The 115,343-nt window shown below is 65.1% G+C and carries 103 protein-coding genes, 1 tRNA gene, 2 pseudogenes and 1 riboswitch (2 of these 107 only partly in view); of the genes and pseudogenes, 54 read left to right on the top strand and 52 right to left on the bottom strand.

Going from position 1 to position 115,343, the window contains the following annotated elements; genetic code table 11:
* The 12 genes from QX108_RS13290 to QX108_RS13235 form a co-directional block, all read left to right on the top strand.
* Positions 1-319: the 3' portion of a chromate transporter gene (locus QX108_RS13290; RefSeq protein ID WP_315725851.1), read on the top strand. It extends 278 nt beyond the left edge of the window; the window shows 319 of its 597 coding nt (coding positions 279-597); the start codon falls outside the window, past its left edge; its stop codon occupies positions 317-319.
* Complete coding sequence (locus QX108_RS13285) at positions 316-849, top strand: chromate transporter (protein ID WP_315785468.1); 534 nt, start codon at positions 316-318, stop codon at positions 847-849. The genes QX108_RS13290 and QX108_RS13285 overlap by 4 nt, the downstream gene beginning before the upstream one ends.
* Positions 850-948: 99 nt before the next feature.
* Positions 949-1,728: a tripartite tricarboxylate transporter TctB family protein gene (locus QX108_RS13280; RefSeq protein ID WP_315725856.1), complete on the top strand. Its 780-nt coding sequence runs from the start codon at positions 949-951 to the stop codon at positions 1,726-1,728.
* 7 nt (positions 1,729-1,735) lie between these two features.
* Positions 1,736-3,250, top strand: coding sequence for a tripartite tricarboxylate transporter permease (locus QX108_RS13275; RefSeq protein ID WP_315725858.1), 1,515 nt, complete (start codon positions 1,736-1,738; stop codon positions 3,248-3,250).
* 113 nt (positions 3,251-3,363) lie between these two features.
* Positions 3,364-4,359, top strand: coding sequence for a tripartite tricarboxylate transporter substrate-binding protein (locus QX108_RS13270; protein WP_315725860.1), 996 nt, complete (start codon positions 3,364-3,366; stop codon positions 4,357-4,359).
* A 181-nt stretch (positions 4,360-4,540) separates the two neighbouring features.
* Positions 4,541-5,335 carry a thymidylate synthase gene (locus QX108_RS13265; protein WP_315725862.1) on the top strand — a complete coding sequence of 265 codons (795 nt, stop codon included), beginning with the start codon at positions 4,541-4,543 and terminating at the stop codon, positions 5,333-5,335.
* Between the two features lie 3 nt (positions 5,336-5,338).
* On the top strand, positions 5,339-5,824 hold the full coding sequence (locus tag QX108_RS13260; RefSeq protein ID WP_315725864.1) for a GNAT family N-acetyltransferase: 486 nt from the start codon (positions 5,339-5,341) through the stop codon (positions 5,822-5,824).
* Entirely contained in the window at positions 5,821-6,333 is a 513-nt protein-coding gene (locus tag QX108_RS13255; protein ID WP_315785465.1) for a dihydrofolate reductase, read from the top strand. Before QX108_RS13260 ends, QX108_RS13255 begins: the two co-directional genes overlap by 4 nt.
* 249 nt (positions 6,334-6,582) lie before the next feature.
* A complete protein-coding gene (hflK, locus tag QX108_RS13250; protein ID WP_315785463.1) occupies positions 6,583-7,710 on the top strand; it encodes an FtsH protease activity modulator HflK in 1,128 nt (375 codons plus the stop codon).
* Positions 7,707-8,642 carry a protease modulator HflC gene (gene hflC, locus QX108_RS13245; RefSeq protein ID WP_315725870.1) on the top strand — a complete coding sequence of 312 codons (936 nt, stop codon included), beginning with the start codon at positions 7,707-7,709 and terminating at the stop codon, positions 8,640-8,642. The genes hflK and hflC overlap by 4 nt, the downstream gene beginning before the upstream one ends.
* A gap of 111 nt (positions 8,643-8,753) precedes the next feature.
* Positions 8,754-8,960 carry a DUF2065 domain-containing protein gene (locus QX108_RS13240; protein ID WP_172110965.1) on the top strand — a complete coding sequence of 69 codons (207 nt, stop codon included), beginning with the start codon at positions 8,754-8,756 and terminating at the stop codon, positions 8,958-8,960.
* A gap of 222 nt (positions 8,961-9,182) precedes the next feature.
* Positions 9,183-10,685, top strand: a complete 1,503-nt coding sequence (locus QX108_RS13235) for a Do family serine endopeptidase (protein WP_315725873.1) — start codon at positions 9,183-9,185, stop codon at positions 10,683-10,685.
* Positions 10,686-11,476: 791 nt separating this feature from the next.
* Here the strand turns inward: QX108_RS13235 and arsH are convergent.
* The 7 genes from arsH to serB all read right to left on the bottom strand — a co-directional run bounded on the left by arsH (position 11,477) and on the right by serB (position 16,730).
* On the bottom strand, positions 11,477-12,178 hold the full coding sequence (arsH, locus tag QX108_RS13230) for an arsenical resistance protein ArsH (RefSeq protein ID WP_172111285.1): 702 nt from the start codon (positions 12,176-12,178) through the stop codon (positions 11,477-11,479).
* Positions 12,179-12,304: 126 nt separating this feature from the next.
* A complete protein-coding gene (locus QX108_RS13225; RefSeq protein WP_315785460.1) occupies positions 12,305-12,820 on the bottom strand; it encodes a heme-binding protein in 516 nt (171 codons plus the stop codon).
* Positions 12,805-13,041: a thioredoxin family protein gene (locus tag QX108_RS13220; RefSeq protein ID WP_315785458.1), complete on the bottom strand. Its 237-nt coding sequence runs from the start codon at positions 13,039-13,041 to the stop codon at positions 12,805-12,807. The genes QX108_RS13225 and QX108_RS13220 overlap by 16 nt, the downstream gene beginning before the upstream one ends.
* Before the next feature lie 13 nt (positions 13,042-13,054).
* Entirely contained in the window at positions 13,055-14,110 is a 1,056-nt protein-coding gene (locus tag QX108_RS13215; RefSeq protein ID WP_315785454.1) for a permease, read from the bottom strand.
* Positions 14,107-14,403 carry a metalloregulator ArsR/SmtB family transcription factor gene (locus tag QX108_RS13210; protein WP_315725883.1) on the bottom strand — a complete coding sequence of 99 codons (297 nt, stop codon included), beginning with the start codon at positions 14,401-14,403 and terminating at the stop codon, positions 14,107-14,109. The genes QX108_RS13215 and QX108_RS13210 overlap by 4 nt, the downstream gene beginning before the upstream one ends.
* Before the next feature lie 435 nt (positions 14,404-14,838).
* Complete coding sequence (locus QX108_RS13205) at positions 14,839-15,111, bottom strand: hypothetical protein (protein WP_315785452.1); 273 nt, start codon at positions 15,109-15,111, stop codon at positions 14,839-14,841.
* Positions 15,112-15,839: 728 nt separating this feature from the next.
* Positions 15,840-16,730, bottom strand: coding sequence for a phosphoserine phosphatase SerB (gene serB, locus QX108_RS13200; RefSeq protein WP_315725888.1), 891 nt, complete (start codon positions 16,728-16,730; stop codon positions 15,840-15,842).
* 3 nt (positions 16,731-16,733) lie between these two features.
* On the opposite strand from serB, the gene miaA reads away from it, so the two are divergent.
* From miaA to ilvC, 8 genes are all read left to right on the top strand, one after another.
* Positions 16,734-17,651: a tRNA (adenosine(37)-N6)-dimethylallyltransferase MiaA gene (gene miaA / locus QX108_RS13195; RefSeq protein ID WP_315785450.1), complete on the top strand. Its 918-nt coding sequence runs from the start codon at positions 16,734-16,736 to the stop codon at positions 17,649-17,651.
* 98 nt (positions 17,652-17,749) lie between these two features.
* Positions 17,750-18,016, top strand: a complete 267-nt coding sequence (locus QX108_RS13190; RefSeq protein WP_315785448.1) for a hypothetical protein — start codon at positions 17,750-17,752, stop codon at positions 18,014-18,016.
* 168 nt (positions 18,017-18,184) lie between these two features.
* Entirely contained in the window at positions 18,185-19,954 is a 1,770-nt protein-coding gene (locus QX108_RS13185) for an acetolactate synthase 3 large subunit (RefSeq protein WP_315785446.1), read from the top strand.
* Between the two features lie 158 nt (positions 19,955-20,112).
* A complete protein-coding gene (locus tag QX108_RS13180; protein WP_315785444.1) occupies positions 20,113-21,099 on the top strand; it encodes a threonine dehydratase in 987 nt (328 codons plus the stop codon).
* Positions 21,100-21,250: 151 nt separating this feature from the next.
* The gene (ilvN, locus tag QX108_RS13175; RefSeq protein ID WP_315785442.1) at positions 21,251-21,793 is read left to right on the top strand and encodes an acetolactate synthase small subunit; all 543 of its coding nucleotides are present in this window, start codon (positions 21,251-21,253) and stop codon (positions 21,791-21,793) included.
* 3 nt (positions 21,794-21,796) lie between these two features.
* Complete coding sequence (locus tag QX108_RS13170; protein ID WP_315785440.1) at positions 21,797-22,486, top strand: class I SAM-dependent methyltransferase; 690 nt, start codon at positions 21,797-21,799, stop codon at positions 22,484-22,486.
* A 301-nt stretch (positions 22,487-22,787) separates the two neighbouring features.
* Positions 22,788-23,390, top strand: coding sequence for a LysE family translocator (locus QX108_RS13165; protein WP_172179696.1), 603 nt, complete (start codon positions 22,788-22,790; stop codon positions 23,388-23,390).
* 150 nt (positions 23,391-23,540) lie between these two features.
* On the top strand, positions 23,541-24,560 hold the full coding sequence (ilvC, locus tag QX108_RS13160) for a ketol-acid reductoisomerase (protein ID WP_315725903.1): 1,020 nt from the start codon (positions 23,541-23,543) through the stop codon (positions 24,558-24,560).
* A 389-nt stretch (positions 24,561-24,949) separates the two neighbouring features.
* Here the strand turns inward: ilvC and QX108_RS13155 are convergent, their stop codons facing one another.
* Both QX108_RS13155 and QX108_RS13150 read right to left on the bottom strand, forming a co-directional pair.
* Complete coding sequence (locus QX108_RS13155) at positions 24,950-25,528, bottom strand: hypothetical protein (RefSeq protein WP_315725905.1); 579 nt, start codon at positions 25,526-25,528, stop codon at positions 24,950-24,952.
* A 67-nt stretch (positions 25,529-25,595) separates the two neighbouring features.
* A complete protein-coding gene (locus QX108_RS13150; protein WP_315785437.1) occupies positions 25,596-27,671 on the bottom strand; it encodes a TonB-dependent receptor plug domain-containing protein in 2,076 nt (691 codons plus the stop codon).
* Positions 27,672-27,766: 95 nt separating this feature from the next.
* A riboswitch (cobalamin riboswitch) is annotated at positions 27,767-27,985 on the bottom strand.
* 211 nt (positions 27,986-28,196) lie between these two features.
* On the opposite strand from QX108_RS13150, the gene QX108_RS13145 reads away from it, so the two are divergent.
* Positions 28,197-30,149 (top strand): sulfatase-like hydrolase/transferase, encoded by a 1,953-nt coding sequence (locus QX108_RS13145; protein WP_315785435.1) that lies wholly within the window; start codon positions 28,197-28,199, stop codon positions 30,147-30,149.
* 249 nt (positions 30,150-30,398) lie between these two features.
* Here QX108_RS13145 and QX108_RS13140 read toward each other — a convergent pair whose 3' ends face one another.
* Positions 30,399-31,511, bottom strand: coding sequence for a DUF2336 domain-containing protein (locus tag QX108_RS13140; RefSeq protein ID WP_315785433.1), 1,113 nt, complete (start codon positions 31,509-31,511; stop codon positions 30,399-30,401).
* Between the two features lie 544 nt (positions 31,512-32,055).
* Here QX108_RS13140 and QX108_RS13135 point away from each other — a divergent pair.
* Positions 32,056-32,913 carry an SDR family oxidoreductase gene (locus tag QX108_RS13135; protein ID WP_315725915.1) on the top strand — a complete coding sequence of 286 codons (858 nt, stop codon included), beginning with the start codon at positions 32,056-32,058 and terminating at the stop codon, positions 32,911-32,913.
* Positions 32,913-33,218 (top strand): hypothetical protein, encoded by a 306-nt coding sequence (locus tag QX108_RS13130; RefSeq protein ID WP_315785431.1) that lies wholly within the window; start codon positions 32,913-32,915, stop codon positions 33,216-33,218. Before QX108_RS13135 ends, QX108_RS13130 begins: the two co-directional genes overlap by 1 nt.
* Before the next feature lie 30 nt (positions 33,219-33,248).
* On the opposite strand, the gene QX108_RS13125 is transcribed toward QX108_RS13130, so the two are convergent.
* The gene (locus tag QX108_RS13125) at positions 33,249-33,890 is read right to left on the bottom strand and encodes a response regulator transcription factor (RefSeq protein ID WP_315725919.1); all 642 of its coding nucleotides are present in this window, start codon (positions 33,888-33,890) and stop codon (positions 33,249-33,251) included.
* Entirely contained in the window at positions 33,887-35,311 is a 1,425-nt protein-coding gene (locus tag QX108_RS13120) for a histidine kinase (protein WP_315785625.1), read from the bottom strand. Before QX108_RS13120 ends, QX108_RS13125 begins: the two co-directional genes overlap by 4 nt.
* A 189-nt stretch (positions 35,312-35,500) precedes the next feature.
* On the opposite strand from QX108_RS13120, the gene QX108_RS13115 reads away from it, so the two are divergent.
* The 3 genes from QX108_RS13115 to QX108_RS13105 all read left to right on the top strand — a co-directional run bounded on the left by QX108_RS13115 (position 35,501) and on the right by QX108_RS13105 (position 39,181).
* Positions 35,501-36,430 (top strand): DUF2380 domain-containing protein, encoded by a 930-nt coding sequence (locus tag QX108_RS13115; RefSeq protein ID WP_315785430.1) that lies wholly within the window; start codon positions 35,501-35,503, stop codon positions 36,428-36,430.
* Between the two features lie 152 nt (positions 36,431-36,582).
* Positions 36,583-37,278, top strand: a complete 696-nt coding sequence (locus tag QX108_RS13110) for a DUF3592 domain-containing protein (protein ID WP_315725923.1) — start codon at positions 36,583-36,585, stop codon at positions 37,276-37,278.
* Between the two features lie 193 nt (positions 37,279-37,471).
* Positions 37,472-39,181, top strand: a complete 1,710-nt coding sequence (locus tag QX108_RS13105) for a sulfatase-like hydrolase/transferase (protein ID WP_315785428.1) — start codon at positions 37,472-37,474, stop codon at positions 39,179-39,181.
* A gap of 49 nt (positions 39,182-39,230) precedes the next feature.
* Here the strand turns inward: QX108_RS13105 and QX108_RS13100 are convergent, their stop codons facing one another.
* The 4 genes from QX108_RS13100 to QX108_RS13085 all read right to left on the bottom strand — a co-directional run bounded on the left by QX108_RS13100 (position 39,231) and on the right by QX108_RS13085 (position 43,590).
* Positions 39,231-40,451, bottom strand: coding sequence for an ABC transporter substrate-binding protein (locus QX108_RS13100; RefSeq protein WP_172110940.1), 1,221 nt, complete (start codon positions 40,449-40,451; stop codon positions 39,231-39,233).
* 32 nt (positions 40,452-40,483) lie between these two features.
* Complete coding sequence (locus QX108_RS13095; RefSeq protein WP_172131755.1) at positions 40,484-41,470, bottom strand: Bug family tripartite tricarboxylate transporter substrate binding protein; 987 nt, start codon at positions 41,468-41,470, stop codon at positions 40,484-40,486.
* Positions 41,471-41,550: 80 nt separating this feature from the next.
* Positions 41,551-42,747: a CaiB/BaiF CoA-transferase family protein gene (locus tag QX108_RS13090; RefSeq protein WP_315785425.1), complete on the bottom strand. Its 1,197-nt coding sequence runs from the start codon at positions 42,745-42,747 to the stop codon at positions 41,551-41,553.
* Positions 42,748-42,762: 15 nt separating this feature from the next.
* On the bottom strand, positions 42,763-43,590 hold the full coding sequence (locus QX108_RS13085; RefSeq protein WP_315799409.1) for an IclR family transcriptional regulator: 828 nt from the start codon (positions 43,588-43,590) through the stop codon (positions 42,763-42,765).
* A gap of 244 nt (positions 43,591-43,834) precedes the next feature.
* On the opposite strand from QX108_RS13085, the gene QX108_RS13080 reads away from it, so the two are divergent.
* Positions 43,835-44,230: a rhodanese-like domain-containing protein gene (locus QX108_RS13080; RefSeq protein WP_315725935.1), complete on the top strand. Its 396-nt coding sequence runs from the start codon at positions 43,835-43,837 to the stop codon at positions 44,228-44,230.
* Positions 44,231-44,290: 60 nt separating this feature from the next.
* On the opposite strand, the gene QX108_RS13075 is transcribed toward QX108_RS13080, so the two are convergent.
* Both QX108_RS13075 and QX108_RS13070 read right to left on the bottom strand, forming a co-directional pair.
* Complete coding sequence (locus QX108_RS13075; RefSeq protein WP_315785421.1) at positions 44,291-45,847, bottom strand: ABC transporter permease/substrate-binding protein; 1,557 nt, start codon at positions 45,845-45,847, stop codon at positions 44,291-44,293.
* Positions 45,844-46,635, bottom strand: a complete 792-nt coding sequence (locus QX108_RS13070; protein WP_315785419.1) for an ABC transporter ATP-binding protein — start codon at positions 46,633-46,635, stop codon at positions 45,844-45,846. Before QX108_RS13070 ends, QX108_RS13075 begins: the two co-directional genes overlap by 4 nt.
* Before the next feature lie 119 nt (positions 46,636-46,754).
* On the opposite strand from QX108_RS13070, the gene QX108_RS13065 reads away from it, so the two are divergent.
* From QX108_RS13065 to QX108_RS13045, 5 genes are all read left to right on the top strand, one after another.
* Positions 46,755-47,567 carry an ABC transporter ATP-binding protein gene (locus QX108_RS13065; protein WP_172179724.1) on the top strand — a complete coding sequence of 271 codons (813 nt, stop codon included), beginning with the start codon at positions 46,755-46,757 and terminating at the stop codon, positions 47,565-47,567.
* The gene (locus tag QX108_RS13060; RefSeq protein ID WP_315725943.1) at positions 47,567-48,352 is read left to right on the top strand and encodes an ABC transporter permease; all 786 of its coding nucleotides are present in this window, start codon (positions 47,567-47,569) and stop codon (positions 48,350-48,352) included. The genes QX108_RS13065 and QX108_RS13060 overlap by 1 nt, the downstream gene beginning before the upstream one ends.
* Before the next feature lie 221 nt (positions 48,353-48,573).
* Positions 48,574-49,587, top strand: coding sequence for an ABC transporter substrate-binding protein (locus tag QX108_RS13055; RefSeq protein WP_315785416.1), 1,014 nt, complete (start codon positions 48,574-48,576; stop codon positions 49,585-49,587).
* Positions 49,588-49,591: 4 nt separating this feature from the next.
* Positions 49,592-50,308, top strand: a complete 717-nt coding sequence (locus QX108_RS13050; RefSeq protein WP_315785415.1) for an NUDIX hydrolase — start codon at positions 49,592-49,594, stop codon at positions 50,306-50,308.
* Positions 50,305-51,225, top strand: a complete 921-nt coding sequence (locus QX108_RS13045) for a polyphosphate kinase 2 family protein (RefSeq protein ID WP_315725949.1) — start codon at positions 50,305-50,307, stop codon at positions 51,223-51,225. The genes QX108_RS13050 and QX108_RS13045 overlap by 4 nt, the downstream gene beginning before the upstream one ends.
* Before the next feature lie 262 nt (positions 51,226-51,487).
* Here the strand turns inward: QX108_RS13045 and QX108_RS13040 are convergent, their stop codons facing one another.
* Complete coding sequence (locus QX108_RS13040; protein WP_315785413.1) at positions 51,488-54,238, bottom strand: EAL domain-containing protein; 2,751 nt, start codon at positions 54,236-54,238, stop codon at positions 51,488-51,490.
* Between the two features lie 141 nt (positions 54,239-54,379).
* Positions 54,380-55,612 (bottom strand): FecR family protein, encoded by a 1,233-nt coding sequence (locus QX108_RS13035; protein WP_315785411.1) that lies wholly within the window; start codon positions 55,610-55,612, stop codon positions 54,380-54,382.
* Between the two features lie 182 nt (positions 55,613-55,794).
* Between QX108_RS13035 and QX108_RS13030 the strand changes: the two genes are divergently transcribed.
* The 3 genes from QX108_RS13030 (at position 55,795) to QX108_RS13020 (ending at position 60,425) form a co-directional block, all read left to right on the top strand.
* The gene (locus QX108_RS13030; protein ID WP_315785408.1) at positions 55,795-57,540 is read left to right on the top strand and encodes a ShlB/FhaC/HecB family hemolysin secretion/activation protein; all 1,746 of its coding nucleotides are present in this window, start codon (positions 55,795-55,797) and stop codon (positions 57,538-57,540) included.
* A 230-nt stretch (positions 57,541-57,770) separates the two neighbouring features.
* Entirely contained in the window at positions 57,771-58,139 is a 369-nt protein-coding gene (locus tag QX108_RS13025) for a hypothetical protein (protein ID WP_315785405.1), read from the top strand.
* Between the two features lie 861 nt (positions 58,140-59,000).
* A complete protein-coding gene (locus QX108_RS13020; RefSeq protein ID WP_315785402.1) occupies positions 59,001-60,425 on the top strand; it encodes an alpha/beta hydrolase in 1,425 nt (474 codons plus the stop codon).
* 199 nt (positions 60,426-60,624) lie between these two features.
* Here the strand turns inward: QX108_RS13020 and QX108_RS13015 are convergent, their stop codons facing one another.
* The 3 genes from QX108_RS13015 to QX108_RS13005 all read right to left on the bottom strand — a co-directional run bounded on the left by QX108_RS13015 (position 60,625) and on the right by QX108_RS13005 (position 64,023).
* On the bottom strand, positions 60,625-61,191 hold the full coding sequence (locus tag QX108_RS13015; RefSeq protein WP_315785399.1) for a hypothetical protein: 567 nt from the start codon (positions 61,189-61,191) through the stop codon (positions 60,625-60,627).
* Between the two features lie 292 nt (positions 61,192-61,483).
* Positions 61,484-62,266, bottom strand: coding sequence for a sulfite exporter TauE/SafE family protein (locus QX108_RS13010; RefSeq protein WP_172131767.1), 783 nt, complete (start codon positions 62,264-62,266; stop codon positions 61,484-61,486).
* Positions 62,267-62,775: 509 nt separating this feature from the next.
* Entirely contained in the window at positions 62,776-64,023 is a 1,248-nt protein-coding gene (locus QX108_RS13005) for a multidrug effflux MFS transporter (RefSeq protein ID WP_315785396.1), read from the bottom strand.
* Between the two features lie 206 nt (positions 64,024-64,229).
* Here QX108_RS13005 and QX108_RS13000 point away from each other — a divergent pair, with 206 nt between their 5' ends.
* Entirely contained in the window at positions 64,230-64,550 is a 321-nt protein-coding gene (locus tag QX108_RS13000; protein ID WP_315785393.1) for a YqfO family protein, read from the top strand.
* A gap of 1 nt (position 64,551) precedes the next feature.
* Positions 64,552-65,157, top strand: a complete 606-nt coding sequence (locus tag QX108_RS12995) for a CAP domain-containing protein (RefSeq protein ID WP_315785390.1) — start codon at positions 64,552-64,554, stop codon at positions 65,155-65,157.
* Positions 65,158-65,167: 10 nt separating this feature from the next.
* On the opposite strand, the gene QX108_RS12990 is transcribed toward QX108_RS12995, so the two are convergent.
* The gene (locus tag QX108_RS12990; protein WP_315725969.1) at positions 65,168-65,893 is read right to left on the bottom strand and encodes a Crp/Fnr family transcriptional regulator; all 726 of its coding nucleotides are present in this window, start codon (positions 65,891-65,893) and stop codon (positions 65,168-65,170) included.
* 125 nt (positions 65,894-66,018) lie between these two features.
* On the opposite strand from QX108_RS12990, the gene QX108_RS12985 reads away from it, so the two are divergent.
* Together QX108_RS12985 and QX108_RS12980 are read left to right on the top strand one after the other, a co-directional pair.
* A complete protein-coding gene (locus QX108_RS12985) occupies positions 66,019-66,246 on the top strand; it encodes a hypothetical protein (RefSeq protein WP_315725971.1) in 228 nt (75 codons plus the stop codon).
* Between the two features lie 74 nt (positions 66,247-66,320).
* Complete coding sequence (locus tag QX108_RS12980) at positions 66,321-66,884, top strand: HXXEE domain-containing protein (RefSeq protein WP_315725973.1); 564 nt, start codon at positions 66,321-66,323, stop codon at positions 66,882-66,884.
* An 8-nt stretch (positions 66,885-66,892) separates the two neighbouring features.
* Here the strand turns inward: QX108_RS12980 and QX108_RS12975 are convergent, their stop codons facing one another.
* The 6 genes from QX108_RS12975 to QX108_RS12950 all read right to left on the bottom strand — a co-directional run bounded on the left by QX108_RS12975 (position 66,893) and on the right by QX108_RS12950 (position 74,604).
* Positions 66,893-68,059 (bottom strand): PepSY-associated TM helix domain-containing protein, encoded by a 1,167-nt coding sequence (locus QX108_RS12975; RefSeq protein ID WP_315785384.1) that lies wholly within the window; start codon positions 68,057-68,059, stop codon positions 66,893-66,895.
* 14 nt (positions 68,060-68,073) lie between these two features.
* Positions 68,074-70,374 (bottom strand): TonB-dependent siderophore receptor, encoded by a 2,301-nt coding sequence (locus tag QX108_RS12970; protein WP_409998513.1) that lies wholly within the window; start codon positions 70,372-70,374, stop codon positions 68,074-68,076.
* Positions 70,375-70,417: 43 nt separating this feature from the next.
* Positions 70,418-70,645 carry a hypothetical protein gene (locus QX108_RS12965; protein ID WP_315785377.1) on the bottom strand — a complete coding sequence of 76 codons (228 nt, stop codon included), beginning with the start codon at positions 70,643-70,645 and terminating at the stop codon, positions 70,418-70,420.
* Positions 70,646-70,742: 97 nt separating this feature from the next.
* Positions 70,743-72,194, bottom strand: a complete 1,452-nt coding sequence (locus QX108_RS12960; RefSeq protein ID WP_315785374.1) for a HAMP domain-containing sensor histidine kinase — start codon at positions 72,192-72,194, stop codon at positions 70,743-70,745.
* Positions 72,195-72,407: 213 nt separating this feature from the next.
* Positions 72,408-73,736, bottom strand: coding sequence for a serine hydrolase domain-containing protein (locus tag QX108_RS12955; protein ID WP_315785371.1), 1,329 nt, complete (start codon positions 73,734-73,736; stop codon positions 72,408-72,410).
* A gap of 130 nt (positions 73,737-73,866) precedes the next feature.
* The gene (locus QX108_RS12950) at positions 73,867-74,604 is read right to left on the bottom strand and encodes an alpha/beta hydrolase (protein WP_315785368.1); all 738 of its coding nucleotides are present in this window, start codon (positions 74,602-74,604) and stop codon (positions 73,867-73,869) included.
* 987 nt (positions 74,605-75,591) lie between these two features.
* On the opposite strand from QX108_RS12950, the gene QX108_RS12945 reads away from it, so the two are divergent.
* From QX108_RS12945 to QX108_RS12915, 7 genes are all read left to right on the top strand, one after another.
* Positions 75,592-75,717 (top strand): hypothetical protein, encoded by a 126-nt coding sequence (locus QX108_RS12945; RefSeq protein ID WP_315718679.1) that lies wholly within the window; start codon positions 75,592-75,594, stop codon positions 75,715-75,717.
* Between the two features lie 126 nt (positions 75,718-75,843).
* Entirely contained in the window at positions 75,844-77,421 is a 1,578-nt protein-coding gene (locus tag QX108_RS12940; protein WP_315785364.1) for a 2-isopropylmalate synthase, read from the top strand.
* Between the two features lie 454 nt (positions 77,422-77,875).
* Positions 77,876-78,892 (top strand): TRAP transporter substrate-binding protein, encoded by a 1,017-nt coding sequence (locus tag QX108_RS12935; RefSeq protein WP_315718681.1) that lies wholly within the window; start codon positions 77,876-77,878, stop codon positions 78,890-78,892.
* A gap of 130 nt (positions 78,893-79,022) precedes the next feature.
* Positions 79,023-79,589 carry a TRAP transporter small permease gene (locus QX108_RS12930; protein ID WP_315785362.1) on the top strand — a complete coding sequence of 189 codons (567 nt, stop codon included), beginning with the start codon at positions 79,023-79,025 and terminating at the stop codon, positions 79,587-79,589.
* Positions 79,586-80,911: a TRAP transporter large permease subunit gene (locus QX108_RS12925; RefSeq protein WP_315718683.1), complete on the top strand. Its 1,326-nt coding sequence runs from the start codon at positions 79,586-79,588 to the stop codon at positions 80,909-80,911. The genes QX108_RS12930 and QX108_RS12925 overlap by 4 nt, the downstream gene beginning before the upstream one ends.
* 149 nt (positions 80,912-81,060) lie before the next feature.
* A complete protein-coding gene (locus QX108_RS12920; protein ID WP_315785359.1) occupies positions 81,061-81,678 on the top strand; it encodes a Spy/CpxP family protein refolding chaperone in 618 nt (205 codons plus the stop codon).
* Between the two features lie 176 nt (positions 81,679-81,854).
* A tRNA-Lys gene (locus QX108_RS12915) sits at positions 81,855-81,930 on the top strand.
* Between the two features lie 208 nt (positions 81,931-82,138).
* Here QX108_RS12915 and QX108_RS12910 read toward each other — a convergent pair.
* From QX108_RS12910 to QX108_RS12900, 3 genes and pseudogenes are all read right to left on the bottom strand, one after another.
* A pseudogene (locus QX108_RS12910) lies at positions 82,139-82,550 on the bottom strand (IS5/IS1182 family transposase); the annotation flags it as partial.
* A 500-nt stretch (positions 82,551-83,050) separates the two neighbouring features.
* Positions 83,051-83,716, bottom strand: coding sequence for a nucleotidyl transferase AbiEii/AbiGii toxin family protein (locus tag QX108_RS12905; protein WP_315785357.1), 666 nt, complete (start codon positions 83,714-83,716; stop codon positions 83,051-83,053).
* The gene (locus QX108_RS12900) at positions 83,700-84,524 is read right to left on the bottom strand and encodes a hypothetical protein (protein WP_315785354.1); all 825 of its coding nucleotides are present in this window, start codon (positions 84,522-84,524) and stop codon (positions 83,700-83,702) included. The genes QX108_RS12905 and QX108_RS12900 overlap by 17 nt, the downstream gene beginning before the upstream one ends.
* Before the next feature lie 88 nt (positions 84,525-84,612).
* On the opposite strand from QX108_RS12900, the pseudogene QX108_RS33500 reads away from it, so the two are divergent.
* Positions 84,613-85,468, top strand: a pseudogene (locus QX108_RS33500) (TOTE conflict system archaeo-eukaryotic primase domain-containing protein); the annotation flags it as partial.
* A 195-nt stretch (positions 85,469-85,663) separates the two neighbouring features.
* The gene (locus QX108_RS12890; protein ID WP_315785348.1) at positions 85,664-87,118 is read left to right on the top strand and encodes a DEAD/DEAH box helicase family protein; all 1,455 of its coding nucleotides are present in this window, start codon (positions 85,664-85,666) and stop codon (positions 87,116-87,118) included.
* 593 nt (positions 87,119-87,711) lie between these two features.
* Here the strand turns inward: QX108_RS12890 and QX108_RS12885 are convergent.
* The 16 genes from QX108_RS12885 to QX108_RS12810 all read right to left on the bottom strand — a co-directional run bounded on the left by QX108_RS12885 (position 87,712) and on the right by QX108_RS12810 (position 103,590).
* Positions 87,712-88,395 (bottom strand): helix-turn-helix domain-containing protein, encoded by a 684-nt coding sequence (locus QX108_RS12885; protein ID WP_315785345.1) that lies wholly within the window; start codon positions 88,393-88,395, stop codon positions 87,712-87,714.
* 18 nt (positions 88,396-88,413) lie between these two features.
* Positions 88,414-89,574 carry an iron-containing alcohol dehydrogenase gene (locus QX108_RS12880; protein WP_315785342.1) on the bottom strand — a complete coding sequence of 387 codons (1,161 nt, stop codon included), beginning with the start codon at positions 89,572-89,574 and terminating at the stop codon, positions 88,414-88,416.
* Positions 89,571-89,744, bottom strand: coding sequence for a hypothetical protein (locus QX108_RS12875; protein ID WP_315718690.1), 174 nt, complete (start codon positions 89,742-89,744; stop codon positions 89,571-89,573). The genes QX108_RS12880 and QX108_RS12875 overlap by 4 nt, the downstream gene beginning before the upstream one ends.
* A 37-nt stretch (positions 89,745-89,781) precedes the next feature.
* The gene (locus QX108_RS12870; RefSeq protein ID WP_315785339.1) at positions 89,782-91,365 is read right to left on the bottom strand and encodes an NAD(P)/FAD-dependent oxidoreductase; all 1,584 of its coding nucleotides are present in this window, start codon (positions 91,363-91,365) and stop codon (positions 89,782-89,784) included.
* An 18-nt stretch (positions 91,366-91,383) separates the two neighbouring features.
* Positions 91,384-92,829, bottom strand: coding sequence for an aldehyde dehydrogenase family protein (locus QX108_RS12865; RefSeq protein WP_315785623.1), 1,446 nt, complete (start codon positions 92,827-92,829; stop codon positions 91,384-91,386).
* 387 nt (positions 92,830-93,216) lie between these two features.
* Positions 93,217-94,221 (bottom strand): amidohydrolase family protein, encoded by a 1,005-nt coding sequence (locus QX108_RS12860; protein ID WP_315718692.1) that lies wholly within the window; start codon positions 94,219-94,221, stop codon positions 93,217-93,219.
* Between the two features lie 28 nt (positions 94,222-94,249).
* Positions 94,250-95,770, bottom strand: a complete 1,521-nt coding sequence (locus tag QX108_RS12855) for an ATP-binding cassette domain-containing protein (RefSeq protein WP_315785621.1) — start codon at positions 95,768-95,770, stop codon at positions 94,250-94,252.
* Complete coding sequence (locus QX108_RS12850) at positions 95,767-96,747, bottom strand: branched-chain amino acid ABC transporter permease (RefSeq protein WP_315785335.1); 981 nt, start codon at positions 96,745-96,747, stop codon at positions 95,767-95,769. Before QX108_RS12850 ends, QX108_RS12855 begins: the two co-directional genes overlap by 4 nt.
* A complete protein-coding gene (locus QX108_RS12845; protein WP_315718695.1) occupies positions 96,744-97,616 on the bottom strand; it encodes a branched-chain amino acid ABC transporter permease in 873 nt (290 codons plus the stop codon). Before QX108_RS12845 ends, QX108_RS12850 begins: the two co-directional genes overlap by 4 nt.
* Before the next feature lie 64 nt (positions 97,617-97,680).
* Positions 97,681-98,910: an amino acid ABC transporter substrate-binding protein gene (locus tag QX108_RS12840; protein ID WP_315785332.1), complete on the bottom strand. Its 1,230-nt coding sequence runs from the start codon at positions 98,908-98,910 to the stop codon at positions 97,681-97,683.
* Positions 98,911-98,992: 82 nt separating this feature from the next.
* Entirely contained in the window at positions 98,993-99,655 is a 663-nt protein-coding gene (locus QX108_RS12835) for a DAPG hydrolase family protein (protein WP_315785330.1), read from the bottom strand.
* Between the two features lie 68 nt (positions 99,656-99,723).
* Entirely contained in the window at positions 99,724-100,563 is an 840-nt protein-coding gene (locus tag QX108_RS12830; RefSeq protein WP_315718698.1) for a 3-keto-5-aminohexanoate cleavage protein, read from the bottom strand.
* A gap of 51 nt (positions 100,564-100,614) precedes the next feature.
* Positions 100,615-101,559: a 3-hydroxyacyl-CoA dehydrogenase family protein gene (locus QX108_RS12825; protein WP_315785328.1), complete on the bottom strand. Its 945-nt coding sequence runs from the start codon at positions 101,557-101,559 to the stop codon at positions 100,615-100,617.
* A 35-nt stretch (positions 101,560-101,594) separates the two neighbouring features.
* On the bottom strand, positions 101,595-102,404 hold the full coding sequence (locus QX108_RS12820; RefSeq protein ID WP_315785326.1) for an SDR family NAD(P)-dependent oxidoreductase: 810 nt from the start codon (positions 102,402-102,404) through the stop codon (positions 101,595-101,597).
* On the bottom strand, positions 102,401-102,751 hold the full coding sequence (locus tag QX108_RS12815) for a cupin domain-containing protein (RefSeq protein WP_315785324.1): 351 nt from the start codon (positions 102,749-102,751) through the stop codon (positions 102,401-102,403). Before QX108_RS12815 ends, QX108_RS12820 begins: the two co-directional genes overlap by 4 nt.
* Entirely contained in the window at positions 102,751-103,590 is an 840-nt protein-coding gene (locus tag QX108_RS12810) for a cyclase family protein (protein WP_315718702.1), read from the bottom strand. The genes QX108_RS12815 and QX108_RS12810 overlap by 1 nt, the downstream gene beginning before the upstream one ends.
* 231 nt (positions 103,591-103,821) lie before the next feature.
* Here QX108_RS12810 and QX108_RS12805 point away from each other — a divergent pair, with 231 nt between their 5' ends.
* The 6 genes from QX108_RS12805 to QX108_RS12780 all read left to right on the top strand — a co-directional run bounded on the left by QX108_RS12805 (position 103,822) and on the right by QX108_RS12780 (position 109,844).
* A complete protein-coding gene (locus QX108_RS12805; RefSeq protein ID WP_315785322.1) occupies positions 103,822-104,655 on the top strand; it encodes an IclR family transcriptional regulator in 834 nt (277 codons plus the stop codon).
* Between the two features lie 142 nt (positions 104,656-104,797).
* Entirely contained in the window at positions 104,798-105,811 is a 1,014-nt protein-coding gene (locus QX108_RS12800) for a TRAP transporter substrate-binding protein (protein WP_315785320.1), read from the top strand.
* Positions 105,812-105,870: 59 nt separating this feature from the next.
* Positions 105,871-106,392 carry a TRAP transporter small permease gene (locus QX108_RS12795; protein ID WP_315718705.1) on the top strand — a complete coding sequence of 174 codons (522 nt, stop codon included), beginning with the start codon at positions 105,871-105,873 and terminating at the stop codon, positions 106,390-106,392.
* Positions 106,389-107,693, top strand: coding sequence for a TRAP transporter large permease (locus tag QX108_RS12790; RefSeq protein ID WP_315785318.1), 1,305 nt, complete (start codon positions 106,389-106,391; stop codon positions 107,691-107,693). The genes QX108_RS12795 and QX108_RS12790 overlap by 4 nt, the downstream gene beginning before the upstream one ends.
* Positions 107,686-108,657 (top strand): D-2-hydroxyacid dehydrogenase, encoded by a 972-nt coding sequence (locus QX108_RS12785; protein WP_315785315.1) that lies wholly within the window; start codon positions 107,686-107,688, stop codon positions 108,655-108,657. The genes QX108_RS12790 and QX108_RS12785 overlap by 8 nt, the downstream gene beginning before the upstream one ends.
* Positions 108,654-109,844: a M24 family metallopeptidase gene (locus tag QX108_RS12780; protein ID WP_315785312.1), complete on the top strand. Its 1,191-nt coding sequence runs from the start codon at positions 108,654-108,656 to the stop codon at positions 109,842-109,844. Before QX108_RS12785 ends, QX108_RS12780 begins: the two co-directional genes overlap by 4 nt.
* Positions 109,845-110,560: 716 nt before the next feature.
* On the opposite strand, the gene QX108_RS12775 is transcribed toward QX108_RS12780, so the two are convergent.
* The 3 genes from QX108_RS12775 to QX108_RS12765 form a co-directional block, all read right to left on the bottom strand.
* Positions 110,561-111,124 (bottom strand): DUF4399 domain-containing protein, encoded by a 564-nt coding sequence (locus QX108_RS12775; RefSeq protein ID WP_315785619.1) that lies wholly within the window; start codon positions 111,122-111,124, stop codon positions 110,561-110,563.
* Between the two features lie 387 nt (positions 111,125-111,511).
* A complete protein-coding gene (locus QX108_RS12770) occupies positions 111,512-113,014 on the bottom strand; it encodes a formylglycine-generating enzyme family protein (RefSeq protein ID WP_315785309.1) in 1,503 nt (500 codons plus the stop codon).
* A gap of 34 nt (positions 113,015-113,048) precedes the next feature.
* Positions 113,049-115,343, bottom strand: partial view of a helicase gene (locus QX108_RS12765; RefSeq protein ID WP_315785306.1) — the 3' end only. 2,658 nt of this gene lie beyond the right edge of the window; 2,295 of the gene's 4,953 nt are visible here — the last part of the coding sequence; its start codon lies off the right edge, out of view — the gene reads right to left on this strand; it ends in the stop codon at positions 113,049-113,051.

Below are 115,343 nucleotides of genomic sequence, written 5' to 3'. Positions count from 1 at the left end.
CGCAGCCTTTGCCGGTCTGCTCGGGCCGCCGATGCTGCTGATCACCGCGCTCGGCGCCCTCTACGGTCACTATGGGCAGGCCGAGGCGTTGCGGCGGGCGCTCGAAGGCGTGTCCTGCGTCGCCGTGGGCCTGCTGGCCTCGGTGGTGCTTCGCATGATCTCGCCGCTCCTGAAGAAGAGCGACGTGCTCGGCCTCGTCGTCATGGCCGCCGTCTTCGTCGCGATCGGGCTGGCGCGTCTGCCGCTCCAGGAGGTTCTGCTGGTGGCCGTGCCGCTCAGTCTTGCGATTACCTATGCCAGGGCGCGGTGGGCCCGATGAGCGGGGACGACAATCCGCTGTCGCAGCTGTTCTGGACCTTCGCCCTGATTTCGCTGTTTGCGGTCGGCGGCGCTGTGGCCGCGATTCCCGAATTGCACCGCATTGCGGTCGATGTCCGGCACTGGATGACCGACAAGCAGTTCGCCGATGCGTTCGCGCTGTCGCAATTGTCGCCCGGTCCCAACGTCATGATCGTCGCCCTGATCGGCTATTCGGTCGCAGGCGTTGCGGGTGCCGCGGTTGCAACGCTTGCGATGTGCGGCCCGACGGCCGTTCTTGCTTATGCCGTCAGCCGCTGGCTGTCGAACGCGAAAGGCGCTCGCTGGCCCGCGATGGTGCAGGCCGCGCTGGTGCCGCTGTCGATTGGCCTGATGGCCGCGAGTGCATGGATTCTTGGGCAGGCCTCGGATCAGAGCTGGCGGGCGTTCGCGCTGACGATCATTGCGGCCGTCGTTGCATCCTTGACGCGACTCAATCCGCTCTGGCTGCTGGCCGCGGGAGGATGTCTTGGTTTTGCTGGCCTTCTCTAGGGAAAGCCGCTAGGCAAAAACTGAAGTGGGTCCGGATTGCTTCGGGCCGCCGAACGAGAACAGTGCCGGCCGTCAAGGCCGATCGGGGAGGGCGAGGACATGGCCGAGACCACGGGCCAATTGTCAGGTGGGACAGCGAGCGTGCCTGGTGCACGCAGCATGACTGGCGCATCGATCATTCTGGTCCTTGCCTTCGCGCCGCAACTCATCGAGCTGCTGATCGCGTTGGCCGGTGTCGTCGCGCCGCTGTCCGGCCGCGGTCCGCTGCAGGTCATCTCGGCACATGCGTCGGCCTTGTCGATCGCCATCCCGAGCCTGGCGCAGCAATATGCCGCAGGCGGCAAGTCCTCGTTGTCCTCCGACGTCCTGCTGGCGCTCATCTACACCTACCCGCTGATCGCCGTCGCCGTGTTTACGTTCATGGTGCGGCCGCGCGCGCCGCAGGACTATTTCGGCGGCGTTGTGCTGATGGCGATCGCGCTGTTCGCGCTGTGGGCCTCCAGCGATCTGCAGGGCATGCGCGGATTCTCGTTCGGGGCCGGAACCGCACCGCGCATGTTCGGCCTGCTGCTGCTCGGGCTCGGCGCTGCCGTGGCCGTGATCGGCGTCGTCACTCCGGGGGCGCAGCTTGCGACCTATCATTGGCGCGGGCCGCTGTTCGTCTCTCTTGCGATCCTCACCTTCGCCGTCGCGATTCGGCCGCTCGGCCTCCTGGTCGTGGGGCTCGCGAGCTTCCTGATCGCGGCGATCGGCAGTCCGGAGACGCGCTGGCGCGAGGCGCTGATCGTCGGGGTCTGCCTGACCGGCGGCTGTGCGCTCCTGTTCCCCTATGTGCTGGGGCTGCCGATGCCGCTCCTGCCGCGTTTCCTTCTGCAATGAGGGCGTGATGGACCTGTTTGCAAATCTCGCCCACGGTTTCGCGGTCGCGCTGTCGCCGATCAATCTTCTGATGTGCCTGATCGGAGCGCTGGTCGGCACGCTGGTCGGTGTGCTCCCGGGCATCGGGACGATCGCCACCGTCGCGATGCTGCTGCCGATCACCTTCGGCCTGCCGCCGGTCGGCGCGCTGATCATGCTGGCCGGCATCTACTATGGCGCCCAGTATGGCGGCTCGACCACGTCGATCCTGGTCAACATACCAGGCGAGGCGACGTCGGTGGTGACCGCGCTCGACGGCTTCCAGATGGCCAAGCAGGGGCGTGCCGGCCCGGCGCTGGCGATCGCCGCGATCGGCTCGTTCTTCGCCGGCTGCGTCGCGACCGTTCTGATCGCGATCCTCGGCGCGCCCTTGACCAAGCTCGCACTGGCGTTCGGCCCGGCCGAATACTTCTCGCTGATGGTGCTCGGCCTGATCTTCGCGGTCGTGCTCGCGAAGGGCTCGGTGCTGAAGGCGATCGCGATGATCGTGCTCGGCCTGTTGCTGTCGATGGTCGGTTCCGACATCGAGACCGGCGTCTCGCGCATGGCCTTCAACATCCCCGAGCTCGCCGACGGCCTGGGCTTCGCCACCGTCGCGATGGGCGTGTTCGGCTTCGCCGAGATCATCCGCAACCTCGATGCCGGGGCGGGGATGGACCGCGACCTCGTGCAGAAGAAGATCACCGGCCTGATGCCGACGCGGAAGGATATGAAGGATTCCACGCCGGCGATCCTGCGCGGCACCGTGCTCGGCTCGATCCTCGGCATCCTGCCGGGCGGCGGCGCCGTGATCGCCTCGTTCGCGGCCTACACGCTCGAGAAGAAGCTCGCGAGGGATCCGTCGCGCTTCGGCCGCGGCGCGATCGAAGGCGTCGCTGCGCCGGAGAGCGCCAACAACGCCGCGGCGCAGACCTCCTTCATTCCGCTGCTCACCCTCGGCATCCCGCCGAACGCGGTGATGGCGCTGATGGTCGGCGCGATGACCATCCACGGCATCGTGCCGGGCCCGCAGGTGATGCAGAAGCAGCCCGATCTGGTCTGGGGCATGATCGCCTCGATGTGGATCGGCAATTTGATGCTGATCATCATCAACCTGCCGCTGGTCGGCATCTGGGTGCGGCTGCTGCGCGTGCCCTATCGGCTGATGTTCCCCTCGATCGTGATCTTCTGCGCGATCGGCATCTATTCGGTGAACAATGCGCCGGTCGATGTCGTGCTCGCAGGCGCGTTCGGCCTGGTCGGCTACTGGCTGATCAAGCATGATTTCGAGCCGGCGCCGCTGCTGCTCGGCATGGTCCTGGGGCCGCTGATGGAGGAGAACCTGCGCCGGGCGCTGCTGATCTCGCGCGGCGACTGGTCGGTGTTCCTGACCCGGCCGGTGTCCGCCATTCTGCTCGCGATCGCCATGGGACTGCTGGTGCTGGCCGTGCTGCCGACACTGCGCCGCAAGCGCGACGAGGTCTTCGTGGAGAGCGAGGGCTGACCTGCGGCCGCACGCCGCAGCCGCAAGTCGAATCGACCTCTGACAAGGCGCTGTGATGCCGCTATCACCAGCGCAGGCCCGCAGCGGAGCGGGCGACGAGGGAGGTAATTTCGATGAGCTGGTGCGGTCGTGCACTTTCGATCGGTTGGCTGCCGGTGATCGCCGGCCTTCTTGCCGGGGTCGGCGTGGCGACGACGCCGGCCAAGGCGCAGAACTATCCGACGCGCAGCATCACGATGATCGTACCGTTCGCCGCCGGCGGCCCGACGGACGTCATCGCGCGCATCGTCACCGGGCACATGGCGCAGACGCTCGGCCAGAGCATCATCATCGAGAACGTCGTCGGCGCCGGCGGCACCACCGCGACCACGCGCGCGGCCCGCGCCGCCAATGACGGCTACACGCTGATCACCGGCCACATGGGCACTCATGCCGCCGCGGTGCCGCTCTATCCGAAACTCGCCTATCATCCGGAGAAGGATTTCGAGCCGGTCGCGCTGCTTGCGGGCACGCCGATCCTGATCCTGGCGCGCAAGGATTTCGCGCCGAAGGATACAAAGGAGTTCGTCGACTACATCAAGGCCAACAGCGAGAAGGTCAACGCCGCTCATGCCGGCGTCGGGTCGGTCTCGCATGTGTCGTGCGAACTCCTGAACTCGATCCTCGACGTCAAGCCGGTCGGCGTCCCCTTCAATGGCACGGGGCCTGCGATGAACGCGCTGGTCGGGGGGCAGGTCGACTACATGTGCGACCAGATCGTCAACGCGGTGCCGCAGATCAACGCCGGCACCATCAAGGCCTATGCGATCGCAACGCCCGAGCGCAATCCGGCGCTGCCCAACGTCCCCACCACGACGGAAGCCGGCCTGCCGAAGTTCCAGGCCCAGGCCTGGAACGCGATTTTCGCGCCGAAAGGCACCCCGGCACCGATCATCGCCAAGCTCAATGCCGCCGCCGCCAAGGCGCTCGACGACGAGGGCGTGCGCAAGCGCCTGCTCGAACTCGGCAGCGTCATTCCCGGCGCTGCGGACCGCACGCCGGAGGCCCTGGGGGCGCTGGTGAAGGGCGAAGTCGTCAAATGGAGCGCTGTGCTGAAGCCGGCGAGCTAGCCTGCCGGCAGACGACCAGGACGGGAGGGGGCGGACCGCAGGGTTCCGCCCCTTGCCATTTGCGGCGCGGCGACCGACATTTTTCAGGGTATAATCGGCGACCGGGCCGAGTCGAGACTAGGGCTCGGCGAACCCCGCCGTTAAATTCGCCGCCTTCTGCGAAAGGCCGCCAGCGCGAACCATGCACCAGTATCACGATCTGCTCGAACGCATCCTGTCCGACGGCGCGGAGAAGCACGACCGCACCGGCACCGGCACGCTGTCGGTGTTCGGCCACCAGATGCGCTTCAATCTCGCCGCCGGCTTTCCGCTTCTGACCACCAAGCGGCTGCCGCTGAAGGCGATCGTGCACGAGCTGCTGTGGTTTCTGAAGGGTGACACCAACATCAAATATCTGCACGACCACGGCGTGACGATCTGGGACGAGTGGGCCGATGCCAACGGCGATCTCGGCCCGGTCTACGGCTACCAGTGGCGCTCATGGCCGACCCCCGACGGTGGTCATATCGACCAGATCACGAACGTCGTCGACATGATCCGCCGCAATCCGGATTCGCGCCGTCTGATCGTCACGGCCTGGAATCCGGCCGACGTCGAGAAGATGGCGCTGCCGCCGTGCCACTGCCTGTTCCAGTTCTACGTGGCGAACGGCAAGCTGTCGTGCCAGCTCTATCAGCGCTCGGCCGACGTCTTCCTCGGCGTGCCCTTCAACATCGCCTCCTACGCGCTGTTGACGATGATGGTGGCGCAGGTCACGGGCCTGAAGCTCGGGGAGTTCGTGCATTCGTTCGGCGACGTGCACCTCTATTCCAACCACATCGAGCAGGCCCGCCTGCAGCTGACCCGCGCGCCCCGTCCGCTGCCGACCATGACGCTCAACCCTGGTGTCACGGACATCTTCGGCTTCCGCTACGAGGATTTTGCGCTCGCCGGCTACGATCCGCATCCGCACATCAAGGCCGCGGTCGCGGTGTAACGCATGTCGCTGTCCATCCGCCGCGCCCGGCCCGACGACATCGGCGTCGTATTTGCGCTGATCAAGGAGCTCGCCGACTACGAGAAGCTCGCCCACGAGATCGTGGCCACCGAGGTCGACATCGCCGGCGCATTGTTCTGCGAGCATCCGACGCTGTTCTGCGACATCGCCGAATGGAACGGCGAGGTCGCGGGCTTCGCGGTCTGGTTCGTCAACTTCTCCACCTTTGCCGGAAAGCCCGGCCTCTATCTTGAGGACCTGTTCGTCCGCCCGGCATTCCGTCGCAACGGCATCGGCCAAGCGCTGCTCGGCCATCTCGCCGCGACCTGCGTGCAGCGCGACTGGGCGCGGCTGCAATGGTCGGTGCTCGACTGGAACGCGCCGTCGATCACCTTCTACAAATCGCTCGGGGCGGAGCTGATGGACGAGTGGACGCTGTGCAAGGTGACGGGCGAAGCACTGACTCGGCTGGCGGAGAAGGCGCCATGATCGAGATCGTTCTCGTCGTCGCGATCGCCGACAACCGCGTGATTGGTGCCGCCGGTGGCATTCCGTGGCGGCAGAAGAGCGACATGCAACGTCTCAAGGCCATGACGATGGGGCGGCCGATCGTGATGGGGCGCAAGACATTCATCTCGTTTCCGCGCCGGCCGCTGCCCGGCCGCACCAACATCGTCATCACCCGCGATTCTCAGTTTCGCGCGCCCGGCGCGGTCGTGACCCACACCGTCGACGAGGCGCTCGCCATTGCGCGGGGCGATGCGCTGCGGCGTTCAGCCGCGGAGATCGCGATCCTCGGCGGCGCCGAGATTTACGCGGCGACGATGCCGCTGGCCGACCGGCTGGAGATCACCGAGGTCCATGCGAGCCCTTCGGGCGATACGCTGTTTCCCTCGATCGATCCCGCCCAATGGGAGGAGACGGCGCGCGAGCGCCATGCCTCGGGTCCCGATGATCAGGCCGAATATTCCTACGTGACCTATCGCCGGCGGCGGTGAGCGTTTCTCTCCGCGGACCGATGCGGCCGCCACTCCAAGACCATCCGTTAATGATGAAGTCGCGTTGTTTGGCCGCGCCGGGCCTGTCCAGCCGCGGCAAACGGGCGCTTGCCGCCCTGTTTACATTGACAAAACCCGGTTCGGGCTTAGCTGGAGCGCTACGTTGTAAGGGGCGGGGCCGTCCCTTATAACCCGGCCACCGTCGGGGCCGGCGTTGTGCACTATCAGCCTCTCGGAGGAGATCGATCGATGGCGTGGAAGAATCAGGGCGGAGGCCCGTGGGGTCCGGGTCCGAAGGGACCCTGGGGCTCGGGACCGCAACCGGTCGGTCCAAGGCCCCCCGACCTGGAAGATCTTCTGCGGCGTGGCCAGGACCGGCTGCAGCAGTTCATCCCCGGTGGCGGCTTCGGCGCCGTCGGCATCCTCCTGATCGTGGTCGGCGCCATCGCCATCTGGCTGCTGTCCGGCTTCTACCGGGTGCAGTCCGAGGAGCTCGGCGTGGTGCTGCGCTTCGGCAAATATGTCCGCGATGAGCAGCCGGGCCTGCGCTATCACCTGCCTTACCCGATCGAGACCGTGATGCTGCCCAAGGCGCTGCGCGTCAATTCGATCTCGATCGGCATCACCGCCAATGACGATCCGGGCCGGCGCGGCCGCGGCGGTCGCGACGTGCCGGAGGAGAGCCTGATGCTGACCGGCGACGAGAACATCGTCGATGTCGACGTCACCGTGCTGTGGCGCATCAAGCCGAAGGGCGCCGCCGACTTCCTGTTCAACATCCAGAATCCCGAGGGCACCGTGAAGGCGGTGGCCGAGAGCGCGATGCGCGAGGTGATCGGCCGTTCGAACATCCAGCCGATCCTGACCGGCGCCCGCACCGTCATCGAGCAGAACGTGCAGGAGCTGATGCAGAAGACGCTCGACACTTACGGCTCCGGCATCCAGATCACCCAGGTGCAGATGCAGAAGGTCGATCCGCCGGCCCAGGTCATCGAGGCGTTCCGTGACGTCCAGGCGGCCCGCGCCGACCTCGAGCGTCTGCAGAACGAGGCGCAGACCTACGCCAACAAGATCGTGCCGGATGCGCGCGGCCGCGCTGCGCAGATCCTGCAGACGGCGGAAGGCTACAAGGAGCAGGCGGTCGCCGAGGCCAAGGGCCAGAGCGCGCGCTTCCTGAAGGTCTATGACGAGTACAAGAAGGCGCCCGACGTGACCCGTGAACGCATCTATCTCGAGACCATGGAGCGCGTGCTCTCGGGCTCCGAGAAGCTCGTGCTCGACGGTGGCCCGTCCGGCGGCCCCGTCCCGCTGCTGCCGCTCGGCGATCTCGCGCCGCGCCGCCAGGCGCCGGCCGCTCAGCAGGGAGGCGTCCGATGAGGTCCCCCGTCACAGGCATCCTGTCGCTCGTCGTCGTGCTCGCGCTCGTCGTGATCGGCTACAGCTCGCTGTTCACCGTGCAGCAGACCGAGCAGGCGCTCGTGGTGCGGTTCGGCAAGCCGGTCGACGTCGTCACCCAGCCCGGCCTGAACTTCAAGGCCCCGTTCATCGACAACGTGATCTCGATCGACAAGCGCATCCTCGACCTCGAGAACCCCTCCCAGGAGGTGATCGCGTTCGACCAGAAGCGGCTCGTGGTCGATGCCTTCGCGCGCTACAAGATCAAGAACGCGCTGCAGTTCTACCAGAGCGCCGGCTCGATCCAGCAGGCCAATATACAGCTCGGCACCCTGCTCAACGCCTCGCTCCGCCGCGTGCTCGGCGAGGTCACCTTCACGCAGGTCGTCCGCGACGAGCGTGAGGTCCTGATGCGCAAGATCCGCGATCAGCTCGACAAGGAGGCCGATGCCTACGGCATCCAGGTGGTGGATGTCCGCATCCGCCGCGCCGACCTGCCGGAGGCCAACAGCCAGGCGGTCTACAACCGGATGAAGACCGAGCGGCAGCGCGAGGCCGAGGAGTTCCGGGCGTTAGGTGGCCAGAAGGCCCAGGAGATCAAGTCCAAGGCCGACCGCGAGGCGACGGTGATCATTGCCGAGGCCAATTCGACGGCGGAGCAGACCCGTGGTGCCGGCGATGCCGAGCGCAACCGGCTGTTCGCCGAGGCCTATGGCAAGGATCCGGACTTCTTTGCCTTCTACCGCTCGATGACGGCCTATGAGACCGGCCTGAAGTCCGGCGATACCCGCTTCCTGCTGCGGCCGGATTCGGAGTTCTTCCGCTACTTCGCCAACCCGTCGGGGAAGGCGGGGGCGCAAACGCCGTCGGCGGCCAGCACGACCGCTGCGGCCGCGCAGGCCGCCAAGCCCTGATGTCGGCGGGGGTCGGTCGATCCCCGGCGAATATGAGTTGACACGGACGGGGCGAAGCCGTTGCTTCGCCCCGTCTGACATCAAGAAGGTCGAACGGGAGGTCCGGGTCCGATGAGGTCCATTGCGTTTTCCGATTTCCTCATCGGATTAGGTATCCTGTTCGTGATCGAAGGCCTGATGTTCGCGGCAAGTCCCGAGTGGATGCGCCGGGCCATGAAGACCGCGATGACCACGCCCGACAACGTGCTGCGTGCCGTCGGCATCGGCTCGGCGGTGGCCGGCCTGATCCTGATCTGGGTCATCCGGCGCCCGATCTGACGGGCCTCGTCCGGCCTCGCTGCGCCGCGGCTGCTTCCGGCGTCCAACCGATTGCGTTTGCCGCCCGGCCAACGCCATTGTGAGGCGATGGCTGCGCCATTTTGACGTATTAGGTCGCCTTCAATGATGAATCGGGCGGTCCGATCGGGCGTGCTTGCGTCCCCGCCCGGTTCCGGCGCACTGTACCGATTGAATTTGCCGACTTTTCTGGAGATCCGCCCGATGACCGCAACCCTTGCTTTCAGCCGTCGCCTGCGTCCCGTCCTGACTGCGGTTGTCCTGGCCGCGGGCTGGGCGCTCGCGCCGGTCCCGGCCTCGGCGCGCGGACCCGAGGGGATCGCCGACGTCGCCGAGCGGGTTATCGACGCCGTGGTCAACATCTCGACCTCGCAGACCGTCGAGGCCAAGGGTGGCTCCTCCGAGAACCGCAACGCCAATCCGCAGGTGCCGCCGGGCTCGCCGTTCGAGGAGTTCTTCGACGATTTCTTCAAGAACCGCCGCGGCGGTCCGGGCGGCCGGGGCGGCGCCGACAACTCGCCGCGGCGCACCAACTCGCTGGGCTCCGGCTTCATCGTCGACGATTCCGGCGTCGTGGTCACCAACAACCACGTCATCGCCGACGCCGACGAGATCAACGTGATCCTCAACGACGGCACCAAGATCAAGGCCGAGCTGGTCGGCGTCGACAAGAAGACCGACCTCGCGGTGCTCAAGTTCAAGCCGCCGCGGCCGCTGACGGTTGTCAAGTTCGGCGACTCGGACAAGCTCCGCCTCGGCGAATGGGTGGTCGCCATCGGCAACCCGTTCAGCCTCGGCGGCACCGTCACGGCCGGCATCGTCTCGGCCAAGAACCGCGACATCTCGTCTGGGCCCTATGACAGCTACATCCAGACCGATGCTTCGATCAATCGCGGCAATTCCGGCGGTCCGCTGTTCAATCTCGATGGCGAGGTCATCGGCGTCAACACGCTGATCATCTCGCCGTCCGGCGGCTCGATCGGCATCGGCTTCGCGGTGCCGTCGAAGACGGTCGCCGGCGTCGTCGACCAGCTGCGCCAGTTCGGCGAGCTGCGCCGCGGCTGGCTCGGGGTGCGCATCCAGGGCGTCACCGACGAGATCGCCGAGAGCCTCAACATCAAGCCGGCGCGCGGCGCGCTGGTGGCCGGCGTCGACGACAAGGGGCCGGCCAAGCCGGCCGGCATCGAGCCCGGCGACGTCGTCGTCAAGTTCGACGGCCGCGACATCAAGGAGCCGAAGGACCTGTCGCGCATCGTCGCCGACTCCGCCGTCGGCAAGGAGGTCGACGTCGTCATCATCCGCAAGGGCCAGGAGCAGACCCTCAAGGTCAAGCTCGGCCGGCTCGAGGACAATGAGAAGGTCCAGCAGGCGGCGATCAAGAAGGACGAGCCGGCCGAGAAGCCAGCCACCCAGAAGGCGCTCGGGCTCGATCTCGCCGCTTTGTCGAAGGACTTGCGCACGCGCTACAAGATCAAGGACAGCGTCAAGGGCGTCGTCGTCACCGGTGTCGACCAGGCCTCCGACGCCGCCGAGAAGCGGCTGTCGGCCGGCGACGTCATCGTCGAGGTTGCCCAGGAGGCGGTGACCTCGGGTCTCGACATCAAGAAGCGCGTCGACCAGCTCAAGAAGGACGGCAAGAAGTCGGTTCTGCTGCTGGTGTCGAACGCCGACGGTGAGCTTCGCTTCGTGGCGTTGAGCCTGCAGTAGGCTCGGCGTTCGTCCTTCGGGGCAACCCTGGGCCGGCACACTCGCTGTCGTCCCGGCCTTGAGCCGGGACCCATACCCTTGAGGGAGCGGTTTGGGGCAGGTGGGTCATTGGCATTTTGCCCATCACCTCTGCTGCGGCGTATGGATCCCGGATCGGCGCCATGCCGCGCTTCGCGCGGCACGGCTTGTCCGGGATGACGACGGTGGATGGGTTCACGGCTCAAACAGCTGGGGCAGGTGACGGACGTGGCAGCGCGTTCTCGCGGCGATATCGCCCGAGGTCTGCGATCGCTCGTCCCTCGCAAACGTGCAGAGGGCGCAGGGAATGCCGGGTGAAGGCCTCACCCATGGCCCGCCTGCGAAAAAAATGCAGGCGGCAGGTACCACAGGCAAAGCCGGTTCAACCGGCATTCCCTGCGCGACGGTCTTCACGCTTATACGCAGTCTCCCTGGTGCGCCGGGCTTGTTGGCCACCATCACCACGCGGCACGTCAGCGCCATCGCGGCTTGATACCAGCGTCGGGGTATCAGGACGCTGCGATTTCACGTCCGCAGCAAAGCCGTTCGTCGGCGCGCCCGAAGACACGCTGCGGCTTCATCGCGGCCATCGCATCCCCACCTCGCGTGTCGTGACGATCGCGCGCAACGCCCCTCTGCGGTGAGGCGGGATGCGCGGAGATAATCATGATTTCAGATAAAACGCAAGAAGATTATTTTTTTCAGAATCTACTGCAGCGCCCCCGCCGGCCGGCGACGACGTTCCGGACACGGTGGAGCGCGCGGCCGGAGCCTCACAGCGATCGCTGATTGACCCGCTTCGACAGCTCCTCGGCATTCTCCTTGCGCTCGGAATAGCGGTCGACCAGGTACTCCGTCCGGTCGCGCGTCAGCAGCGTGAACTTGACGAGCTCTTCCATCACGTCGACGACGCGATCGTAATAGGGCGACGGCTTCATGCGGTCAGCGTCGTCGAACTCCGCGAAGGCCTTCGGCACCGAGGACTGGTTTGGAATCGTGATCAGGCGCATCCAGCGGCCGAGGACTCGCAGCTGATTGACGGCGTTGAACGACTGCGAGCCGCCGCTGACCTGCATCACGGCCAACGTCTTGCCCTGTGTCGGCCGGACGGCCCCGAGCGACAGCGGGATCCAGTCGATCTGGGTCTTCATCACCCCGGTCATCGCCCCGTGCCGCTCCGGCGAGCACCACACCATGCCCTCGCACCAGGTCACGAGCTCGTGCAGCTCTCCGACCTTGGGATGGTCGGGCCACGCGTCGTCGACCAGCGGCAGCCCGTGCGGATCGAAGCTGCGCGTCTCCGCGCCGAAGCGGGCGAGAATGCGTGCGGCTTCCTCGGTGAGAAGCCGGCTGAACGAGCGTTGCCGCAGCGATCCGTAGAGCAGCAGGATTCGCGGAGGGTGGGAGGAGAGCGCCGGCTCCAGCAGCTTCGCGCGGTCGATGGGATGGAAGGCGGTTTCGTCCAATTGAGGCATGGTGTCAGACAACGCGGTATCCTCCGGCAAAATGATCGGCGTTGGCCGTCCTCGTTCGAGATCCGCCGGCACAAGCGCTCAGAACGCCAAGCGCTCAGAACGCCAAGAGCTTAGAACGCCAAGAGCTTAGAACGCGATGTCCGCAGCGACAGCTTCGATGCCGGCCTTCGCGCAGATGTCGTCGTTGTCGCCTCCGGGCGCGCCGGATACGCCGATCGCTCCGACCTGCTGGCCAGCGGCCTCTATTGGCATGCCGCCGCCGACCATGACAACGCCGGGAACGTTGACGATGGCCCGCTCCGCGGCGTCCGGTCGTGCCAGCCGGGCTGCGAGCGTGCTCGTCGCCTCGCGCCAGCTCGCGGCCGTCCTCGCCTTGCCCGTCGCGGCCTCGAGGGTATGCCAGCCGGCGAAACGGTCGCGCAGGGTGACCAGCGCGAGCCCCGACGGATCGCTCACGGTCACGGCAGCCTGCCAGCCGCGTTTGCGGCACTCCGCGAGCGCCGCCTGTGCTGCCTTGAGCGCCGTGTCCGGCGCGATGATCCGCCGCGTCCATGTGGGCTCGTCGGCGCGCGCAACTAAGGCCGGGCCGAAAAGGAGGACGGCTGCGAGCAGCGGACGCAATACCATCACGCCGACAGCCATTTCGCCATGTCCTCGGCCTTCGGCAGCCCACCCGCGTGAACGACCTTGCCATCGATCACCACGCCCGGCGTCGAGGCGATGCCGAACCGGGCGATGTCGGCGAAGTCCGTAATCTTTTCCAGCTCGATCTCGATGCCGAGCCTGCTTGCTTCCGCGGAGACCATTGCTGCGGTCTGAACACAGCGCTTGCAGCCGGAGCCGAGAATCTTGACGTTCTTCATGGGGCTTGTCCTTTCATCCGAACAGGGCGTTGAACAAAAAGCCGACGGCGACGATGCCGGCGGCGACGACGCCCGCAAAGACGGCGATCAGCCGGAGCGTCAGTACCTTGCGCAGAATGAGCATCTCGGGAAACGAAAGCGCGATGACGCTCATCATGAAGGCGAGCACCGTTCCCAGCGCCGCACCCTTGCCGAGCAGCGCCTCGACGACCGGAATGATGCCCGCAGCGTTGGCGTACATCGGCACGCCGATCAGCACCACGGCCGGCACGGACCACCATTGGTCCTTGCCCATGATCGAGGCGAGCAGGTCGTTCGGGACATAGCCGTGAATGAATGCGCCCGCGGCGATGCCAACGATGATCCAGGCCCAGACGCGGCCGACGATGTCGCGCACTGCATCGATCCCGGCCCGGATTCGATCGGCGACGGTCGGCGAATCCGGCTGCAGCTCCGCCTGTCCTGCGCGTACGTTGCGAACCCATTCCTCGAGCCAGCCTTCGAGGTGCAGTCGTCCGATGATCCATCCCGCCACGATCGCGACCGCCAGGCCGAAGGCCAGATAGATCGCGGCGATCCTCCAGCCGACCAGCGCGAACAGAAGACCGAGCGCGACCTCGTTCACCATCGGCGCCGCGATCAAGAACGAGAAGGTCACCCCGAGCGGGACGCCGGCCGAGACGAAGCCGACGAAGAGCGGCACCGCCGAGCACGAGCAGAAGGGAGTGAATACGCCGAGGATCGCAGCCGCGACATTGCCGAGGCCCTCGCGCTTGCCGGCGAGCAACGCGCGAGTTCGCTCGGCTGAAAAAAAGCTGCGTACGACGCCCATGCCGAACACGACCAGCGTCATCAGCATCAGGACCTTCGGCGCGTCGAACACGAAGAACCGCGCGGCTTGTTCCAGATGGCTGTCGCGGGACACCGGCAGCGACGATACCAGCCATGCCGAGAACGCTTCCAGCTGCCAGTAGACCGCAAACCACAACGCGACCGCAGCTGCCGTCGCAATGATCCAGATCACAGCCGATGCCGATCCGTCAGGGTAGGTCGAAGCTTCGTTTTTCATGCTGCACTCCTGTTCGGCTCAGGCATGGCCGCCATGACGGCGTCGAGGATGGCGCGGCGATCGGGCGTCAGGTCAGGGCTCAGCCGATACCGGACCCACTGGGCGTCACGCCGGTCGATGACGAGACCGGCGGCCTTGAGGGCGGACATGTGCCGGCTCATGCGCGATGCGCTGGCTTGGAGCTGCCGCATGAGCTCGCAGACGCAGTGCTCGCCGCCGTCCCAAAGGATGCGCAGGGCGGCGAGGCGGGTCGGCTCGGCCAGAGCGGCAAGCAGCGGGACGGGATCGGACATGGTCCTAATATGTGCGTATTTTCGTATTTGCGCAATAGCGCAAATAATGGATCGCGGATCTGCGGTTTGACCGGGCAATCGGCGCGGCGCGGCGGCAGGCCGGCAATGGCAGGTGATGCGTGGCCCGCGCAGCGACGTCCCGCGAGCTCCCGGTCGGGAAATCAGGCGAGCTGATTGGCGTCAGGTCAATTGATGCACGGGATGGCCTTGCCGCCGCGGGCCGGAATGTGTTCGCGCGGCTGGTCTCGACGATGCGGCCCACCGAGCCGGGTACGAAGACCCAAAAGGTGCAGCGGACTGGGCGTCTGGGCTGCCAGCGGCGCGGATGTCCGGGATCTTCACCACGCGCGACGCCATTCGTTGTCCCGAACAGGGAGCGCGGCCTCGCTTGGCGAGACGCGCGCTGCCTATTGGACGATGGCTTGCTTGCGTCGCTTAGTTGCGAACGCTGCCGACGGTGATCGGAGCGACGAGCGCCGCGCTGCGGCGGTGATGAGCGAGCACGGCAAGCTGATGCGGCGAGGCGGTGCTGTCGACATTGATCGCGACGGTCTGCTGAGCAGCGGACGATGCGCCGACGACGGAGAGCTGATGCGGGGTCGCCGGCAGCGCGCCGACGTCGTAGCTCGGCAGTTCGCCGGCAATGGCCGCGCCGGTCAGCAGCGCAAATGCGACGAGAGAGCCGGGAATGATGTGCTTGATGGTCATCGGGAGGTCCTTCTGTGACGATGATCGATTGCATCACGTGCAACCGTTTTCGTTTTCCTTGGACGCTCCCTAGCGCTGACGGGAATATATGCGCTGCAGCATGATTTGACAATTCATCGATTGGTGATGCGGTTAAAGGGCCGTGCCCGACCTGCAATGATGCGGGATGCGAATGGTGTGATCGGCGATCTGAAATGAGATTGAAATGGAGTTACGTGGCAGCGTGCTGGATTGAAATAAAATCCTCAGCGGCGCACGCGAGACGTGTGAGCGCGTGTCGGCTTGCGGCAGATCTCGCTTGCAGTGGTGACAACGGCACGAGGTGCGGGTGCGGTCGTTCAGCAATCGCAATTTTCAGCTCATTGTCACAATCGGCTGAGATGGACGATCTGTGTCGTCACGGGACGACCATGACTTTCTCCGCCGTCATTCCGGGGCATCGCGCAGCGATGAGCCCGGAATCCATAGCCACGAGCGGCGAGTGGTGCGAAGGCGAGCGCCACGTCCATTTCCGATCCCCATGGCCGCCTGTGGCTATGGATTCCGGGCTCGCGCTCCGCGCGCCCCGGAATGACGGAAAGAAACTGTGTCTGCAAAGGTGCGGCGACGCTGCTGTTGTTTCCGTCCCCCGAGCGCGCGCCGTGCCCACCATGGCTTCCGAACGTGCGAATGCGTGACGTCCCTGAGCGGCCGCGTTGCCCACCTGCGGTATGAGGGCTGCAGGCTGACTAGTCCACGAACTGGTCGCGCGTGTAGCCCTGGGCGTAGAGCAATGCGGTGAGGTCGCCGTGGTCGATGCGGGCTGACGCAGCGGCGGAGACGGCGGGCTTGGCGTGATAGGCGACGCCGAGGCCGGCGGCCTCGATCATGCCGAGGTCGTTGGCGCCGTCGCCGACCGCGAGCGTGTCGATCTCGTCGACGTCGAACGACTCGCGCAGCTCGACCAGAGTGGCGAGCTTGGCGTCGCGGCCGATGATCGGCTCGCGCACCTCGCCGGTCAGCTTGCCGGCGTCGATGACGAGCTCGTTGGCGCGGTTCTCCTGGAAGCCGATCTTGGCTGCGACCGCATTGGTGAACAGCGTGAAGCCGCCGGAGATCAGGCAGGTGTAGGCGCCGTGGGCGCGCATGGTCATGACCAGCTGCCGGCCGCCCGGCGTCAGCTTGATGCGCTTGGCGAGCACCTCGTCGACGACGCTGACCGGCAGGTCCTTCAAGAGGGCGACGCGCTCGCGCAAGGCCGGCTCGAAGGCGATCTCGCCGCGCATCGCGCGCTCGGTGATGGCGGCGACCTTTGGCTTCAGCCCGGCAAAATCGGCCAATTCGTCGATGCATTCCTGGCCGATCATGGTGCTATCCATGTCGGCGAGGAAAAGCTTCTTGCGCCTGACCGCCTCAGGCTGCACGACGATGTCGATCGGCATGTCGCCGCGTAGGTCGCGCAGGCGGGCCTCGAGCTTGTGAACCTCGCCGTCATGCGAGAACGGGATGTCGATCGCGACCTCGTCGAACAGCCAGCGCGGCGTGCCCGGCGAAGGCAGCACGGCCAGGAAGGCCTCCACGATCGTGGTATCAAGCGCGGGATCGGCGGGATTGCAGATGAAGGTGGCGACGAGAGACATCAGGTGACTTTGCCAGGGATCAACAAAGCCGTGCTTATCGCAGGGCCGACCGCCAGCGGCAAGTCGGCGCTGGCCATGGAACTTGCGCAAAAAGCGGGCGGGGTGGTCATCAATACCGATTCCATGCAGGTCTACCGCGATCTCCGGGTGCTGACGGCACGGCCGACAGCCGAGGAAGAAGCTGCCGTGCCGCATCGGCTCTATGGCCATGTCGATGCCGCCGTGAACTACTCGGCCGGCCATTTTGTCCGTGATGCTGTCGAGGTGCTCGCGGATGTCAGGCGCGACGGGCGGCTGCCGATCTTCATCGGCGGCACCGGGCTGTACTTCAAGGCGCTGACGCGGGGGCTCTCTGCGGTGCCACCGGTGCCGGACGAGGTGCGGGAGGCGGTGCGCGTCAGGCTCGAGCGCGATGGCGTCGAGGCGCTGCATGCCGAGCTGGCGCGGCGCGATCCGGGGGCGGGGGCGCGGTTGAACGTGCGCGACCGCACCCGTGTGGCCCGCGCACTGGAGGTGGTGGAGGCGACGGGTCGGCCATTGGCCGACTGGCACGCGGAGACCACGCCGCCGCTGCTGCCGGAGGGCAGCTACCAGGGCGTGTTCATCGCGCCGGAGCGCGAGACGCTCTATGCCAGGATCGATGCGCGGTTCGAGGCAATGCTGGGGACCGGCGCGCGGGAGGAGGTCGAACGGCTCGCCGCGCGCGGGCTCGACCCGCTGCTGCCGGCCATGAAGGCCCACGGCGTGCCGGCGCTGATCCGCCATCTCAGAGGAGAGATCACGCGGGAGGAGGCGGCCACCATCGGCAAGGCCGACACCAGGCATTACGCCAAGCGGCAGTTCACCTGGTTTCGGCATCAGTTGCCGGAGTTCGAGTGGATGAGCCCGGAGGCGGCAAGGGCGTGGGTGGCCAATCTCTAGCCGCATCGTCATTCCGGGACATCGCGAAGCGATGGGCCCGGAATCCATAACCACCATCGTGAGTATGGATTCCGGGCTCGCCCTCCGGGCGCCCCGGAATGACGACCTCGTTTGGAGATGGAGCCCGTACTCTCATCCAGCCTATTGCCTCGTCTTGGAGAGCGACGGCCAAATTACCGCTCGCCGAACCGCAAAATCCGCGCTACCTTGACAAAATCGCGCTGGCGGACCTGCTTTGCCTTGACATCAAGGCGACCATGGTTATGTTCGCGCAACCTTTGGGAAGCCAGCTCGCCGTCATGCGCAATTTTATTGCCATTCTCCTTATCGTAGTCGTACCCAGGCGCATCGCCGGGGATGGCTAGCGGCCATCCAAAATCCGAGCGGTGCGCAGGGCCTTCCAGGGCCCTTTTTTATTGCCCGGAAGCCACCACCGACACTGAACCAAGCGACCCAAGACGAACCGACCGAAGCCAGACCGAACCGACCGACCAAACGACCAGCCGCTTTCAAGAAGCGATCCGGAGCCTGCCATGACCGACAAGAGCCACGATCCGAACCAGATGACCGGCGCCGCGATGATCGTGCGCGCGCTCATCGACCACGGCGTGCAGCACCTCTTCGGCTATCCCGGCGGCGCGGTGCTTCCGATCTATGACGAGATCTTCCAGCAGAGCGAGGTCGAGCACATCCTGGTCCGCCACGAGCAGGGTGCCGGCCATGCCGCCGAGGGCTATGCGCGCTCGACCGGCAAGCCCGGCGTCGTGCTGGTGACCTCGGGCCCGGGCGCCACCAACATGGTGACGCCGCTGGCGGATGCGCTGATGGATTCGATCCCGCTGGTCTGCATCACCGGCCAGGTGCCGACGCATCTGATCGGCAATGACGCCTTCCAGGAATGTGACACCGTCGGCATCACCCGGCCCTGCACCAAGCACAATTGGCTGGTCCGAAACGTCAACGATCTCGCGAAGGTGCTGCACGAGGCGTTCTATGTCGCCACGACGGGCCGTCCCGGCCCTGTTGTCGTCGACGTGCCGAAGGACGTGCAGTTCGCCACCGGCACCTATCATCCGCCGCGCAAGTCCGACGTCCACATCTCCTATTCGCCGCGCGTCAAGGGCGATGCGATGCAGATCCGCAAAGCCGTCGCGCTCTTGGCCTCGGCCAAGCGGCCGGTGATCTATTCCGGCGGCGGCGTCGTCAATTCGGGCCCCGAGGCGTCGCGGCTGCTGCGCGAGCTGGTCGAGGTCACGGGCTTTCCGATCACCTCGACCCTGATGGGGCTGGGCGCCTATCCGGCGTCGGGACCCAACTGGCTGGGCATGCTCGGCATGCACGGCACCTACGAGGCCAACATGACGATGCATGATTGCGACGTCATGCTGTGCGTCGGCGCGCGCTTCGACGACCGCATCACCGGCCGCACCGATGCGTTCTCGCCGAACTCGAAGAAGATCCACATCGACATCGATCCGTCGTCGATCAACAAGAACATCCGCGTCGACGTGCCGATCATCGGCGATTGCGGCGACGTGCTCGCCGACATCCTGCAGGTGTTCAAGGCGGAGGCGAAGAAGCCGGACATCAAGTCATGGTGGCAGGAGATCGCCGTCTGGCGCGCGCGCAACTCGCTGGCCTACAAGCCGAACCGCGACGTGATCATGCCGCAATATGCGATCCAGCGGCTGTTCGAGCTGACGCGCGGCCGTGACACCTACATCACCACCGAGGTCGGCCAGCACCAGATGTGGGCGGCGCAGTTCTACGGCTTCGAGGAACCGCACCGCTGGATGACCTCGGGCGGCCTCGGCACCATGGGCTACGGCCTGCCGGCCGCAATCGGCGTGCAGGTCGCGCATCCCGACAGCCTGGTCATCGACATCGGCGGCGACGCCTCGGTGCAGATGACGATGCAGGAGATGTCGACGGCCGTGCAGTACGAGCTGCCGGTCAAGATCTTCATCCTCAACAACCAGTACATGGGCATGGTGCGGCAATGGCAGCAGCTGCTGCACGGCAACCGCCTGTCGCATTCCTACTCGGAGGCGCTGCCGGACTTCGTCAAGCTCGCCGAGGCCTATGGCGGCGTCGGATTGCAGGTGAGCAAGCCGGGCGATCTCGACGGCGCGATCAAGGAGATGATCTCGGTCAGGAAGCCGGTGCTGTTCGACTGCCGCGTCGCGGCGCTGGAGAACTGCTTCCCGATGATCCCGTCGGGCAAGGCGCATAACGAGATGATCCTGCCGGCGGAGGCGAGCGATCCAGCCGCGGCGTTCGCGGGCGGCAAGGCGCTGGTGTGAGGACGGACCGTGAGCACAGCGCCCACCCCATACTCCACTGTCATCGCCCGGCTTGACCGGGCGATCCAGTACGCCGCGGCCGTCGCGAGTCCCACGACCGCCGCGGCGTACTGGATGCCCGCCTTCGCGGGCATGACAGCTATTGTGCGGAGGCAGCCGTGTTCACACTAGCTGAGCTTGAAGCTGCCCACGCCATCGTCGGCGCCGCCGTGCCGGCGACGCCGACGCATGCGTGGCCGTTGCTGGCGCAGCGGCTGGGGACGCATGTCGTCGTCAAGCATGAGAACCACACGCCGGCGGGCGCCTTCAAGGTGCGCGGCGGGTTGGTCTATGTCGACAACCTCAAGCGCACGCAGCCGGGTGTCCGCGGGCTGATCACCGCGACGCGCGGCAATCACGGCCAGAGCGTCGCCTTCGCCGGCCGCCGCAACGACCTGCCGGTGACGATCTACGTGCCCAGGGGCAATTCGGTCGAGAAGAACCGCGCGATGGCTGCGTTCGGCGCCGAGCTGATCGAGCATGGCAGCGACTTCCAGGAATCGCGCGAGGAGGCGGGACGCCACGCCGCGCGCGATGGCCTGCACATGGTGCCGTCGTTCCACCCAGATCTCGTGCGCGGTGTCGCCACCTATGCGCTGGAGCTGTTGCGCAGCGCTCCCGATCTCGACGTGCTCTACGTCTCGGTCGGGCAGGGCTCCGGCATCTGCGGCTGCATCATGGCGCGCGACCTGCTCGGGCTGAAGACCGAGATCGTCGGCGTGCAGTCGACGGGCGCGCCGTCCTATGCGCTGTCGTTCGCGGCCCGCACGGTCGTGTCCACCAACAGCGCCGATACCAACGCCGACGGACTGGCGACGCGCAGCCCCGACGCGGACGCGCTCGCGATCATCCTGAAGGGCGCCTCCCGCATCGTTCAGGTCAGCGACGCCGAGATTGCCGAAGCCATCCGCATCTTCTGGACCGACACCCACAATCTTGCCGAGGGCGCCGGCGCGGCCTCGCTCGCAGCCGCCCTGCAGGAGAAGCACAAGCTCGCAGGCAAGCGCGTCGGCCTGGTGCTGACCGGCGGCAACATCGATCTCGACCTGTTCAGGCGCTGGGTGATGCCGGCGGCCGCTGAAACTGAGAAGGCGGGAGCGGCATGAAGGCCACGCAGCTCACCACACCCACCGCTGTCATCGCCCGGCTTGACCGGGCGATCCAGTACGCCGCGGCCGTCGTGAGTCTCACGACTGCCGGCGTTTGCTGGATGCCCGCCTGCGCGGGCATGACGGGAGACACATCACGGGGACACCAATGAACCAGCCAGCCTCCGCCTATTTCATCGAAGACCGCCACGATCCGAACGAGACCCACACGTTGTCGGTCCTCGTGCAGAACGAGCCCGGCGTGCTCGCGCGCGTCATCGGCCTGTTCTCGGGGCGCGGCTACAACATCGAGAGCCTCACCGTCTCCGAGACCGAGAGCCAGAAGCATCTGTCCCGCATCACCATCGTCACGACCGGCACGCCGATGGTGATCCAGCAGATCAAGCACCAGCTCGACCGCATGATCCCGGTCTACCGCGTCGTCGACATGACGCTGACCAAGCGCGCGATCGAGCGCGAGCTCGCGATGGTCAAGGTGCGCGGCATCGGCGAGCCCAGGGTCGAGGCGCTCAGGCTGGCGGATGCGTTCCGCGCCCGCGTCATCGACGCCACCACCGAGAGCTTTGTGTTCGAGATCACAGGCAACACCGACAAGATCAATCAATTCATCGATCTGATGCGCCCGCTCGGCCTGGTCGAAGTGGCCAGGACCGGCATCGCGGCGATCGGGCGGGGACCGGAAGGGATGTGAGCCATGCTGGCGCGCGACTGGTACTACAACGAACGCAACCGGATCGGGCTCGACCATGCCGTGGCCTCGATCTACGGCTCGGGGGATGATGCCGACGAGCGGGCGCGCGCCGCGTTGAAGATGCTCGGCGTCAAGCCGGGCTGGCGGGTGGCCGACATCGGCTGCGGCAACGGCGTGCTGGCGACGGAAGCCGCGCTGATGGGGGCCGTGGTCGACGCCATCGACATCTCGCCGGCGATGTTGGCGCTGACTCGGATCTACACCAGGGATCGCCGCACCGCGGTGCGGATGCATTCGGCTGGGCTGCTGTCGTTCGCCTATGAGCCCAACTCTTACGACCTGATCGCCAGCGAGTTCACGCTGCACCATCTGCCGGACTTCTGGAAGGCGGTGGCGCTGGCGCGGATCTATGCGGCGCTGAAGCCGGGCGCGCAGTTCTTCCTGCGCGACATCGTCTATGTCAGCATGCCCGACGGCGCCGAGCGCTCGGTCGAGCAATGGGCCGATTTCAACATCAAGAACCACGACCTCGCGCGCGACAGCGTCATCACCCACATGCGCGACGAGAACTCGACCTTCGCCTGGGTGATGGAGCGCATGCTGGCCGAGGTGGGCTTCGTGACGGTGTCCGCCGACTACCACGCCCCGATGCACGCGACCTACGTGCTGCAGAAGCCGGCGGGGCAGGGCTAGAAATGAACTACAGACGGGTGAGTCTTGCTCTCGCGCAGCCGACGGTGCGCCCCCTCTCCCCGTTCTTACGGGGAGAGGGTTGGGGTGAGGGGCAGCCGCACGGGGAGTGTTCGCGGAGAGACCTGTACCCCCTCACCCGGATCGCATCTTGTGAACTGAAGCTGTCGCGGTCCGCCCTCCTGGGAGTTTGTGACTCCGTCATGCCCGGGCTCGTCCCGGGCATCCAGGTCTGTCCAGGCGTGCTGAACGACGTGGATGGCCGGGACAAGCCCGGCCATGACGACGTGGAGGCAGATGAGTAATGTCCCAGCAGCTCCTCATTGCCTTCGTCACCTTCGCCTTCGTGATGGCGTTCACGCCGGGGCCGAACAACATCATGCTGCTGTCGTCGGGCGTGACCTACGGCTTCCGCCGCACGGTGCCGCACATGATGGGTGTCAGCTTCGGCTTCGCCTTCATGGTCGGTGCGGTCGGCTTCGGCCTCGCGACGGTGTTCATCCGCTACCCCGTTCTGCAGGACCTGCTGAAATATCTCGGCGCCGCCTACCTGATCTATCTGGCGGTCGCGATCGCCTTCTCCGGATCGACGAAGCCCGAGGACACGACGCTGCGCGGGCCGATGTCGTTCTGGGGCGCGGCGCTGTTTCAGTGGGTCAACGCCAAGGGCTGGGTGATGGTGATCAGCACCATCACCGCCTATGCCGCGATCGCGCGCTTTCCCGCCAATGTTGCACTGCAGGTCGCGATCAGCTTCGTCATGGCGATCGGCTCGACCATCACCTGGACCTTGTTCGGGACCGCCTTGCGGCCGCTGCTCAGCTCAGAACGTGCCGTCCGCGCCTTCAACATCGTGATGGCGGTGCTGCTGCTGGCCTCGCTCTATCCCGTCTTCATGGACGCATGAAGGACGCCGCCGCCATGCGAGATCGGGGTTTCCATCGGGGCCCAAAATGCTCTAGACACGGGCCGGATTTCGTGCCGGCCCGGTCGTCCGTGCCTCACCCAAGCTTCTGACCTTTCAGCCAATTCCGGCCATCTCAAAGAGGAAACGACAATGCGTGTCTACTACGATCGCGACGCCGATCTGAACCTGATCAAGGGCAAGAAGGTCGTCATCGTCGGCTACGGCAGCCAGGGCCATGCCCACGCGCTCAACCTGAAGGATTCCGGCGTCAAGGACGTTGCGATCGCGCTGCGCAAGGGCTCGGCCTCGGCCAAGAAGGCCGAAGGCGCCGGCTTCAAGGTGATGGAAGTCGCCGAGGCCGCCAAGTGGGCCGACCTGGTGATGATGCTGACCCCGGACGAGCTGCAGGGCGACATCTACCGCGAGCACCTGCACGACAACATGAAGCAGGGTGCGGCGCTGGTGTTCGCGCACGGCCTCAACGTGCACTTCAACCTGCTCGACCCGCGCGCCGATCTCGACGTGCTGATGATCGCGCCGAAGGGCCCCGGCCACACCGTCCGCTCCGAGTACCAGCGCGGTGGCGGCGTGCCCTGCCTGATCGCGATCGCCAAGGATTCCTCGGGCAACGCCCATGACCTCGGCCTGTCCTACGCCTCGGCGATCGGCGGCGGCCGCGCCGGCATCATCGAGACCACCTTCAAGGAAGAGTGCGAGACCGATTTGTTCGGCGAGCAGGCGGTGCTGTGCGGCGGCCTGGTCGAGCTGATCAAGGCCGGCTACGAGACCCTGACCGAGGCCGGCTACGCCCCGGAGATGGCCTATTTCGAGTGCCTGCACGAGGTGAAGCTGATCGTCGACCTGATCTATGAAGGCGGCATCGCCAACATGAACTACTCGATCTCCAACACCGCCGAATATGGCGAGTACGTCACCGGCCCGCGCATCATCACCTCCGAGACCAAGGCCGAGATGAAGCGCGTGCTCGACGACATCCAGTCCGGCCGCTTCGCCCGCGACTGGATGCTCGAGAACAAGGTCAACCAGTCCTCGTTCAAGGCCACCCGCGCCCGCCTGTCGCAGCACCCGATCGAGGAGGTCGGCGCCCGCCTGCGCGACATGATGCCCTGGATCAAGAAGGGCGCGCTGGTCGACAAGTCGAAGAACTAAACCGATATCGAGCGAGCGGGCACGACGCTCACCGCAATCTCGACCTCTCCCCATCGGGGAGAGGTCGGCGCGTAGCGCCGGGTGAGGGAGCGGCCCGGGGATTCTTGGCGGTTCGAGGCACCTGAACCCCTCACCCGCATCGCATCTGACGATGCGATGCGACCTCTCCCTTCGGGAGAGGTGTTCGTTTCCAGAGCCGCAGACCGGCCTTATCTGAATTGAATGGTCGAACATAAACGGCGGGCTGCGGCCCGCCGTTTATGTTTGGAAATGAGTCCGGAGGCTTCCTTAGATCATGATGCGTTTCGGCGGAAACGCATCATGATCTTAGTTCTTTGTTTGAGCATGATCTTTTCGGGAAACCGGTTTCCACTTTTCCGGATCATGCTCTAGGACGCCGCGCGGCGCGAGGCCAGCGGCGTCAGCAGACGGACGATCTCACAGGCTGCGACGAGGCCGACCAGCCACGCGGCGCTGGTCAGGCCGAGGCGAGCGATGATCGGCAGCGTGAAGCTCGCGGCGCCGCCGAGCGCGGGCGTGGCGGCGAGCAGCACCAGCTCATAGGCCGCGTAGGCGCCGAGCAGGGCGGCGGCAAAGCCGAGCGGAGCGGGGCTCGTGGCCAGCGCCCGCAGAACGCCGCGGGCTGCGACGGTGGCAACCAGCGCCGCGGCGCCGATCACCGCACCCCAGGCCAGCGTGCTGGCATCGACCGGATAGTGCAGGGCGCCGAAGCCGATGCCCTGGTTAACCAGCCAGGCGCCGAGCACGGCCGGCAGCGCCGATCGCAGCGGCAGCATGGCGGCGGCGATCACCGCAAAGGCCGCGAACGGCGTCGCGCAGGCGAACACGAAGCTCGCCAGCGCGCAGGCCGTGGTCAGCAGTGCGAAGCAGAACGCGGCCGCATGCCGGGGTGCGACGGGCGCGAGGCGAACCTCGGACTGGGAGCGGGCGAGAATGTCGAGAGCCATGGAACATCTCCTGTTGGTGGAATTGTAGTCCAGTTTCGATGCGGCTGTCAGCCGCCTCGGGATGACGTCACTGCAAGCCGGACGTCGCCACGCGGATGCCCGCGAATACGCCGAGGCCGGGCGCCAGGAACCCGGTCGGGTTCTGGTAGTGGCGGTTGAACAGATTATCGACCCGGCCGAACAGCTTGACCTGGTCGGACAGCGCGTAATCGCCGCGCAGGTTGACGATGGTGTAGCCGGGCGCGACCAGGCCGGTGGTCAGGCCGTCGCGGCTGACGTCGAGCCAGCCGCTGATCCGCAGCACGGTGGCGGACAGGCTCAGCGCATCGATTGGCAGCCAGGTCGCCGTGGCGCTCCACTTCTCCTTCGGCCGTCGCAATAGCTGCTGACCGGTGGCCGCATCGACCGCGCGGGTGAAGGTATAGTCCGCGCGCAGCGAGATCCGATCGGTCAGATCAGCCGCCACGAAGCTCTCGGTGCCCTCCGTCGTGGCGAGACCGACATTGGCGTAGGAGGTGAAGGTGGCGTTGAAATTGATCAGGTTGGTGATGCTGTTGTGGAAGTAGGTCGTGCCGAAGCGGACGCGATCATCGAACAGCGGCTGCTCGAAGCCGGCATCATAGCCGGTGCTCTCTTCCGGCTTCAGGTCCGGATTGGCGAAGAAGTTGAACGCCGGAAAATCCTGGTGCAGCTGGCTCAGGGTCGGTGCCTTGAAGCCGGTGCCGTAGCTCGCCTTCAGCTTGGTCTCGGTGACCGGCAGGATCATCGCCGGCGCGATACGCCAGGTGCCGTGCCCGCCGAACTGGTCGTTGACGTCGTTGCGCAGGCTCGCCACCACGAACCAGCGCCTGGCAAATTCCGTCTGCAGCTCGATGAAGCCGGCCCTGTTGCCGTTCTCTGCGGAAAGATCAGCTGTCTTCAGCCGTTCGGTCTGTTGCTCCAGGCCGACGATGAGGTTGTTGTGCGGCGCCAGCTCGGTCACCGCATGCCAGTCATATTTGATGCGCTCGCCGGTGGCGACCGCGGCCACGGGATTGCCGGCCGTGAGATCGGACGACCGATTGTTCACATAGTTGACGCCGAAATAGTTCCTGATGCGGCCGCCGAGCACCGACCACACCGCTTCCTCGCGCGTCGCCAGCTGGCGAACGGTGTGATTGCTCCTGACAGCATCGGGAACGCTGGGAAAGCCGCTGTCGCCGGTGAACAGCAGGGTGGCGTCGGTGGTGCGGACCACTGAATTCAGCGTCCATGCCTCGTTGAGGTCGACGCCGAGCTTGGCCGAGGCGGTGACGTTGTCGTAGGTGTTGCCGATCGCCTTCTGCCCCGCGGGCAGCAATTGCCATGGCGTCACCGGCACGTCGCCGGCGTGCAGATGCGCGACATTGACCGCGTAGTTGACGTTGGCCTGCGAGCCGCTCAGTCCGGCGCTCTGGTTGAACGTCTTGAACGACCCGCTCTCGACCGAGGCGGTCGCCCGCGCCGGCCCGTCGCCCTTGCGGGTGATCACCGAGATCACGCCGCCGATCGCATCGGAGCCGTAGAGGCCGCTCTGCGGCCCGCGCAGCACCTCGAATTGCTGGATGTCGGCGGCCAAGAGATGCGCAAAGTCGAACGCGCCATTGCCGTTGGTGACGTCGCCGACGTCGATGCCGTCGATGATCAGCTTGGTGTGATTGGCATTGGTGCCGCGCACGAAGACGTTGGTCTGGCCGCCCGGGCCGCCGGCCTGCACGACGTTCAGTCCCGGGACCGTGCTCAGGATGTCCGGCACGGTGCGGGCCTGCTGGGTGGCAATGTCCCTGTCGGTCACGATCGTGATCGCATTCGCGACGTTGGCGACCGGCGTCACGATCCCGGTCGGACTGACCGCGACCGGCGTGCCGACCGGAGCAGCCGGCTTTGCCGCCGGCATCTGCCGATGCGCGGCGTTGCCGGTTCTGCGGGGCATGGCCGGTTTCGCAGCGATCGGCGTGCGCGGCGGGTCGACCTCGACCGGGGGCAGCAGGTCGGGCGAGGCGGATTGCTGCGCGGCGGCTGGGAGAGCACCGAGCATGGCGAATGACGAGAGGACGCAGAACGACGACAGAAAGGCGCGGCGGCGCCTGGCATGGGGAACGGGAGACACGAGTGACCTCGGCATGACGTCAGTGGCACGTCACCGCGAACGAGGTCTCATGCAGGCCTTGGCGGGCCTGCCTGAAAACGATGCCAATAACGCCCCGACCGGCATCCTCGCGTGTGACCACGGCTGACGGCAGGTCTCCTGGCTCGCGGGTCGTCACCTCCACGTCGCCTTCCCGGGACCGAGATTTCCCAGTGGCATCTGACGCGAGATTCGCCGCTTACAGTTGCGGGGGCAGCTGCGGCCTTCGATCACGTCGCTTGCGCGAGGCGTCCGGCACCGCATTCCCTTTTGAGCCCCGGTCGAGGGGCACCGTCACGATCACCGTAGAAGCGCGCCTGTGGCGGAGTCAATCGCCGGCGGGAGCAAGCCCTGATCGATCCCCTCAATTGCCGACCGCGCGATCGACGAGACATCCACTCGAATTTCCACAATGGAAAACTACCTGAGATTGTGATCGGCTTCATACGTCTCCCCTGGCTGCATGGGAGAGAAGGCGTCGTCGCCGGGTGTCCTCCCGGAGATCATCGATAGGAGCCCGTCATGAGCCGCCCGAACATCCTGCTCGTCACCTGTGATCAGTATCGCTTCCCGCGTTTCTCCTATGGTGCCGATCACGGCTTCGCCGAGCCCTTGAAGCGCATCCTCGGCTTCAGCGAGGACATCGGTGTCGACAACCCTTACGCCAAATTCTTTCCGGGCCTGCTGCGGCTGCGGCGCAATGCGGTGCTGCTGCGCAATCACACCATTGCCGCCAGCGCCTGCACGCCGAGCCGCGCCACCATCTATACCGGGCAGTACGGCACCAAGACCGGCGTCACCCAGACCGACGGCCTGTTCAAGAACGGCGACTCGCCGAACTTCCCCTGGCTCGCGGCCGACGGCATTCCCACCCTCGGCAATTGGATGCGCGAGGCAGGCTACGCCACGCATTATTTCGGCAAGTGGCACGTCAGCAATCCGCCGGACCATTCGCTGCAGCGCTATGGCTTCGACAATTGGGAGCAGTCCTATCCCGAGCCGCATGGCGCGCAGACCAACAATCTCGGGCTCTATCGCGACGCCGGCTTCACCGATTCCGTCTGTGCCTTCATCCGCCGCCAGGCGCTCGCGCTCAACTACAACCGCGTCGTGGCCGAAGCCGATGCGCGCGATCCGGATGCGGCGGCCCCCGATCCCTCCGACGTCAAGCCGTGGTTTGCCGTGGCGTCGTTCGTCAATCCGCACGATATCGCGACCTATCCGGCCGTGATCAGCCAGGCGCTGCCGTCGCCGGATCAGTCCGGCAAGCAGCAATCGGTGTTCGGCCCGCTCACCGTGCCGCTGGAAGGGCAGGGTACGCCGCCGCCGACCGCCGGAACGGCCGTGGTCCCGCTCAATCCGCTCGACTTTCCGCAAGACAGCGCCCATGCGCCGCCGACCATGAACGAGACGCTCGCCGGCAAGCCGTCATGCCAGCACGATTACGCCTACAAGATGGGTTTGGCGCTGGCGGCCAAGACCGGCTACAACGCGCTGTCCGGCAAGGACAAGGGCGACTCCAATGCCGCCGTCGATCTCGCGCTGCGCAGCTCGATCCCGTTCCAGCTCACCGATCATCCCGACGAGGCCTGCCGCAAGTTCATCCAGCTCTATGCCTGGCTGCATGCGGTGGTCGATGCCCATATCGACCAAGTGCTGCAGACGCTGGAGGAGACGGGGCAGGCGTCCAACACCATCGTCGTCTTCTTCAGCGACCACGGCGAATACGCCGCCGCCCACGGCATGATGATGGAGAAGTGGCACGCCGCCTATCAGGAGGCGCTGCACGTGCCGGTCGTGGTGCAGTTTCCGCCCGGCCGCCACGACCAGCCATTGCGGGCAAGCGATGCGCTGACCAGCCACATCGACATGCTGCCGACGGTGCTTGGCCTTGCAGGAGTCAAAGCGAGGGAGCGCGAGGACATCGCGCGAAAGCTTTCCGCGAGCCGGCCGGTGCCGGCGCTGCGCGGCGTCGACCTGAGTCCGCTGCTGCGCGGCGAGACCGATGTTGTGATCGAGCCTGACGGCAAGCCGCGCCAGGGCGTGCTGTTCATCACCGATGACGAGATCACCGAGCCGCTGCCGCCGGAGAACAACGCCCACAATCGGCAGTCACTGGCTGAGTTCGACCTCTACGATAAGGTCGTCGCCGCCGTGCGCGAAGGCCATCACGGCAAGGGCCCGGTGAGGACGATCACGCCGGGTCCGGTGCGGCAGCCCAACCATGTCCGTTGCGTCAGGACCAGGGAGTACAAGCTGTCGCGCTATTTCGATCCGTCGGGCAAGGCGGCGCAGCAATGGGAGATGTATGATCTCACGCGCGATCCGAACGAGGTCGAGAATCTCGTCCAGGTCGACGGGACGCCGCCACGGGCGCGCGAGACGTTGCCGGCGTGGACCAGCCAGCCGGTGGTGCAGAAGGCGGCGGATGAACTGGCCGTGCTGCTCGCGGCGCTGGAGCGGCGGGATCTGTAAGGCGGCTTGTTGGACTTCTCTTGGTTCGGGCGTTCGTTCGAGAGGCCCGGCTGCTTGCGACACCCAAAGCTGTCGTCCCGGCCTTGAGCCGGGACCCAAAGCCACCGGACGCCGTGTTGCGAAGGACGACGACCAGGACCTGCTCCGCAACTCACATCACGCGGTATGGATCCCCGCGTTCGCAGAGACGAGCGCGAAACGTGAGGGAGGCGGCGCGGGACGTTCCCGAGACGGATTGCAAGCCCCCGCTCATTTCTCCACCTTGTTGTGCACCATCCAGAACCGCAGGGTGCGCTGGGCGGTGTCGAGCGACAGCTTGCCATAGTCGCGCTCGGCGAGCTTCAGGGTGTCTGTGTCGATGGCGTGCTTGATCGGGCGGTGGGTCAGGATCTTGGACACCACCGACCAGGCCAGGCCCGCGGCGCGGCACGGGATCAGGACGATGTCGGTGCGTGGGCCTTCCAGCACCTTGGCCATCATCTCGGTCGGCACGTTGTTGAGCAGGCCGAGCGCCGCGGCGACCTCGCCGAATCGGCGGGTCTCGGCGAAGAAGGCGATGGCGGGATCGTTCAGCTCGTTCAGCCCCTTCATGCGCTTGACGGCCTCTTCGGCCAGCGTGAAGTCGCGCCCGACCAGGCCGCCGTCGCTGCGCGCAACGTCCGCGATCGCCTTGATGACCTTCTTGATCTCCTGTTGCAGCGCCGGCGGCGCCGAAGCCATCAGCTTGGCGCGCACCGAGTCGGTGGCGCGGCGGAGCAGGTCGCGCAGATGCTTGGTGGGCAGGTCGACGCGCAGCCCGATGATCTCGGACAGCTCGTCATCGTCCTCGGCATGCGCCATCATCCCGGAATAGCCGGTCTCGGAGAAGCGTGCGGTCTGGTTGTTGGCGAGCTTGCGGATGACCCGGCGTTCGCCGCGATCGACGATGATGTCGGTCACCGCCTCGGTCAGATGCGGGCGGCTCGAGATCGCCATCAGGTGATCCTGGCCCTTGGTCGCCGCGACCTCGACCAGCGTGTGCTCGGTCAGCCGGGTCGAGTGCATCAGCACGTTCTCGGCGACCGAAATTTCGTCGTCCCGCGCGAGCTGCTGGATCAACTCCACGGGCGCATAGTCGACCGGCGCGAGGTGCTTGCTGAGCTCGGCCCGGGCACGGGTCTCGACGCGCGCGACCAGCATGCACAGAACGTTGTCGAACACCTTGATCTGGTCCTCGCTGAGGCGTTCGCCGTCGTGCAGGAACAGGTTGGTGACCTGGCGCAGCGTGTTGACGCGCTTCTCCGAGGAGCCGCCGCGAACGGCCGCCTCGAGTTCGGAGATGATCGAGTGTTCTGAAGGCGGAAGCTGTTCTGGCTGATGCACTGTGGCGCTCGTCTGGTCCGGATGTCCGGAGCGGCAGCGATGCGCGTCTGGTCCGCTGCAGGGCTCTCGGCGGCCCCAGTTTTCGGCATGGGCGATAACAATGTGTTAGGGGAGCGGGACGTAGTACTCCGGGGAAACACGGATACGGAAAATTAAGACGAAGCGTGTATCGCTCGACGCAGAGCGGAACGAGGCCCATGCGCCTGCCGCCGCAAATGTTGGGGTGACCCGCGCCGTCGCCTTCGGGCGAGGAGCTGTCGGCGCCGGGGTGTCAGGCCGAAAGGTTAATGATCCCATAAGGTCATCGGCCTTGCTTCATCCAGTTTGTGCGCGACCCTCGATCTGACGTCAGCTCTCATCTTCCCAAGAATTGAAACTTAAATCACATTCTTGACGTGGCCTGTCGTGCCCCCGTCATACGGAGTCCGCTGTCCTCGTGGCGCTCGCGATGGAGGCCAGCGGGCACGGCCGTCGCGCAGGAAAACAGCGCCAGCATGATGCCCGATCTCGTGCGATAATCGGTTCGCAACACACTGAGGTCGCCATGAAATCCGTCGTCGTCACCGGGGCATCTACCGGGATTGGGTACGCCTGTTCGAAGCTCCTGCTCGCACGCGGCTTCCGCGTGTTCGGGAGCGTTCGCAAGCCTGAAGACGCGGAGCGGTTGCGCGGCGAGCTAGGTGCCGATTTCACGCCGCTGCTGTTCGACGTGACCGACGAGGCGGCAGTGAAGGCGGCCGCACAACAGGTGCGAGCGGCGCTCGGGGGCGAGGCGCTCGCCGGGCTCGTCAACAATGCCGGCATTGCGGTCGCCGGTCCCGTGACGGAGCTGCCGATCGACCAGTTTCGCCATCAGATGGAGGTGAACGTCATCGGCCCGGTCATCGCCACCCAGGCGTTTGCGCCGCTGCTCGGGGCTGATCCGGCCATGACCGGCCCACCCGGGCGGATCGTGATGATCAGCTCGGTCGCGGGCCGCAACGGCAATCCGCTGATGGCGCCGTATTCGACCTCCAAGCATGCGGTCGAGGGGCTGTCCGAAAGCCTGCGCCGCGAGCTGATGCTGTTCGGCATCGACGTCATCATCGTCGCGCCCGGCGCGGTGAAGACGCCGATCTGGGCCAAGGCCGAGGAGGTCGATCTGTCGCCGTTCCAGGCTTCGCCGTTCTTTCCGGCGCTGCAGAAGGTGCGCGGCTTCATGCTGCATCTCGGCAAGACCGGGCTTCCGGCCGAGACCATCGGCGAACGGGTGTTCGAGGCGCTGACGGTGCCGGCGCCCAAGGTGCGCTACGAGATCGCGCCCGACCCGTTGCGGCAATGGATCGTGCGCTTGCTTCCCAAGCGAGCCGTCGACCGCATCGTGGCCAAGCGGCTCGGCCTGATGCCTCCGACCAAGGCCTGATGGCCACGATGACCACCACGGGCAAGACCCGGGCGGAGTTGACCCGCCTGGTCGAGGAGGCCATCCGGGAGCAGCCGGGGTGCGAGACGGCGCGGGTGCCGGCCCTCCAGCGGCTCGATGTCCGCAACGGTCGCAACTGGGAGATCCCTCACGTCATCCTCGGCGACAGTCTGATCAGCGACATCGACCGCGCCGTGATGAGCGTGCAGCGCCGGTTGGGGCGGGAGTTCCACCTGATCGACGATGATGCCACTGCGGCGCCGGAAGCGGCGGGAGCACCGCGCATCGTCTCCGACCGATCCTGACGCGTCTCGGGATCATGGCGATCCGCCGCGTCAGCTCAGCAGGCCCTGGCGCAGCGCCAGCCGCACCAGCTCGATGTCGCTGGCGACGCCGAGCTTGTCCTTGATCAGCGAGTGCAGGTTGGCGATCGTCTTGGGGCTGAGATGGAGCGCCGACGCGATCTCGTCGGTGGTGCGCTCGGCCAGCAGCATCTGCATCACTTCGAACTCGCGCGCCGTCAGCACGTCGGCGGCCGCCTTCTCGCCGGACAGCCGGCTGAGCGCGAGCTCGTGATCGATGTCGGGGCTGATCGCGATGGCACCTGCGAGCACGTCCTTGACGGCGCGCAGAAGCGTCTCCGGCGGACTGCTCTTGGTGACGTAGCCGCGCGCGCCGGCGCGGATCGCCTGCACGGCAAATCCCGCATTCTCATGCATCGTGAACACCAGGATCCGCGCGCTGCGATCCCATTGCCGGATGCGGCGAATGCCTTCGATGCCGCCGACGCCGGGCATGGTCAGGTCCATGATGACGAGATCGGGCCTGACCTCCTTGAACAGCCGGTACGCTTCCGCGCCGTCAGCGGCTTCGGCGACCACGCGCAGTCCCGGCTGCTTCTGCAGCATCGAGCGGTAGCCTTCGCGCACCACGGCATGGTCATCGACCAGCATGATGGTGCCGGCGGCCGCCGTCATGCCGCATACGGCGTTGCCGGCCGTGTCCCTTCACACGACAGGTCGGATGGGAGCGCGACCGGAATTTCGACCCGGAGGCGCGCGCCGCCGCCGGCGGCGGCCGCGAAGCTCATCCGCCCCTCCATGGAGGCGACGCGCTCGCGCATGCCGAGCAGGCCCAGGCCTGATTTTCCGGGAGCTTCGCCGGCGGCCCCGTCGTTGTCGACGGTGAGCACGGCCGCGCTGGCCGGCGCGCCATGCTCCGGTCCGTCGTGAAGCCTCAATTGCAGCCGCACCCGCGTGGCGTCGGCGTGCTTGACGGCATTGGTGAGCGCCTCCTGGGCGATCCGGTAGATATTGGTGGCGACGATGCCGGGCAGGCGATCCACCTCGGGCGTCAGGCTGATCTCGAATTGGATCAGTCCGTGCTGGCGCCTGTTCCAGCCGGCCACGAGGCCTTCGAGGCTGGCAGCCAGGCCGAGCTCGTCGACGTCGGGCGGACGCAGTCGCACCAAGGTGCCGCGCAAGCAGTCCATCATGCCGGTCGCGGTGCGCGCAATGCCGTCGCATTCCGCGACGAGGCCGGGGCAATCCTGTGCAGCCGTCTGCCGGATCGAGGCTGCGAGCGCACGGACCGCTGCGAGCGATTGCCCGAACTCGTCGTGCAGCTCACGGGCGAGATGACGCCGCTCGTCGTCTTGCAGAGCCATGAGACGCCGGGTCAGTTCGCCGCGTTGGGCGAGCGCCGTTTCCAGTCCCTCGGCGAGCTGATTGAAGGCGTCGCGGATCGCGGAGAGCTCGGCGAGGTCGAAGGGCGGCAGCCGGGCCGACAGATCGTTGGCGGCGATCCGCTGCAGCCCGGCGCGGATCAGGCGGGTCGGGCGCAGCGCGCGGGCGAGCGCCGCATGCGACAATGCGCACAACAGCACCAGCGCCGTTCCGAGCACGGGCAGCAGCCGGCGGAGCTCACGCCAGGCCTCCGCTGTCATGACGCTGGCATCGATCCAGACCACCGCATCGCCGGTCCGGCTGTCGCGGTACGTGACTGGCCGTGTCGCCTCGCGACCGGGATCGAACAATGGCTGATACAGCATGGCGAAGGCGCGGGGCGGGTCGTCGATGTCAGCTGCGGCGCCGCCGCAGATGCGCTGCACGACGTTGCCGTCGATGCCGCGATAGGCGATGCACAGGCCGGGGGCCATCGCTGCGGCCGCGACTGCATCGAGGTCGGGGAAGCCGGATGGCGGGCTGTTGACCCAGTGCATCTTGCTCTGCTGCAACTGCAGGGTTCGCGCCGTGATCTCGGCGATCCGTGCGTTGCGCGCATGCGCCGACCGGTCGAGGTCGAACAGGACGTAGCCGCAGATCGATGCAAAGCACAACGTCGCCACCACGGCGATGCGCAAGGTCAGTCGGTATTTGAGATCGTAGCGGCTCCACATCTTCAGCGCGCCCATGGCAGCCCACCCCCTTCGGCATTTAACGGCAGAACCGTCGCGGCAGAAAGCGCGGTGGCCCGCTCGCCGCCACGTCGTGAAATTTTCCCGTGTCCCGTCGGGACCGTGACCGGTTCTGCGGTGAGCGCGCGCGTCTAGCCTTGCGGCCATGCAACCCTTACGCGAGAGGCCTCGATGTCAAACACCCGCTTCGCCCGCCGCCTCATTGTCGCGCTCGTCCTCGCGGCAGGCCCGGTCCGCGCCGCTTCCGACCAGGTTCCGGCCGTGCTGGTCGACGATTTCAGTTATCTCGACACCTCCGGCGAGCCCGTGGACCAGACCGCGGCGCATCAACGCCGGCTGCAGGACTTCGTCGCCGGGCTTCGCCGCGACGTCGCCGCCGACCCGCGCCTGCGGCCGGTCAGCCCGTCCTGCGCGCCGTCCTGTACGACCGAGGCGTCATCGGAGGCGCGATTGCGGATGGCCGCCGAGGCCGGCGCCACCGTGGTGATCACCGGCGGCGTCCAGAAGCTCTCCACCCTGGTGCAATGGGCGCGCGCGGCGGCCATCGACGTCGCTACCCGGCGGGTCGTGTTCGACAAGGTCTTCACCTTCCGCGGCGACTCCGACGAGGCCTGGGAGCGCGCCGAGGTCTTCGTCTCGCGCCAGGTCCGCGATGCACTGTCCGCGCCCGAGCCGATCCGGCTGGCCCTGCTGCCGTTCGAGCTCGACGACACCAGCGCGGGTGCTGCGCTTGGCGAGAGCGATGCCGACCGCAAGCAGCTGCAGGAGGCGACCCAGGCGGTGCGCCAGGTGCTGGCGCAGTCCGGCCGCTATCGCCTCATGGAGCCGGCTGGCGAGCCCGGCCAGGCCCTGCGCGCGTGCGATGATTGCGAAGCTCGCGCTGCTCGCGCGCTCGGCGCCCAGCAGTCGCTGCTTGGGATCGTGAGGCGGATCGGCCGCACCGAGTATGTCATCGGTTTCCGCGTCCGCCAGGCGGATACCGGCGCGCTGGTGGCTTCGGGCGACAGCGGGCTGCGCCTCGGCGCCAATGACTCGTGGAGCCGCGGCGCCGCGCGATTGGTGCGTGAGCGTCTGCTCGGCAGCGGCGCCTCCGAACGCTGACCAGGCCCGTCGTCGTGGTGTCGGGGACCGTGTTCACGAATCATCGGGCGGCAGAGGCGTCCGTCGGTGTGGGAATATGGCGACATCGGCCGGCTAAGCCATCACCGCGCGCAATTTTACGCGTGCCGCTGAATGACGGCTAAGCCGCGGAATTGACTCGCCTATCGGATCGGCTGCACGCGCCATCCGATGGTCGTGCCGGATTCGCGTGTCGTATTTTACCCATGATTGGTTTTTTCGATGCAGCTTTCCGCGGGGGCATTGGAATGTTCGATCATCAATTCCTGGGCGTGCCTGCTCAGATTGCTCTGCTGTTCATGGCGGCCGCAGCCAAGGCGCCTCACCGGCGGGCCAAGCGGGCGCCGGCACCGTCACCGGTTGCCGGCATCAGTGCGGCCATTCTCCTCGCCGCGACGATCGTCATCGCGGGCTACATCGCCTATCTGGAATTGACGGGGCTGCGCGCGGAGGGCCGGGTCGTCGTGGTCAGACCCGATGCCAATGGTCTCGATCGAGAGCCGACATATTATCCGGTGATCGAGTTCGCGACCGCCTCGGGTGCGCTGGCGCGCTTCGAAGATTTCGGCGGCAGCTCGCCCCGCTATCGCGTCGGCGACCGGGTCGCGGTGCTCTACCGCGGCAACGAGACCTCGCGCTTTGCCATCGTGGATCGCGATCGAAGCTCGAATCTGCTGCTGCCGCTGTTGCCGTTCGGTGGAGCGGTGTTGCTCGGCTGGCCTTTCCTTCGCCGTTTCGGGGCGCGTGTCCGCGCCAGGACGGCAGGCCGTCCGGCGTCCCGGACGATGCGAAGCGCGCCGCATCCGCAACGCCGGATGATGAACGTTTGACAACGACGGCAGAAGCTCCGCGCGCATCGCCCGGCGGCTGCGACCAGAGGACACGCCCTCACTCCGGGCAAATCCGGGCTGTTGTTATTTGTGACGATTTCATTACGGTCACATGACAGGATGAGGCTGCCTCGATCTGCCGGCATTCGCCGGCGAGGGGCGCTGCTTTCGACCGCCCGCTTTCAACCGCCCGATGTCACTGACCCCGAACCACGAACCGATCACGACGCTGACTGCGGCCAGTGCGACGCGTTCAAACGTCGCGCGGCTGTCGGCTGTCGCCGCCCCCCATGTGGCCGCATTGGCCCTGATGCTGCACACCGAGACCGATTTCGGCGCGCGGCTCGGCTTCCTCCTGGCCTGGGGCATCCTGAACGGCTTCTGGCTGGTGCTGCTGCGGCGCCCTGCGGTATCGGGTGCGCTGGCCCTCACCATGGTGGTGGTGCTGGTGCTGCTGTCGCAGCTCAAGCATGCCGTGGTCCAGATGACCGCGAACTTCGTCGACGTGATGCTGATCGACCACGACAGTGCGGCGTTCCTGTTCACGATCTTTCCGAACCTCAAGCTGTCGGTGCTGGTGGCGGCGGCCGTGGTGCTGCCGCTGATGGGATTGCTGTGGTGGGCCGATCCGTTCCGGATCGCGCGGCTGCCGGCGCTCGCCGGCAAGCTCGCCTGCCTCGCGGCGCTGACGCTGTATTCGCTCAATTGGCGCGACGAGGCTTGGCGCGGCTATTACGACGACGGCTACCTCTCGAAGTTCGCGCGCTCCGGCGTGACCGCGGTGTCGGACTTCCTCGCCAACGGCTTCATGGAATCCGATGCCACGGCCGACCGCAAGCTGGCCGCCTTCGTCCCGGACTCCTGCCATCCGGCCGGGCGGCGGCCGAACATCGTGCTGATCCACGACGAGTCGAGCTTCGACATCCGCTCGGCTGAGGGCATCAAGGTGCCCGCGGGCTATGGCAGCCACTTCAAGTCGTTCGACGGCAAGGCGCGCCAGTTCATGGCCGAGAGCAATGGCGGCCCGAGCTGGTTCACCGAATACAATGTGCTCGCCGGGCTGTCGTCGCGCTCGTTCGGCCGCTTCGCCTATTTCGTGACCCGGATCGCGTCCGGCCGGGTGGAGCGCGGATTGCCGTTGGCGCTGCGCAATTGCGGTTACGACACGGTGTCGCTGTACCCCGCGCATGGCGCCTTCATGAACGCGCGCAGCTTCCAGACCACCGTCGGCGTCGACCGTTTCCTCGATGCGCGCGATCTCGGCGCCAAGGGCGTCGAGCCCGACGGCTTCTTCTACGACGCCGCGCTCGATCTGATGCAGCAGCGGAAGCCGGGCAAGCCGCTGTTCATGTTCGTCTACCTCGCGGCCAACCATTTCCCCTGGGAGACCACCTTCCGGCCCGACCTGACGCCGTCCTGGCGCGCGCCCGGCAATCTGCCGGCGATCGACGAATATCTGCGCCGGCAGGCGATGAGCGCGGCGGACTATCAACGCTTTCTCGCCAATCTGAAGAAGCGGTTCGGCGACCAGCCGTTCCTGATCGTGCGCTACGGCGACCACCAGCCGGAGTTCTCGCCGCACATCCTCGATCCCAAGCTCGACGAGGCCGGCATCGGCCAGAAGCTGGAGAGCTACGATCCGCGTTATTACGCGACCTACTATGCTGTCGATGCCGTCAATTTCGCGCCGCGGCCGAGCGAGGTCGTGATGGACAGGATCGACGCCGCCTATCTGCCGCTGGTCACCTTGGAGGCCGCAGGCATTCCGCTCGATCCGTCCTTCGCCGAGCAGAAGGACATCATGCTCCGCTGCAAGGGCGTGTTCTATGCCTGCGGCGACGGCGCCGAAGCCCGCCGCTTCAACCGCATGCTGATCGACGCCGAACTGATCCGGGGGCTGTGACCGGCCGACGTGGACGTCGGCCGGGGCAGGGTGGGTCTCTGCGCCACGGCTACTCCGCAGCCGCATCGGTGACGATGCCTCCGATGTTCTGCCAGTGCGCGCCATCGAACTGGATCATCTGCAACTGCTTGTTGACGCGATAATCCGTCGGCGAGGTCGTGATGCTGATGCCCGGCAGCAGCATGCCGAGCTCGACATGGTCGAGATGGGTGGCCTGCTTCAGCACGTTGTCGCGCGTCAGCTCGTCGCCGCATTGCTTCAACACCTGAACCAGCAGCTCGGCGGTGATGTAGCCATAGACGTTGAAGTTCGAGCCCTTGTCGCCGTCGGGATAGTACTTCTCCATGAAGGCGAGATAGCGCTGCACGCCGGGGTCGTTCTTGAAGCCCTCCTCGAGCGGATCCTTGACGTAGCCGACGCTGATCAGCCCCTTGGCATTCTCGAGCCCGGCAGGCTTCAGGGTCGCGCCCAGAGAATTGGCATTGATGTCGACGATGTGGACCGGCTTCCAGCCGAGCTCGGCGACCTTCTTGATGGCCTGCGCCGCCTGCTTCGGCGTCGAGGCACTGAACAGCAGGTCTGCGCCGGCGTCCTTGAGCTTGAGGATGTGCGAGTCGATCGTCGGCTCGGTGATCTCGTACGAGGATTCAGCCACGATCATCTTGGCCGCCTTGTCGCCGAGCCCGGCCTTGAGGCCGGCGAGATAGTCGCGGCCGAGATCGTCGTTCTGGTAGAGAACGCCGATCTTGGCGTTGGGATGGGTCTTGAGAATGTATTGGCCGTAGATGCGGCCCTCGACGACGTAGCTCGGATTGAAGCCCATCGTCCAAGGAAAGTTCTTGGGATCGGTGAAGCGCGCGGCGCCGGTGGCCGCGAACAGCTGCGGCACCTTCTTCGAGTTGAGATATTTCTGCACGGCGACGTTCGGCGCGGTGCCGATGATCTGGAACGTCAGCAGCACCTCGTCGCTCTCGACCAGCTTGCGCACCTGCTCGACCGTCTTCGGCGGCGAATAGGCGTCGTCATATTGGATCAGGTTGATCTTGCGCCCGTTCACGCCGCCCTGGTCGTTGATCATCTTCATATAGGCGGCCTGCGCCTTGCCGATCGTGGCATAGGCCGAGGCCGGACCGCTCAGCGGCACGGTCTGGCCGACCTTGATCTCGCTGTCGCTGGCGCCGGTGTCGTACTTCTTGTCGGCGGCCAATCCCGGCGCAGTCGATGCAAGCAGCAGCGCGAGCGCAGCCAACGCCGAAAATCCATTCCTCATGACGTTCACTCCCTGACTATTTTTTATGAAACTCATTCGGCCTTGATGGCGGCGTCGCGGATGACCGCGCTCCATTTGCTGGTTTCGTCGGCGATGAATTGGCCGAACGCCATGGGATCGCGCGGCTGCACGTCGAGCCCTTGCGCAAGCAGCTTCTGCTTCACCTCGGGGGCGGCGAGATCGGCGAGGATCTCGCGCGACAGCCGGTCGACGATGGGTTGCGGCGTCGCGCCCGGCGCCATGAAGCCGTACCAGCCCGACGCGACCACGTTCGGCAGGCCCTGCTCGCGCAGCGTCGGCGCCTGCGGATAGATCTTGCTCGGCTCCGTGGCGGCGACGCCGAGCACCCGGAACTGGCCGGCCTGGATATAGGGCAGGGCGGTGCTGATCGCGGTCAGCGTCGCATCGACGCGGCCGGCCAGCAGCTCGGTGTAGGCCATCGAGTCGCCGCGGAAGGGAATGTTGAGGCCGGTGACCTTGGCGTCACGAAACAGCAACTCGGCGGCGAGATGCGGCTGCGAGCCGGCGCCGGGCGAGGCGAAGGTCAGGCCCTCGGGCTTGGACTTGCCGTAGGCGATCAGCTCGGCCAGCGTCTTGAACGGCGCCGTCGCGCTGATCATCAGGAAGATCGGCGCCACGATGGTGCCCGCGACGGGGCGAAGATCCTTGGCGGGATCGTAGGTCAGCTTGCCGAACAGCGCCTCGGCGGTGACGTAGGGCGCGGCGGCGTAGAGCAGGGTGTAGCCGTCGGGTGCGGCGCGCGCCACGGCGTCGTTGGCGATGCGGCTGCCGGCGCCCGGCTTGTTCTCGACGATGAACTGCTGGCCGAGATGATGCTCGAACTCGGTGGCCAGGATGCGCAGCGAGATGTCGCTGGCGCCGCCGGCGCCATAGGGGCAGATCAGCCGCACCATGCGGGTCGGCCAGTCGGCCTGGGCGCGTGCGCGATGGCCGGAGCCGATCGCCAGCGCGGCTCCTGCGCCGAGCAGGCCGCGGCGCGTCATCCTCGGTTGTCTCATCGCGCGTCTCCCTGTCTGTTGCATCCCTTGACGGGTGGCTTCGGCGCGTTTGTCGCCGCGCCTTGTCGTCGTTATCAGCGTCAGATCACCTTCCGGCGCGCGAGATCGTCCATTTCCTGGTCTGATAGTCCGAGCCAGCCCTGATAGACCTCGCGATTGTTCTGGCCGACGTCGCCGGCAGCATGGCGCAGCGTCGCGGGATCGTTGCCGAAGCGCGGCACGATGTTCGACATCGCCACCGAGCCGAAATCGCGATCGGGCACGCGCGTGATCATCTCGCGTGCGACGGCCTGCGGATCCGCCGCGATCTGATCGATCGCATAGATCGGCGCGATCGTGCCGTTGGCCGCAGTGAAGCGGGTGAGGACATCATCCAGGTCGTGCGCGGCGCACCAGGCAGCGAAGATCGCGTTGAGCTCGTCGGCGTGCCGCACGCGCGAGGCGTTGTCGGCGAAGCGCGGATCGGCGATCAGATCGGGGCGATCGATGGCGCGGCAGTTGGCGGCATAGAGCGCGTTGGTGGAGCCGGCCAAGGTCACCCAGCAGTCGTCACGGGTGCGATAGACCGCAGCCGGCGCCGAATAGCCGTTGGCGTTGCCGATCCGGCTGCGGCTGAAGCCGAGCTGGTCGTGCTCGACCGGCAGGACGTCGAGCAGGCGGAACACCGCCTCGGTCAGCGCGAGATCGATCTCCTCGCCCGGCGCGTCGGGATCGGCAGCGCGTTTCCACAATGCGGCCAGCACGCCGATTGCGCCGAACGTGCCGCCGATGGCGTCGCCGATCGGATAGCCGGGATGGGTCGGCTCGCCGTCAGCCTCGCCGGTGATGTAGGTGAGCCCGCCCATCGCCTCGAAGATGCGGGCGAAGCCGGGGCGATCCTTGTATGGGCCGTCCTGACCGAAGGCGGTGGCGCGCAGGATGACCAGGCGCGGCTGGATCGACCACAGCACCTCCTTCGACAGTCCCCAACGGTCGAGCGTGCCGGGTCGGAAGTTCTCGATCAGCACGTCGAAGCGCGGCAGCAGCCGCTTGAACAGCGCGAGCCCATCCGGCGTGCGCAAATCGAGCGTGGCAAAGCTCTTGTTGCGGTTGGCGGTCTTCCACCACAGCGGCTTGCCGTCCTTGAACGGCGGGAAGGTGCGGACGCCGTCGCCATGGCCCGGCATCTCGATCTTCAGGACGTCGGCGCCGTAGTCGGCGAGCAGCGTGGCCGCGAACGGCGCGGCGATGATCGTCGCGATGTCGAGAACCTTCAAGCCTGCGAGCGGTCCGGCCATGGCGTTCCGTGCCTCTCAGCGTGCGCGCGCCGGCAGCGGCGTGCGCCTGCTGATCTCGGGCTCGGCCTGGTTGATGAGTGCGCGGATGCTGGCGGCGAGCGCATTGATGCGCGGGCCGATCTCGGCCTCGAGCTGGCCCGGCTGCAGGCGGAAGGCGGGGATGCCGCAATTGATCGCGAAGGCGCGGCCGGAGTTCGCCGCATAATGCAGCGGCGCCGCCACCGCGTGGATCGCTGGCATGTACTCTCCGACGCAGGTGCAGAATCCGCGCTCGGCGCATTGTGCGATGCCGTCGAAATAGAGTGCGGAAAAGTCGCTCCATTGCGCGGCATTTCCTGCGGCGAGCTGCGCGTCGAAACCCGCGGCCTCCTCCCGCGGCAGGATCGACGCCGCCGCGCGGCCCATCGCGGTCGCGAGCACGGTGATCGGCATGCCGATGTCGGGAACATGCGGTCCGACGTCGCCGGAGCGTGCGGTCTCGACATAGACGATGGCGCTGCCGTCGAGCAGGCCGATCGACACCGTGCCGCGGACGCTCGCGGCGAGATCCTGCATCAGCGGCCGTGCGACCTGCCGGAACGGCATGTCGGCGAGCAGCGGATGCGCCATCCGCAACGCGCGAATGCCGAGGCGATATTTCGCGAGGGCCTGGTCGAAGGCGAGGTAGCCGAGTTCGGTGAGCGTGTGGGTCAGCCGGGCGACCGTCGGCCGCGGGATGCCGGTGCGGATCGAGATGTCCATGTTGCCGAGCACGGCGGACCCCATCCCGAACGCCTCCAGCACGAACAACCCCTTGGCCAGCGTGGTGGCAAACGCAGCATCGCTGGCGCTATCAGCCAGCATCGTTTCGACGGCGCGATCGCGGCTGGGGAGCGAGGATCTTGAAGCGGCGGTCATGGAGCCAGCATGACCCATGGTGGGAAGGGAGTCCACATATTTGTAAAACTCACGATTTATCGTCCACTATGTGGACATAAGGCCATTATCGACACTCCTTGGCAGCCGGGCCGCCGCTCTCCCGATCGTGGGTTGTGGGACAGCGGCAGGCCCGCTACCGCTGTCCTTTCAACATCCGGGAGGGAGATCGATGTCGACGTCAGTCAAGCAGATGCTGGAAGCCGCCAACGCCGCGGTGCCGAAGATCACGCCGGCCGAGGCGCAGGCGATGATCGCCAAGGGCAACACGCTGGTGCTCGACGTGCGCGATGCGCCGGAGGTCGAGAAGAGCGGCAAGATCGAGGGCGCTCACCACGTCTCGCGCGGCATGCTCGAATTCCGCGCCGATCCGGACTCGCCCTATCACGACAAGAACTTCAGCAAGGACAAGAGCGTCATTCTGTACTGCGCCTCCGGCGGCCGCGCGGCGCTGGCGGGCAAGGCGCTGAAAGACCTCGGCTACGACAAGGTGTTCAACATCGGCGGCTTCAAGGATTGGGCCGAGCATGGCGGCGCGGTGGAGAAGCCGATCGATCCGGGAATGTAGACTGCGTGCATGGGGCAGGCGCAAGCCGCTCGCAATGACGCGGAGGAGTGAGCGACGGCTCTACTTCGCAATCTTGCTCCACAACCAGCGCGCCACGGCCTGCGGCGAGGACTCCGCATCGCTGCCCGACGCGCGCAGATTCGCCTGCTGCATCGTCGCGATGTCGATGCGGCCGAGCAGCGGGCGCAGTACATCCTGCAGCGCGCGATCATCGGCGCGCTGCGGCGACAGCAGCAGGATCGCGTCATAGGGCGGGATGGCCTGCTTGGGATCGTCGAGCACGACGAGATCGTATTTGGCGATCAGCCCGTCGCTGGTGTAGCCGGCGATGACGTCGACCTCGCCCGAGGCCACCGCAGCATACATGAAGTCAGGCTGCATCTGGCGCTGGGCGCGGAAGGTGAGCCCATAGGCATCGCGCAAGGCGGCCCATTCGGGGCGGGAGAAGAACTCGTAGTCGCCGGCGATCGACATCTCGCGCGTGTGGCGGGCGAGATCTTCGATCGAGCGGATGCCGAGCGCCTCGGCCTTCTTGCGCGGCATCACCAGCGCGTAGGCATTCTCGAAGCCGAGCTCGCCGAGCAGGGTGACCTTGTCCTTCGCAAGATCCTGTTTCAACGCCGCGAGCAGTGCGGCGCGCGGCAGTTGCTCCTTGTGGTGAAACTGGTTCGCCCATAGCGTGCCGGAATACTCGACATAGAGGTCGATGTCGCCGCTCTTGAGCGCACCATAGATGACGCTGGAGCCGAGCCCGGCGCGCGTGGCCGCCGATAGTCCCGCCGCCTGCATCCGGTCGCTGATCAGGGCCGAGAGCACATATTGTTCGGTGAAGGTTTTTGCACCGATGACGTAGCGCGCCGAGCTGCCGGCCAGCGAAGGCAGCAGACTGAGGCCGACCATCAGCGCGATGGTCGCGGTCCCCAGCCCGACGCGAACGCGGCTGCGCCTGCGCAAGCCGTGCTCGATCAGCGCCAGCAACTGGTCGACAACGAGCGCCAGCACGGCGGCGGCGACGCAGCCGAACACGACCAGCACCCAGTTCTGGGTCTGCAGTCCGGCAAAGATGTAGTTGCCGAGCGAGGTCTGGCCGATCGGCGTCGATAACGTCGCGGTGCCGATCACCCAGACCGCGGCAGTGCGGATGCCGGCCATGATCACCGGCAGCGCCAGCGGCAGCTCGACCATCCTCAGCGCCTGGCGCTCGGTCATGCCGACGCCCTTGGCGGCCTCGATCAGGCCGGCATCGACGCCGTTGAGCCCGGTGATGGTGTTGCGCAGCACCGGCAGCATCGAATACAGCGCCAGCGCCAGCACCGCCGGCAGGAAGCCGAACGCCGAGAACGACAGCCCGAACCAGCGCACGCTCAGCGCGGCGAGCGCCAGCAGCAGCGGATAGAACAGCGCGAGCAGCGCCAGTCCGGGGACCGTCTGCACGACACTGGCGAGTCCCAGCAGAAGATTGCGCAGCGCGGGGCGGTTGCGGGCGACGAGCGCGAGTGGAAAGCTGACGATCAGGCCCAGCGCCAGGGCAGCGATGCTGACACGCAGATGGCTGCCGAGATAATCGGCGAGATGCGACAGCGCCTCGGCAACGCGCGGATCGGACAACAGGCTCATGTGCTGCTCTCGGGCAGCAGGTCTGCGAGCCGCGCGGCCTGCCGGCGCGGCGTCGTCATCAGCTCCGTGACGTACGGCTCGCGGCTGGCGGCAAGCTCCGCGGGCGTGCCGACCTCGATGAGCCGACCGCCGCGCATCACGGCAACGCGGTCGGCCAGCAGCAGCGCCTCGGTGATGTCGTGCGTGATCATCACGGTGGTCAGTGCGAGCTGGTCATGCAGCGCGCGATAGTCTTGACCGAGCGTATCGCGCGTCAGTGGATCGAGCGCGCCAAACGGCTCGTCCATCAGCACGATGCGCGGCCGCGCGGCGAGCGCGCGGGCAACCCCGACGCGCTGGCGCTGACCTCCGGAGAGCTCGTCCGGCAGGCGGTCGCGATGCGCCGTGCGGTCGAGCTGGACGAGGTCGAGCAGCTCGCCGACCCGCGAGGCGATCTCGTGGGTCGGCGTGCCCAGCAGCCTGGGGGTGATGCCGATGTTGGCGGCAACCGTCATGTGTGGAAACAGCGCGCCGTTCTGGAAGACATTGCCGATGCGGCGCCGCAAGGCGACCGGTTCGAGATGGCCGATATCCTCGCCGGCGATGCGGATCGTGCCGCTGTCCGGCGCGATCAGCCGGTTGGTCAGCCGCAGCAGAGTGGTCTTGCCGGAGCCGGAGCCGCCGACGATGGCCAGGAACTCGCCCTCGGCGATATCGAGCGAGACGTCGTCCACCGCCGTCACGGCGCCCGTGGTGCCGGGGAAGCTCTTGCGGACGGTGCCATAGGTGATGAGGGGCGTGCGCGGCATGCGGCCTTTCGGGGCGGGGGGCCTCGGCTCGGACTGACCTAGCACGTCCGGGCGGTGCGTTGAACTTCACCGCGCAAGCGGCTAAGCCGTCCCGGCCATTTTCGGGGAGGAACTTGGACGTGACGCAGTCAACGGCCGCCGCGGTTTCGCTGGACGGGACCACGGTCGCATTCCGTCTCGCCGGCGGGCGCACCTATACCGCCGTGGAGACCGCCGATCTCGCCGTCGCCGACGGTGAGTTCGTCGCCATCGTCGGGCCGACCGGCTGCGGCAAGTCCACGCTTCTCAACGTCGCCGCCGGGCTGCTGAAGCCGGCCGCAGGCCACGTGCGCATCTTCGGCCAGCCGCTGGCCGGCCTCAATCGCGACGCCGGCTATCTGTTCCAGGCCGATGCGCTGTTCCCGTGGAAGACGGCGCTGGAGAACGTCGCCATCGGGCTCGAGGTCGCCGGCACGCCGTCGGCCGAGGCCACGGCCAAGGCGCAGCAATGGCTGACCTCGGTCGGCCTCGGCGCCTTCGGCAACCGCTATCCGCACATGCTGTCGGGCGGTCAGCGCAAGCGCGTCGGCCTCGCCCAGGTGCTGATCCGCAATCCCCGCATCATCCTGATGGACGAGCCGTTCGGCCCGCTCGACGCGCAGACCCGGCAGATCATGGGCAATCTGCTGCTCGACCTCTGGAACGCCGATCGCAAGGCGGTGCTGTTCGTCACGCATGATCTCGAGGAGGCGATCGCACTCGCCGACCGCGTCGTCATCATGTCGGCAGGCCCTGCCTCGCGCATCATCGGTGACTGGCGCGTGACCCTGCCGCGCCCGCGCGACATCTTCGAGGTGCGCATGAAGCACGAGTTCCACGAGCTTCATCGCGAGATCTGGCAGACGCTGAAGGCCGAGGTCGAGAAGACCTACAAGCAGGCGGAGGCGGTGTGATGTCGCGTCTCGGCCTGCTCGCGCTGCAATTGCTCGTCGCCGTGGTCGCGATCGCGTTGTGGCAGTTCCTTGCCACCGTGCCGGTGTTCGGCCGCGTCCTGCTGCCGCCGTTCTTCTTCTCCAACCCCGTCGACGTGTTTGCCCAGGTCGTCAAATGGTTCGCGACCGGTTCGATCTGGAAGCATCTCGCGATCACGCTGTGGGAGTCGATCCTGGCGTTCGCGATCGGCTCGCTCGGAGGCGTGCTGGTCGGCTTCTGGTTCGCGCGCAAGCCGCTGGTCGCCGCCGTGTTCGATCCCTACGTCAAGATGGCCAACGCGCTGCCGCGCGTGGTGCTGGCGCCGATCTTCACGCTGTGGCTGGGTTTGGGGATCTGGTCGAAGGTCGCGCTCGGCGTCACGCTCGTCTTCTTCATCGTGTTCTTCAACGTCTATCAGGGCGTGAAGGAGGTCTCGCCGGTGGTGCGCGACAACGCGCGCATGCTGGGGATGAGCGAGCGGCAGCTGATGCGCCACGTCTATTGGCCGTCGGCGCTGTCCTGGATGTTCTCCTCGCTGCACACCTCCGTCGGTTTCGCCGTGGTCGGCGCCGTCGTCGGCGAATATCTCGGCTCGGCCGCCGGCCTCGGCTATCTCATCCAGCAGGCCGAAGGCATCTTCGACGTCGCCGGCGTGTTCGCCGGCATGTTCGTGCTGTCGGCGTTCGTGATCCTGATCGACATCTGCGTCACGCTGGTGGAGCGCAGGCTGCTGGTGTGGCGGCCTGATGCGGCGGATGGGCGATGAGGGGCGCGGTGCTCCCACATCCTCCGCCGTCGTCCCGGCGAACGCCGGGACCCATACCGCGTGATATCGCGGTTGGAAAAGACGGGTCGTCCCGTGTGCCCCAAACCTCTCCCTGGGGTTATGGGTCCGGGCGTTCGCCGGGACGACGGCGGTGGGTAGCGCGGCCTTCTAAAGCCACATCAACACGCCTAATCTGACCAACGACAGAACGGAGGAAACACATGAACAAGATCATCGGCCGGGTCACCGGCGCGCTGCTGGCGCTTTCGCTGAGCACCGGTTTCGCCTCGGCTGCCACCAAGGTGACGATCGCGGTCGGCGGCGGCGCCTGCCTGTGCTATCTGCCGACGGTGCTGGCCAAGCAGCTCGGCGAATATGAGAAGGCCGGGCTCGACGTCGAGCTGGTCGACCTCAAGGGCGGCTCGGATGCGCTGAAGGCCGTGCTCGGCGGCAGCGCCGATGTCGTGTCCGGCTATTTCGATCACTGCGTCAATCTCGCGGCCAAGAAGCAGGAGATGCAGTCCTTCGTCGTGTACGACCGCTATCCCGGTCTCGTGCTGGTCGTGGCACCGTCGCACAACAAGGAGATCAGCTCGATCAAGGATCTCGCCGGCAAGAAGGTCGGCGTCAGCGCGCCGGGCTCCTCGACCGACTTCTTCCTGAAGTACATGCTGAAGAAGAACGGCGTCGATCCCACCTCGACCGCCGTGATCGGCGTCGGCCTCGGCGCCACCGCGGTGGCGGCGATGGAGCAGGGCCAGATCGACGCGGCCGTGATGCTCGACCCCTCGGTTACCGTGCTGCAGGGCAAGCATCCGGACCTCAAGATCCTCAGCGACACCCGCACCCAGCACGACACGCTGGAGGTGTTCGGCGGCGAATATCCCGGCGGCGCGCTGTATTCGACCGTGGCCTGGATCTCCGGCCACGACAAGGAGGCGCAGGCCCTGACCAACGCCATCGTGGCGACGCTGGGTTGGATCCATTCGCATACGCCGGAGGAGATCATGGCGAAAATGCCGGAGGAACTGGTCGGCAAGGACAAGGCGCTCTATCTCGCCGCGCTGAAGAACACGATCCCGATGTACTCGCAGACCGGCAAGATGGACCCGAAGGGCGCCGACGCCGTGCTCGCGGTGTTCTCGACCGGCTCGCCCGACGTCGCCAAGGCCAACATCGACGTCAGCAAGACCTTCACCAACAAGTTCGTCGAGCAGGCCAAGGGCGTAAAATAAGAGGATGACCGACGTCGTCATCCACCGCGTCACCGCGCTCGATCTCAAGGTCGAGCCGTGGGACTGGCCGTTTGCGCAAGCGCGCCGCGACGAGATCGCGGCGCATTTCGCCGAGCGGCAGCGCGAGAAGCCCGGCCTGTGGAACGGACGCATCCTGCTCGGGCGTGATGCTCGCTTCCACAACGGCCAGTTCTCGGCGAGCTATTTCGAGACCGATTTCGCCAGCCTGCTGGCCTGGCGCGACTGGGGCTTTCCCGATCGCACCGCCTTCAACGGCTTCGGCATGGGCGCGCTGCGCGCGGCCGACGGCGCCTTCGTGCTCGGCGAGATGGGCGCGCACACGGCCAATGCGGGGCGGCTGTATTTTCCGGCGGGCACGCCGGATCTCGCCGATGTCGATGGCGGCACGCTCGATCTCGCCGCCAATGTCGCGCGCGAGGTCGAGGAGGAGACCGGGCTCACGCCGGCGGACTATCGCGCGTCGCCGCATTGGGACTGCGTCGTGACCGGCGCGTCGATCGCGATGATGCGCGTGCTCGATGCGCCCGAGACGGGCGATGTCCTGCAACGCCGGATCGAGGCCAACCTCGCGGCGCAGGACGAGCCGGAACTCTCGGCGATCCAGCTCGTTCGAAGCCGGGACGATCTGACGGCGGCGATGCCGCGCTTCGTCACCGCCTTTCTCGAAACGCAGTTCAACGCCGGAGAGACGTCCCGATGAGCAAGACAGCGCGCCCGCTTGCCCGTGAGCTGGATCCGTTCATCTCGCCGTTCCGGATCGATGGCGGCCACAAGTTTCACCTCAAGTCGCACAAGACGAAGGTGAAGGGCGGCCTCGACAAGGAAGAGGGCGAGGCGATCATCGAGGAGAACCGCAAGCGGCTCGCCGACTTCCAGGAGAAGCTCTACGCCCAGGACCGCTGGTCGGTGCTGGTGCTGCTGCAGGGCATGGACGCCTCAGGCAAGGACAGCGCCATCAAGAGCATCTTCGAGGGCGTCAATCCGCAGGGCTGCGAGGTGACCTCGTTCAAGCAGCCGACCTCCAAGGAGCTCGACCACGACTTCATGTGGCGCAGCGCCATCGCGCTGCCGGAGCGTGGCCGCATCGGCATCTTCAACCGCTCCTACTACGAGGAATGCCTGGTCACGCGCGTGCATCCGGAGATCCTCAAGGCCGAGAAGCTGCCGCCGAGGCTCGTCACCAAGACCATCTGGCGCGAGCGCTTCGAGGACATCTCCGCCTTCGAGCGCTACCTCACGCGCAACGGCACCGTGATCCTGAAGTTCTTCCTCAACATCTCCAAGGAGGAGCAGCGCGAGCGCTTCCTCGACCGGCTGGAGCAGCCTGCGAAGAACTGGAAGTTCTCGATGGGCGACGTGACCGAGCGCGCCAAGTGGCAGCGCTACCAGGCGGTCTATCAGGACATCGTCCGGCACACCTCGACGCCGTTTGCGCCGTGGTACGTCGTGCCCGCCGACCACAAATGGTTTGCGCGCGTCGTGATCGGCTCGACCATCGTCGCCGCGCTCGAAAGCCTCGATCTGCATTTCCCGCGCGTCGATCGCGCCTCGCTCGACGAGTTCAAGGCGGTGCGCAAGGCGCTGGAGAACGAGGGCAAGGGCGGGAAGAAGGGCTGAGGGGGAGGGCGGGCTGAAGCGAGAAGCGCACTCGTTCGTCATTCCGGGGCGCGCGCAGCGCGAGCCCGGAATCCATAACCCCGATCGCCTGCGAGGAGGCAAGATCCCCGCAACAGCGAGTTCGGCACCAACGACCGCGTGTGGCTATGGATTCCGGGCTCGCGCTGCGCGCGCCCCGGAATGACGGAGGAGAAGGCGGCTCAAATCAGTTGGAGGCGAGCATGAGGGATCATGCTCAGCCGCTCGCTCCCGCAACCTCACCTCACGCCGCGCCCGCCCGTCGCGTGTCATCCACCTGCAGAAACCGCTGCGTGAAATCCGCCGCCGGCATCGGCTTGCCGAAATGATAGCCCTGGCCGTGCTCGCAGCCGAGGCGCAGCAGGAATTCCGCCGTCGCAGCGTTCTCGATGCCTTCGGCGATCACCGAGAGCCCGAGCTGCTTGCTGAGGCTCACCGTCGAGCCGACGATGGCGGCGTCGTCGGATTCCGTCAGCACGTCGCGCACGAAGGAGCGGTCGATCTTCAGGCCGTCGAGCGGGAACTTCTTGAGATAGCTGAGGCTCGCATAGCCGGTGCCGAAATCGTCGAACACCAGGCTGACGCCGAGTGCCTGCAGCCGGTTGAACGTCTGCAGCACGCCCGGTTCGTCGTGCAGCAGGATGTCCTCGGTGACCTCGAGCTCCAGCAGACGCGGCGACAGGCCGGTCACGGTGAGCAGCTTGCTGACGGAGGCCGCGAGGTCGCCGGACTGGAACTGCGACGGCGACAGGTTGACGCCGACGCGGATCTCATGGCCGGCGAGCTGCCACGCGCGCGCCTGCCGGCAGGCGGTCGTCATGACCCAGGTCGCGACGGCCTCGGAGAGCGGCGAGGTGTTGACGACGGGAATGAAATCGCCTGGCGGCACGAGCCCGCGCGTCGGATGGCGCCACCGGATCAGCGCCTCGGCGCCGATGACGCGGCCGCTGAGCAGGTCGACTTGCGGCTGGTAGAACAGCTCGAATTCGTCTCGTTCGACCGCCAGCGCAAGCTCGGCCTCGAGCGTCAGCCGCTGCTCGATCTCGCGGCGAATCGCGCTCTCGAAGATCACGTGACTGCCACGCGCGTCGGTCTTGGCCCGGCACAAAGCGAGGTGGGCGTTGCTGAGCAGCTCGTCTGCCGTGTGCCCGCCCTCGGGATGCACCGCGACGCCGAGGCTGACCTTGACGCGCTGCTGACGTCCGCCTGCTTCCAGCGGAGCCTCGAACAGGTGTGACAGATGCTCGGCGAGCTCGGCCACGGTGCCGCCGATGGCCGAGCAGGGAATGGCCACGGCGAACTCGTCGCCGCTGAGCCGGGCGACGCGGCCCATGCTGCCGATCTCACCGCGGAGCCGCTCGGCCGCCGCCCGCAGGACACGGTCGCCGAAGCTGTGGCCGAGCATGTCGTTGATGTGCTGGAAGGCATCGAGCCCGATCACCAGCAGCACCACGCGGTCGGAGGCGGCATCCGCGGCCGCGATCATGCCGGCAAGTTCGGCCTGCAACGTGTTGCGGTTGATCAGCGCCGTCAGAGTATCGTACTCGGCGAGATAGCGGATGCGCGCGGCCTCGCGCTTGCGCACCGAGATGTCGCGCAGGATCACGCCATATTGCAGGCCATCGGCGCCCTGCCAGGCTGAGAAGCTGGCTTCGACCGGAAACACTTCGCCATCCTTGCGGCGGCCGTCGAACTCGACCGTCGCGCCGCCGGGCAGCAAGGTTGCAGGCAGTGCGGCCTCCTGTTGCGGGAACAGCTCGCCGGTCTCGCTGCCGTCGGCGCGCAGGCGTGCGAAGGGCTGGCCGATGATCTCGTCGGGGCCGTAGCCGAAGATCGCGACCGCGCCCGGATTCCACACCGTGATCCGCTTGTCCTGATCGGTGCATACCAGCCCGTCGCCGATCGACATCGCGATCCGCTCGAAGCGGCTCTCCGCCACGTGCCGCAGCAGACCGCGAAAGTCGATCTCGTCGAGGGCCGTCGTTGCGAGATAGGCGACCAGCGCGATCTGCAACAGTGAGGTGTCGAACGTCAGCGCGTAGCGCGCGTGCAGCAGCACGGCGACGGCCTCGATGCCGATGCTGATCATTGCGATCAGCAGGGCGCGCCGCGCCGCCGAGAGATAGCGCCAGCTCAACAGCATGGTCATCACGATCAGCAGCAGGCCAGCCACGGTCGCCGTCATCGATGTCGACAGCAGGGTGCGATGCTGAATGATGGATTCGGCCGCCAACGCCTGCAGCACGACGCCTGGCAGCACGCGGCCGTTGGGTACGCTGTAATAGTCGCCGAGCTCGATCGCGGTCGCGCCGACGATCACCCGCTTGTCCTTGAGCTTCGCCAGCGCCGATTCGTCGCCACGGAGCACGTCGACATACGACACCTTGGGCAGCGACGACGGATCGATGCCGTAGTCGACCAGGAAGGACGTATCCGTGGTCGCGTTGCTGCCGGCGAGAAAGGCGCCCATCGACTGCAGGAAGGTTTTGTCGTCGCGGTCCCCGAAGGCGTAGCTTCGGACGCGGCCGTCGCGCGCGACCTCGATGTTGACGAGCGCCGTCCATGCCAGCTGCTCGAACTGCGTCAACGGCCGGTTGACGTGAATGCCGGCCTCTTTTCCCGTCGTATTGAGCTGCTTGAAGATCGGCAGCACGACCGAGCCCTTGGCGTTCTGCAGCGCCGCCGCGAAAGCCTGATCGGACGCCGCGTCGGACGGCGCGCTGAAATCCACGTCGAAGGCGACGTCGCGCGCGCCGGCGCGCTGCAGCTGTTCCAGCAGGCGGGCGTGGGCGGTGCGCGGCCAAGGCCAGACGCCGATGGCCTCGAGCGAGCGCGGATCGATCGCGACCACCGCGATCTCGCCGCTGGCGGGACGGCTGTCGAGGCGGAAACGCAGGTCGACGAGTGTATGGCTCAGCAGCTCGTAGCAGCCGGACAGGCCGACCGTCAGCAGCGTCACCACCACCAGAATATGCGGCATGAACCGCCTGAACATGCCCCCTCCCGAATATCCGCGCGCCAGGCCTATGCCCGCGTTCGCGATCCCAAACTCAATCTGCCCTCGCCCGCAGTGTCGTCAGCCGCCCCGCAGTCGCGTCGTGGACCGATGCGTGACGTCGCGCTCGAAACGGTCCCATCAATCCTTGCCGTGGCCATAGGCATAGGCGTTGCCGCGGCCGCTGTTGCCATGGCCGCTGTTGCCATTGCCGCTATTGCCATTGCCGCTATTGCCGCTGTTGCCGCTGTTCCCGTGACCGCTGTTCCCGTTACCGCTGTTGCCATTCCCGCTGTTGTTGCTGCTGCCGTTCCCGTTGTTGCCGTTCCCGTTGCCGCCGTTGCCATTGCTGGCGGCATTGGCGCTGGCGGAGCCGCTCGGCGAGCCGACTGCCGCAGTGACAGCGGCTGCCACGGAGGAATCTCCCGACGTGCCGCTCGCCGCTGTGCTGCTGGTCGAATTGCCGCTGCCGCCTCTGGCATCGCTCCAGGCGGTGCTGCGTCCGCCGCCGCCGGCGGAATGCGTGCCGTGGGCGAGGCCGCGTGTGGCCTTCTGGATGTTGAGATTGACCTCGCCGATCGAGCTCGAGATCCGCACGACGTTCGGACGTGCGCCGACGGTTGTGGTGGCGGAGCGTTGCGGTGACGGCGTCGATGCGCCCGGACGGATCGCCGGGCCGTTGCTGTTCAGCGCGTGGATCACGCTCCCCTTGGCCTCGCGCGGCGCATGCAGGCCATCGCGCGGCACCGGAACCCGGTCGATCGTCGGCGCGCGGGGGCGCCCCTGCTCGATCGGGCTGAAGCTGCCGGCGCCGGACAGGCTGAGACCGGATCGGCCGGTGTTGAAGGTCGTGGCGGCCTGGCCGGGCATGACCTGCGCGATCTGGCCGGTCTTGAAGTCGGACACCTGCACCTGGCCGCGGCTGACCTCGACCTTGGTGCTGCGGCCGGAGATGGTGACGCTGAACTGCGTCCCCTTCACAACGGCGGCCAGATAGGGTGTTTCGACCTCGAAATGCTGCACGTTGCGCTTCTCGACATCGAGCAGGATCGAGCCGGCGCGCTGCAGGATGGTCGTCGCCATGCCGTCCCTGGCCGCCGTCGGCAGGCCGACCTCCGAGTTCGGCGCGATCACCATCGTCTCGGCGCCGCGCGTCAGGCGCACGCGCCCGGTCGGACCGGTGCGGATCGTATCGCCGGGCTTCAGCGCGTCGTCCGGGCCGAGCGACACCTGGGATGCGCCAGGGCTCGTGACCCAGACATCGCCCGACGACTTGTTCACCAACCATGGATCGCCGTCGGCTGCGCTTGCAGCAGGCGTCGCGCCGATGAGGCACGCGATCAGTCCCGGTATCAGGAAGCGCTTGGATGGCATGGCGGCGAGCTCGCGTCGTGGATGGCCCTTGAAACTAATCGAAATGTTTCAAGAGACCCTTAGGAGTTGCGGCTCGGTTTTCTTCACGCATTTACACTTCATTGACCTTAACAAACTAAGAACGAGGCATGCGTGCTCGTCGTGTCGAGGGAAAGGAAAGTCCTGCGGACCGGCGTGCCGGTATGCCCGCACGGCACGCTCTGCTCGGGTTCCGCCGAACCGCCCTCGTCACGTCGGTCTGTTTGTCCGCCGTCTGGGTCGCCGGCGCCGCTCAGGCACAGCAGGTCAGCCAGCCGAGCTTCGATCCGCGTCAGACCGAGCGGGTGTTCGACGAGCAGTCGCGCCCCGCGCAGCCGGCGCCGCCACGGCCGCGCGCGCCGCAGTTCGAGACGCAGAAGAGCGCGGGGGACCGCAAGCCTTTGTTCACCCTGCGCGGCGTGACGCTGACGGGGGCCTCGGCGCTGCCGGCCGATCAGCTCGCGGCGGCCTATCAACCCTATCTTGGCAAACCGGTGTCGCAGGCCGACCTCGCCGACATCGCGGCTGCGGTCAGCGACCAGTACCGCGCCGCAGGATTCCATCTCAGCCGTGCGATCGTGCCCGCGCAGGACATCAGCGGCGGCCGGGTGCGGATCCAGGTCATCGAGGGCAGCATCACCGACGTCAGCCTGAAGGGCGAGGGGGCGGAGGAGTTCGGCATCCGCCCGATGCTCGCGCCCGTGCTGGCCGAGCATCCGTCGCGGCTTGCGACGCTCGAACGGCAGCTGCTGCTGATCAACAGCCGCGGCGGCATCCGCCTCGCCGATTCCGCGCTGGAGGAGATCGGCGGCACCACCGGCCGCTTCCGCCTTGTGCTCGATCTCAAGACCTGGCACGTCTATGGCTTTGCCGGTGTCGACAATCTCGGCTCATCCACCGTCGGCCCATGGCAGAGCTACGCCACCGCCGCGTTCAACTCCTACCTGTTGCCGGGCGATACGCTCACTGCCAACCTGTCGACGACCCCCGGCGATCCGCGCCAGCTCGCGTTCGGGCGGCTGTCCTATGACGTGCCGGTCGGCATTGATGGCGCTCACATCGGCGCGTCCGCGCTGTACAGCGAGGTGCGGCCGGGCGACAGGAGGCGGCTCTTCAACGACAACACGGTGACGGAGACGTTCGAGCTGCGCAGCGGCATCGCACCGGTCCAGTCGCAGCGCGCGACGTTGAACCTGACGCTCGCGGCGGCGTTCAGCAACGTCACCGAGCGCGACGTGTTCGGCATCTGGTATCGCGACCGGATCCGGACGCTGACCCTCACGGCGGACTATCGCTGGAAGGATGATGTCGGTGGCGACAATTACCTGACGCTGGCCTACCGGCAGGGTCTCAACGCCTTCGGCGCGACCGCGGCCGACGATCCCCTGGCCTCGCGCAACGGAGCGTCGCCGAGCTTCTCGGTCGTCAACGGCTGGTTCGCACGCTACCAGACGCTGTCGGAGGCATGGTCGCTGAAGATTGCCGGCGCCGGCCAGCTCGCCTCGGGGCGGCTGTATAATTCGCAGCAATTCTATCTCGGCGGCCTGTCCTACGGCCGCGGCTATGGCAGCGCCGAGATCAGCGGCGACAATGGCGTCGCCGGAACCTTCGAGGTTCGCTTCGAGCAGAAGCCGGACTTGGCCTATCTCAAGAGCTATCAGCTCTACAGCTTCTTCGACGCCGGGCTCGCCTGGAATGACGGCTTCCGTCCGTCGGATGGCGTGGCGTTGACCTCGGCGGGAGCCGGCGTGCGCTTCACCTTCCCGAACGACTGGCGCGCCGATCTCGGCGTCGCCGTCCCGCTCGGCTATCGCGCCCCGGACAACACGACGCGCAGCGCACGCCTGCTGCTGACGCTGTCGAGCGTGCTGAAGCTGTGCCCTCAGCGCGGGCAGGGGCCCTGCATCTGAAATTTCGTGCCGGTTGGGCCTGGGAAGCGGACGGTCCCGCAGCCCGGCCGTGAGGGCCGGCATGGGCCAACAATGGTCTTGGAACAGCCGCTGCTCGGGTACGAGTTTCTTAACTTAGTTCCTTGGGCCAATGATCAGGCCGGACTTAGCTAAGCCTCACTTATGGTAAGCTACGACAGCGGGCTGTTTGCGGATCGATCCCCCGTTGTACCGCTGGAGGCGCGACTTGTATGTTTGTCCGATTTGTCGTCGGCAAGGATGGCGAAAATCACAGGTGGCTGACGGGTATCATCACTGAAGCGCGGCTCCTTCGCGACCGTGGCCAACTGGCGACCTATCAAAACGCTTGGCTTGAAGACACGTACACGTGGTTAAACGCCCATCTCCCTTGTCCGCCATTCTCAACGAGCAACTGGGGAGCAGAAGCAGTTTCTTGGTTCAAGGACACAGCCGAACCATCGATCAAAAAAATGTGGGAAATCGCGGCCCTCCTTGAGGAGCACGGCATCGCAGTGCGCCTGCTCAGATCGAAGAACCCGGGAAAGATTGTCTATGAGGACGACTTTCAGATCGTAGTTCAGGAGTGGAAGCGTCTCTAGACCATGCCAGCGCCAACGTCCGCTTTGGAGCCAACAGCGGAAGCCAGGAAAGCCAGTTTAGATAACGAAACAGCCCGTCTGGAACAACGATTGCTTTGCGCAAGAGGCAACCGGATGTATCTTCAGGTTAATCGGTCCGCTTCCGATTTAGACATGCAATGTTCGACGATTGCTCGCCCAAATCAATCCAAACACTGACTATTGTTTCGGGAAAGCCTGGATGGGCGCCCGTCTTTCTCGCCACTCTCATCGTCCTTGCAATAGCAGGGTTGGCGAGCGGGATTGCAGCGCCTAGAGATCCGGCCGGAGCGATTGTCATCCTCGTCGTCATTCTTTGCATTCTTGTTTTCCGAGCTACGGTCCAATGGATCGCGGAAATAGATCAGGTGGCTCGTCGTCTGACGATATCAAAACGATGCTTAGGCGGTCGATGGCTGACGGTGACGGCACGTTGCTCGTTCGATGAATGCAGTGAAGTAGGAGCTGTCCAGTACACGGACCCTGTTTGCGCCAAGATCTATTTGGAATTCGGGCGAGGCGGAAAATATGAAATTCCAGTGGAAGGTTCTAGTTTCAATGAGGCCGCGAAGATCGCCTCGGAATTGTCGAGTCTAACTGGAATCCCAAGAGGTCTCGACAGGTTCTCGAATTAGCGGGCGGTGTTCTTGAGATACGTAGCTAATGTACGTCCGATCAGGGTCATAAGCGAACTTCGCCGGGGCCAGCTGGCGACGCCCGAGACGGGTCAGATCCGGACGAGACTTTAGCTCGCGAAAACGTCGGGAATTCAGGTGTAGTGAAGTGTTCCGTTAACCGCACACAGGCGTTGCGGTATGTATACGTCACACTATTATTGCCGGCATGATGCCGAGCTACATACTCGTCCCCGGTCCGCCGGTTCGCCCAGCCAGTTGGCAGCCGACGGCCGAACTGCTGCGACAAGCGGGATGTTCTGTACAGGTGCCGGACGTCCTGGCTCACTGCGCGCCTCCGCCGCGCTGGCGCGCATGGACCGAGCACCTGCTTGCCTGCATCGATGCCCAGAGCGGCGCGATCGTGGTGGCGCACAGCTCCGCATGCGCGCTGGCAGCGGAGCTGGCCAGCAAGATGGCCGTGGGCGGCTTGATCCTCGTCGATGGTGACATCCCGCCCACGCATGGATTTGTTCGGCCGGTCAGGCCCGCTCTGCTCGCGTTCATCGCAGCTCTGGCCGACGAACGCGGAACGCTGCCGGTCTGGTCGCGATGGTTTGAGGGCGACCCGGCGCGCGCGCGCCTTGTCGGCATCGACATCTTCCAGCGCAATGGCGCGGCATTCAGCCGTTTCGAGCAGGGGCTGCCACGTCTCCGGCTTGACTGGTTCGACGACGCCATCGAACTCGCGGGCTGGGATCATGTGCCTGCCGCCTACATTCAGGCCTCGCCGATCTATGATCATGCAACGGCGGAAGCCGATCGACGAGGATGGCCGTTTGCAAGGCTCCATGGTACCCATCTGGATCCAGTGCTACGGCCGGATGTGATGGCGAACGCCATCATGAAAATGACCGGCCGCCTGGAGCAGCGTGCCGCGTCAGGCGAGCGCGGCGGCTTCGTCACCCATATGCAATTGATCCGCACGCCCCCGCTGCAAGACAGACGCCGTGACGCGAAGGGGGAAGCTGGCACCAACTTGCAGTCCGAACTCGGGGAGCGGATCACGGAACTGGCGCGCGGCAGGGGCCTTGAGGCCCGAAGCGCTGCGGGATCGCTGATATCGTGGCCCTCGATCATCCCGATGCACTGTGTGACGCTGACGTTCGGAGACTACGAGATCGCGATTTTCGCAGATCGAGTCGATCTGCTCGGCAGTGGGCTGTTCAAGCGTTTCGAGATCGACGACTTCAAGGATCCTGACGGGCTGCGAGAGGCCGTCCTGAGCCTCGTTGGTGCCTTGCTGGACATGGACCGCGCCACTCTGGAAGTCAGCATCAAGACCGTTGTCGAGCAGCGGCCCGGTCTGTCGATCAGGATACGAAACGAGAATCCTTTGCCGGGCGTGTTCGCGATCGAAAGCCTCTGCGGCAGCTTCCCGGATGAGATCGACTGGCAGACCATTGCGAGCGAGCTCGCGCGCCAAACCGGATACGCCGTTATCTTCGTCGGTTATCGCTCGGCAGGTCGCCGTGATCACCCGGAGGCCTTCATGGCGTTCCACGTTCCACATCTGACAGACGGATATCTGGAGGACGCCCGAAACAGGATCGAGCCCGTTGGCCCGGATGGAAAGGCTTTCAAGCGGAACTGACTTTGCAGGCAGCGCAGGCACCGCCTCACTTCCGCTTCGGAGCCAAAGCGGCCCTCCGAGAGTCCGATAGCTTGCTTCCGATTCGAATCTCGAGAGCGGACCTCCTCGGCGCCGGCTGGAAGGTCCGGCATGGGCCAGAAGCGGAAGCTTGGTCTCGCGCGCAAACCCACCGTCCCGCAGTCGCTGACGGAAGTCGCGATCACCATCCGGGCCCCTTAGGAAGTCGAGGTGTTGTGATGCTATTCAGATTCACCTTCACAAGAGCCCAAATGCCCGCAACCTGCAATTCATCTGAGTGGCGCCATACGAGAGAATCGTCGAGTTGCGTTGCGCTGAACTCAACGTAGTTGTCGGCATAGGCTCGCAGCACTCTATCTTTGTAGCCGTAAGCAACAACTGCAAGGTTATCCGCTATCCGGATCACTAACAATTCGACCTGGCCGTTAGCGATGTTTCTGACCAGCAACTTGCCAGTCCACTTGTTCAGTTCCCTTGGTAGTTCATTCAGCGCCGGTCCGTGAAAGGTGCGATTGTTGATGCGAGCTGCGCCCCACAGACGTTGGAAATTGGCTTGATCGGATGGAATAGGAAGCGGTTGGTTCTCAGGCGCGGATTCCCGAGCGTCCGGCGGAGCCGACAACGCTTGATTCGCGTGCTCGGCTTCACGGCCACATGCAGCCAAGGGCGCGCATAGCGCGGCTCCGATTAAAGCCCTCCGCGACATTGGAGCCAAGGAACGTCTGATCGAAGGATTCTGCTGCTTCATAGGCTCAACCGAGTTGAATGTCGCGGACATCCTCTGTTGGAGGTCCGCGACTCTTGGCCATCGAGCATCGTTAGGTTGTATAAAGATCTGCGACCAAGGATAACGCGCAAAATGCTCAATTTTGAATGAAGGCTCGTACGACTTCCGCTTCGGGTCAAAAGCCGCCTTTTGGCGGTCCGACGGCTTACTTCTGGTTGAGCCTGAGAGGCGGACGTTCGCAGCGCTGACCGGATGGTCGGGGATGATGGGCCAGGAGGAGACATTCAGGTGCAGGGGCCGGATATTGCGGCCTTCATTCGTGTCGCCAGACCTTCACGGCTGAGATCACCAAGATGGCTGCGAGACCCGGCAGCAGAACTGCATTTGGTACGATACCGAGGAGCAAGCCGCCAGCGAACGTGCCGATCACTGATCCTGCGGCCATAGCAAGCATGAACGGCCAATTGGCGTGCAGCACTGCAAAACTCTGGTCGCGGCTGTAGCGTGCAAAGCCTACCAGGATTGTCGGAAGGCTCACTGCAAGCGAAAGACTGCCGGCCAGCTTCACGTCGGCCGCGAACATCAGGATGAGCGTCGGGATAAGAAACTCGCCTCCGGCCACGCCGAGTAGTGACGCCACGACGCCAATAACGAAGCCTGCGACGACGCCCGCGACAACCAAGTACACGCCGGTCAGAGGCGGTACGCTTCCTGCTTCGGTATCGTGTGCGAGCAGCAGCACGCCAGCTATCACGACAAGCAATGCGGCAATGATCTTGTAGAGCGTCTCTGATTTGAGGCGCGTCGCCCAAGCAGCGCCCGCATATGCGCCAACAAGGCTACCCGCAAGCAAGTTGACGATGATGGGCCAGTGCGCGCCAATTTCGTCAAAAGGCACGGTGCGAGCCCGGAATGGCAGTGCGGTCGCCACCACGACCAAGCTCGTCGCCTTGTTCAGGATCACGGCTTCAAGACCGCGAAATTTGAACAGGCTGATGAGCAGAGGCAGCCGAAATTCTGCGCCACCAAGGCCGATAAGACCGCCCAATGTACCAATGGCGACGCCGGTGCCGAAAGCGGCGGGGTTGCTTCTCATGGGATCACGATAGATCAGGCGCAAAACTGCGCCAACGATACTTGCCCGTGATCCGTCACGGCGGAGAGTTTCACACCTGCTTACGGCAGGGCGTGTGGCCAGCACAAATCCTAGCCCAGGATTTCGGCCAATCACAAGCCGCGAATGTCAGCTTCGGGTCGGGAGCGGCCGATCGGTCCCGCGACCGCTTGCGTCCGGCCGAGGCCCAGAAGCCGGCATTGCCCCGCAGGCCAGCAGGTCCGAGGCGGATGACAGGTCGCCGCGCCGAAGAGGTTGGCATCGCGGCGGCGGCGTCCCAGAGAGCTGCCGATTTGTGCATGGTGCGAGTCGATGCAGTCGGACAACAGCGCGCTGCGCGCTCCACCAGTTTCATTTTCGGCCGACAGCAGATGCGATGCAGCCTGCCCGTGCGGCCGATCAAAAATCTCCGTGCCGAAACACGGGATCCCTCGGCCGGCGCGATGCGCCGACCTTCTCCCAACGAGGCGAGCTGAAACGAGACTGCGGATCTAGACCGGCTTGCCCTGACCGTGGAACAGCCGGCCCTTCTCGGTGATCAGCACGATCACCAGCGCGGTCGCCGTGCAGGCGAGAAAGCCGGTCGCGAACGGCAGCGGCGTGCCGTCGAAGGCCTGGCCGACGACGGCGCCGGCGGCCATGCCGAGCAGGGTCGTGATCGAGCCGTACAGCGAGGAGGCGGTGCCGGCATTGGCGCGTTGCGGCTCCATCGCGAGCGCGGTGAAGTTCGCGAACATCAGGCCGAACGAGAACATCATGCCCGCCGACAGGGTCATGAACAGCCAGAGCGGCAGCAGGCCCAGCATCGCAGCGCTGAAACAGACCAGCGCGATGACGACGGCGCCGACCAACGCGCCATGCGAGATCATGCGCATGCCGAGCCGGCCTACCAGACGGGCGTTGAGAAAGCCGGCGATCGCGATGGTCACCGCGATGGCCGCAAAGGCCAGCGGGAAATAGTGACCGAGCCCGTAGAATCCGGTGAACAGTTGCTGCGACGACAGCACGTAGCCGAGCACGGCGCCGAAAATGCCGCTGGCGGCGAGCGCATAGCCGAGCGTCTGCCGGTTGGTCAGCGTGGCACGGAAGGCGTCGCTGATCGCGGCGACCGAAAACGGCTTGCGCTCGTTCTCCGGCAGCGTCTCAGGCAGCCGGAAGATCGTCCACAGCAGCGCGACGATGCCGTACACGGTCAGCACGACGAAGATGCCGCGCCACTGCGTCAGCAGCATCACCGCCTGGCCGAAGGCCGGCGCAACCACGGGAATGGCGATGAACACCATCATGGCCAGCGACACCACGCTCGCCATGCGGCGGCCGGCGTAGCAGTCGCGCACGATCGAGGTCGCGATCACGCGCGTCGCAGCCGTGCCGAGCCCTTCCAGCGCGCGCGCCAGCAGCAGCGTCTCGAACGAAGGCGCGGCGATCGCCAGCAGGCTGGCGATGACGTACAGCACCATGCCGCCGACCAGCACCGGGCGGCGGCCGAAGCTGTCGGACAGCGGCCCGATCGCGAACTGGCCGAAGCCGAAGCCGATCACGAACGCCGACAGCACCATCTGCACGCGGTTGGCGCTGCCGATGTGGAAGGCCGAGCCGATGTCCGGCAGCGCCGGCAGCATCATGTCCATGGCGAGCGGGTTCAGCGCCATGATCGCCGCGATCACGATCACGAACTCGGTGAAGGCCATCGGCTGGTGGCGGACGATTTCGATGGTGTCGGCACTGGTATCAGCCAAGGCGCGGGCCTTCCATGATGTCGGTCGAGCGGGGGGATAGCGTCGAGCATAGGTATCGGATTTGCTGCGACGCACAAGGCGCGTTTCGGAATGGCTGGTCAACGGCCCGGCTGGCGCGATTGTGACCGCGCGTGAGCTGGTGAAAATTGCGCCATTCCTTCGGCGATGGTAACGCGCGTGTGATCGACTGGCGGATCCGCACGCGCATGAAGACCTACAAGATCGTCGTCTATGTCCCCGCAGCGAATGGCGAGGCCGTGCGCCGCGCCATGGGCGAGGCCGGTGCCGGGCGCATCGGCAACTACGATTACTGTTCGTTTACCATGACCGGCACCGGCCGCTTCCGGCCGCTCGCCGGCGCCAATCCGACCATCGGTGCAGTCGGCCGGCTCGAGACGGTCGCGGAGGAGCGCATCGAGACCGTGTGTGCCGAGGACCGGCTGCGGCCGGCGCTGGAGGCGATCCGTGCCGCGCATCCGTACGAGGAGCCGGCGATCGACGTCTATCGAATCGAGCCGGTGGACTAGCATGCCCGTCCTTCGCCTCGTTGCTGCGACGCTGGTCGCCTCGCTGATGGCGCTATCGCCCCCTGCGGCGGTGGCCCAGGACAGCGCGCCCGCCGAGCAGATCTCGGCCTTCCGCCTCACGCACGGCGAGGGCCGGGTCACCCGCGATGCCACGCTCGACCGCATCGCGATGGAGCAGGCGCGGGCGATGGCCGACAAGGACGACCTCAGCCACGAGGTGCTCGGTCCCTTCACCCGGCGCGTCGCACCGTCCAAGGCCGGCCGCGCCGCCGAGAACATCGCCTATGGCTACGACAATTTCGACAAGACGCTCGGGCAGTGGATCAACTCGGCCGGCCATCGCAAGAACCTGTTGCTGCCCAAGGCGACCAAGGTCGGCATCGCCAGCGCGAAGAACGCCAGCGGCAAGCGCACCTATTGGGCGATGGTCATTGCCGGCGACTACGATGCCGACAGGCCGAAGGGCCATCCGAAGAGCAAGGGCAAGCCGGTCGTGGCGCAGGCCAAATCCGAGACGAAACCCGGGACGCGCTGGGGCGCCAAGCCGCCGGTCTCCTCGTCAAAGGAGTGTCATCTCAACATCAAGGTGATCGGCCTTTGCATCTGACGCCCCGATCTCAGCGCGGCTGCTTCTTCAGGTGCAGATAGCCGGGATCGAACTCGCCGATCGCGCAGAGGCGCTGCCAGTTGGAGACGGTCAGCATGCCGCTGCGGAAATCGACGGCGCGGCTGGCGCGCAGCTCGACCAGGGTGCGATTGACGGTGGCGATCGCCATCCCCAGGGCTTCGCCGAGCTGGACCAGGCTGACCGGCAGCTCCAGCTGCTCGTCGCGAACGAGCCCCAGCGCGCGGGCGCGATAGAACAGCTCGCAGAACAGATGCGCCATGCGCGCAGGCTTGCCGCGCGCGCTGTTGTTGGTGATGGCCTCGCGGAAGATCGCCGCATCGATCAGGGTCTCGCGCCAGATCGCAAAGCCCAGCGCCGGGCGCCGGGTGATGGCGCGCGTCAGTTCCTTGTGCGCAACACCGGCCACCAGGGCCGGGCCGATCGCGCAGACGGCGTGGTCCATGCGATCCAGGAACAGCGCCTGGGCGTCCGGCCAGTCGCCCGACATGTGGAACGAGAGATATTGCCGCTGGCCGCCGGGCAGCAGATGATAGCGCGTCACCCAGCCCGATATCACGACGACGGATTGGTCGGGCTCGTCACCTTGCCGGATCAGGTCCTCATGGTCCGCCAGCTCGTGTAGCACGAAGCTCAGATTCCTCACCTCGGCGATGTCGTCTGCCGACAGCCGGGAATGCTCCTTGAGCTTGTTGACGACGATCTTGTCTGCTTCCATGGGAAATCGGGCCCGTTGATCCTCTCGCGTATCAAATGAGATGGTGCGGCTCGCAGTTCCTACTAAAGTGTTGGTATCAGGGGATGCGGAAGCGAGTTGCCGGTCGCCGCATCGGGAGAACAGCCGTGCCCCACATCGCGTTCCTCTACCGGCTCCGCCGCCTGTTCGGCGGCTCGGGTCCACATATCGAGACCATCGCCGCGGCGCTGACCGAGGGACGCCTCAAGCAGCCCGCGCATCCGATGTCGGATCAGGAGCTGTCGCAGGCGATCCGCGAATTCCAGAGCCTGCCGCCGACCGAGGACAGCCTGAAGAAACTCGCGCGGCGGCTCGGCGACGTCGGCCACGATTAAACCGACTGCCGATCCGGTGTTTCCCCGGAGGAACCCGGCTTGGCAACGCCGGTCGACTCGCGCATCAATGGGGGATGCTTGAGCTTCTCACCCGCCACTGGGTTGCCGCTGCCGGTTTCATGGCCGCAGCGCTGCTGGTGCTGGTGCCGCTGCTGGCGGCCGACTGGCCGCTCGCGCTGCTGCTGATCTTCCTGCATTCGCCGGGCTATATGATCCACCAGGTCGAGGAGCACACCGGCGATCGCTTCCGAAGCTTCGTCAACACCGTGATGTTCGGCGGCCGCGAGGCGCTGACCACGGTCGACGTCCTCTGGGTCAATTGCGGCGCGGTCTGGGGCATCGATCTGATCGCGCTCTACGTCGCCTGGATCGCCGGCCCCGCCTGGGCGCTGGTCGCGCCATATCTGATGCTGGTCAACGCGCTCGGCCATATCGGCCCGGCGCTGCGCTTCCGCAGCTACAATCCCGGCCTCGTCACCGGCATCGTCCTGTTCATTCCGCTCGGGCTCGTGACCGTGCTGACGATTCCCGCGACGGCGGCGCAGCATGCGCTCGGCTTCGGCCTGTCGCTGCTGGTGCACGTCGTCATCGCCGTCAATGCCATCCGGCGCGCGTCGCATGCGCCCGCCGCGGCCTGAGCGACGGTTTATTCGCCCGGCACGAGCTGGACGGTCGGCGGCGGCGCTGGCCGCCGCAGCCTGCGCCGCGACAGATAGAGCAGCACGCCGGTGACGGCGAACAGCGGCATCAGCGCGGCGGCGAGCATGAAGAGCAGCTGCCCCGGCCAGCCGAGGATGCTGCCGCGATGGATGTCGAGGATGCGCGCGAGCACGCGCTCGCCCATCGTCTTGTCGGCATAGCGCTCGGCCGAGATCAGCCGCCCCGTCGTCGCATCGATGCGGAATTCGTCGCGGCGTCCGTCGTGATCCTCGCTCGGCCAGGTGCGCACGCGCACCATTGTGGCGGCGCCTGCGGGCAGGGTGAGCTGCATCACGGCGAAGCGGTCGCCGACCTGCTCGCGCAAGGTGGCCCCCACTAGATCGAGCGCCAACGGCTTCGCCTGGGTGTCCGCCTCGCTTCGGCCGCGCGCCGCTTTGCCCGGCATCGGCGTTGCCGCCGGCGCGAGCAGCCATGTTAGCCCGTCTTTGTACCACGCATAGGAATAGGACAGGCCGGTCAGCGCCATCACCAGATAGACCGGCAGCAGCCAGGTGCCGACGACGCTGTGCAGGGAGCGGTGCAGGCCGCGGCCGCTGAGGGCGAGCTGCGGCTTGAGCCACAGCTTTGCGCTGCCCGCGCGTTTTGGCCAGCGCAGCACGATGCCAGAGATCAGCAGCACGACGAGGCCGAGCACGGCGGCCCCGGTGATCTGGCGACCGGTGCCGTTGCCGTCGCCGGGCAGCAGCAGCCAGCGATGCAGGCGACGCACGGTTGCGAAGAACTCTTCGCCGCGGGGCACACCGAGCACGCGGCCATCATAGGGATCGACCAGCACAGAGGAGGGACGGCCGCCGTCCGTGTTGCGCGCAAAGCGGACGCGGACCGCCGCCGCGGAATCGCGCGACAGCGTGATCGCCGAGACCTTGCCGATGTCCGGATCGGCCTGCAGCCGCGCGATGAGCGCGGCGGGGGCGAGCGGTGCCTCCGCGCGCGGCGCGACATGCGCCAGCGCGGCGTTGAGGCCGGCCTGGATCTCGTCCTCGAAGCTCATGATGGCGCCGGTGAGTCCCATCAGGCTGAGGATCAGCGCCGCCGCCAGTCCCACGATGGAGTGAAGTTGCAGCAGCGCCGGCTTGATGCGGAATGCCGTCATGCGGCGCCTCTCGTCTAGAACTTCACCGTCGCCGACAGCGACACCCGCCTGGCATCGCCGACCGCGACGTTCAGCACGCTCACCGCAGAGGGATAGTAGACGTTGTCGAACAGGTTCTTGACGTTGAGCTGGTAGATCACCGGCAGGCTCTGGTGTCTGGTCTCGTAGCTCGCGAAGACGTCGGCGACGACGTAGGACGGCAGCACGAAGCTGTTGGCGGCGTCACCGGCGCGGTCGCCGACATAGCGCGCGCCGCCGCCGAGCCTGAGCTTGCCGGGCACGGCGGTGCCGAAATCGTAGACGAGATACAGCGAGGCGGTGTTGAGCGCGACGTTCTGCAGGCGGTTGCCGCGATAGGTCGGATCATCGGTGACCCGTGCGTCGGTGTAGCCGTAGCTGCCGATCATGCTCCAGGCGTCCGAGAGCTTGCCGGTGATGTCGATCTCGGCGCCGCGCGAGCGCACCTTGCCGGCGGTGGTGTATTCCACGACGTTGCTGGCGTTGGTCTGCGACACCAGCACGTTGCTCTTGTCGATGTCGTAGATCGCGACGGTGCCGGACAGCCGCTTGTCGAGATCGAACTTGAAGCCGGTCTCCCAGGCCGTGCCTTGCTCCGGCGCGATGTTGGAGCCGAGCACGACGCCCCCGGTGAGCGGCGCGATGGTCGAGTTCGGCTTCAGCGACTGCGTGTAGCTGGCATAGAGCGAGAATTGCTCGTTCAGCTTGAGGATGGCGCCACCGAGCGGCAGCACCTTGTCGGCGGCGACGTCGGTGTTGGCCTTGAACGGCCGGCCGCGGCCGGCGATCTGCTCATAGTCCATGTAGCGCACGCCGCCGACCAGCGCGAATTTGTCGGTGAGATGCAGCGTGTCCTGCAGGAACAGCGAGTAGGTGCCGAGCTTGTCGGTCTGGTCGCTATCCGTCGCCGAGATCGTCGTGCCCGGCTGGATCAGGCCGTAGACCGGATTGTAGACGTTGAAAGCAAGCGAGGCCGGGACCGTCTGGCGGATCAGGTCCTGGCGATAGATCGTGCGGTATTGCGCGTCGCCGCCGAACAGCACCTCGTTGCGCATCCCGCCGATCCAGAAGCCGCCCTGCACGTAGGAGGTACCGTAGCTCACCCGGCTGAGCGAGCCCCAGGTACCGTCATTGCTGCGGGTCTCCACGCCGTTCGCATCGATCTTGGTGATGCGCAGCTGGTTGGCGCTGAAGCTCTCGGTGTTGTAGCTGTAGGCGGCGGTGAGCTTCCAGTCCTCGTTGAGCTTCTGCTCGATCGAGGCCTGCACCAGGTCGGACTGCCCCCACATGTTGTTGAACGGCTCGTCGAGCCGCCGCGTCTTGGGGATCGCCAGCGGCGCGCCGTTGACGAAGGCGGTGCCGCGATCGAACGGGGTGATGAACTCGCGGTGCTCGTAGTTGAGCTGCACGGTCGTCGTGTCGCCATACCAGGCGAGCGACGGCGCCACCAGCATCTCGCGATGGCGGCCGAAATTGCGCCAATAGTCCTCGCTGACGCCATAGCCGATGAAGCGATAGGCGAGGCCGCCGTCGCCGATCGGGCCGGTGATGTCGAGCATGCCGTCGGCGCCGGTCCTGTTGTTGGCATAGGCCGAGCCGAGCAGCGTGACCGAGCCGTGCTGATAGAGCTCGGGGCGCTTGCCGATGGTGTTGACGATGCCGCCGGGGTCCATGATCCCGTACAGCAGCGACGCCGGGCCCTTGAGCACCTCGACGCTCTCCACCGCCGCATTGAGGCTGCGGCCCTGCACCAGCGGCATGCCGTTGCGCATGATCGAGCCGTCGCGATTGTCGCCGAAGCCGCGCCGCATCACGGCGTCCTGGGTGCCGGCGAGCGTGTTGGCCTGGGTGACGCCGCTGATATTGGCGAGCGCATCGTCGATGTTGCGCGGCAACTGGTCCTTCAAGACCTGCGAGGGCACGACGTTGACGGATTGCGCGGTGTCGAGCGGCGAGGCGCCCGTGCGCAAGGTGGTTGGGCTCGGCATCGCGCGGTAATTCAGCTTCGCGGCGTTGAGGACGACGGCTTCCGCGGCCGCGCGCTCCGCGCGGGTCGGCATCGGCGGCGGAACGCTCCGCCTTTGCTGTGCGACGCGGGCTTGGCGCTGCGATTGGCTGGCGGCGACCGCGGGCTTGCGCTTCTGCGTGGGCGCATCGACCGTCACCGCCGGCAGCGTGGTCTGGGCCTGCACGGGAGAGAAGCAGAGGAGGTCTGCTGTCAAGGTACTCGCGAGCGCAAGCGCGCCACACATGCCGGTTCTCACGCGCGTATCGCGCCGGCCTTCAACATCCGTCATCGTTCACTGCACTTCCAGGCACTGCACTTCAAAGCCGCGCCATTCAAAGGGAATGGCCGGTTGACGTGAGGTCTAGCAATGCAGTGCAGCGAAGAACACGGCGCGCGCGTTTGAATCCCTCTAAGTCATGAGGTGTTTCATTGTTCGAATTGGCGCGAAGCTGCGCCACCGGCGGCGTCTTTGCGACATCGCGCGTATCGTGATCAGCGCGCGCTGCATGATCGTGCAGGCTGCGCATTCGATGAACAAACAGCGGCGTTTCATCGATCATCGCGGATGATGCGTTGCTTGTTTCATTTTCCGGAACGGGCAGGGAAGATGAAGTTGCGTGGTCGCTGCGTGGTGACGACGCGGTTCGGCCCGCCGGCCTAGTGCGCCGCAGCCAGCTCCAGCTCAGCCGGCTTGTTCGGGCCGACAAGCGGAATCTCGAGCGCGATGCGCGTGCCCTGCTGCACGTCGCTGTCGAGCTCGATGCGGCCGCCGAGCGTGGAGACGACGAGGTTGAAGGCAATGTGCAGGCCGAGGCCGGCATTGCCCTTCTCGCGGCGCGTGGTGAAGAACGGATCGAACACCCGGCCGCGCACGTGATCGGGCATGCCGACGCCTTTGTCGGCGCAGGTGATGCACACGGAGCGGTCCAGCGGCTGCGCGACCGCCACCGTGAACACGCCGCTCGTGTCGCCGGGATAGGCATGCGTGGCCGCATTGAAGGCGAGAATGCTGATGACTTGTCCGAGCGCGCCGGGATAGCTGGTGAGGACGACGCCTTCGGGACAGGACAGCGCGACCGTGAGGCCCTGGCGCGCCAGCAGCGGACGGAGCTTGGCGATGTGATCGGCCAGCCAGCTCTGCAGTTCGAACGTCTGCCGCGTTTCATTGGCCTGGTCGACGGCAACCTGCTTGAAGCTGTGGACCATCTCGGAGGCGCGGTGCAGGCTCTGCGTGGTCAGGTTGAGACCCTGCTGCAGCCGCGCGACGCCGCGCGCCAGATCCGAGCGCCGCACCGGACCGCCGCCGAGCATCTGGGCGATCGCCTCGACGTCATCTTCCATCGCGGTCGACGTCGTCAGCGCCAGCCCGAGCGGCGTCGAGACCTCGTGGCCGACGCCGGCGACGAGCTGGCCGAGCGAGGCGAGCTTCTCGGCCTGCACGAGATGCGCCTGCGTCGCATGCAGGTCGCGCAGCGACGCCTCGGAGCGTTCCTTCTCGCGCTGCAGCGCCTCGGCGGTGCGGAACTGCTTGCGCGCCTGAACCTCGCGCGCGCCGACGGCATAGAGCGAGAGCAGGCAGGCATTGCCGACCAGCGAATGATCGATGAAGCGCAGGCCCGGCGGCAGCGGCTCCGCGGCCAGGCTCTCGGCAATTGCCAGCGCGCCCCAGCTCGCGAGGCAGAACACCGCGTGGGCGCCGATGCGCAGCGGCAGCATCGTCGACACGAACAGGATGACGATGATCATGCCGGCGGCGGAGTAGGTGAAGCCTGAGGGCAACACCCAGTAGATCGTCGGCAGCACGCAGCCGGGAATGACGCAAAAGACGAGTTGAATGGGTTCGGCCCATTTGCGCGCCGGGGTCGACAGCAGCGCCGTCAGCGGCAGCAGCACGAACAGCGCGGTGCCGCCGCGAATCTTGAGCGTCGTCGGCACGATCTCGGGATAGAGCACGAAGTCCCACAGCGTGTAGCCGGCGAAGGTGAAGGCGCCGAGCAACATCGCGATCTGCGTCCAGGCGATGTTGCCATGGACGAAATGGTCCACGAACCGCCGCTCATCGACGGCATCCTCGAAACGCAGCCCCAGGCGCTCCAGCAATCTCAACATTATGCCACCGCAATCGAAAACCGATCCCCCGCGGCGCGCGGGGCGCGGCGGGACGGCAGACATACACGAGATGAGCTGTTCGAGAAAACGACGGGAGATCGCATTCGCGGCTTGGAGCACGCGGAGCGTTACTAGAACGATTCCAAATCTCGTTGCGCGGCATGGCGACGACGGCGCGGCGGCAGACACCGCTCGCGCCAAGTCCGAGCGCTCCTACTCGATCAGTGCCTGGTAGATCAGATTGCGCAATAGCGAGCGATAATGCGGTGCCTGCGGCGGCGGCAGCTGCATCATCAGCACGACGATGAGCTTCTCCTCCGGGTCGACCCAGAACGCAGTGCCGTAGAGCCCGGTCCAATAGAATTCGCCGACTGATCCCGGCAGCGGGTTGCGCCCCGCATGTGTCCTGACGGCAAAGCCGAGACCGAAGCTCTGGCCGTCCTCCGGCGTCGGCGCGGTCGCCTGCGGGTGGAAGCCCAGCAAGGTGACTTGGCTGAACGCGATGCCCGGCGGCAGATGATCTGATGTCATGAAGGTGACGGTCTTTGCCGCGAGCAGGTGCTTGCCGTTCCATTCGCCGCGATTGAGCAGCATCTGCGCGAACTCGGCGTAGTCGGCGGCCGTCGACACCATGCCGCCGCCGCCGGACATCCAATTCGGCTGCCTGGTCATGTCGGGCATTGGCGGCCGCTTGCCGGTGGTGGGATCGGCTTGCGGCTCGGCGATGCGTGCGGCCTTGTCCCCGCCGACGGAGAAGCCGGTGTCGGTCAGCGCCAGCGGCTTGTTGATGCGCTCGGCAATGAACTGATCGAGCCGCTGGCCCGAGACGACCTCGACGATGCGGCCGAGCACGTCGGTCGACATGCTGTAGTCCCATGTCGTGCCCGGCTGCGCCGCAAGCGGCAGCTTCGCCAGCTTCGTGATCAGGTCGGCCGATGTCTGGCTCGGATCGAACAGATTGGCATTGTTGTAGGCCTGCTTGACCAGTGACTTGCCGAAGATGCCGTAGGTCAGGCCCGACGTGTGCCGCATCAGGTCCTGCACGGTCATCTCGCGCCGGGCCGGCTCCAAGGTCAGCTCCGGCTGGCCGGTGCCTTGATTGATCTTCTCGACGCCGACCTGCAGGCCCTTGAACTCCGGCAGATAGACCGAGACCGGGTCGAGCAGTTGCAGCCGGCCTTCCTCGACCAGCATCATGGCCGCGACCGAGGTGAACGGCTTGGTCATCGAGGCGACGCGGAAGATCGCGTCCAGCTTCATCGGCACCTGCTTCTCGCGGTCCTGGAAGCCGAAGGCCTTGGCATAGGCCACCTTGCCCTTGCGCGCGACCAGCACCACGGCGCCGGGGATCAGCCCCTTGTCGACGTCGGCCTGGAACGCATGGGTCAGGCGTTGCAGCCGCTCGGACGACAGCCCGACGTTTTCGGGCCGATCGACCTTGGGCAGGCCTTCGGCGAAGGCCGGGATCGTGAGGCTGGCGGCTAGCAGCAACGATGACAGCGTGGCGCGCCACGGCCCTTGCATCTGCAGAGACGGTCGCATGGCTCCTCCCTCTGGTGTTGTTGGGCAGTCAGAACAGCCTGCGCGTGCGGAAGCCGTCCGTGATTGATTTGGGTCAATGGCGACGTCCGCGCCGGCGAGGCCGGGCGCTTCGTGAGCTTCAGGAACCGGCTCAGGCGGCTTTCCAATGCGCCCGCAGCGCCGCTGCGATGCTGTCTGGCCGCTCGACGATGCTCCAGTGGCCGGCGTCCGGCTCGACATGCAGCGTAGCGTCGTGACGCCTGGCGAAGCGGCCGAGGACATCGAAGGACATGTAGGGATCGTGCGCGGCTGAGATCACGAGCCCGCGTCGCGGCAGCTGCGCGAGGCGCGCGATCCAGTCGCCGCCGAAGCGCAGCCCATCGGCGGAGCGATACAGCGCGAGGATCGCCCGGCGCATCGGCGCCCGCCATGCCGCGGCTTCACGCGCGGCCAGCTCCGGTGGCAGCCCGCTCTGCCGGAACATCCGCGCCATCGCCCCCTGGCTCGACACCGCCATGACGACCTCGCCCAGGACCGGCGTGTTCCAGAGCCGAGCGATGCGATGCCCGCGATAGTCCGGATCGAGCGCGCCACCGGCCACCGCCCACGAGCGCACCAGCTCCGGCCGCAGCGACGCCGCGCGCAGCACCAGCAGTGCGCCCCAATCATGCCCGACCAGATCGAGCGGCCCGAACGCCGCATGCTGTGCTTCCATCAGGGCGACAAGCCAGTCGGCGTAGGCGTCCTTGGTGCAGGCGAAGCCCGGAGGCACATCGCCCCCGAAGCCGGGCAGGGCAGGCACTGCCACGGTCTCGCTGAGCGCTGCGATCAGCGGTCCCCAGATTGCGGGCGTATCCGGCACGCCGTGGACGAAGATGCGGTTTGTCATGAGGTCATGTACCATATGCTCGATCTTCGTATTCGGCGAAATTTTCTCTTTCCCTTTTTCAGAAAACGTGCTTCTCTACGCCATCCCGCCTCATCGAAGAGGGGCGTACGCGTCGTCACGATACGTGGAGTGCGGGGAGCGATGGCCGTGAGGCGCCGGTGGACGACCGGTGTCTTGCGGACGGCGAAGTCGTGTGGTCCTGGCCTCCCGATGCTGAGGTCAAGTTCGTGCCGTTGCGCGAAGCAGCAGTGCGGATGATGGGGGCAAGAAAGCCCGGTCCCCAGGGAGAGCACGAAGTAAGCCGTAAAGCCGTTGCGCAGGGAAGGCCGGGATGTCCTGGCCGATCCTGTGGTTCCTGCCCCGTGCACTTCTTTCCGCACGGGGGCCGCGGGTGTCGGCAGACGCCCGGCCTTCCCTGCACCCTCGATTGCCGAGGGGCGGTGCTGATGATCAGCCTGGGCACGATGGTGCCGCGGGAGCGGAGAGGTGTGTGCGGATGCGATTGGAACAATCGATCAAGGCCAGAGGGGCGCCCAGCTCGTGCGTCAAACACCGGCGTCATTGCGAGCGGAGCGAAGCAATCCAGGGCTGCGTGCGTGACTCTGGATTGCTTCGCTTCGCTCGCAATGACGCGGAGAGAGTTTGCCCCACCCACGGCTGTCATCGTCCGCGCAGGCGGACGATCCAGTATTCCAGAGGCAGTTATGGTCGGCTGAGAGGCGGCGGCGTACTGGATACCCCGCTTTCGCGGGGTATGACGGCGGGGGATGGGGCGGCGGCGCTGGCCCCCAGCGCAAGAGAACTGGGCCTTAGGCAAAAGAATGAGGACCAGAGGCCGCAAGCCCCCCAATACGTCACCCCTTCTGACCCTTATTCGGCGTTGCGAGGCCGTTTCATTCCCGGTAAAAGCACCGTCGAAGGCACTTCGGCAACACTCCATCAATGGTTTTGCCGCACCATTTTCGTGTCTTCGCAAAGGGTTTGGCAATGCTGATTCGCAGCGCAGAGATCGAGGCCATCGCCGGGGCAGACGCCCGGTCGATCGCGCTCGCCTCGCTGTCCGCTCGCGGCCTGACCGGCGCGCTCGAGCTTCTGCTTCTTAGCTGCCCCTGAGGGCCGGCTGGGCGGGATGCGCCTGGGCACTCAGGGGGCTGCTTCGACACCGAAACACCCTTCAGCGCCCAATGTCTGGAGATCCTGACAGCCAGGCGCACCACCTTCAGACTTCGAGGAAAGCCAATGTCCAATCCCGTTCAGTCCGACAAGGACCGCGTCGTCATTTTCGACACCACTTTGCGCGACGGCGAGCAGTGCCCCGGCGCCACCATGACGTTCGAGGAGAAGCTCAACATCGCCGCCATGCTGGACGGCATGGGCGTCGACATCATCGAGGCCGGCTTCCCGATCGCCTCCGACGGTGACTTCGAAGCGGTCAACGAGATCGCCAAGCGCACCCAGAACGCGGTGGTCTGCGGCCTGTCGCGCGCCGGCGCCAAGGACATCGACCGATGTGCGGAAGCGATCCGCCCGGCCAAGCGCGGCCGCATCCACACCTTCCTGTCCACCTCGCCGGTGCACATGAAGTACAAGCTGCAGATGGACCCGCAGCAGGTGTTCGAGCTGGTGATCTCCTCGGTGACGCGCGCGCGCAATCACACCGACGACGTCGAATGGTCGTCGGAGGACGGCACCCGCACCGAGTTCGACTTCCTGTGCCGCTGCGTCGAGGCCGCGATCAAGGCAGGCGCCACCACCATCAACATCCCGGACACCGTCGGCTACGCCGTTCCGGAGGAGTATTACGACCTGTTCAAGCGCGTGCGCGAGAGCGTGCCGAACTCCGACAAGGCGGTGTTCTCGGTCCACTGCCACAACGACCTGGGCATGGCGGTCGCCAACTCGATGGCCGGCGTGCGCGCCGGTGCCCGCCAGATCGAGTGCACCATCAACGGTATCGGCGAGCGCGCCGGCAACGCGGCCCTGGAAGAGGTCGTGATGGCGATGCGCGTGCGCAACGACAAGCTGCCGTTCTGGAACAAGATCGACACCACGCAGCTGACCCATGCCTCGAAGGTGGTGTCGGCGGCGACCTCGTTCCCGGTGCAGTACAACAAGGCGATCGTCGGCCGTAACGCCTTCGCGCATGAGAGCGGCATCCATCAGGACGGCATGCTGAAGAATGCGCAGACCTACGAGATCATGCTGCCGGAGACGGTCGGCGTGAAGCAGACCTCGCTGGTGATGGGCAAGCATTCCGGCCGCCACGCCTTCATCCACAAGCTGGAGGAGATGGGCCACAAGCTGGCGGGCAACCAGGTCGAGGACGCCTTCGTCCGCTTCAAGGCTTTGGCCGACCGCAAGAAGCACATCTATGACGAGGACATCGAGGCCTTGATCGACGAGGGCATGGTGAGCGCCCATGACCGCATCAAGCTGCTGTCTTTGAGCGTCATCGCCGGCACCCGCGGCCCGCAGCGCGCCACCATGAAGCTCGACGTCGACGGCGTGACCAAGATCGAGGAGAGCGAGGGCAACGGGCCGGTCGATGCCGTGTTCAACTGCATCAAGTCGCTGGTGCCGCACGAGGCCAAGCTGGAGCTGTACCAGGTCCACGCCGTGACCGAGGGCACCGACGCCCAGGCCGAGGTCTCGGTCCGGCTGTCGCAGGACGGCCGCTCGATGACCGCGCGCGCGGCGGATCCGGATACGCTGGTGGCTTCGGCAAAAGCCTACCTCGGCGCGCTGAACAAGCTGGTGATGAAGCGCCAGCGCGACGTCGCGCATGGGGCTGGCGCATCGGCTGCGGCAGCGAGCTGACCCCAAGACGTCATTCCGGGGCAGCCGCGAGGGCGGCTGAACCCGGAATCCCGAGCTTGGTTTGCACCGGCTGTCGCAATCTCGAGGTTGCCCGATGCGCAATTGCGCATCTGAGGTTCGGCCCTGCGGGCCGCCCTGGACCGACGAACAGGAAGCGGCGGGCCTCGTCATCGCAGCGTCGCTTGGACTTGTTTTGCTCCGTCATTCCGGGGCGCGCGGAGCGCGAGCCCGGAATCCATACTCCCGATCGTGGTTATGGATTCCGGGCTCGCTCGCGTTGCTCGCGCCCCGGAATGACGGCGGAAGGGGGGCGGTCGCTGCTGCATCGCAGCACGCGAATCCCGCCCGTGCTGCTAACGGTGAATGGCATTCCCGCCGCGTACCCGCTAACAATGTCCTTGGCATACAAAGCGGGGGCGTCGTTGCAATGCCCCCCGAACGTCGGGAGGACACTTTGCACCAGTTCAAATTCCGCCATCTGATCGCCACCGCCGCGTCGCTGGCTGCGCTCGCGCTGGCCGGCCCGGCCTCGGCCGCCGATCCGATCGTGATCAAGTTCAGCCACGTGGTGGCCTCGAACACGCCGAAGGGCCTCGCCGCCGACAAGTTCAAGGAGCTGGCCGAGAAGTACACCGACGGCAAGGTCAAGGTCGAAGTCTATCCGAACTCGCAGCTCTACAAGGACAAGGAAGAGCTCGAGGCGCTGCAGCTCGGCGCGGTGCAGATGCTGGCGCCGTCGAACTCCAAGTTCGGCCCGATCGGCATCAAGGAATTCGAGGTGTTCGATCTGCCCTACATTCTGCCCGACCTCGCCACCTTGCGGAAGGTCACCGACGGCCCGCTCGGCGCCAGGCTGCTGAAGCTGCTGGAGCCGAAGGGGATGATCGGGCTGGCCTACTGGGACAACGGCTTCAAGCAGATGAGCGCCAACAAGAAGCTGGTCGATCCCGCCGACTACAAGGGCCTCAAGTTCCGCATCCAGTCCTCGAAGGTGCTGGACGCGCAGTTCCGCACGCTCGGCGCCATCCCGCAGGTGATGGCGTTCTCCGAAGTCTATCAGGCGCTGCAGACCGGCGTCGTCGACGGCCAGGAGAACACGCCCTCGAACATCTATACGCAGAAGATGCACGAGGTGCAGAAGTACATCACGCTCACCAATCACGGCTACATCGGCTATGTCGTGGTCGTGAACAAGAAGTTCTGGGACGGTCTGCCGCCGGACATCCGCGCCGCCTGCGAGAAGGCGATGAAGGAGGCAACCGCGTATGGCAACGGCCAGTCGGCGAAGGAGAACGACGACGCGCTGGAGGAGATCCGCAAGTCGGGCAAGTCCGAGCTGGTCAAGCTGACGCCGGCCCAGGACGAAGCGATGCGCAAGGCGATGCAGCCGGTCTACAAGGACGTCGCAGGGCGCGTCGGCCAGCCGCTGATCGACGAATTCCTCAAGGAGACACGCGGCACGACCAATTGAGCGCATGAGCGAAGGATGCGCGGGCTGTCCGCCCCGCGCATCGCAACAGACAAGGCGTTCCGGGGGACGCCCAAAACAAGCAGACGGCGCGACAAGCGCCGTGAACGTTTGAAGTTTGGGGGGAGGGGACTTGGGTTTCCTGTTGCGCATCCTCGATCGGCTCGAGGAGATCCTGATCGCATTCCTGATCGCGGCGGCGACCTCGATCATCTTCGTGGCCGTGCTGCACCGCTATCTGGTCGGCATACCCTTCCTCTATCCGATCCTGTTCCCGATCGACCTGTCCTGGGCGCAGGAGCTGTGCATCTACATGTTCGTGTGGATGGCCAAGTTCGGCGCCGCCTATGGCGTGCGCACCGGCATCCATGTCGGCGTCGACGTCGTCGTCAACATGCTCAGGCCCTCGTTGCGCAAGGTGACGATCCTGTTCGGCCTGCTGTGCGGGGCGCTGTTCACCGCGATCATCGGCACGATGGGCGCCAAGTTCGTCTATGGCCTGTCGATGACCGACCAGGTGACGCCGGACATGGAGATCCCGAGCTGGCTGGTCTATCTGTGCATCCCGCTCGGCTCCTACCTGATGTGCTTCCGCTTCCTCCAGGTCGCCTGGCACTATCTCCGCCACGACGAACTGCCGCATCACGACCACGCTTACGTCGAAGGTGTCGACCCGACGGCGACGGAGGTGCTGCGATGAGCAGCCTCCTGATCTTCAGCCTGCTCATCTTCCTGATGCTGACAGGCATGCCGATCTCGATCGCGCTCGGCCTCACCGTGCTGTCGTTCGTGTTCTTCATGACCAACGTGCCGACCGAATCGGTCGCGCTGAAGCTGTTCACGGGCATCGACAATTTCGAGATCATGGCGATCCCGTTCTTCATTCTCGCCGGCAACTTCCTGACCCATGGCGGTGTCGCGCGAAGGATGATCAATTTCGCGACCTCGATGGTCGGGCATTGGTATGGCGGCCTGGGGCTTGCCGGCGTCGTGGCCTGCGCGCTGTTCGCCGCCGTGTCGGGCTCGTCGCCCGCCACCGTGATCGCGATCGGCTCGATCATGCTGCCGGCGATGGTGAAGCAGGGTTTTCCCAAACGGTTCGGCGCCGGGGTGATCACGACGTCGGGCGCTCTCGGCATCCTGATCCCGCCCTCGATCGTCATGGTGGTGTATTCGGTGGCGACCGGCGGCAGCATCGCACTCGATCCTGCCGGCCACCGCGTCTCCTCGGCCTCGGTGGGGCAGCTGTTCATCGCCGGCGTGGTCCCCGGCATCATGCTGGCGACATTGCTCGGCCTCACGACCTTCTACCGCGCCTGGAAGAACGACTATCCGAGACTGCCGCGCGCCAGCTGGGCCGAGCGCTTCACGGCCTTCCGCAAATGCATGTGGGGCCTGCTGCTGATCGTGATCGTGCTCGGCGGCATCTACACCGGCAAGTTCACGCCGACCGAGGCCGCCGCCGTCAGCGCCGTCTACGCCTTCGTCATCGCGGTGTTCGTCTATCGCGACATGTCGCTGAAGGACGTGCCGAAGGTGCTGCTCGGCTCGGCGAACATGAGCGCGATGATTCTCTACATCATCACCAATGCCGTGCTGTTCTCGTTCCTGATGGCCAACGAGAACATTCCCCAGCAGATCGCCAACTGGATGGCTGCGGCGGGCGTCAACTGGATCGTGTTCCTGCTGGTGGTCAACATCCTGCTGCTGCTCGCCGGCAACGTCATGGAGGCCACCTCGATCGTCTTGATCATGGCGCCGATCCTGTTCCCGGTGGCGGTCAAGCTCGGCATCCATCCGGTGCATCTGGGCATCCTGATGGTGGTCAACATGGAGGTCGGCATGTGCCATCCGCCCGTGGGCCTCAATCTCTATGTCGCCTCCGGCATCGCCAAGATGGGCATCACCGAGCTGACCATTGCCGTCATGCCATGGCTGCTCACCATGCTGGGCTTCCTGGTGCTCGTCACCTACGTCCCGGAAATCTCGCTCTGGTTGCCGCGCATGCTGGGGATGCTTTGAGGCGTAGCAATGAACTGAAACTGATTTGCAGAAACAGAAAGCGATTTGAAGCAATTACATCTTCGTAAGGTCGCACACTCTGTCCAAACTGTAAGTTGAAGACCGGGTGCGGCGGGCTCATGCTGCACCGGCTTTCCAAGGAGGTTGGCATGAGGAAGTTCACCGTTGCCGCTGTCGCCGTGCTCGCCATTGCCGGCTCGACCGCGGTCTACGCCCAGCGCGGCTGGTTTCATGATCACATGCATCATGCGCGCATGAATCCGGAAGACCGTGCCGCGATGCTCGATGCGCGCATCGCAGCCGTCCATGCCGGCCTGAAGCTATCGGCCGACCAGGAGAAGCTTTGGCCGCCGGTCGAGAGCGCCGTCCGCGATCTCGTCAAGCTGCGGTTCGACCGCGCCAACGCGCGGATGAAGGCGGCCGACGACGCGCAGGACAAGGACGTCGATCCGGTTGCGCGGCTGCGTGACCACGCCGACACCATGGCCGTGACGGCGGATGCGATGAAGAAAGTCGCTGACGCCGCCGACCCGCTCTACAAGACCCTCGACGAAGGCCAGAAGCGTCGGCTCTCGGCGTTGACGCGGCCCATGGGACGCATGATGGGCCCTGATGGTCCGCGCCACCATCGCTGGATGGAGCGCGGCGAGGGCGGGCCCGGGGATGGTCCGCGCTTCGGCGAGCATCGCTTCGGTCCGGGACCGATGGGCCACCCGATGGACCGCATGGGCTGGTCCGATGAGGATCGGGAGTCCGGGCGGCTCTGAGGGCGGGGCGACGATCCGCCTGATTCCGCTTCGAATTTCGCTTGGGGAAAGCCGCCGCCCGCCGGCGGTTTTTCTACATCGAAATCGCCGAAAAATCGTCAGGGATCGCTGGACATCCCGGAATCGCTTTGCTAAACGACCGGCTCTTGCGAAGGCTTTCTCCGGATGCAAGATCCGGGCGCATAGCTCAGTTGGTAGAGCAGCTGACTCTTAATCAGCGGGTCCTAGGTTCGAGCCCTAGTGCGCCCACCAAGCCTTTCAAGGACTTGTGCCGAAACACCGTTTGGGCTTGAAAAACTAAAACGGTTTTTCAAACGGTGTTTTTCGATATACTGCTCTCAATAATTTGAAAAACCGAACCAGAGGACGTGCGGCTGGCGAGCCACGATCTTCGGTGCTGTCCAGATCCAATTTCTTTGAACGTTAAGAAGCTGCTGACGTCCGAATGGCGTACGCCGGCCTACCTGAGGGTGACCAGAATTGAGGCCGGCAAATCCCTCAGCCATGCGAGGACGTGACGAAGGTTGTGGCCCGGCGGCGGTAAGGATCACGTTGATGGCGTCACCCTCACGGCCCTTGAGATGGCTGCGGCCGAGATGCCCATTGCTCTTCATGTGGCTGATGATCGGCTCGATGGCTGGGCGCGGCGCAACTTGCGTCCGGTAACGTCGAATGTGCCGCGCTTCTGCCCGGAGATGAAGACGCGGCGCAGACTGCGCATGGAGCACGAACTGGCTGCCCGACTCGCGGCCGTTGGTGGTGACGATCGAAGCCTTGACGCCGAACTCGTAAGGCGCCGTGCCTTGCCCTGCGGATGCATTCGATCTCCGGCACGTGCAGGAATGGAGCTTCCAGCCGCACTGGCGCTGCTGCTATGACCTGACCTGGTTCGCGGGGGCAGCGGCGTATCGAACACTGCTTCGAGTTCGCGGCGCAATTGCCGACGATGTTCCTCTCAATTGATGCCTAATCTGCAAGTCTCAGGCTTCCGAGCTTCGACTCTGCCAACGCCTGCAATCGGAAACGCGCCAATATCCATAAATCCGATTCCGAGCCAGATACTTATTTGTTATTTAAAGACGGCTAATTAGTTTGTCGAGGGAGCACTCCGAACGAGCTCAAGGCGCGCATTGTTGCTGCGTTCGAAAGCAGGTGCGTTTCTGGTGCGGCGACCCCCAACAGTATTCGTGGTCGCTAAGTCTCGTGGCTTGAAACCTGCAACCAGACCGTTATGAGCGGGAGGATATTGAACGGGTTCGTTGATCTTGCTGGGTTTTCATTTGATTTCGATCGCATTCGTTGTGTTTTGATGCGGTCGTTTCTGGTGCGGATGCAGAAGCCGAATTCAAGCCTTTGTTCTCGTATCGTGCGGCTAGCCGGCTTTTGGAATCTGCTCCACGAGTTCGCGAACAGTTTCGAGGCACGTTTCTTGTTCGTGCTCCCATCCAGCTTGGATGTCGAGCTCTGCGAGGTCTGCTTTGAGGTAGTCGACGCGGATACTATTGACGCGACGAAGGAGGTCGTCCTTTTTCGAAGCAACTGCACTCAAGTTTGTGGTGAGGGAGACGCCGTCGATCTTTTTGATGACTGTGATGTCGAAGATGTCGCGAGGCTTCAGCATCGTCGCCCGGTGGTACATCTTCTTGAGCGCGATCTCCGTTGGAGGCTCAACGATGATCGTTGGCTTCCAACCCTTCCGAATTGACGTCAGGTCGATCTCTTTCTCGACTGGATCAAGCGCCGAGAGGGCGCCGCTGACGATAAAGTCGATCTCGCCCTCTGGATATCTGAGTTTGAGATAGTGGGCGGCCTTGTCCCAATCCGCGCAGTTCCATACGTCCGTGATCTCAGGCCATAGCAAGGCAAGATACTGTGGGTCGTCGATGAACGCGTCGATGTCCCGGCTCAGCCGGTGGTTCGCATGAAGCATGAGGGCGGTGCCGCCGCCCAGCACCCAATCTGGAGCCGGCTGGCCCTGCTGCTTGAGGTCCTGGAGCCCGTCGAGTGTTCGCCCAAGAAGTCTACGCCAGCCGCTCAAGTGCGCGCTCCAATGCAGGGTTGCTTTCGCCCGTGGCCGATTTCATCGATCGATAAGAGGCAGCCAGGTTCTGCATGGGAATAGCGTGAAGCCGAGCAAATTCCAGAACGAGTTCAGGTCGTACTTCTGTAAAGAACGTCGCAACATGGGCGATCCAGTTTTGCCAGTCTCTTGAGGTGAGGCGATCAACAAGATCGACAGCTTCCATGGTTCGACGGTATGGAGCGTTGATCGTGCCCAGAACAAGTTGATCGATGCTCTGACGCTTTGTGGCCCGATTGGAGGAGCGTGCGGGAGGATCCGATGTCGTCGTGCGACGCGTCGGTTTGTTTTTTGCGGGATCGGCCGCAATAGTCTCCGTGGAACTGCCTCTGCGCTTCTCAAGACCCGCGGCGTCTTCGGCAAGCGCTTCCATCGCTGCGCGCTGGGCGTCGATCTGCGACTTCAGCATCAACACGTCCCTTAGCTTGGCACGGCGGTGCTTGCCGACATACCGGAACGGCAGGTCACCGACGTCCATGCGATGGACGACCAGTGGCCTGGAAATTCCCAGAATGTCCGCCGCATCGTTCGGACTGAGTTCCTGATCCTCGGCGAGGACAGCGACGCGCTCTCCCTGGAGCAGATGGCCGAGCGCCGCCTCCAGCAGCGACGCTGCATTCGGTGGCAGCCTGATGACTTGATCCTCGCCCGACCGGCGACGGACCCGGACTTCGACCTGATCGCCCTTGCCAAGCTTCTCGAAGGTCTTGGCCGCCTTGCGGTCCCGGTCGGAGAGCTGGACGAATTGCAGCACATGGGTAGTCATGGTCGGATCCTTGCCGAGTCCCAATATATGACTTCCCTCACTTAACTGCAATATCTGAAATGTTCTGCTGAAGGCGCGGACCTCGGCAATGGGCTATAGAATGGTAACCGAGGGAGGAGCCGTGACCCGAGACCAGCCCGACCTTCTTGGGACAACAGAACGCGACCGCGAAATCGCGGCGCTCCGCGAGCGGTTGGCACGGCTCGAATCCGAAAAAGCAGAGCTACAAGCAAATCTCAATAGGCTGATCTCCACGCCGGAAGCTCATCCCAGCCCGCATCTTGCCGGCGGCGGCTCGGTGACAAATGCCTCGAGCCCCGCCACCAAGATAGCTCTGTTTCGTTCGCTATTTCGAGGCCGACATGATGTGTTCCCGAAGCGTTGGGAGAACGCAAAGACTGGCAAGGCAGGCTATGCCCCGGCCTGTGCAATGAGTGGATGCCGCGAATCTGCGGCAAGCCGAAAGTAAAGTGCGGTGACTGTCCGCATCATGCCTTCCTTCCCGTCACCAATGATGTGATCGGTGGACACCTCCGTGGACACCATACGATTGGTGTCTATCCTCTCCTGACGGATGAAACTTGCTGGTTTCTGGCAGTCGATTTCGACAAGGCGACTTGGATGAATGAGTCCGCTGCTTTCCTGCAAGCATGCTCGGCGCGCGGCATTCCGGCGGCGCTCGAGCGTTCCCGTTCAGGGCAAGGGGCTCACGTGTGGATCTTCTTCGCGGAGCCGGTTACAGCCGCGATCGCGCGTCGGCTCGGCGCGCATCTCATCACGGAGACCATGGAGCGCAATCCAGACATCGGCTTTTCGTCCTATGACCGGTTCTTCCCCAGTCAGGATAGTATGCCGGCAGGGGGGTCGGCAATCTCATCGCGCTTCCCTTGCAACATGATCCGCGCTCGGCTGGGAACAGCCTCTTTCTCGACGAGACGACTTTTGAGCCTCATTCCGATCAATGGGCTTTCCTCGCGACGGTCAGGCGTATGACGCTTGCAGAGGCAACAGCGGTTGCCGAAGAGGCCGGAAGGCACGGACGAGTGACGGGACTGCGGTTGCCTCTGGAGGAGGAAGACGATGCGCCTTGGGCCGTGCCGCCCTCCCGGCGGAAACCGGAGATCTCGATTACCGGACCCATGCCTGACCGCATCGATGTCATGCTGGCAGACCAGATCTATATTCAGCGTGAAGGACTTCCCGCCGGCCTCGTCAATCGACCCATTCGGCTGGCCGCCTTTCAGAACCCGGCGTTCTACAGTGCGCAAGCCATGCGGCTTTCGACATTTGGGCTTCCGCGCATTATCGCATGCGCCGAATTGCTTTCGCATCACATCGCCCTGCCACGCGGGTGCCGTGAGGGTGTTGAGGAGTTGGCGAGTGGCCTGAACGTCGATCTGTGCTGGCGGGATGAACGAAACGCAGGAGCCGACATCCAGGCGGGCTTTCTTGGGACGCTGACCAAGAAGCAGAAGACAGCAGTCACAGCCCTGCTGGCGCACGAAACCGGCGTGCTGGCAGCGACTACGGGATTCGGGAAGACGGTCGTGGCGGCGGCGATGATTGCCGAACGCAAGGCCACCACGCTCATCCCCGTGCATCGCCGTCAGCTCATGGAGCAATGGGCCACACGTCTGCAAAACTTCCTCGATTTGCCGCAGGACAGTATTGGCCAGGTTGGTGGAGGAGCGCGCAAGCCGACTGGCATCATTGACATCGCGATGATCCAAAGCCTTGCCCGCGGGGGCATCGTAGATGATCTGGTTGCTGGATATGGCCAACTGATTGTCGATGAGTGCCATCATCTTTCGGCCGTCAGCTTCGAGGCGGTGGCACGACGTGCGAAGGCAAGGTTTGTCTTGGGTCTCTCCGCCACGGTCACCCGCAAAGACGGTCATCACCCGATCATCTTCATGCAATGTGGTCCCGTACGTTTTCGCGTAGACGCAAAATCTCAAGCCGCTCGACGTCCCTTCGGTCATCGCGTCGTGCCGCGCAGAACATCCTTCGTGCTTCCACCTGAGCTCCAGTACGATCGCCCGCCGATTCAGCAGGTCTACGCGGCGCTTGCCGCTGACGAGGCTCGCAACGGTATGATCTTTGACGATGTCTTACAGGCGCTGGAGCATAAGCGGTCGCCGGTCATCTTGACCGAGCGCAAGGACCACGCGTTGCTCCTGGCCGAAAGGCTCTCTCGTTTCGCACGCAATGTCATCGTCTTGACCGGAGGGGTAGGCGTGAAGCAAAGAAGAGGCGCAACGCAAAGGCTCGGCGATATTCCCGCGACCGACGAGCGGATGCTGATCGCCACCGGGCGATACATCGGCGAGGGCTTCGATGATGCTCGGCTCGATACGCTCTTTCTTGCGATGCCGATCTCATGGAAGGGAACGCTCGCACAATATGTCGGGCGTCTGCATCGATCATACCATGCCAAGCGCGAGGTCATCGTCTACGACTACGTCGATGAAGCCGCGCCAGTCCTGAAACGCATGAGCGAGAAGCGGGGCAGGGGTTACAAGAGCCTCGGCTATACGATCGACGATAGCGGCGCGACATTGTCAAACCATCCAACGATGTTGCCGATGTTATGAGCGTCGCTGCCTTATCGGGAAAGAAGAGTTGCGAAATGTCGACCCTTCGACCTTCGCCAGCCTATCCTTTTCTCCCCCGCGCTCTCCGATTGCGCGGCCGTCTGAAAGTGGACCTTCTGACATCTGCAGCCAGGGCGTATGGTGGGCCCGGCAGGACTCGAACCTGCAACCAGACCGTTATGAGCGGGAGGATACTGATCGGGTTCGTTGATTTTCCTGGATTTTCGTTCGGTTTCGATCGCGTTTCACGCGGTTTGTTCAGGTCGTTTCTGGTGCGAAACTGGTGCGGCTAGTTATGCGGCGATTGCCCTCCCAGGCGAGCATCCTGGTCACGGGAGTCGAGGGCCCGACGACCGCCGCTGCCGCTTCGCATCATGGCGGTTATCATCAGGCGTTGCTGACACAACGGGACGGCGCGAGCTGACGCAGGTTGGCCGCGAATGATGAGGTGTTCGCAACGGCTTATTTGGAACGCAACGGCAAAGCCGCATTGTCCTCGGAAAGCATGAAAGTGAGATACGGACCGCGGTGGGCCCGGATGCGGCCAAGGCGTCTGGTGGCATGTGTTGCCATTCATCATGGGCAGTTCAGGCTCAACGTGGGCGCCGGCTCCAGACATCTCCCTTGCGCAATGTCTGTTTCGCATTGATTGCGACGGTCTCGGCGGCCACAATATCGATGCCCAGCACCCGCAGGATGGCTTGGGCCGCCATTGCCGGAATCGAGTCGTCTCTTTTGACCAATGCTTCGCGCATCGCGGCGCTGACGATGGCCAACAGCATCGCATACAGGGCCGGCGAATCGACCGTCTTGAAATAGCCCTGGCGGATGCCGATGCCGACATCCTTGCGAATCCCCGCAAAGATCTGCTCACGAAATTCTCCGAGATCGGAGAGTGCGTGGACGATCAGGCGCCCCCATGTCGGATCCTGCAGACCGCGTTCGATGAACAACATCGTTGCGAGCGCAACGCGCTCGGTGCCCTGCTCAATTCCAGCAATCGCCTCGTCGACTTCGCGGACCAATGCGGCCGCGACGGCGCCGGCGACGGCCTCGACCAGCTCCGTCTTGTTTCGGAAGTGATAATAGAAGCTTCCGTTGGAGAGCCCGGCCTCCTCGGCGACTTCCATGACGGACGTGCGTTCGATTCCTTTTTTGGCCATGACCGCGATGGCCGTATCCAGGATCAACGCTCGCGTCCGCAGGCGCTTGGTGTCGTCCTGACTTGCGTCCTGAAAGTGCCGGCTTTTCTTCGTCTGAGGCGCGTGCGTGCTCATTTCAAAGCAATAGCACGGTCAGGCTGCGGTGGCACCGATCATCCCATCCAATGAGCGCTGAATCATCTCCGTATATTCCGCTGCGGACGGGTGGTAGCGTGCGGTCTGGTTGAACGGGCTCGCATGCGCGCGCGAGCCCAAAGCTGAGACGTCGCCCCCCCTATAGCCAAGTTCGGCCAAGGTCGCCGGCAGGTTCAGGGTCCGCATCAACACGGCGATGGCCGCGGAAAGCGATGCGCCGGGGGGCAGTCCCATCGCCGCCGCAATGGCCGCGGCCCGATCGGAGGCGTGACGGCTGACGGAATCCAATGAGCAGACCAGGCCAATGCCGCTCAACAGTCCATGATGGAAGCCCTGGTCGCCGCAGGTGATCGCGATGGCGTGCGCCGGCCCTAGGCCCATGCTGATGGCTACGCCGCCGGCATAGGCAGCAGCCATCATCTCCGATCGTGCGCGAAGGTCACCGCCGCGCTCGGTTGCGTCTCGGATGGCCGCCATTGCTCGTCGGATGCCGTCCAATGCGAGCGCGTCGGCAAAGGGTAACATTCGGCTGGACAGATAGCCCTCCACGCAGTGCGAGATCGCGTCGATGCCGGTGGCTGCGGTGAGCCGGGGTGGCAGCGTCAACGACAGCTCCGGATCGAGCATCGCAAGATGCGGCACGATGGCGAGCGAACTCATTCCCGTCGAGGCGGTCGCGGCGTCCGGGTGGATGCCGGCATCGGGCGACGCCTCGCTGCCAGTTCCGGCAGTGGTCGGAAGCACTGCAAGCGGGGCGCATCGCCGAGGCCTGGCCGTGGGATTTCCGGCATAGGTGCTTACGCTGCCAGGGTTGGTGGCGAGCAGCGCGATGTATTTGGCCGTGTCGATCACCGAGCCACCGCCGAGCGCGATCACGCCATCGCAATGGCTTGCCCGGTAGAGCGCCGCACCCCGGTCGGCGTCCGAGAACAGGGGATTTTCCGTCACGTCGTTCAGGATTGCCGCGGCCGGGCCCCGCTTGAGCGCGGCGTTGACGCGATCGACCAGGCCGACCGTCGTGATCCCGTGGTCGGTCACCAGCATCGGCCGCCTCATGCCCAGACAATCGAGCTCCTCGTCGAGGCAGGACAGTGCACCGGCGCCGAACACGGTGCGGGGAAGTTGCAGTGACGCGACCATCTGCAATCCGGTGATCATTTTCCGCCGAGGACCATGCGCAATGCTCTCACAACGAGAGCCCAGCTCAGAAACCTGTAGCCGGCCCGCAACTCGTCGCCGCGAACGACGCCCTTCATCGGCATGGCGCCCATGATCGTGCCGCCGATGACAAGCCCGTCCTCCGTCGCGTCGACGCTGGTGATCGTCATCAGCTCGGTCCCTTCCGGTGTGAAGATCCGCATCGCCTCACCCGATCAAGCTGTCGAAGTTGATCTTCAGATCCTGGCAGGCCCTGATGGCGGTCGCTCGGCCGGCACCGCTGACACTCGAGACGTTGATCGCGGTCCCCGTGAGATAGAGGTTCTCAATGCCGGGTATCTTCAGTTTCGCGAGCTCGGGATTGGGACGGTGGCCGCCGATCTGGTGCAGATATTCGCCGGCCCCGCTGACGTCGCCCTTCTGGAACATCGATGAATGCCGTGACACTTCCAATGGCGTATCGAACCGGCGGCCGATGATGTTCTCATGGGTGACGTTGGGCGCATATTCGCGGTAACGCTCCAGCAGCCAGTCGCCGATTTCCCATTGGCGCTCATCCCAGGATGCCGCACCGGTCCGCAGGTCGAACGGACCGAAGCCATAGACGGTGATCGCGGCCTTGCCCGGGGGACATTGGGTCTCATCGAACTGGCACTGCATATGCGAGGCAAGAATGGTGTCGGTCGATCCTTCGCTCCACATGTCGCCGTAGCGATAATTGTCGAAGACGCGCAGGAATCGCTCAAGCGTGGGCGGTGCATAATTGGCGAGGATCACCCGGCCGGCCTCGGCGCCGGCCTTGTATTTCGGGGGGTCGTTAAGCGCGAGATGCTGGGGCATGATTGAGAAGGCGCCGGTTTTGACTCGCCTGGCGCGGGCGACGACATCCGGTGCCACTTTCTCGACCATATCGCCGATCAGCCAAGGATGAATTTGACCGATAACGGCGACACGCGCCTTGATCTCTTCGCCGGACGCCAGACGGACCGAGGTGGCGCGGCCGTTTTGGACCAGTACCTTTTCGACCGGTGCTTCCGTCCGAAGCTCCGCGCCATGATCTTCAAGGCAGGCGACCAATGCATCGACCAGCGCGCCGCTGCCGCCGACCGGGACGCCGATCGGATAGGTGTGAACCATCCCAGGCATGGTATAGAGGATGAATCCGGTGCCCATGTCCTCCGGCGCCGTCAGCGTCTCCGCGGCGAACTTGAGCAGATGGATGATCAGCTTGTCGCTCTCGAACCATTCGCGGCAGATGTCGAGCTTGCTCATCTGCAGAGCTCGGAAAATCTCCTGTCCCTCAACGCTTTGGTCGAGCAGGGCGTAAAACGGTCCTTGCTGCGGCGCCGGCGTGAACAGGCTCTGCGTCACCATCGGCACGATCTTCATGCTCATCGCCGCAAAGCGGCGGTACGCCTCGGCGTCTCTGGGCGAGATCCTGGCAATGCTCTCGCAGGTCCGGTCGACATCCTTGTAGGTAATGAGCGCGGAGCCATCCTCGAACATCGTCGAATAGACGGCGTCCGGGTAAAGATATTTCAGGCCGTATTTGGACTGAAGCTTCAACTCGTCATTCCTGATCAGCGGATTGGCCTGGATGTTGACGTGCAACGACGAATGCAGGTCGAACTTGAAGCCGGGCGCCAGGATCTCCTTGGTCACCACGCCGCCGCCGAGCCAGTCATTCTTTTCCAGCACGAGCACGCTCAGGCCTGCCTTGGCCAGATAGGCTGCGGTCGTCAGGCCGTTATGGCCAGACCCGACGACCACGATGTCGTAGCTCTTGGACATTGGATGTTCCTCGCGAGCTCAGATCGGATAGTGCTGGTTGGGATCCTCGACGGAGATCCACTGCACGTCGGTGAATTCGTGGATACCCGGGGCACCGCCGAACCGGCCATATCCGCTTGCCTTCATGCCGCCGAGCGGCATCTGAGCTTCGTCATTGACGGTCGGTCCGTTGATATGGCAGCAGCCGAAATCGAGCCGCTGCGCGATCACTATCGCGAGACCGACATCCCTGGTGAAGATCGCGGAGGAAAGACCATACTCGGTGTCGTTGGCCACACGGATGGCATCCTCGACGTCATTGACGCGCACAATCGTCGTGACCGGTCCAAAGGACTCCTCGTAGTAGATGTCCATGCCGGGACTGACGTGATCGAGCAGCGCCGCATTCATCAACGCGCCGTCCGCTTCGCCGCCGGCAAGCAGCTTTGCGCCTTTTCCAACAGCGTCCGCGATCAGGGCCTGCACGCGATGAACGGACTGGACGGAGATCAATCCGCCGAGCGGAACATCGCTGGTCAACGGATTGCCTGCGACCAGAGTCTTGGCCCTCGCCGCGAGCTTGCCGGCGAACTCGTCGGCGACGGCTTGATCGACAACCACGCGCTCGGTCGACATGCAGATCTGACCCTGGTGCATGTAGGCGCCGAACGCGGTCGCTGCGACCGCGGCGTCGATATCAGCATCTCTCAACACCAGAATCGGAGCTTTGCCACCGAGCTCGAGCAGTGCCGGCTTCAGATAGCGGGCACAAGTCTCGGCGACGATCCTGCCCGTTCGCGTCGAACCGGTGAAGTTGACGCGGCGGACGGCCGGATGAGCGATCATCGCCTCGGCGACAGCTCCGGCATCCTGCGGCTTGTGAGTGATGAAGTTGAGGACGCCCGGCGGTAGCCCCGCATCGTGCATGACCTGCGCGAGCTTGAACTGGGTCCCGGGACTAAGCTCGGAGGCCTTGAGAACGACCGTGTTGCCGCAAGCAATGGCCGTGCAGAACGCGCGCACGGCCAGGATCACGGGTGCATTCCACGGCGCAATCGCCAACACCACGCCAGCCGGGCGCCGTACCGCCATCGAGAACATTCCCGGCTTGTTGCTCGGAATGATCTCTCCCTTCACCTGGGTGGTAAGACCGGCGGCTTCCTGCAACATGCCGGCGGCAAGTTTCGCGTTGAAGACATACCAGGGCTTCGAGGCTCCGGTCTCGCCGATCATGACGTCCCTGAACTCGTCAGTGCGCGCTTCGAGCAAAGCGGCAGCTCGTAGGAGAATGTCGCGCCTGGCGGCGGGGGCCGTCGCGGCCCAGGCGGGAAAAGCCGCCGCGCAGGACACCACCGCCTCGACGGCCTGTTCGGATGTCGCTGCGGCTGCTTCCGTGACCAGATCGCCGCTGATGGGGCTGCGCCTTTCGAACCGTCCGGCGGCGCCCGGCCGCTCCACGCCGTCGATGATCAATGATGCCTCGATCATGCATTCCTCCCCAAAGCCGTAGGATGCCCTGGTTCGGTCACCGGGGTCCGCGTCTATTGTTTTTGAGAGTAGTCTCGAAATTGTCCGGCTGTCAAACCGAACGTCGCGTGAAACGAAGAGCGCGGTCCGGATCTGTGCTCCGAAGAGGCGGCAGAGGGCTGCCGCACTGCGAGACGGATATGTATCGACAACGTCGATCCATATCCTCGAAAGAACTTAGCGACGGTTCGGACGTTCAATCGCTCATCGAGCGCGACGGAAATGTGGCTCCAGCACCAGCACCAGCAGCAGGTTCAGGTCCAGTCGATGGCATCGCCAAGGCCCGCCGCTGAGGACGTTGCATCGCGCGACATGTCTCGCCGGTCGGCGGCCGGCCGAGCTGCGTCAGGACAGCGCAAACAGGCGCTCGGCGTTCTGGTATGCAATTAGTTCGCGCTCGCGCTGCGTGAGCGCAGCTTCGTCAAGGAAGCGAACGGCTTCGGCATCATCCTCGTAAGGAAAATCGGCGGCGAACAGGATGCGTTCAGCGCCGAGCACGTCGATCGAGAGGCGAAGTGCGGGCATCGAAGTGACGCCGGCCGTGGTGATCACGAAGTTGTCCAGGAAATATTCGCTCGGAAGTCGGGGCAGTTGTTCGACGGCGCCGATTTTCACCTGCAGCAGATAGCGGTTGTCGATGCGCTGCAGCCAGAACGGGATGCCTTCGCCCATATGGCCAAGAATGATCTTGAGCTTCGGATAGCGGGCAAAGGTGCCGGACATGATCAGCCGCATGGCGTGCAGTCCGGTCTCCGCCGCAAAGCCCCAGCCGGCGAAATACAGGCCATAGTCGAGAAACGGCTGGACCATTCCGGGTCCAGGTTCCCGCGGGTGCAAGTACATCGGCAGGCCGGTTGCCTCCATTGCCTCGAAGATCGGGGCGTAGCGGGACGCATCGAGATATTCGCCGAACGTGTGGGAATTGACGATCAGGCCGCGCAGGCCGAGCGCCTTGATCCGTTCGATCTCGCGCGCGGCAGCAACCGGATCCTGGGGCGCAATGGCGCCCAGCCCGGCCAGCCTTGTCGGTGCAGCGCGCACTGCTTCAGCTAGCGCATCGTTGGCTTCGGCGGCGAGCCGTACCGCGAGATCCGGCGCGAACACCTGGACGCCTGGGGACGTCAAGGAGAGCACCTGGACGTCGATACCGACTTTGTCCATATGGGCGATCCGGCCCTTGCCGATATCGATCAGGCGTCCGTGCAGCAGCGCGTTGCCGGGCGTGTCGGCCAGGATGCTTTCGCCCATCTTGGCAAAGCCCGGCTCGACGTCGGAGCGCGCCAGCACCTTCTTCCATTCCGCGGCGATCTCGGCGGTGACGAAGGCTTCCTCGACCGCAATCTTCTTCATGTCGATCTCCCTTGCGGCCGTCGGCCGCTCACTCTTCAGTCCCGAAGTAAAGATGACGCAGCCGCTCGTCCGCACGCAGGACGGCAGGCGGCCCGGATAGGGTAATCCGTCCCTTGTTGATGATATGCGCGACGTCGGCAAGGTCGAGCGCGCGCTCGATATCCTGCTCCACCACGAGCATGGTGAGGCCCTCGCGCTTGAGCTCGGCGAGTGCCGCGTACAGGCGGTCCATCATGACCGGTGCGAGGCCCAGGCTGATCTCGTCGAAGATGACGAGCCGCGGCTTGGCCATCAGCGCGCGACCGATCGCCAATGTCTGCTGCTGGCCGCCGGACATCGAGGTGCCCGGCGCGTTGCGGCGATCGGCGAGCACCGGAAACAGGTCGTAGACGTGCGCCAGACGCGCCTTGCGCTCCGCTGCATCGGCGCGGCGTGCAGCGACCAGTAGATTTTCCTCAACCGACAGCGAGCTGAAGATGCGCCGCCCCTCCATGCAATGGGCGAGGCCGCGTGTCGCCACCGCATGCGCCGGCAAGCGTGTGATGTCCTCGCCGTCAAATCGGATCCGGCCGGCGGTGACCGGCAAGGCGCGGCTGATGACATGGGCGACAGTGGTCTTGCCGGCACCATTGCTGCCGAGAATCCCGACGACCTGGCCCTGCATGACCGACAGGCTGAAGTCATGGAGCACGCGGGCTTGGCCGTAGCCCGCGGACACGCCATCAAGTGCGAGCAGCGGCTCGGTGCTCGCCGCCGACGAAACGGCATCGACGCGCGGTGGAACTGAAGTGGAGGTCCTGGCCGCGGCGCCATGGCTGGTGCCGAGATAGATTGCAGCGACCTCGTCGCTCCCCAGCACGTCGGTCGTCGGCCCCCTGGCCAGGACCTTGCCGAAGTTGATGACCATGAGGTCCTCGCAGCATTCCTTCACGATCCGGATCACATGTTCGATGATGATGATCGAGCGTTCCGCGTCCCTCAGCGACTGGATCAGGGCGATCAATTCGCTGACTTCGCTGTCGATGAGACCGGCACCGACCTCGTCGAGCAGCAGCAGTTTGGGCTTGAGCGCAAGGGCGCGGGCGACTTCGAGGCGCTTGCGCCGCAGCAGCGGCAGATCGCGCGCCGTGACGTGTGCAGCATCGCCGAGGCCGCAGCGATCGAGGATCTCGCGCCGTTCAGCGGCGGCGGTGCCTGAGGCGATGAAGGGAGACAGCGAGAATTGCGCGACGGCCAGATTTTCTTCAACGGTCATGTCGAGGAAGGGGCGAGGAATCTGATAGGTCCGGCCAATGCCGCTGCGCGCCCGCTCGGAAGCGGGCAGGCTGGTGATGTCGTGGCCGTCGAAATGGATTCGTCCTGCGCTTGCGGAAATGGCGCCGCCGAGCAGCCCTATCAGGGTCGACTTGCCGGCGCCGTTCGGCCCGATGACGCCGAGCACGCGGCCCTTGTCGAGGCGGATATCGAGGCTTTCGACTGCGACAAGGCCCCCATAGCGCTTGCCGAGGCCGACGGCGTCGAGCAGGGGAGGCGCGTCAGCGGCAATCATGAGCTCGCAACCTTGGTGAGGCCGGCACGCCGAAGCGCGGTTTCCAGCAAGCCGCAAAGTCCGCGTGGGGCACAACGGATCAGGATGATGAGAATGACCCCGGTGATCGCGACATGAAGCTCGGGATAATCGGCGAGCAGCTCGCCGATCGCGACGAAGAAGATCGCGCCGACGATGGCGCCGAAGCGCATACCGAGGCCGCCAATAATCACGATTGCGAGCGGATCGACCGACCATTGCAGGCCGAAGCTGCCATAGGGCTCGATGGCGCCGAGCTTGATCGCCTGGAGGCCGCCCGCGATCGCGATCAATGCGCTGGCGACCATGAGAGCCGCGAGCTTCACCCGGAATGCGCGTACGCCGACTTGGCTTGCGGCGTCCTCGTCGTCGCGCACCGCTCGCAGCAGCACTGAGAACCGCGAGCCCGTGGCCAAGGTCATGACCAGGGAGGTGACGACGAGCAGCAGAGCGGCGTCCCGAAACAGCTCCGCGATTTCGGGCAAGTCGGCTCTGACGAACAGGCCGGAAGCACCGCCGAACCAGGGCACGTTGACGACGAGCAGCCGCAGCGCTTCGGCGAGCGCCAGGGTCCCGACGGTGAAATAGAGCCCGCGCAGTCGAAACAGACCGCGCGACATCACAAGCGCCAGCGCCATAGCCACAAGCGCCGAGGCAGCCAGCGCCAAGCCGATGCCGCTATCCGTGTGATTGAGCAGCCCGACCGTGACATAGGCGCCGAGGCCGAAGAAGGAGGAACTGCCCAGCGACACCAGCCCGCAATAACCGGCGAGCAGATTCCACGCTTCCGCCAGCACGATATAGAGCAGCAGCTTGAATCCGATCTCGACGAAATAGGCCGGAAGAAACGAAGGCGCCGCCATCAGCGCCGCGAAGGAGATGCCGGCAACCGCGACGCGGACGAACGGGTGATACAGCAACAGGCTGCGTTCGGGGACGGACGTTGTCAGCACGGTCATGCGCGGCTCCCGAGGAAGCCTTGCGGCCTGAGCTGCAGCATCGCCAGGAACAGCACGAGGCCGACGAGGTCGCGATAGCCGTCGCCGAGGGTGAGCCCGCCGACGCTCTGCAGCACCCCGAGCACGATGCCTCCGACCAGCGTCCCCAGCACGTTGCCGAGCCCGCCAAGCACGATCACCGCGAAATCCGTCAGCAGATAGGTGGCCCCGCTGGTCGGCGTGAACGACAACGCCACACCGATCAGCGTGCCGCCGATTCCCGCACATGCGGTGCCGAGGCAGAAGGTCAGGGCGTAGACCCGGTTGACATTGATGCCGATGATCGCGGCGGCCAGGGGCTGGTCGGCGCTCGCGCGCAACTCGCTGCCGAACCGGCTGCGCGCGATCAACACATGCACGGCCATGATCAGCGCGACCGAGATGGCAAAGCCGATTGCATAGATCTGCGGCACGCTGATTGGGCCGAGCGTCAGGGGAACTGTGGCGTAGTCCCGCTCGATGGCGCGGGTATCGGCGCTGAACAGCAGCACGAACAGGTTCTGCAGGATGATCGAGAGACCGAACATGGTCATCATCGCTGCTTCGGATCCCTTGCCGGCGAGCGGCGCCAGCAGGAAGCGATAGATCGGATACCCGATCAGCGCGAGAATGAGGCCGATCAGCAGGAGTCCAACGAGCGGATCGATGCCGGTTCGTTGCAGCAGGAAGAGACCGGCGTAGGCACCCGCAACGAGGAATTCGCCATGCGCGAGGTTCACCAGACGCATGACGCCCAGGATGATCGAGAGGCCGAGCGCCGTCAGCGCCAGCATGCCGCCGAGCAGCAGGCCAGAGATCAGTGCATTGACGATCACATCGAGACCGGGCATTCGCGTTCGCTCCGCATGAGATCATTGAAGGCCGGCGCGATCGGCGCCGGCCTTCGGTCTGCGGTCAAGGCACGGGGAACAGGATCTTGCCGGTGGCGCGGTCCGCCGGCCAGACGATGCTCGTCTTGCCGCCCTGCCATTGCAGCATCGCCAGCGGCAGCTTGGCGGTATGGCTCTCGTCGAACTTGATGGGCCCGACCACATAGGTCTTGTCGGTCTTGGCTACCGCGGCATTTATCTTTTCGGGATCGAGCGAGCCGGCTGACGCGATCGCGTCGAGCAGGATCTGCGCCGCCGCATAGCTGTCGGCGATGTGTTGGCTGAAGGTGAGCTTGGTCTCGCTTTCGAACGCGGTCGCGAGATCCTTGGCACCGGGATAGGGGAAGCTTGGATCCCAGTAGCCGCCAACCAGAACGCCGTCGGCGAGCTTGCCGAGCGCTTCGGCGAACTGCGCCGGCTCGGCGCCTTTTTCGATGACGAGTAGCTTGGGTGCATAGCCTGCCGAGGCAATCTGCTTGCGGATCGAGACCGCTTGCGGCGTGATGGCATCGACCAGCACGACCTCTGCGCCCTTTGCTTTCGCCTCCGCAACGAGCGAGGTGAACTGGGTATTGTCGACCGGGAATGATGCGTTCTGTACGACCTCGTAGCCGGCGGCCTTTGCCATCTGCGGCCACAGCGTGCCGCCGACGACTTGGCCGTCCGGGCCGTTGTCGTGGAAGATCGCGACCTTCTTGTTGGTCTCGAGCTTGAGATCGTCCAGCACCTTGAACGGAATCGCCGCGAGCTCGGGCTCGTGGAAGAACAGATCCCAGGCGTAATTCCATTTGCGAACCGACTTGAACGCCTCGAGCGGATTGCAGCCGGTGACCAGTGGGATCTTCTTGCGTTCGGCGACCAGCGCCCCGGCATTGACCAATGCCGGCGTGCAGGAGCCGAGCAGGGCTCGCGCCTGATCGCGCGACAGCAGGCTCTCCGTATTGGCCGCTGTGACATTGGGATCGGTCTTGTCGTCACGCAGCACGAGTCGAACCGGCATCTTCCTGCCGTCGATGGTGATGCCGCCGGCCTTGTTGACCTCGTCGACCGCCCGGCTGTAGCCCCACTTCTGGAAGCTGCCGAAACCGGCGAGCGGTCCGCTCAGCGGGATCGACGCGCCGATGACGATTTCATCTGCTGCTTTGGCCGATGTTGCGGTCCAGGCTGCTGCGATCGCGAGCAGCGCGACGGGAAGAAGTCGCTTCAAAACGGGAAGCGGCGCTGATAACGCCGCCTGCGACGTGCGAGTTGCCATATTTTCCTCCATGATGGGTGAGGCCGTTTCGCCTCATTTTATTGACGGTCGCTCCGTCGGGCCGGAGCGTTCCGCAGACGCGTCAGAAGCCGTTGTCGCCGGTATAGCGCCGGTACAGCACCGGCAGGATCTCGGCGAGATAGCCCATCTCCTCGGTGGCGTGCTGATGCAGGCGACGGGCAAAATCGTCATTGAGCTGACGCTTGCGCCCTTCGACCGCGATGTGCTCAGGCACCGGCTCGCGTGTCTTCTTGTCGGCGAGAATGCCGAGCCAGAACCGCGAGCGCATCTCGCAGCCATAATCGGTGTCGCGCACGAAGTGGCACATCCGACCGACATGGACGGGCGCGTCCTGATCGCCGATCCGCGCGCACACCGCGACCGCGCCGGAGGCGTCATAGCGCGCAGCGTCGAAGATCTCGTGCGGATGATGGAAGTCGATGGTCAGGTCATAGACGGGGCCCGTGGGACCCGCGAGATATTCGCTGACCACGTGAGAGGCGCCGATGTAATTGCCGTCGACCCGGTTGAGCCAGGCGCTCGCGACGTGATCGCGCGGATGCCAGAGCTTGTATTGTTCGATGCCGCCGAGCCAGCCGAACCACCAATGGACCATCTTGGCACGGCAGCCCGGCATGCGGGTCAAGGCGGCGACCAGCTTCTTGCCGCCGGTGAGGTCCTTATACCCCGACTCGAACGGAAGATAGCCGGGATCAAGCAGCTGATTGCAGTCCTCGAATTCCACCGTTTCCTCCCGATGTCGTTATCGTCGATCTTGCTTATGGTCTTCGTCTCAAGCGCAAGATGCCACGGCTATGCGGCGTGAGATGGTCGCCCCGAAAGGTTGAGAATCTCCCGCGCGCCGGGTGCGGTTGCAACGCTCCCGTTTGCCTCGCGTACGAGACGTGCGGCACGGGCGACAAACTCAGCATTGTTCTTGGCAAGGCGGCCCTTGGCGTAGAGGACGTTGTCCTCCATGCCGACCCTGATATGGCCCCCTAGCGAAAGGGTCGCGAACAAGATTGGCAGATGGCCAGCACCGATGCCGAAAGCCGACCATTGCGCGTGAGGTGGCAAGAGGCTCTTGAGGAACACAAGGTTTTCGACCGTAGCGGCTATGCCTCCGGCTGCGCCCAGTACGAACTGAAAATAGCCGGGCCCTCGCAATACGTTTTTCTTCATGTAGTGGATCGCGTTGTAGAGCATGCCCGGATCGAATACCTCGATCTCCGGCCTGACGCCGTTCTCGTTCATGACGCCAGCAAGCCTCTCAAGGAAGGCCGGATGATTGATGAACAGTGTCGAATGCATCCAATTCATAGAGCCTGCGTCAAAGGAAGCTAGCTCGGGCTTCAGCTCGATCAAATGCGCCATGCGGGTCTCATCAGTCGCATTCAGGTCGCCGGACGTGGTCAGGTTCAGCACGATGTCGCAGCGTTGGCGGATGCGTCCGACGGTCTCGATAAATCGGCCTTTGTCCATCGTGCCCTTGCCGGCATCGTCGCGCATATGCAAATGCGCGATGGCTGCGCCTGCCTGCCAGCATTCATAGACGTCCTCGGCGATTTCGCGCGGCGTCAGCGGAACCGCGGGATTATGTTCCTTGGTGGGCCAGGCGCCGGTTGGTGCGACGGTGATGATGGTATCGGACATGGGGCGTTCCTCTTATTTAGGCGGCCCGCGTCTTTGCGCGTCCTGCAATCGTCAGGGATAGGTACGTGATGCCTTCAGTTGCGTGATCAGCCGGCCGAGAAATGCGCGGCGCACCGCTGAGGTCGATGACGGGTCGTAGCGATAGAATCCTTCGCCGCTCTTCACGCCGAGCTTGCCTTCGGCCACCTTGCGGCGCAGCAGGGGGCTCGCCTGTTTTGAAGCATCCATGACGGCGAGCAGATTGTCGCCGACCGTGAGCCAGATATCGAGGCCGCCGAAATCGGAGACTTCGAGCTGGCCGGTCGCGGCATAGCGAAAAGCCGGACCAAATTTCAGCGCGGTGTCGATGTCGGCGGCATCGGCGACGCCCTGCTCGATCAACGAGAACACCTCGCGTGCGATCGCCTGCTGAATGCGATTGGCGATCAGGCCGGGGACGTCCTTCGCCACCTTGGCGACGCGCTTGCCGATCTGACGATGCAGGGTTGCGACCTCTTCGAGCAGATCGGAAGGCATGTTGCCGAAGGCGGAGATCTCGACGAGCGGCATCAGCAGCGGCGGATTGTACCAATGCGTCACCAGGGTGCGGACCTGTCGCGTTTCCGGCAAGGCCGCGATCATCGGCGCAAGCGGCAGGCTCGACGTGTTGGTGGCGAAGATGGCATCAGCTGGCGCCAGAGCGTCGATCTCTGCTAACAGCGCCTGCTTCAGCTCCATCTTCTCGGGCGCGGCCTCCACGATGAAGTCGCGGTCTTGCACCGCCGGCGCCAGTGCTTCGAACAGAGCGATACGATCGGAGGCGGCTCCAGCCGTGTCCGCATCGACAAAATTCTCATCCACCAGAAGGCGAAACCCGTCCGCGACCTCGGACCTGATGGTTGCACGCTGTGCGGCCGAAGGTTCGACCAGATTCACCGAAAAACCGTGCAGCGCAAAGCAGGCCGCGATCCCGCGCCCCATCGTGCCGCCACCGATGACGCCAATCCGCTGCAACATGCCTTTCTCCAGATGTTAGGAGCTAGGCGGCGGGATCATCCCGCCGTATAGCCGCCGTCGGCGTCGAGGATGTGGCCGGTGTAGAAATCCGACGCCTTCGAGACCAGGAAGAGCAGGGGACCTGCGAGATCCTGCGGCTCGCCCAGTCGTCCCTTGGGGACGCGGGCGAGGAAACCCTTGCGGACCTCGCGCGCCCGCTCGGTGCCCTCGAACATCCAGGCCGTCAGCGGCGAGCGGAAGACCGTCGGCGCGATCGCATTGACGGTGATGCCGGTATCGCCCCATTCACAGCCCAGCGCACGGGTGATGCCGTCGATCGCCGATTTCGAGGCGCAATAGGCCGAATAGCCGGCGGGATGGCCGAGCTTTCCGCGCGCCGATGACATCAGCACGATCTTGCCGCCACGGCCCTGCGCCAGCATCTGCTTGCCGACCGCCTTGGCCATCAGCCAGGACTGCGTGACATTGGCGTCCATCACGTCGAGGAAACGATCCGCCGCCATGTCGACGATCTTCGATACGTCGTTCTTGCCGGAGGCGACGACGAGGATATCGACGCCGCCGAACGCCGCGACGGTCTCCGCAACGATATCGTCGCAGATCTTCTCATCAGTTGGGCGCGCCTGGATGCTCAGCGTCTCGGCTCCGAGCGCCCTGGCGTCGGCGGCCGTCCGCTCCAGCGCTTCGAGATTGCCGGCGACCGCAGCGACCTTGGCGCCGGCACCGGCCAGCACCTGCACGGCCAGCGCGCCAAACGCACCTGAGGCGCCGGTCACGATCGCGACCTTGCCGCTGATGTCGAACAGAGACAGGGGATTTTTCAGGAAGTTTGCGCTCTCGCTCATGGTGTGACACCCGGCGGATAGGGGATGACGACCAGCATCGTGCAGACATCATTGCGACGATTGACGATCTCGCGAATCTCGTTCGGTGCGATGGTGCAGCTGTCGTAAGGCCCGAGCACGGTCTCCTTCCCGTCGACCATGACCGTCATCTCGCCGGCAAGGACGACATAGACCTTCTCGAACGGCGTCGAGTCCGGACCGGCGCCGCCGCCTGGCAGGAATTGCGAGAGGCCGACCCATTGGTTGGTCGGGCCGCCCGGCTCAAAGCCCTGCAGCCGCAAGCCAACCACGCCGTGGTGATTGGGCGCGTCATAGGGCTTGGCTTCATGGAAGCGTTTCACACGCATCAGAACGCCTCGCCCTTCTCGATGCGGTAAGCTTGGTTCGGATCGGTGATGGCAACCAAGCGGATGATGCAGCCGTCGCCACGATCCCAATTCCAGGGGAAGAACGCGAATGTGCAGCGCTTGCCGGTGACCTCGTCGAGATCGCCGCCGACATTCTCGATGCCGAGGATGCCATGCTTGAACAGCTTGTTGTGCACCGGCTCCCATTCCGGGAAGTCCTCGGTCCAGTCGCGACCGCCCGACCAGGCACGATATTCCTCCCTCAGATGCGGCAGCAGCGGGCCATTGCGATGCTGGCCGATCGCGGTGGCGAGCGGGTGATCATTGGCCTGGGTGTCGTGACCGACGACCTTCACCTGCTTGTCGACCATCCAATCCGCCGCTGACGGGACCAGCCCCGGGCAATAGGCGAAATAATCGCCGTCCTCATAGACCTTGTGCCAACCGGTATTGATGATCAGAACGTCGTGCGGGCGGATGGCATGGCCACAGGCCTTTTCCAGATCATCTGCGGTGATGGATTCCCATTTCTTCTTCGGCAGCGAGACGACGAGGCCCGAGCCGAAGAAATGCGGCAGCGGCACTTCGTCGATGAAAGGCGTGCCCTGCACGACGTGGGCCGGCGCATCGATATGCGTCGTTGAATGCATCGAGGTCGTGATGCGTTGCGACAGCACGCCAGACTTCGCCATGTAGTGGATGCGCTCGATCTTGACGTCTTCGAAATAGGGCCAGTTCGGGCACTGGAAACCCCAGCGATGGGAGAGATTGGTGAACCTCAGGCCCATGGCGTTGTCGGTATTGCTCTGAAAATCGATGCCCCGAATCTTGATGGACATGCGCATCCTTCCCTTCTGAAGTTGTTCTTGCTGGAGGCAAGCGATCGCACTTGCCCCACGTTGCGATACACATGTACCATATCATGGAAAACGTCAACCGAAATTCGGAATGGACAACGGTTCACGCGAGCCGGCTGCGTCCGTCAGTCAGGTGCATCGGTATGATCCGCGCACCCGGCATCGTCGGGCATCGGCCGCTGCGCTAAAGTGTTAGCAAGAGATTCCGATCTCATGATCGATCCAATGGAGGACAGGAGACTGATGTCGAAAGCCGCAGCGCGGGCGTTGAAAACGAGAGCCTCCGCGCCGCCACCGTCTGACGACCGTGGTGGCAATGGCATTCAAGTGCTGGCGCGAGCCGGCAGCATTCTGCGCACGCTGGAGAGCCATCCGAACGGTTTGAGCCTTGGCCAGATCGCGAAGTCGGTCGGGCTCGCTCGTTCGACGGTGCAACGAATCGTGGCGGCGCTGATGGCCGAGGACTTCGTCACGTCGAGCGGGCCTGGACAGGTCAGGATCGGCATGGGTCTGTTGCGGATCGCGGCTTCCATTGGTGCGAATTCCAGCGAGATAATCCGTCCGCACCTTCTGGCCTTGGGCGAGGAAGTTGGCGAAACCGTCGACCTGTCAGTTCTGTCGGGCGGCTCGGTGGTGTTCGTCGACCAGGTGCCGGGCCGGCGTCGACTCACGGCGCTGTCGGCCGTCGGCGAGCGCTTCCCGCTGCATTGCACCGCGAACGGCAAGGCGGTGCTGTCCTGCTTTTCACCTGAAGAAAGCGAGGAGCTGATCGAGAAGAGCCTTGCTGAACATCCCGACTTTCCGCTGGCGAACCGCAGGCGCCTGATCGATGAACTCAACGACATCCGCCGCACCCATCTCGCCTATGATCTCGAAGAGCATGGTGCCGGCATCAGCGCGATCGGCACGGCCGTCATCGATCATTTCGGCCGCCCCATCGCCGTATCGATTCCGGTGCCGACGCAGCGCTTTCTCGAAAACCGCGACGCCTTTGCCGAAAAGTTGCTCGGCTTCCGGCGGAGGGTGGAAGGCATTCTGTCGCGCTGAACGGTGCGAACGGGTCTTGCAGAGGCGACCGTGATGCGATACGGCTGAACCGGATAACAGTACAGCGACAGAAGGTGTCCGTTCGAGACATCCGCGCTGCAGCACCGGGGCGAACAAGCTCCGGGCATTTGAGGGAAACGCCATGATCACACGTCGTTCGGCTCTGCTTGGAGCCATCTCGGGGGCTGCGATTGGGATGGTCGGCTCACGGTCCGCAAGGGCAGAGCCCATCGGGCTGAAGGTCTCGCATTATCTGCCGCCCAACCACACCTTCCACCGCGAGCTGACAAAATGGGGCGAGAGCCTCGCCGAGCAGTCGCAAGGGCAGCTCACGCTCAATATCTTCCCGGCGTCACAGCTGGGGCCGGTCAACCGCCAATTCGATCTGGTGCGCAACGGTGTCGTGGACATCGCGGTTGGTCTCCATGGCGCTACGCCCGGCCGTTTCCCAATGGCAGATCTGGTGGCGCTGCCCTATTCGGGGCCGAAGGCCGGCAACAACAGCGCCGTGACGTCACGCAGGCTCACGGAGTTGGCGCCGACCTATCTCTATCCAGAACATCCGGGCATGAAGGTGTTGTGGATGGCGGTGACCAATCCGCTCATGGTCCACACCAGCAAGCGTCCCCTCGCCAAGCTTGAAGATTTCAAGGGCTTGCGGGTGCGCTATGCCGGCGAACAGTTCGCCCAGATCATTCCGCTGCTCGGTGCAACGCCGCTCGCCGTGCCGCCGGCCGAGACGGCGGACAGCCTCTCCAAGGGCATCATCGATGCCGCCACATTTCCCTATGAAGCGTGCCAGAGCTTCGATCTGGGCACGGTGATCAAATACTCGCTGGAGCCAGGCGTCAGCACGGCGACCTTCGCGGTGGCCATGAATCCAAATAAGTTCAAGTCGCTGCCTGCCGATCTGCAACAGCTGATCGACAAGACCACGGGGCCTGCAATGGCCGAACGATTCGGCGCCGCGTTCGACGCCAGCGAGAAGGCGGGCCGTGCCTACATGACCGGCAAGGGCGTACAAATTTCGCAACTCGCCGATGCTGAGCTGTCCCGCGTGAAGGAGATTCTCGCGCCGCTGCGCGACAAGGCCCTCGGCGAGCTCGAAAAGGCAGGCAAGCCGGGCAAGGCGTTTCTCGACGCCTACACGGCCTGACGCGGAAGCCACCTGACACCTGCCGGAAGCCCGGCAGGGTCCTGCGACAGGATATCAGCATGGCCGCCGCGCCTCTCGAAACCTTCACCGCACGTCTGAAAACAACTCAGGTCCGGCTCGCGATGATCGCACTGGTCATCATGATGCTCAGCACATGCGTCGACGTGACCTTGCGTTTTCTCTTCAACCGCCCGATCCGCGGGGCCTATGACATCGTCGAGGCCTGCCTCGTCGTCTTCGTCTTTCACGGCATGTCGGCGAGTTTCTTTGCCCGCAAGAACATCGTGATCGACATCATCGACTCCTTGGTGAGCCCGCGGGTCGAGCGCGTGCTGGTGCGCCTCTCGGACATCATCTCGGTTGCGCTCCTCATCCTCGTCACCGCGGCGATGATCGCGCCCGCCCTGCAGGCCTATGAGTTCGGCGATCGCAAGCTGGAGCTGGGCCTGCAGCTCTGGGTGCTCTGGATTTTTGCGATCGTCGGCCTGATTGGCACGCTGCTGTGCGCGCTCGGACCCTTAGTGAGACCAGTGCCGACCTCGCGCAGGATATCTCATGCCGAAGGCGGGGAGGGGGCATGAGCGTCCAGTGGATCGGTGCGATCGGCGTTCTCGCGCTGTTTGCGCTGCTGTTCTTTCGCATTCCGGTCTGGGCGGCGTTGATCATCGTCGGCCTGACCGGCAACACCATCATCAATGGCTGGGCCGCGGCTTTCACCACTCTGGGCACGACGCCGTTCGACGTCGCGAATTCCTACCCGTTGTCGGTGATTCCGCTGTTCATCCTGATGGGGGACGTCGCTTCGAGCACGCGGCTGTCGGCCGATCTGTTCAACGCCGCGCGCCTGCTGCTGTCGGGCGTGCGCGGTGGCCTCGCGGTCGCGGCGATCGGGGCGTCCGCCTGTTTCGGCGCGGTCTGTGGCTCATCGATCGCGACGGCGGCCACCATGTCGCGTATTGCGTTGCCGGAGATGCGTAAGGCAGACTATGATGATGGTCTTGCCGCGGGTGCGATCGCGGCGGGAGGATCGATCGGCATTCTGGTCCCGCCATCGATCATCCTGGTGATCTACGGCGCCATCGCCGAGCAGTCGGTGCCAAAGCTGTTCGCAGCCGCGCTGTTTCCGGCGATCCTCCTCACCGTGTCCTACGTCGCGCTGGCGCTGCTTGCGGCGAAGCTGAACCCGAAGCTGGCCCCGCTCGGCAAGCCCGTCAGTTGGCGAGAGCGTCTCGGCGCGCTGCGCCAGCCCTGGCAATTCGTACTGCTGTTCACGCTGACCATCGGCGGCATCTATGGCGGCATTTTTAGTCCGACCGAGGCCGCAGCGCTTGGTGCATTCGGCGCGATCCTGCTCGGCGTGATCGGCCGCAGGCTGTCGGCGGCCCAGTTGTTTCATGCGGTCGAGGGCGCGGTTTCGACCTCGGCCTTGCTTTTTGCCATCATCATCGGTGCGACCTATTTCGCAAATTTCGTCGTCCAGACGCAATTGCCGCAGCTGCTCGCCACGGCCGCGCAGTCGCTGCACCTGCCTGGCCTTGCGGTGATGGGCATCATCATCGTCGCCTATGTCGTGATCGGATGCTTCCTTGAAGGCATCGGCATGGTCCTGATCACGGTCCCGGTGTTCCTGCCGCTGGTGACGCAGTATGGCTATGATCCGGTATGGTTCTCGATCATCGTGGTGATCGTGGTCGAGCTCGGCCTGATCCATCCGCCGGTTGGCATGAACCTGTTCGTCATCCAGGCGCAGGTGCCTGACATCAGCCTCGGCGCCATCTATCGCGGCATCCTGCCGTTCTTGATTGCGCCCTTCGTGCTGCTCGCTCTGCTCCTGATCTTTCCCGAACTCGCACTCTGGCTGCCGAGGATCCTGTATGGCTGATCGTCCGCTCGAGATCGTCGTTATCACGCAGGACGTGCCAAGGCTGGCGGGGCGCCTCGCCGAGGCCTGTCCGGAGGTCATCATCCATGCCGGCGAGGCCGCGTCGGAGGTGCTGGCGCACGCAGCCTCGGCACAGGTACTCATGGGCCTCGCGCAGTCGATTACGCCCGGTCTGGTCGCGGCGACCCCGCAGTTGCAATGGATTCAGGCCTTCACCACCGGGGTCGATCCCTTGCTGGCGCTTGGCTTGCCTCGCCACATCCTCGTCACTTCGGCGCGCGGCATCCACGGCCCGCAGATGTCGGAAATGGCGTTCATGCACATGCTGGCGCTGGGACGGGGATTGCCGCGAATGGTCGACAATCAGCGTCGCGCGGCATGGGAGCGCTGGCCACAGCGGCTTCTGCTCGGAAAGACCGCGGTGTTGGTCGGTATCGGGACGATCAGCGAGGAGCTCGCGCTGCGCTGTCAGGCATTCGGCATGCGCGTGATCGGCATCAGCGACGCGCGCAGCGAGGCGGCTGGATTTGACGCGATCCGTCCCCGCGGCGAGCTGGTGCGCACAGCGCGAGAGGCGGATTTCCTGATCGTACTCGCAGCCTCTACGCCGGAGACGCGGCACCTGATCGACGGAGCGGTGCTCGACGCGCTGCCATCCCACGGCTTCCTGATCAATCTGGCGCGCGGGCCGGTCGTGGACGAAGCCGCGCTGATCGAAAGGCTGCAGCGGCGGACATTCGCGGGGGCAGGGCTCGACGTCTTCAACGTTGAACCGCTACCTGCCAGCAGCGCCCTCTGGCAGTTGGACAACGTGCTGATCACGCCGCATCTCGGCGGCATGAGCGACTGCTATGACGAGCAGCTGCTGCCGCTTGTCGTCGAGAACGTAAGGGCATTCGTGACCGGGAATCATGCGCGGATGCGCAACCGGATCATATTGGGTCAAGCTGGAGCTGCCGCATGAGCATGCACGAACGAATCCCGGTCCGCATCAGCGATTCTGAACTCGCTCGGCGCTGGGCTGCGATGCGGGTAGCGATGAAGCGGCACGACATCGATGTCGTCATTGTGCAGGCCACCAATGATTGGCTCGGTGGAAATGTCAAATGGCTCACCGACATTCCCGCCAATAACGGCTATCCTCGGACGGTCTTGTTCTATGCTGACGACCTGATGACCGTGATCGAAATGGGCGTCTTCGATGGCCGGCGTTCGCTCAAGGGTGAAGACCCTGTCCATCGCGGTGTCGGCACCATCCTGACGACGCCATCGTTTCCGTCGATCGACTACACGGTGCGCTATGATGCTGATCTGGCCGTGAGGGATCTGCTGGCGCGGAATGTTCGGCGGGTCGGGCTCGCCAATGCCGGCGGATTTCTCGCGGGGTTCAGCGATGCTCTGCGCGGCGGACTTGCCAATATTGAGATCATCGACGTCACCGCTGATCTCGACGCGCTGAAGGCGATCAAGAGCGAGGAGGAGCAGGGCCTGATCCGGCGTACCGCGGCGCTGCAGGATGAGGTGTTCGCGCATGTCTGCCGCGTGATCCGTCCTGGCCTTCGCGACATCGATGTTACCTCGGCCGCTCAGATGAAGGCCCAGCAGCTCGGCAGCGAGCAGGGCATCTTCCTGGGTGCGTCAGCCAAGATCGGCATCCGCTCGCCCTTCATGGGCCGGCACTTCCAGGGCCGCACCCTGGCCGAGGGCGATCATCTGTCGCTGCTGATCGAGGTCAACGGTCCCGGCGGCTTCTTTTGCGAGATCGCGCGCACCTTGGCACTGGGCAAGGCGAGTGCGGAATTGCACGACGGCTTTGCGGCCGTGAAGGCGGCACAGGACCATACGTTATCGCTGCTCAAGCCAGGAATATCGGCACAGTCTATTGCGGCGGCTCACGATGCGTACATGACCTCACGCGGCCTGCCGCCGGAGGTGAGGCTCTATGCGCACAGTCAGGGCTACGACATGGTGGAGCGCCCGCTGATCCGGCGCGACGAGACGATGGCGGTCGCTTCAGGAATGAACCTCGCCGTGCATCCGGGATATGAGACCGAAGCGATCTTTGCGGTGATCTGCGATAACTACATCATCGGTCCCGAAGGACCGGGGGCATGCCTGCACCGGACCGAGAAGAGGATATTCGAGCTATGACGGTTCGCACCGGCTGCTAGCCCGTTGATCTTGTTGGAGTTGCCCGCTTCCCTAGGGAGCGCCATTTTCCAGGCCAAGCTATTGATCTCCAAAGCTTCGTCGGTGGAGTTGCCACTTCGCTGTCTGGCGGTTTGCCACTTTGGTTTTCGGACTGCCGCTGGATCGCCTGTCTCGCCAGCCGCTCCTGGTCCGCCGCGCTCGTATAGCGCTCGACTTCTGCCAGCGCCTTGTGCCCGGTAGTGGCCGCGATCTCGCTTGCAGAACCCCCCGGCCTCGGCCAATCGCCGCGCGGCCGCTTTTCGGAGCCGATGGGCTTTGCAGCGACGACCTATGGCGAGCAGCTCTCGGTGAAGGGCTTCGGCCGGACGATCTCGGCTGTCATCCGGGAAGCAGAGCGCCCCCAACGAACATACTTCAACCGGATTACACCACGTCCGCCCATGTATCGGATCCCTCACTCTCTCCTTCATGAGGAAGAGCCTTGAATGCTGCGCGGAGCTCATCAACGTCCCAGACGAAGCGCCGGTCAATTCGTCGAGGGCGCGGCATCCGGGATTCCTTCACGAGTGCGCAGAACTTGCTTGCGGAGAACGCGTCTGGGGGGCGTATCAATAGAGCCGAGCCGGACAAAGGCAGCGCTGCGGTTGGAGGCTCCGGCACGTCGCGATGAACCGATGTGCCGGCCGAACCGGCTTCCATCGGGAAGCGGCGGAGGTTCATTTCGCACCCGACAGTAAGCTCTTGATGAAATCGACGGCTCCCGCGGATTCTGCCGGATCGGGCGGCGGCGCTTCGGCGGTCGACGGTTGCGCCGCCAGACGCACGGTGTGCGCGTGAAGATGCCGCGTCCGCCGGTGGGCGTGAGTGGCGCTCTGTCCGTGCCTCTGCGAAGCACTGCTCACGGTGATCGTGATCTTCTTCGATACCAGCGGTGGATCGAAGTTGAAGTGCATGCCGTCGCCGAGGACGAGCTGCAGGGTATGCTTGCCGGGAGGCAGCTCGATCAGAGCTTCGGTCTCGCCCGCGCCGTAGTGCAGGTGCTTTCTGTCCTGCGGAATCGGCTCGCCCGGGCTGATCGGCTCATCGGCGTCGATCAGGAGGTGATGATGGCCGGTGTTGGCAAAGCTGTCGCCAGCATGGGTGACGCCCATGTTGCGGAGGCCGAAGCGGCACCAGAACGCGCTCTTCGTGGTGTCGCCGTCGGCGGGCGTGATGAAATACAGGTAGGCGTCCTTCGGGGCCGTCTTGCCCTGCGCCCATGAAGGCGCCGGCGATAGCATCAGCGTGCAGGCCAGCACGGCGGACCCGAGCGTCGCGCATCGAGCGCGACGAAGTCGTCGCCAGCACCTCAGATCGAATAGCGGCGCGTGAAGCGCGGATGTCTCACTCCACATAACTCCTCAACTCACAAATAACGACGATCATGGATGGCAAATATCGAACGATCGAGCCGATCAATGAATGGGCACTAGCGCGGCGAATTTGAGGTTTCGATCGGTCTCGTCCTGCGACTCCGATAAGAATTTGAATAAAGAAGGCTCAGCAGAAGAGTCGTCCTGCGGATCTCCCCGACGCTGCAATTTGCTGCGTTGCAGGAGGCCTGCGGGCGCTGGCCCGGCATCGGCGTCGACGGCACGCTGGCCCCGGCTCAGCACAGGGCGGCCGCATCAGAGCGAAAGCGCGACGCGGAAGCCATGGGTCGGATATCTGACGCGCCCATCATAGCGGTCGCGGCTTCCGCTGCGGGCGTAGCTCGCGTCCTTCTTCCACGAGCCCGAGCGAATGACATGCACGAAGCTCTGCTCGTCGATCCATGAAGAGCCATCGGACGGCGCGCCCTGATAGCTCTTGTGCCAGCTGTCGGCCACCCATTGGTCGACGCCCCCGCCCATGTCGAACAGTCCAAACGGATTGGCCGCAAAGCTTCCGACCTTCATCAGTTGCGCGGGCGCGCCGGTGCCATTGCATCCGTTGCAATTGGCCATGCCGGAGCGCATCTGGTCGCCCCACCAGAACGTCGTCGTTGCGCCGCCACGTGCAGCGTACTCCCATTCGGCTTCAGTCGGCAGCCGAAACGGTTTGCCGACTGCCCGTGAGAGCCATGCCAGATAGTCCGTGGCGTCGTCATAGCCGACATTCGTCACCGGGTTGTCGTCCGGGCCGCTCATCACGTCGGCGCATGCCTTGTCAGCCACGCACGCCTTCCACTCGCCAATCGTGACGGGGTATCTGCCGAGTGCGAACGGCTTGATCGTGACGCGGTGGACCGGAAGCTCGGAGCTCTCGACGCCGCCCATCACGAATGTTCCTCCTGGAATCATCACGATGTCGGGCAGGCGAATCGTCGCTGCCTCCGCCGGCCCTGAGACCGCTGTTGGTGCGGTCTCGGCAATTGTCGCAGCGCTTGCCGACGCGGGGAGGGCGGGCGCCTCGAGCGGCGCGGTTTCCGCGGAGCGCGAGAGCGTTGCAGTATCCGAGGGCGCGTCCGGCAGCGGCGCCGGGGCGCTCGCGGCCGACATGGCCTCTGCCGTGACGACGCGCACCGAACTCTCGACGCTTGCGCGGCTCGACGCGGCCACGGAGGCCTCGACGGTTTGCGGCTGTGTTGGCGGGGGAGCGGCCGGCTCCCGCGCCAGCATGAACCAGCTAGCGGCGGCAGCGAGCAACAATGCGCCGAGGCCGGCCGCCGCGGCGCGGGTCCAGACCAGCGGCCTGCGCTCCGCCCTCGCCGCGGCCGCACGAAGCCTCATCGCCAGCCTGTCGTAGCCGTGCGCCTGCCAGATCTCCGCGCGGCTGCGCGCCTCGTTCGGGACGTATTGAGCGATCGAGACGCCGGGAATGCTGCAGACGACCCGTCCCGCCTGTCCGCCGCCGGGAGCGGTGGCCTCGACCTCGGCTGCATCGCATCGTGCGGCGAGCGATTGCTTCAAGGGGCCGCACATCATCAACAACAGTCCGCCGTCACCCCTACTTCGGCGCTCCTGGACATCGGGACACGCGACCTGCTCGTCGACACGGTGGAAGCTGGGCGAGCGCAGCGCGTTCATCGCCACCCGCACGATCCGGCCGCACTGCTCGCAAGGCACCGGATAGGTGACGGCGGTCAGCGGTCTCTCGTCCCGATCGGTGGCCGGCGCCTGCGTTGGCGCGAGGACGTCGATGCCCATCATCGGACGCCTTCCGTGCGCCGGCCTTGCCGTCTGGTCATTGTCCCCAGGCGGCAAACGCATCCTTGAACGCGCGCTCGCCGTCTGCTCCCTTCTCGATCGCCAGCACCGCCCGGCTGCCTCCATTGTAGACGATCGGGATGTCGATCCAGTCCTTGCCCTTGAGCAGCAACACGTTTCGCTTCATGTCGACATCACCCGCCGACAGCGCGATCATGAAGAACTCTGGCGTCACCTTGGCGGTCATGGTGGTCAACGGGGTGCCCCGACCCGCTTCCTTGGGCTTCATGCTGACGCCCTTCAAAGTCTCCACCCCGGCATGCGACGGGGCGCCCGGCCAGCTGAACTTGATCTCCATGATGTGGCTCGCCGGCATCTCGGTTTCCTTGTTGGGACGCAGCGACAACGTCGCCGTCATCCTCTTGTCGATCTCGACATCGCCCTTGATCGACGCCGGCACCGCTCCGGCAGCCGGCTCGACGTGCCAGGTCACTTTCCCGAGATAGCGCTTGCCGTGCGGATCCTGTGGATCCTCCTGGTACAGCACAGCGTGTGACACCATCGTCTCGGTCGCGTTCCCCGTGGTGATCGCATCGCCGCCAGGCGTTATCCGATCCGCGATGATCTTGCGCGGCTCGCTGCCGGCCGGCAGCGCGACGGCCGGCGAGGCGGCGTTCCAGGACACCGGGAATCGGTTCAGGGCCGTCTGCCAGGACCTCGCGATCCGACTCGCTGCCGGCTGCCAGTACATCGACGCGCCAACGATCGCGACCGCCAAGGTGGCGGCAGCGGCCATGGCGTGCCGGCGGAGCAAGCGGCGCGGACGCTTCGCCCTGCGATCAGGCCACCGATGCCGACCATCCGCCAGATGGGCGGGCACGGCCAGCTGCGCGATGGTGGCATCGTCGGTCGGCGACTTTGCTGCCTCGGCGCGCGGATTGGCCGCGGGCGGCCCATCCTCCGCGATGTTGACCGGCGCTGCGGGCCCGACGGACGCAGGCGGGGCAAAGGCGGGTGCATCAGACGATGAGGCGGCACGCGTTTCGTCGGTCGCCACCTCACGCCCTCGGCGCCGCGTTGGATGAGCCTCGATGCCGTCGCCTGTCCGGTTGCTCGGCCAATCCGGCACCGGACTCTCGATCGAGATGGCCTGCTCGGCGCGCTGCTCCGACAGCCGAGCCATCGACAGACTCTCGGCCACCGTGGCGATCTCGTCTTCCAGCGAGACGCGGCGCGTCACGGATCGCGCGGATGCCGGGTGATCCTCCGCAGCGCCAGCGACCCGCGCGGAAGCCGGATGCGTGCCGGTCGCAGTCTGTGCCGATGGCGGCGGCGAGCCGAGGGTTGCAAGCGCGACCGGATCGACCCGGCGAGCGTGCTCGCGAAGTCTGATCATCCGGTCGGGAAACAGCATCTTGATGAAATCGCTCAGCGGTGCGCCCGACAGCACGAACTGGCGCATGGCAGCCGGACCGCTGCGCAGGACGCCGCGTGCGATCGTTTCGATGTGGTGCTCATCTTGCGCGATGCGCGAGCCGGTCTGCCGATCGTGCTGGATGACGACGATCTTGCGCGCCCGAAGCATCGCAGTGAGCTCGCGGAGATCGGATTGCAATGCATCGTCGATGACGACGAGATCAAATGCGCCGAGCCGGGCCGGCAAATGTTCGGCCACGCGCCATGCCGGCATAAGCTGGCATGGGATGCCTTCATAGCAGCTTTCGAGTGCCTCGCGCGCAACCTGACGCAACCGGCACGCGGTTGAGCCGGAACAGGTCGCAGCCATCTTTCGCAGCGTTGTCATGAACACAGTGAACGCCTGCCTCATCGCGCCGCCGGTGTTCTGTGTCAGGCCGAGATGCATCCGCGCCACGACCACCTGGCCGAACAGCGCGCGCAACTGCGTCTCCAGCGCCGCGCGCTGGTCGGACAGTTCCTGCAAACGCTGATGCTGACCGATGCCTTCGGTCTGCCGCATCAGCACTGCCCAGTTCCAGGCCATCATCCAATCTGCAACGAGCACCGGATCGCCGGTCTCTGGATGTGCCGGCTCGGTCCTGAGCCGACGGGCGAAGGCGCCTGCACCGGCCTCGGTCATCGCTCGGCAGACCTCGTCGAGCAACTCGATATCCTGGCGCCGGTCGTGCAGCGACTTCAACCGGGTGCGAAGGGTGGTCCAACGCGTCTCGATGTCGCGCGGCTCGACACCATCGCAGCCGATCTGCGACAGCACGTCGGCATGAGCCAGTGTTGTGAGCTTGCCGCTGCCGCGAAACAGCCCGTTCAGCCGGGTGAGCTCCAGCCGCTGCTTGGTGATGCGGAGAGCCATGCT

Origin of the sequence: Bradyrhizobium sp. SZCCHNR1002, assembly GCF_032381435.1 — a bacterium.
GTDB lineage: Bacteria > Pseudomonadota > Alphaproteobacteria > Rhizobiales > Xanthobacteraceae > Bradyrhizobium > Bradyrhizobium aeschynomenes.
Note: the sequence above shows the minus strand (reverse complement) of the source record. Positions and strands in the feature narration are given on the sequence as shown.

Coding starts and splice junctions, on each gene's coding strand:
- QX108_RS13285 (WP_315785468.1), top strand. CDS start 316: ATGAGCGGGGACGACAATCCGCTGTCGCAGCTGTTCTGGACCTTCGCC.
- QX108_RS13280 (WP_315725856.1), top strand. CDS start 949: ATGGCCGAGACCACGGGCCAATTGTCAGGTGGGACAGCGAGCGTGCCT.
- QX108_RS13275 (WP_315725858.1), top strand. CDS start 1,736: ATGGACCTGTTTGCAAATCTCGCCCACGGTTTCGCGGTCGCGCTGTCG.
- QX108_RS13270 (WP_315725860.1), top strand. CDS start 3,364: ATGAGCTGGTGCGGTCGTGCACTTTCGATCGGTTGGCTGCCGGTGATC.
- QX108_RS13265 (WP_315725862.1), top strand. CDS start 4,541: ATGCACCAGTATCACGATCTGCTCGAACGCATCCTGTCCGACGGCGCG.
- QX108_RS13260 (WP_315725864.1), top strand. CDS start 5,339: ATGTCGCTGTCCATCCGCCGCGCCCGGCCCGACGACATCGGCGTCGTA.
- QX108_RS13255 (WP_315785465.1), top strand. CDS start 5,821: ATGATCGAGATCGTTCTCGTCGTCGCGATCGCCGACAACCGCGTGATT.
- hflK (WP_315785463.1), top strand. CDS start 6,583: ATGGCGTGGAAGAATCAGGGCGGAGGCCCGTGGGGTCCGGGTCCGAAG.
- hflC (WP_315725870.1), top strand. CDS start 7,707: ATGAGGTCCCCCGTCACAGGCATCCTGTCGCTCGTCGTCGTGCTCGCG.
- QX108_RS13240 (WP_172110965.1), top strand. CDS start 8,754: ATGAGGTCCATTGCGTTTTCCGATTTCCTCATCGGATTAGGTATCCTG.
- QX108_RS13235 (WP_315725873.1), top strand. CDS start 9,183: ATGACCGCAACCCTTGCTTTCAGCCGTCGCCTGCGTCCCGTCCTGACT.
- arsH (WP_172111285.1), bottom strand. CDS start 12,178: ATGCCTCAATTGGACGAAACCGCCTTCCATCCCATCGACCGCGCGAAG.
- QX108_RS13225 (WP_315785460.1), bottom strand. CDS start 12,820: ATGGCTGTCGGCGTGATGGTATTGCGTCCGCTGCTCGCAGCCGTCCTC.
- QX108_RS13220 (WP_315785458.1), bottom strand. CDS start 13,041: ATGAAGAACGTCAAGATTCTCGGCTCCGGCTGCAAGCGCTGTGTTCAG.
- QX108_RS13215 (WP_315785454.1), bottom strand. CDS start 14,110: ATGAAAAACGAAGCTTCGACCTACCCTGACGGATCGGCATCGGCTGTG.
- QX108_RS13210 (WP_315725883.1), bottom strand. CDS start 14,403: ATGTCCGATCCCGTCCCGCTGCTTGCCGCTCTGGCCGAGCCGACCCGC.
- QX108_RS13205 (WP_315785452.1), bottom strand. CDS start 15,111: ATGACCATCAAGCACATCATTCCCGGCTCTCTCGTCGCATTTGCGCTG.
- serB (WP_315725888.1), bottom strand. CDS start 16,730: ATGTCTCTCGTCGCCACCTTCATCTGCAATCCCGCCGATCCCGCGCTT.
- QX108_RS13190 (WP_315785448.1), top strand. CDS start 17,750: ATGACGACCTCGTTTGGAGATGGAGCCCGTACTCTCATCCAGCCTATT.
- QX108_RS13185 (WP_315785446.1), top strand. CDS start 18,185: ATGACCGACAAGAGCCACGATCCGAACCAGATGACCGGCGCCGCGATG.
- ilvN (WP_315785442.1), top strand. CDS start 21,251: ATGAACCAGCCAGCCTCCGCCTATTTCATCGAAGACCGCCACGATCCG.
- QX108_RS13170 (WP_315785440.1), top strand. CDS start 21,797: ATGCTGGCGCGCGACTGGTACTACAACGAACGCAACCGGATCGGGCTC.
- QX108_RS13165 (WP_172179696.1), top strand. CDS start 22,788: ATGTCCCAGCAGCTCCTCATTGCCTTCGTCACCTTCGCCTTCGTGATG.
- ilvC (WP_315725903.1), top strand. CDS start 23,541: ATGCGTGTCTACTACGATCGCGACGCCGATCTGAACCTGATCAAGGGC.
- QX108_RS13155 (WP_315725905.1), bottom strand. CDS start 25,528: ATGGCTCTCGACATTCTCGCCCGCTCCCAGTCCGAGGTTCGCCTCGCG.
- QX108_RS13150 (WP_315785437.1), bottom strand. CDS start 27,671: ATGCCGAGGTCACTCGTGTCTCCCGTTCCCCATGCCAGGCGCCGCCGC.
- QX108_RS13145 (WP_315785435.1), top strand. CDS start 28,197: ATGAGCCGCCCGAACATCCTGCTCGTCACCTGTGATCAGTATCGCTTC.
- QX108_RS13135 (WP_315725915.1), top strand. CDS start 32,056: ATGAAATCCGTCGTCGTCACCGGGGCATCTACCGGGATTGGGTACGCC.
- QX108_RS13130 (WP_315785431.1), top strand. CDS start 32,913: ATGGCCACGATGACCACCACGGGCAAGACCCGGGCGGAGTTGACCCGC.
- QX108_RS13125 (WP_315725919.1), bottom strand. CDS start 33,890: ATGACGGCGGCCGCCGGCACCATCATGCTGGTCGATGACCATGCCGTG.
- QX108_RS13120 (WP_315785625.1), bottom strand. CDS start 35,311: ATGTGGAGCCGCTACGATCTCAAATACCGACTGACCTTGCGCATCGCC.
- QX108_RS13115 (WP_315785430.1), top strand. CDS start 35,501: ATGTCAAACACCCGCTTCGCCCGCCGCCTCATTGTCGCGCTCGTCCTC.
- QX108_RS13105 (WP_315785428.1), top strand. CDS start 37,472: ATGTCACTGACCCCGAACCACGAACCGATCACGACGCTGACTGCGGCC.
- QX108_RS13100 (WP_172110940.1), bottom strand. CDS start 40,451: ATGAGGAATGGATTTTCGGCGTTGGCTGCGCTCGCGCTGCTGCTTGCA.
- QX108_RS13095 (WP_172131755.1), bottom strand. CDS start 41,470: ATGAGACAACCGAGGATGACGCGCCGCGGCCTGCTCGGCGCAGGAGCC.
- QX108_RS13090 (WP_315785425.1), bottom strand. CDS start 42,747: ATGGCCGGACCGCTCGCAGGCTTGAAGGTTCTCGACATCGCGACGATC.
- QX108_RS13085 (WP_315799409.1), bottom strand. CDS start 43,590: ATGCTGGCTGATAGCGCCAGCGATGCTGCGTTTGCCACCACGCTGGCC.
- QX108_RS13080 (WP_315725935.1), top strand. CDS start 43,835: ATGTCGACGTCAGTCAAGCAGATGCTGGAAGCCGCCAACGCCGCGGTG.
- QX108_RS13075 (WP_315785421.1), bottom strand. CDS start 45,847: ATGAGCCTGTTGTCCGATCCGCGCGTTGCCGAGGCGCTGTCGCATCTC.
- QX108_RS13070 (WP_315785419.1), bottom strand. CDS start 46,635: ATGCCGCGCACGCCCCTCATCACCTATGGCACCGTCCGCAAGAGCTTC.
- QX108_RS13060 (WP_315725943.1), top strand. CDS start 47,567: ATGTCGCGTCTCGGCCTGCTCGCGCTGCAATTGCTCGTCGCCGTGGTC.
- QX108_RS13055 (WP_315785416.1), top strand. CDS start 48,574: ATGAACAAGATCATCGGCCGGGTCACCGGCGCGCTGCTGGCGCTTTCG.
- QX108_RS13050 (WP_315785415.1), top strand. CDS start 49,592: ATGACCGACGTCGTCATCCACCGCGTCACCGCGCTCGATCTCAAGGTC.
- QX108_RS13045 (WP_315725949.1), top strand. CDS start 50,305: ATGAGCAAGACAGCGCGCCCGCTTGCCCGTGAGCTGGATCCGTTCATC.
- QX108_RS13040 (WP_315785413.1), bottom strand. CDS start 54,238: ATGTTCAGGCGGTTCATGCCGCATATTCTGGTGGTGGTGACGCTGCTG.
- QX108_RS13035 (WP_315785411.1), bottom strand. CDS start 55,612: ATGCCATCCAAGCGCTTCCTGATACCGGGACTGATCGCGTGCCTCATC.
- QX108_RS13030 (WP_315785408.1), top strand. CDS start 55,795: ATGCCCGCACGGCACGCTCTGCTCGGGTTCCGCCGAACCGCCCTCGTC.
- QX108_RS13025 (WP_315785405.1), top strand. CDS start 57,771: ATGTTTGTCCGATTTGTCGTCGGCAAGGATGGCGAAAATCACAGGTGG.
- QX108_RS13020 (WP_315785402.1), top strand. CDS start 59,001: ATGATGCCGAGCTACATACTCGTCCCCGGTCCGCCGGTTCGCCCAGCC.
- QX108_RS13015 (WP_315785399.1), bottom strand. CDS start 61,191: ATGAAGCAGCAGAATCCTTCGATCAGACGTTCCTTGGCTCCAATGTCG.
- QX108_RS13010 (WP_172131767.1), bottom strand. CDS start 62,266: ATGAGAAGCAACCCCGCCGCTTTCGGCACCGGCGTCGCCATTGGTACA.
- QX108_RS13000 (WP_315785393.1), top strand. CDS start 64,230: ATGAAGACCTACAAGATCGTCGTCTATGTCCCCGCAGCGAATGGCGAG.
- QX108_RS12995 (WP_315785390.1), top strand. CDS start 64,552: ATGCCCGTCCTTCGCCTCGTTGCTGCGACGCTGGTCGCCTCGCTGATG.
- QX108_RS12990 (WP_315725969.1), bottom strand. CDS start 65,893: ATGGAAGCAGACAAGATCGTCGTCAACAAGCTCAAGGAGCATTCCCGG.
- QX108_RS12980 (WP_315725973.1), top strand. CDS start 66,321: ATGCTTGAGCTTCTCACCCGCCACTGGGTTGCCGCTGCCGGTTTCATG.
- QX108_RS12975 (WP_315785384.1), bottom strand. CDS start 68,059: ATGACGGCATTCCGCATCAAGCCGGCGCTGCTGCAACTTCACTCCATC.
- QX108_RS12970 (WP_409998513.1), bottom strand. CDS start 70,374: ATGACGGATGTTGAAGGCCGGCGCGATACGCGCGTGAGAACCGGCATG.
- QX108_RS12965 (WP_315785377.1), bottom strand. CDS start 70,645: ATGATCGATGAAACGCCGCTGTTTGTTCATCGAATGCGCAGCCTGCAC.
- QX108_RS12960 (WP_315785374.1), bottom strand. CDS start 72,194: ATGTTGAGATTGCTGGAGCGCCTGGGGCTGCGTTTCGAGGATGCCGTC.
- QX108_RS12955 (WP_315785371.1), bottom strand. CDS start 73,736: ATGCGACCGTCTCTGCAGATGCAAGGGCCGTGGCGCGCCACGCTGTCA.
- QX108_RS12950 (WP_315785368.1), bottom strand. CDS start 74,604: ATGACAAACCGCATCTTCGTCCACGGCGTGCCGGATACGCCCGCAATC.
- QX108_RS12945 (WP_315718679.1), top strand. CDS start 75,592: ATGCTGATTCGCAGCGCAGAGATCGAGGCCATCGCCGGGGCAGACGCC.
- QX108_RS12940 (WP_315785364.1), top strand. CDS start 75,844: ATGTCCAATCCCGTTCAGTCCGACAAGGACCGCGTCGTCATTTTCGAC.
- QX108_RS12925 (WP_315718683.1), top strand. CDS start 79,586: ATGAGCAGCCTCCTGATCTTCAGCCTGCTCATCTTCCTGATGCTGACA.
- QX108_RS12920 (WP_315785359.1), top strand. CDS start 81,061: ATGAGGAAGTTCACCGTTGCCGCTGTCGCCGTGCTCGCCATTGCCGGC.
- QX108_RS12900 (WP_315785354.1), bottom strand. CDS start 84,524: ATGACTACCCATGTGCTGCAATTCGTCCAGCTCTCCGACCGGGACCGC.
- QX108_RS12890 (WP_315785348.1), top strand. CDS start 85,664: ATGCCTGACCGCATCGATGTCATGCTGGCAGACCAGATCTATATTCAG.
- QX108_RS12885 (WP_315785345.1), bottom strand. CDS start 88,395: ATGAGCACGCACGCGCCTCAGACGAAGAAAAGCCGGCACTTTCAGGAC.
- QX108_RS12880 (WP_315785342.1), bottom strand. CDS start 89,574: ATGATCACCGGATTGCAGATGGTCGCGTCACTGCAACTTCCCCGCACC.
- QX108_RS12875 (WP_315718690.1), bottom strand. CDS start 89,744: ATGACGATCACCAGCGTCGACGCGACGGAGGACGGGCTTGTCATCGGC.
- QX108_RS12870 (WP_315785339.1), bottom strand. CDS start 91,365: ATGTCCAAGAGCTACGACATCGTGGTCGTCGGGTCTGGCCATAACGGC.
- QX108_RS12860 (WP_315718692.1), bottom strand. CDS start 94,221: ATGAAGAAGATTGCGGTCGAGGAAGCCTTCGTCACCGCCGAGATCGCC.
- QX108_RS12855 (WP_315785621.1), bottom strand. CDS start 95,770: ATGATTGCCGCTGACGCGCCTCCCCTGCTCGACGCCGTCGGCCTCGGC.
- QX108_RS12850 (WP_315785335.1), bottom strand. CDS start 96,747: ATGACCGTGCTGACAACGTCCGTCCCCGAACGCAGCCTGTTGCTGTAT.
- QX108_RS12845 (WP_315718695.1), bottom strand. CDS start 97,616: ATGCCCGGTCTCGATGTGATCGTCAATGCACTGATCTCTGGCCTGCTG.
- QX108_RS12840 (WP_315785332.1), bottom strand. CDS start 98,910: ATGGCAACTCGCACGTCGCAGGCGGCGTTATCAGCGCCGCTTCCCGTT.
- QX108_RS12830 (WP_315718698.1), bottom strand. CDS start 100,563: ATGTCCGATACCATCATCACCGTCGCACCAACCGGCGCCTGGCCCACC.
- QX108_RS12825 (WP_315785328.1), bottom strand. CDS start 101,559: ATGTTGCAGCGGATTGGCGTCATCGGTGGCGGCACGATGGGGCGCGGG.
- QX108_RS12820 (WP_315785326.1), bottom strand. CDS start 102,404: ATGAGCGAGAGCGCAAACTTCCTGAAAAATCCCCTGTCTCTGTTCGAC.
- QX108_RS12815 (WP_315785324.1), bottom strand. CDS start 102,751: ATGCGTGTGAAACGCTTCCATGAAGCCAAGCCCTATGACGCGCCCAAT.
- QX108_RS12810 (WP_315718702.1), bottom strand. CDS start 103,590: ATGTCCATCAAGATTCGGGGCATCGATTTTCAGAGCAATACCGACAAC.
- QX108_RS12805 (WP_315785322.1), top strand. CDS start 103,822: ATGATCGATCCAATGGAGGACAGGAGACTGATGTCGAAAGCCGCAGCG.
- QX108_RS12800 (WP_315785320.1), top strand. CDS start 104,798: ATGATCACACGTCGTTCGGCTCTGCTTGGAGCCATCTCGGGGGCTGCG.
- QX108_RS12795 (WP_315718705.1), top strand. CDS start 105,871: ATGGCCGCCGCGCCTCTCGAAACCTTCACCGCACGTCTGAAAACAACT.
- QX108_RS12790 (WP_315785318.1), top strand. CDS start 106,389: ATGAGCGTCCAGTGGATCGGTGCGATCGGCGTTCTCGCGCTGTTTGCG.
- QX108_RS12785 (WP_315785315.1), top strand. CDS start 107,686: ATGGCTGATCGTCCGCTCGAGATCGTCGTTATCACGCAGGACGTGCCA.
- QX108_RS12780 (WP_315785312.1), top strand. CDS start 108,654: ATGAGCATGCACGAACGAATCCCGGTCCGCATCAGCGATTCTGAACTC.
- QX108_RS12775 (WP_315785619.1), bottom strand. CDS start 111,124: ATGCTATCGCCGGCGCCTTCATGGGCGCAGGGCAAGACGGCCCCGAAG.
- QX108_RS12770 (WP_315785309.1), bottom strand. CDS start 113,014: ATGATGGGCATCGACGTCCTCGCGCCAACGCAGGCGCCGGCCACCGAT.